Origin of the sequence: Kribbella sp. DT2 (genome assembly GCF_049844575.1) — a bacterium.
In the GTDB taxonomy this organism is placed as follows: Bacteria; Actinomycetota; Actinomycetes; order Propionibacteriales; family Kribbellaceae; genus Kribbella.
Genome location: NZ_JBNCLH010000003.1, coordinates 746,873 through 857,129, shown reverse-complemented (window position 1 = coordinate 857,129; position 110,257 = coordinate 746,873). Strand labels below are relative to the sequence as shown.

Annotated in this window: 115 protein-coding genes, 1 tRNA gene and 1 riboswitch (2 of these 117 cut by a window edge); of the genes, 53 read left to right on the top strand and 63 right to left on the bottom strand. The window is 70.0% G+C overall.

Annotated features, from left to right (window positions below; all coding sequences use genetic code 11):
* The 4 genes from argS to ACLQ2O_RS17420 form a co-directional block, all read right to left on the bottom strand.
* On the bottom strand, positions 1–675 hold the 5' portion of the coding sequence (gene argS, locus ACLQ2O_RS17435; protein ID WP_425832447.1) for an arginine--tRNA ligase. The gene continues 984 nt to the left of window position 1, outside the view; 675 of the gene's 1,659 nt are visible here — the first part of the coding sequence; its start codon is at positions 673–675; its stop codon lies off the left edge, out of view.
* A 92-nt stretch (positions 676–767) separates the two neighbouring features.
* Positions 768–1,244, bottom strand: a complete 477-nt coding sequence (locus ACLQ2O_RS17430; protein ID WP_425832445.1) for a hypothetical protein — start codon at positions 1,242–1,244, stop codon at positions 768–770.
* A 79-nt stretch (positions 1,245–1,323) separates the two neighbouring features.
* Positions 1,324–1,842: a hypothetical protein gene (locus ACLQ2O_RS17425; RefSeq protein WP_425832443.1), complete on the bottom strand. Its 519-nt coding sequence runs from the start codon at positions 1,840–1,842 to the stop codon at positions 1,324–1,326.
* 43 nt (positions 1,843–1,885) lie between these two features.
* Positions 1,886–2,071 (bottom strand): PspC domain-containing protein, encoded by a 186-nt coding sequence (locus ACLQ2O_RS17420; RefSeq protein WP_425832441.1) that lies wholly within the window; start codon positions 2,069–2,071, stop codon positions 1,886–1,888.
* A 163-nt stretch (positions 2,072–2,234) separates the two neighbouring features.
* On the opposite strand from ACLQ2O_RS17420, the gene ACLQ2O_RS17415 reads away from it, so the two are divergent.
* Positions 2,235–2,306: transfer RNA gene (locus ACLQ2O_RS17415), tRNA-Arg, on the top strand.
* A 106-nt stretch (positions 2,307–2,412) separates the two neighbouring features.
* Entirely contained in the window at positions 2,413–3,600 is a 1,188-nt protein-coding gene (locus ACLQ2O_RS17410) for an alpha/beta hydrolase fold domain-containing protein (protein ID WP_425832439.1), read from the top strand.
* Positions 3,601–3,612: 12 nt separating this feature from the next.
* Here ACLQ2O_RS17410 and ACLQ2O_RS17405 read toward each other — a convergent pair whose 3' ends face one another.
* A complete protein-coding gene (locus ACLQ2O_RS17405; RefSeq protein WP_425832437.1) occupies positions 3,613–4,107 on the bottom strand; it encodes a glycosyltransferase in 495 nt (164 codons plus the stop codon).
* A gap of 477 nt (positions 4,108–4,584) precedes the next feature.
* On the opposite strand from ACLQ2O_RS17405, the gene ACLQ2O_RS17400 reads away from it, so the two are divergent.
* Positions 4,585–5,436 (top strand): PhzF family phenazine biosynthesis protein, encoded by an 852-nt coding sequence (locus ACLQ2O_RS17400; RefSeq protein ID WP_425832436.1) that lies wholly within the window; start codon positions 4,585–4,587, stop codon positions 5,434–5,436.
* Between the two features lie 91 nt (positions 5,437–5,527).
* On the opposite strand, the gene ACLQ2O_RS17395 is transcribed toward ACLQ2O_RS17400, so the two are convergent.
* A complete protein-coding gene (locus ACLQ2O_RS17395; RefSeq protein ID WP_425832434.1) occupies positions 5,528–6,577 on the bottom strand; it encodes a lipoate--protein ligase family protein in 1,050 nt (349 codons plus the stop codon).
* Positions 6,578–6,605: 28 nt separating this feature from the next.
* Between ACLQ2O_RS17395 and ACLQ2O_RS17390 the strand changes: the two genes are divergently transcribed.
* Positions 6,606–6,743: a hypothetical protein gene (locus tag ACLQ2O_RS17390; protein ID WP_425832432.1), complete on the top strand. Its 138-nt coding sequence runs from the start codon at positions 6,606–6,608 to the stop codon at positions 6,741–6,743.
* Between the two features lie 69 nt (positions 6,744–6,812).
* Here the strand turns inward: ACLQ2O_RS17390 and ACLQ2O_RS17385 are convergent, their stop codons facing one another.
* From ACLQ2O_RS17385 to ACLQ2O_RS17370, 4 genes are all read right to left on the bottom strand, one after another.
* Positions 6,813–7,058, bottom strand: coding sequence for a hypothetical protein (locus ACLQ2O_RS17385; RefSeq protein ID WP_425832430.1), 246 nt, complete (start codon positions 7,056–7,058; stop codon positions 6,813–6,815).
* A gap of 80 nt (positions 7,059–7,138) precedes the next feature.
* The gene (locus ACLQ2O_RS17380; RefSeq protein ID WP_425832428.1) at positions 7,139–7,756 is read right to left on the bottom strand and encodes a maleylpyruvate isomerase family mycothiol-dependent enzyme; all 618 of its coding nucleotides are present in this window, start codon (positions 7,754–7,756) and stop codon (positions 7,139–7,141) included.
* 24 nt (positions 7,757–7,780) lie between these two features.
* Positions 7,781–8,989: an RNA polymerase sigma factor gene (locus ACLQ2O_RS17375; protein ID WP_425832426.1), complete on the bottom strand. Its 1,209-nt coding sequence runs from the start codon at positions 8,987–8,989 to the stop codon at positions 7,781–7,783.
* Positions 8,990–9,017: 28 nt separating this feature from the next.
* Positions 9,018–9,356, bottom strand: coding sequence for a YciI family protein (locus tag ACLQ2O_RS17370; protein WP_425832424.1), 339 nt, complete (start codon positions 9,354–9,356; stop codon positions 9,018–9,020).
* Positions 9,357–9,680: 324 nt separating this feature from the next.
* Between ACLQ2O_RS17370 and zwf the strand changes: the two genes are divergently transcribed.
* Positions 9,681–11,183 (top strand): glucose-6-phosphate dehydrogenase, encoded by a 1,503-nt coding sequence (zwf, locus tag ACLQ2O_RS17365; RefSeq protein ID WP_425832422.1) that lies wholly within the window; start codon positions 9,681–9,683, stop codon positions 11,181–11,183.
* Here zwf and ACLQ2O_RS17360 read toward each other — a convergent pair.
* Positions 11,180–11,779: a TetR/AcrR family transcriptional regulator gene (locus ACLQ2O_RS17360; RefSeq protein WP_425832420.1), complete on the bottom strand. Its 600-nt coding sequence runs from the start codon at positions 11,777–11,779 to the stop codon at positions 11,180–11,182. The two genes, zwf and ACLQ2O_RS17360, sit on opposite strands and share 4 nt — an antisense overlap.
* Before the next feature lie 108 nt (positions 11,780–11,887).
* Between ACLQ2O_RS17360 and ACLQ2O_RS17355 the strand changes: the two genes are divergently transcribed.
* A complete protein-coding gene (locus ACLQ2O_RS17355; protein WP_425832418.1) occupies positions 11,888–12,637 on the top strand; it encodes an SDR family NAD(P)-dependent oxidoreductase in 750 nt (249 codons plus the stop codon).
* A 116-nt stretch (positions 12,638–12,753) separates the two neighbouring features.
* Here the strand turns inward: ACLQ2O_RS17355 and ACLQ2O_RS17350 are convergent, their stop codons facing one another.
* Complete coding sequence (locus ACLQ2O_RS17350; RefSeq protein ID WP_425832416.1) at positions 12,754–13,626, bottom strand: LLM class F420-dependent oxidoreductase; 873 nt, start codon at positions 13,624–13,626, stop codon at positions 12,754–12,756.
* A gap of 174 nt (positions 13,627–13,800) precedes the next feature.
* Between ACLQ2O_RS17350 and ACLQ2O_RS17345 the strand changes: the two genes are divergently transcribed.
* The 4 genes from ACLQ2O_RS17345 to ACLQ2O_RS17330 all read left to right on the top strand — a co-directional run bounded on the left by ACLQ2O_RS17345 (position 13,801) and on the right by ACLQ2O_RS17330 (position 18,128).
* The gene (locus ACLQ2O_RS17345; RefSeq protein ID WP_425832414.1) at positions 13,801–14,679 is read left to right on the top strand and encodes a LysR family transcriptional regulator; all 879 of its coding nucleotides are present in this window, start codon (positions 13,801–13,803) and stop codon (positions 14,677–14,679) included.
* Positions 14,680–14,748: 69 nt separating this feature from the next.
* Positions 14,749–15,852, top strand: a complete 1,104-nt coding sequence (locus ACLQ2O_RS17340; RefSeq protein ID WP_425832412.1) for a tartrate dehydrogenase — start codon at positions 14,749–14,751, stop codon at positions 15,850–15,852.
* Positions 15,849–16,721 (top strand): alpha/beta fold hydrolase, encoded by an 873-nt coding sequence (locus ACLQ2O_RS17335; RefSeq protein ID WP_425832410.1) that lies wholly within the window; start codon positions 15,849–15,851, stop codon positions 16,719–16,721. The genes ACLQ2O_RS17340 and ACLQ2O_RS17335 overlap by 4 nt, the downstream gene beginning before the upstream one ends.
* Before the next feature lie 54 nt (positions 16,722–16,775).
* On the top strand, positions 16,776–18,128 hold the full coding sequence (locus ACLQ2O_RS17330) for a replication-associated recombination protein A (RefSeq protein ID WP_425832642.1): 1,353 nt from the start codon (positions 16,776–16,778) through the stop codon (positions 18,126–18,128).
* A 111-nt stretch (positions 18,129–18,239) separates the two neighbouring features.
* Here the strand turns inward: ACLQ2O_RS17330 and ACLQ2O_RS17325 are convergent, their stop codons facing one another.
* From ACLQ2O_RS17325 to ACLQ2O_RS17315, 3 genes are read right to left on the bottom strand one after another with little or no spacing between them, the layout of a single operon-like run.
* Positions 18,240–18,620, bottom strand: coding sequence for a nuclear transport factor 2 family protein (locus ACLQ2O_RS17325; RefSeq protein ID WP_425832408.1), 381 nt, complete (start codon positions 18,618–18,620; stop codon positions 18,240–18,242).
* A 1-nt stretch (position 18,621) separates the two neighbouring features.
* A complete protein-coding gene (locus ACLQ2O_RS17320) occupies positions 18,622–19,812 on the bottom strand; it encodes a DNA alkylation repair protein (RefSeq protein WP_425832406.1) in 1,191 nt (396 codons plus the stop codon).
* A gap of 43 nt (positions 19,813–19,855) precedes the next feature.
* The gene (locus tag ACLQ2O_RS17315) at positions 19,856–20,680 is read right to left on the bottom strand and encodes an SDR family oxidoreductase (RefSeq protein WP_425832404.1); all 825 of its coding nucleotides are present in this window, start codon (positions 20,678–20,680) and stop codon (positions 19,856–19,858) included.
* Between the two features lie 60 nt (positions 20,681–20,740).
* Between ACLQ2O_RS17315 and ACLQ2O_RS17310 the strand changes: the two genes are divergently transcribed.
* The 4 genes from ACLQ2O_RS17310 to ACLQ2O_RS17295 all read left to right on the top strand — a co-directional run bounded on the left by ACLQ2O_RS17310 (position 20,741) and on the right by ACLQ2O_RS17295 (position 24,736).
* Positions 20,741–21,313: a TetR family transcriptional regulator gene (locus tag ACLQ2O_RS17310; protein WP_425832402.1), complete on the top strand. Its 573-nt coding sequence runs from the start codon at positions 20,741–20,743 to the stop codon at positions 21,311–21,313.
* A gap of 25 nt (positions 21,314–21,338) precedes the next feature.
* Positions 21,339–22,091: a precorrin-6A synthase (deacetylating) gene (cobF, locus tag ACLQ2O_RS17305; protein ID WP_425832400.1), complete on the top strand. Its 753-nt coding sequence runs from the start codon at positions 21,339–21,341 to the stop codon at positions 22,089–22,091.
* Between the two features lie 192 nt (positions 22,092–22,283).
* Positions 22,284–23,018 carry a chitinase gene (locus ACLQ2O_RS17300; protein ID WP_425832398.1) on the top strand — a complete coding sequence of 245 codons (735 nt, stop codon included), beginning with the start codon at positions 22,284–22,286 and terminating at the stop codon, positions 23,016–23,018.
* 116 nt (positions 23,019–23,134) lie between these two features.
* Positions 23,135–24,736 carry a carboxylesterase/lipase family protein gene (locus ACLQ2O_RS17295; protein ID WP_425832396.1) on the top strand — a complete coding sequence of 534 codons (1,602 nt, stop codon included), beginning with the start codon at positions 23,135–23,137 and terminating at the stop codon, positions 24,734–24,736.
* On the opposite strand, the gene ACLQ2O_RS17290 is transcribed toward ACLQ2O_RS17295, so the two are convergent.
* A complete protein-coding gene (locus ACLQ2O_RS17290) occupies positions 24,733–25,332 on the bottom strand; it encodes a TMEM175 family protein (protein WP_425832640.1) in 600 nt (199 codons plus the stop codon). The genes ACLQ2O_RS17295 and ACLQ2O_RS17290 overlap by 4 nt on opposite strands.
* Before the next feature lie 80 nt (positions 25,333–25,412).
* Between ACLQ2O_RS17290 and ACLQ2O_RS17285 the strand changes: the two genes are divergently transcribed.
* From ACLQ2O_RS17285 to ACLQ2O_RS17250, 8 genes are all read left to right on the top strand, one after another.
* A complete protein-coding gene (locus ACLQ2O_RS17285; protein ID WP_425832394.1) occupies positions 25,413–26,585 on the top strand; it encodes an MFS transporter in 1,173 nt (390 codons plus the stop codon).
* A 66-nt stretch (positions 26,586–26,651) separates the two neighbouring features.
* Positions 26,652–27,755 carry a precorrin-3B synthase gene (locus ACLQ2O_RS17280; protein ID WP_425832393.1) on the top strand — a complete coding sequence of 368 codons (1,104 nt, stop codon included), beginning with the start codon at positions 26,652–26,654 and terminating at the stop codon, positions 27,753–27,755.
* Positions 27,752–28,384: a precorrin-8X methylmutase gene (locus ACLQ2O_RS17275; RefSeq protein ID WP_425832391.1), complete on the top strand. Its 633-nt coding sequence runs from the start codon at positions 27,752–27,754 to the stop codon at positions 28,382–28,384. The genes ACLQ2O_RS17280 and ACLQ2O_RS17275 overlap by 4 nt, the downstream gene beginning before the upstream one ends.
* Positions 28,381–29,895, top strand: a complete 1,515-nt coding sequence (locus ACLQ2O_RS17270) for a precorrin-2 C(20)-methyltransferase (RefSeq protein ID WP_425832389.1) — start codon at positions 28,381–28,383, stop codon at positions 29,893–29,895. The genes ACLQ2O_RS17275 and ACLQ2O_RS17270 overlap by 4 nt, the downstream gene beginning before the upstream one ends.
* 78 nt (positions 29,896–29,973) lie before the next feature.
* A complete protein-coding gene (locus tag ACLQ2O_RS17265; RefSeq protein WP_425832387.1) occupies positions 29,974–30,675 on the top strand; it encodes a hypothetical protein in 702 nt (233 codons plus the stop codon).
* A 90-nt stretch (positions 30,676–30,765) separates the two neighbouring features.
* Entirely contained in the window at positions 30,766–31,446 is a 681-nt protein-coding gene (locus tag ACLQ2O_RS17260; protein WP_425832385.1) for a hypothetical protein, read from the top strand.
* Positions 31,447–31,772: 326 nt separating this feature from the next.
* Positions 31,773–32,471: an SDR family NAD(P)-dependent oxidoreductase gene (locus ACLQ2O_RS17255; protein WP_425832383.1), complete on the top strand. Its 699-nt coding sequence runs from the start codon at positions 31,773–31,775 to the stop codon at positions 32,469–32,471.
* A gap of 10 nt (positions 32,472–32,481) precedes the next feature.
* Positions 32,482–32,970 (top strand): 2,4'-dihydroxyacetophenone dioxygenase family protein, encoded by a 489-nt coding sequence (locus ACLQ2O_RS17250; RefSeq protein ID WP_425832381.1) that lies wholly within the window; start codon positions 32,482–32,484, stop codon positions 32,968–32,970.
* Here the strand turns inward: ACLQ2O_RS17250 and ACLQ2O_RS17245 are convergent.
* From ACLQ2O_RS17245 to ACLQ2O_RS17225, 5 genes are all read right to left on the bottom strand, one after another.
* Complete coding sequence (locus ACLQ2O_RS17245; RefSeq protein ID WP_425832379.1) at positions 32,967–34,046, bottom strand: LacI family DNA-binding transcriptional regulator; 1,080 nt, start codon at positions 34,044–34,046, stop codon at positions 32,967–32,969. The genes ACLQ2O_RS17250 and ACLQ2O_RS17245 overlap by 4 nt on opposite strands.
* Positions 34,047–34,110: 64 nt before the next feature.
* On the bottom strand, positions 34,111–35,460 hold the full coding sequence (locus tag ACLQ2O_RS17240) for a GH1 family beta-glucosidase (protein WP_425832377.1): 1,350 nt from the start codon (positions 35,458–35,460) through the stop codon (positions 34,111–34,113).
* Positions 35,461–35,489: 29 nt separating this feature from the next.
* Complete coding sequence (locus ACLQ2O_RS17235) at positions 35,490–36,383, bottom strand: carbohydrate ABC transporter permease (protein WP_425832375.1); 894 nt, start codon at positions 36,381–36,383, stop codon at positions 35,490–35,492.
* Complete coding sequence (locus ACLQ2O_RS17230) at positions 36,380–37,312, bottom strand: carbohydrate ABC transporter permease (protein ID WP_425832373.1); 933 nt, start codon at positions 37,310–37,312, stop codon at positions 36,380–36,382. Before ACLQ2O_RS17230 ends, ACLQ2O_RS17235 begins: the two co-directional genes overlap by 4 nt.
* 1 nt (position 37,313) lies before the next feature.
* Complete coding sequence (locus ACLQ2O_RS17225) at positions 37,314–38,654, bottom strand: ABC transporter substrate-binding protein (RefSeq protein ID WP_425832372.1); 1,341 nt, start codon at positions 38,652–38,654, stop codon at positions 37,314–37,316.
* A 154-nt stretch (positions 38,655–38,808) separates the two neighbouring features.
* Here ACLQ2O_RS17225 and ACLQ2O_RS17220 point away from each other — a divergent pair, with 154 nt between their 5' ends.
* A complete protein-coding gene (locus ACLQ2O_RS17220) occupies positions 38,809–39,576 on the top strand; it encodes a VOC family protein (RefSeq protein ID WP_425832370.1) in 768 nt (255 codons plus the stop codon).
* Positions 39,573–40,328, top strand: a complete 756-nt coding sequence (locus ACLQ2O_RS17215) for an SDR family NAD(P)-dependent oxidoreductase (RefSeq protein WP_425832368.1) — start codon at positions 39,573–39,575, stop codon at positions 40,326–40,328. The genes ACLQ2O_RS17220 and ACLQ2O_RS17215 overlap by 4 nt, the downstream gene beginning before the upstream one ends.
* Here the strand turns inward: ACLQ2O_RS17215 and ACLQ2O_RS17210 are convergent.
* The gene (locus tag ACLQ2O_RS17210) at positions 40,314–41,210 is read right to left on the bottom strand and encodes a LysR family transcriptional regulator (RefSeq protein ID WP_425832366.1); all 897 of its coding nucleotides are present in this window, start codon (positions 41,208–41,210) and stop codon (positions 40,314–40,316) included. The two genes, ACLQ2O_RS17215 and ACLQ2O_RS17210, sit on opposite strands and share 15 nt — an antisense overlap.
* A 43-nt stretch (positions 41,211–41,253) precedes the next feature.
* On the opposite strand from ACLQ2O_RS17210, the gene ACLQ2O_RS17205 reads away from it, so the two are divergent.
* Positions 41,254–42,366, top strand: coding sequence for an FAD-dependent oxidoreductase (locus ACLQ2O_RS17205; protein WP_425832364.1), 1,113 nt, complete (start codon positions 41,254–41,256; stop codon positions 42,364–42,366).
* On the opposite strand, the gene ACLQ2O_RS17200 is transcribed toward ACLQ2O_RS17205, so the two are convergent.
* The 5 genes from ACLQ2O_RS17200 to ACLQ2O_RS17180 form a co-directional block, all read right to left on the bottom strand.
* On the bottom strand, positions 42,305–43,516 hold the full coding sequence (locus tag ACLQ2O_RS17200; RefSeq protein ID WP_425832362.1) for an MFS transporter: 1,212 nt from the start codon (positions 43,514–43,516) through the stop codon (positions 42,305–42,307). The genes ACLQ2O_RS17205 and ACLQ2O_RS17200 overlap by 62 nt on opposite strands.
* A gap of 54 nt (positions 43,517–43,570) precedes the next feature.
* Entirely contained in the window at positions 43,571–44,626 is a 1,056-nt protein-coding gene (locus ACLQ2O_RS17195) for a DUF5937 family protein (protein WP_425832360.1), read from the bottom strand.
* A 3-nt stretch (positions 44,627–44,629) separates the two neighbouring features.
* Positions 44,630–44,845 (bottom strand): hypothetical protein, encoded by a 216-nt coding sequence (locus ACLQ2O_RS17190; RefSeq protein WP_425832358.1) that lies wholly within the window; start codon positions 44,843–44,845, stop codon positions 44,630–44,632.
* A 65-nt stretch (positions 44,846–44,910) separates the two neighbouring features.
* Positions 44,911–46,182, bottom strand: a complete 1,272-nt coding sequence (locus ACLQ2O_RS17185) for a serine hydrolase domain-containing protein (protein WP_425832356.1) — start codon at positions 46,180–46,182, stop codon at positions 44,911–44,913.
* An 81-nt stretch (positions 46,183–46,263) separates the two neighbouring features.
* A complete protein-coding gene (locus ACLQ2O_RS17180; RefSeq protein ID WP_425832354.1) occupies positions 46,264–49,113 on the bottom strand; it encodes a DEAD/DEAH box helicase in 2,850 nt (949 codons plus the stop codon).
* Between the two features lie 247 nt (positions 49,114–49,360).
* On the opposite strand from ACLQ2O_RS17180, the gene ACLQ2O_RS17175 reads away from it, so the two are divergent.
* Entirely contained in the window at positions 49,361–50,923 is a 1,563-nt protein-coding gene (locus ACLQ2O_RS17175; RefSeq protein ID WP_425832352.1) for a carboxylesterase/lipase family protein, read from the top strand.
* A gap of 64 nt (positions 50,924–50,987) precedes the next feature.
* On the opposite strand, the gene ACLQ2O_RS17170 is transcribed toward ACLQ2O_RS17175, so the two are convergent.
* From ACLQ2O_RS17170 to ACLQ2O_RS17150, 5 genes are all read right to left on the bottom strand, one after another.
* Positions 50,988–51,845: a chitosanase gene (locus tag ACLQ2O_RS17170; RefSeq protein WP_425832350.1), complete on the bottom strand. Its 858-nt coding sequence runs from the start codon at positions 51,843–51,845 to the stop codon at positions 50,988–50,990.
* 108 nt (positions 51,846–51,953) lie between these two features.
* On the bottom strand, positions 51,954–52,826 hold the full coding sequence (locus ACLQ2O_RS17165; RefSeq protein WP_425832348.1) for a diacylglycerol/lipid kinase family protein: 873 nt from the start codon (positions 52,824–52,826) through the stop codon (positions 51,954–51,956).
* Positions 52,826–53,587, bottom strand: coding sequence for a twin-arginine translocase subunit TatC (gene tatC, locus ACLQ2O_RS17160; protein WP_425832346.1), 762 nt, complete (start codon positions 53,585–53,587; stop codon positions 52,826–52,828). The genes ACLQ2O_RS17165 and tatC overlap by 1 nt, the downstream gene beginning before the upstream one ends.
* A gap of 76 nt (positions 53,588–53,663) precedes the next feature.
* On the bottom strand, positions 53,664–53,960 hold the full coding sequence (locus tag ACLQ2O_RS17155) for a twin-arginine translocase TatA/TatE family subunit (RefSeq protein ID WP_425832344.1): 297 nt from the start codon (positions 53,958–53,960) through the stop codon (positions 53,664–53,666).
* A gap of 53 nt (positions 53,961–54,013) precedes the next feature.
* A complete protein-coding gene (locus tag ACLQ2O_RS17150; RefSeq protein WP_425832342.1) occupies positions 54,014–54,202 on the bottom strand; it encodes a hypothetical protein in 189 nt (62 codons plus the stop codon).
* A gap of 136 nt (positions 54,203–54,338) precedes the next feature.
* Here ACLQ2O_RS17150 and ACLQ2O_RS17145 point away from each other — a divergent pair, with 136 nt between their 5' ends.
* The 3 genes from ACLQ2O_RS17145 (at position 54,339) to ACLQ2O_RS17135 (ending at position 57,325) form a co-directional block, all read left to right on the top strand.
* Entirely contained in the window at positions 54,339–55,520 is a 1,182-nt protein-coding gene (locus tag ACLQ2O_RS17145) for a winged helix DNA-binding domain-containing protein (RefSeq protein ID WP_425832340.1), read from the top strand.
* A gap of 7 nt (positions 55,521–55,527) precedes the next feature.
* Entirely contained in the window at positions 55,528–56,799 is a 1,272-nt protein-coding gene (locus ACLQ2O_RS17140) for an RNA polymerase subunit sigma-70 (protein WP_425832338.1), read from the top strand.
* A 97-nt stretch (positions 56,800–56,896) separates the two neighbouring features.
* Entirely contained in the window at positions 56,897–57,325 is a 429-nt protein-coding gene (locus tag ACLQ2O_RS17135) for a VOC family protein (protein ID WP_425832336.1), read from the top strand.
* A 1,397-nt stretch (positions 57,326–58,722) separates the two neighbouring features.
* Here ACLQ2O_RS17135 and ACLQ2O_RS17130 read toward each other — a convergent pair.
* Entirely contained in the window at positions 58,723–59,700 is a 978-nt protein-coding gene (locus tag ACLQ2O_RS17130; protein WP_425832334.1) for a helix-turn-helix transcriptional regulator, read from the bottom strand.
* Positions 59,697–60,659 carry a helix-turn-helix transcriptional regulator gene (locus ACLQ2O_RS17125; protein ID WP_425832332.1) on the bottom strand — a complete coding sequence of 321 codons (963 nt, stop codon included), beginning with the start codon at positions 60,657–60,659 and terminating at the stop codon, positions 59,697–59,699. Before ACLQ2O_RS17125 ends, ACLQ2O_RS17130 begins: the two co-directional genes overlap by 4 nt.
* A gap of 113 nt (positions 60,660–60,772) precedes the next feature.
* Here ACLQ2O_RS17125 and ACLQ2O_RS17120 point away from each other — a divergent pair, with 113 nt between their 5' ends.
* Both ACLQ2O_RS17120 and ACLQ2O_RS17115 read left to right on the top strand, forming a co-directional pair.
* Positions 60,773–61,873 carry a DUF3866 family protein gene (locus ACLQ2O_RS17120; RefSeq protein WP_425832330.1) on the top strand — a complete coding sequence of 367 codons (1,101 nt, stop codon included), beginning with the start codon at positions 60,773–60,775 and terminating at the stop codon, positions 61,871–61,873.
* Between the two features lie 31 nt (positions 61,874–61,904).
* Entirely contained in the window at positions 61,905–62,351 is a 447-nt protein-coding gene (locus tag ACLQ2O_RS17115) for a hypothetical protein (protein ID WP_425832328.1), read from the top strand.
* Between the two features lie 59 nt (positions 62,352–62,410).
* On the opposite strand, the gene ACLQ2O_RS17110 is transcribed toward ACLQ2O_RS17115, so the two are convergent.
* On the bottom strand, positions 62,411–63,358 hold the full coding sequence (locus ACLQ2O_RS17110; protein WP_425832326.1) for an FKBP-type peptidyl-prolyl cis-trans isomerase: 948 nt from the start codon (positions 63,356–63,358) through the stop codon (positions 62,411–62,413).
* 309 nt (positions 63,359–63,667) lie between these two features.
* On the opposite strand from ACLQ2O_RS17110, the gene ACLQ2O_RS17105 reads away from it, so the two are divergent.
* From ACLQ2O_RS17105 to ACLQ2O_RS17080, 6 genes are all read left to right on the top strand, one after another.
* Complete coding sequence (locus ACLQ2O_RS17105) at positions 63,668–65,548, top strand: ABC transporter substrate-binding protein (RefSeq protein WP_425832324.1); 1,881 nt, start codon at positions 63,668–63,670, stop codon at positions 65,546–65,548.
* Positions 65,549–65,617: 69 nt separating this feature from the next.
* Positions 65,618–66,685, top strand: a complete 1,068-nt coding sequence (locus tag ACLQ2O_RS17100; protein WP_425832322.1) for an ABC transporter permease — start codon at positions 65,618–65,620, stop codon at positions 66,683–66,685.
* Positions 66,682–67,533, top strand: a complete 852-nt coding sequence (locus tag ACLQ2O_RS17095) for an ABC transporter permease (RefSeq protein ID WP_425832320.1) — start codon at positions 66,682–66,684, stop codon at positions 67,531–67,533. Before ACLQ2O_RS17100 ends, ACLQ2O_RS17095 begins: the two co-directional genes overlap by 4 nt.
* Positions 67,534–67,538: 5 nt before the next feature.
* Positions 67,539–68,552 (top strand): ABC transporter ATP-binding protein, encoded by a 1,014-nt coding sequence (locus tag ACLQ2O_RS17090; RefSeq protein ID WP_425832318.1) that lies wholly within the window; start codon positions 67,539–67,541, stop codon positions 68,550–68,552.
* Positions 68,549–69,571, top strand: coding sequence for an ABC transporter ATP-binding protein (locus tag ACLQ2O_RS17085; protein WP_425832316.1), 1,023 nt, complete (start codon positions 68,549–68,551; stop codon positions 69,569–69,571). The genes ACLQ2O_RS17090 and ACLQ2O_RS17085 overlap by 4 nt, the downstream gene beginning before the upstream one ends.
* A gap of 11 nt (positions 69,572–69,582) precedes the next feature.
* Entirely contained in the window at positions 69,583–69,807 is a 225-nt protein-coding gene (locus ACLQ2O_RS17080; protein ID WP_425832314.1) for a hypothetical protein, read from the top strand.
* Here ACLQ2O_RS17080 and ACLQ2O_RS17075 read toward each other — a convergent pair.
* Complete coding sequence (locus ACLQ2O_RS17075) at positions 69,786–70,169, bottom strand: VOC family protein (RefSeq protein WP_425832312.1); 384 nt, start codon at positions 70,167–70,169, stop codon at positions 69,786–69,788. The genes ACLQ2O_RS17080 and ACLQ2O_RS17075 overlap by 22 nt on opposite strands.
* Before the next feature lie 44 nt (positions 70,170–70,213).
* Positions 70,214–71,575: a Pup--protein ligase gene (gene pafA, locus ACLQ2O_RS17070; protein WP_184796490.1), complete on the bottom strand. Its 1,362-nt coding sequence runs from the start codon at positions 71,573–71,575 to the stop codon at positions 70,214–70,216.
* Positions 71,576–71,760: 185 nt separating this feature from the next.
* Between pafA and ACLQ2O_RS17065 the strand changes: the two genes are divergently transcribed.
* A complete protein-coding gene (locus ACLQ2O_RS17065) occupies positions 71,761–72,900 on the top strand; it encodes an alpha/beta hydrolase (protein WP_425832310.1) in 1,140 nt (379 codons plus the stop codon).
* 270 nt (positions 72,901–73,170) lie between these two features.
* Here the strand turns inward: ACLQ2O_RS17065 and ACLQ2O_RS17060 are convergent, their stop codons facing one another.
* From ACLQ2O_RS17060 to ACLQ2O_RS17030, 7 genes are all read right to left on the bottom strand, one after another.
* Positions 73,171–73,905: a pseudouridine synthase gene (locus ACLQ2O_RS17060; protein WP_425832638.1), complete on the bottom strand. Its 735-nt coding sequence runs from the start codon at positions 73,903–73,905 to the stop codon at positions 73,171–73,173.
* Positions 73,898–75,208 (bottom strand): SMC-Scp complex subunit ScpB, encoded by a 1,311-nt coding sequence (gene scpB, locus ACLQ2O_RS17055; RefSeq protein ID WP_425832308.1) that lies wholly within the window; start codon positions 75,206–75,208, stop codon positions 73,898–73,900. Before scpB ends, ACLQ2O_RS17060 begins: the two co-directional genes overlap by 8 nt.
* Positions 75,205–76,200, bottom strand: a complete 996-nt coding sequence (locus ACLQ2O_RS17050; protein ID WP_425832306.1) for a segregation and condensation protein A — start codon at positions 76,198–76,200, stop codon at positions 75,205–75,207. The genes scpB and ACLQ2O_RS17050 overlap by 4 nt, the downstream gene beginning before the upstream one ends.
* Before the next feature lie 7 nt (positions 76,201–76,207).
* A complete protein-coding gene (locus tag ACLQ2O_RS17045) occupies positions 76,208–76,591 on the bottom strand; it encodes a hypothetical protein (RefSeq protein ID WP_425832304.1) in 384 nt (127 codons plus the stop codon).
* Positions 76,588–77,463, bottom strand: coding sequence for a ParA family protein (locus ACLQ2O_RS17040; protein WP_425832636.1), 876 nt, complete (start codon positions 77,461–77,463; stop codon positions 76,588–76,590). The genes ACLQ2O_RS17045 and ACLQ2O_RS17040 overlap by 4 nt, the downstream gene beginning before the upstream one ends.
* A 452-nt stretch (positions 77,464–77,915) precedes the next feature.
* Complete coding sequence (locus tag ACLQ2O_RS17035; protein ID WP_425832302.1) at positions 77,916–79,178, bottom strand: low temperature requirement protein A; 1,263 nt, start codon at positions 79,176–79,178, stop codon at positions 77,916–77,918.
* 74 nt (positions 79,179–79,252) lie between these two features.
* Positions 79,253–79,774, bottom strand: a complete 522-nt coding sequence (locus ACLQ2O_RS17030) for a hypothetical protein (RefSeq protein WP_425832300.1) — start codon at positions 79,772–79,774, stop codon at positions 79,253–79,255.
* A gap of 103 nt (positions 79,775–79,877) precedes the next feature.
* On the opposite strand from ACLQ2O_RS17030, the gene ACLQ2O_RS17025 reads away from it, so the two are divergent.
* Together ACLQ2O_RS17025 and ACLQ2O_RS17020 are read left to right on the top strand one after the other, a co-directional pair.
* On the top strand, positions 79,878–80,564 hold the full coding sequence (locus tag ACLQ2O_RS17025) for a response regulator transcription factor (RefSeq protein WP_425832298.1): 687 nt from the start codon (positions 79,878–79,880) through the stop codon (positions 80,562–80,564).
* Positions 80,565–80,708: 144 nt separating this feature from the next.
* Complete coding sequence (locus ACLQ2O_RS17020) at positions 80,709–81,935, top strand: sensor histidine kinase (protein WP_425832296.1); 1,227 nt, start codon at positions 80,709–80,711, stop codon at positions 81,933–81,935.
* Positions 81,936–81,939: 4 nt separating this feature from the next.
* Here ACLQ2O_RS17020 and xerD read toward each other — a convergent pair whose 3' ends face one another.
* Both xerD and ald read right to left on the bottom strand, forming a co-directional pair.
* Positions 81,940–82,875: a site-specific tyrosine recombinase XerD gene (gene xerD / locus ACLQ2O_RS17015; protein ID WP_425832294.1), complete on the bottom strand. Its 936-nt coding sequence runs from the start codon at positions 82,873–82,875 to the stop codon at positions 81,940–81,942.
* Between the two features lie 22 nt (positions 82,876–82,897).
* Entirely contained in the window at positions 82,898–84,013 is a 1,116-nt protein-coding gene (gene ald / locus ACLQ2O_RS17010) for an alanine dehydrogenase (protein ID WP_425832292.1), read from the bottom strand.
* Positions 84,014–84,338: 325 nt separating this feature from the next.
* Here ald and ACLQ2O_RS17005 point away from each other — a divergent pair, with 325 nt between their 5' ends.
* Positions 84,339–85,082 (top strand): phosphotransferase, encoded by a 744-nt coding sequence (locus ACLQ2O_RS17005; RefSeq protein WP_425832290.1) that lies wholly within the window; start codon positions 84,339–84,341, stop codon positions 85,080–85,082.
* 66 nt (positions 85,083–85,148) lie between these two features.
* On the opposite strand, the gene ACLQ2O_RS17000 is transcribed toward ACLQ2O_RS17005, so the two are convergent.
* A complete protein-coding gene (locus tag ACLQ2O_RS17000; protein ID WP_425832288.1) occupies positions 85,149–85,715 on the bottom strand; it encodes a dihydrofolate reductase family protein in 567 nt (188 codons plus the stop codon).
* A gap of 159 nt (positions 85,716–85,874) precedes the next feature.
* Here ACLQ2O_RS17000 and ACLQ2O_RS16995 point away from each other — a divergent pair, with 159 nt between their 5' ends.
* Positions 85,875–86,705: an LLM class F420-dependent oxidoreductase gene (locus ACLQ2O_RS16995; RefSeq protein WP_425832286.1), complete on the top strand. Its 831-nt coding sequence runs from the start codon at positions 85,875–85,877 to the stop codon at positions 86,703–86,705.
* A gap of 5 nt (positions 86,706–86,710) precedes the next feature.
* Here the strand turns inward: ACLQ2O_RS16995 and ACLQ2O_RS16990 are convergent, their stop codons facing one another.
* Entirely contained in the window at positions 86,711–87,148 is a 438-nt protein-coding gene (locus ACLQ2O_RS16990; RefSeq protein ID WP_425832284.1) for a cupin domain-containing protein, read from the bottom strand.
* A 186-nt stretch (positions 87,149–87,334) separates the two neighbouring features.
* On the bottom strand, positions 87,335–88,015 hold the full coding sequence (locus tag ACLQ2O_RS16985) for an MBL fold metallo-hydrolase (RefSeq protein ID WP_425832282.1): 681 nt from the start codon (positions 88,013–88,015) through the stop codon (positions 87,335–87,337).
* A 19-nt stretch (positions 88,016–88,034) separates the two neighbouring features.
* Here ACLQ2O_RS16985 and ACLQ2O_RS16980 point away from each other — a divergent pair, with 19 nt between their 5' ends.
* Positions 88,035–89,057, top strand: coding sequence for a P1 family peptidase (locus ACLQ2O_RS16980; RefSeq protein ID WP_425832280.1), 1,023 nt, complete (start codon positions 88,035–88,037; stop codon positions 89,055–89,057).
* Here the strand turns inward: ACLQ2O_RS16980 and ACLQ2O_RS16975 are convergent.
* Positions 89,023–89,997 carry a helix-turn-helix transcriptional regulator gene (locus tag ACLQ2O_RS16975; protein ID WP_425832278.1) on the bottom strand — a complete coding sequence of 325 codons (975 nt, stop codon included), beginning with the start codon at positions 89,995–89,997 and terminating at the stop codon, positions 89,023–89,025. The two genes, ACLQ2O_RS16980 and ACLQ2O_RS16975, sit on opposite strands and share 35 nt — an antisense overlap.
* Before the next feature lie 99 nt (positions 89,998–90,096).
* Here ACLQ2O_RS16975 and ACLQ2O_RS16970 point away from each other — a divergent pair, with 99 nt between their 5' ends.
* The 3 genes from ACLQ2O_RS16970 to ACLQ2O_RS16960 all read left to right on the top strand — a co-directional run bounded on the left by ACLQ2O_RS16970 (position 90,097) and on the right by ACLQ2O_RS16960 (position 92,214).
* Positions 90,097–90,618, top strand: a complete 522-nt coding sequence (locus ACLQ2O_RS16970) for a hypothetical protein (protein WP_425832276.1) — start codon at positions 90,097–90,099, stop codon at positions 90,616–90,618.
* Between the two features lie 98 nt (positions 90,619–90,716).
* Positions 90,717–91,226 (top strand): hypothetical protein, encoded by a 510-nt coding sequence (locus tag ACLQ2O_RS16965; protein WP_425832274.1) that lies wholly within the window; start codon positions 90,717–90,719, stop codon positions 91,224–91,226.
* 43 nt (positions 91,227–91,269) lie between these two features.
* The gene (locus tag ACLQ2O_RS16960) at positions 91,270–92,214 is read left to right on the top strand and encodes a hypothetical protein (RefSeq protein WP_425832272.1); all 945 of its coding nucleotides are present in this window, start codon (positions 91,270–91,272) and stop codon (positions 92,212–92,214) included.
* Here the strand turns inward: ACLQ2O_RS16960 and ACLQ2O_RS16955 are convergent.
* The 4 genes from ACLQ2O_RS16955 to ACLQ2O_RS16940 all read right to left on the bottom strand — a co-directional run bounded on the left by ACLQ2O_RS16955 (position 92,207) and on the right by ACLQ2O_RS16940 (position 95,262).
* On the bottom strand, positions 92,207–93,142 hold the full coding sequence (locus tag ACLQ2O_RS16955) for a pyridoxal-phosphate dependent enzyme (RefSeq protein WP_425832270.1): 936 nt from the start codon (positions 93,140–93,142) through the stop codon (positions 92,207–92,209). The genes ACLQ2O_RS16960 and ACLQ2O_RS16955 overlap by 8 nt on opposite strands.
* Before the next feature lie 10 nt (positions 93,143–93,152).
* Positions 93,153–94,166 (bottom strand): nitronate monooxygenase, encoded by a 1,014-nt coding sequence (locus ACLQ2O_RS16950; RefSeq protein WP_425832267.1) that lies wholly within the window; start codon positions 94,164–94,166, stop codon positions 93,153–93,155.
* A 125-nt stretch (positions 94,167–94,291) separates the two neighbouring features.
* A complete protein-coding gene (locus ACLQ2O_RS16945) occupies positions 94,292–94,528 on the bottom strand; it encodes a tautomerase family protein (RefSeq protein ID WP_425832265.1) in 237 nt (78 codons plus the stop codon).
* Between the two features lie 14 nt (positions 94,529–94,542).
* A complete protein-coding gene (locus ACLQ2O_RS16940) occupies positions 94,543–95,262 on the bottom strand; it encodes an SDR family NAD(P)-dependent oxidoreductase (RefSeq protein ID WP_425832263.1) in 720 nt (239 codons plus the stop codon).
* 74 nt (positions 95,263–95,336) lie between these two features.
* On the opposite strand from ACLQ2O_RS16940, the gene ACLQ2O_RS16935 reads away from it, so the two are divergent.
* The gene (locus tag ACLQ2O_RS16935) at positions 95,337–95,933 is read left to right on the top strand and encodes a TetR/AcrR family transcriptional regulator (protein WP_425832261.1); all 597 of its coding nucleotides are present in this window, start codon (positions 95,337–95,339) and stop codon (positions 95,931–95,933) included.
* Between the two features lie 37 nt (positions 95,934–95,970).
* Here ACLQ2O_RS16935 and ribH read toward each other — a convergent pair whose 3' ends face one another.
* The 5 genes from ribH to ribD are packed head-to-tail and all read right to left on the bottom strand — an operon-like array spanning position 95,971 to position 99,998.
* Entirely contained in the window at positions 95,971–96,441 is a 471-nt protein-coding gene (gene ribH / locus ACLQ2O_RS16930) for a 6,7-dimethyl-8-ribityllumazine synthase (protein ID WP_425832259.1), read from the bottom strand.
* Positions 96,442–97,674, bottom strand: a complete 1,233-nt coding sequence (locus ACLQ2O_RS16925; protein ID WP_425832257.1) for a bifunctional 3,4-dihydroxy-2-butanone-4-phosphate synthase/GTP cyclohydrolase II — start codon at positions 97,672–97,674, stop codon at positions 96,442–96,444. It abuts the gene before it with no gap.
* A 3-nt stretch (positions 97,675–97,677) separates the two neighbouring features.
* Positions 97,678–98,349: a nicotinamide riboside transporter PnuC gene (gene pnuC / locus ACLQ2O_RS16920; RefSeq protein WP_425832255.1), complete on the bottom strand. Its 672-nt coding sequence runs from the start codon at positions 98,347–98,349 to the stop codon at positions 97,678–97,680.
* Positions 98,346–98,969, bottom strand: coding sequence for a riboflavin synthase (locus tag ACLQ2O_RS16915; protein WP_425832253.1), 624 nt, complete (start codon positions 98,967–98,969; stop codon positions 98,346–98,348). Before ACLQ2O_RS16915 ends, pnuC begins: the two co-directional genes overlap by 4 nt.
* Positions 98,970–99,998, bottom strand: coding sequence for a bifunctional diaminohydroxyphosphoribosylaminopyrimidine deaminase/5-amino-6-(5-phosphoribosylamino)uracil reductase RibD (ribD, locus tag ACLQ2O_RS16910; protein WP_425832251.1), 1,029 nt, complete (start codon positions 99,996–99,998; stop codon positions 98,970–98,972).
* A gap of 143 nt (positions 99,999–100,141) precedes the next feature.
* Positions 100,142–100,273, bottom strand: a riboswitch (FMN riboswitch).
* Between the two features lie 177 nt (positions 100,274–100,450).
* Here ribD and ACLQ2O_RS16905 point away from each other — a divergent pair.
* Positions 100,451–101,290: a hypothetical protein gene (locus ACLQ2O_RS16905; protein WP_425832249.1), complete on the top strand. Its 840-nt coding sequence runs from the start codon at positions 100,451–100,453 to the stop codon at positions 101,288–101,290.
* 9 nt (positions 101,291–101,299) lie between these two features.
* Positions 101,300–101,935 carry a hypothetical protein gene (locus ACLQ2O_RS16900; protein ID WP_425832247.1) on the top strand — a complete coding sequence of 212 codons (636 nt, stop codon included), beginning with the start codon at positions 101,300–101,302 and terminating at the stop codon, positions 101,933–101,935.
* On the opposite strand, the gene ACLQ2O_RS16895 is transcribed toward ACLQ2O_RS16900, so the two are convergent.
* From ACLQ2O_RS16895 to ACLQ2O_RS16885, 3 genes are read right to left on the bottom strand one after another with little or no spacing between them, the layout of a single operon-like run.
* The gene (locus ACLQ2O_RS16895; protein WP_425832245.1) at positions 101,919–102,857 is read right to left on the bottom strand and encodes a DUF2891 family protein; all 939 of its coding nucleotides are present in this window, start codon (positions 102,855–102,857) and stop codon (positions 101,919–101,921) included. The genes ACLQ2O_RS16900 and ACLQ2O_RS16895 overlap by 17 nt on opposite strands.
* Positions 102,857–103,834, bottom strand: coding sequence for a DUF979 domain-containing protein (locus ACLQ2O_RS16890; RefSeq protein WP_425832243.1), 978 nt, complete (start codon positions 103,832–103,834; stop codon positions 102,857–102,859). The genes ACLQ2O_RS16895 and ACLQ2O_RS16890 overlap by 1 nt, the downstream gene beginning before the upstream one ends.
* Entirely contained in the window at positions 103,831–104,547 is a 717-nt protein-coding gene (locus tag ACLQ2O_RS16885) for a DUF969 domain-containing protein (protein ID WP_425832241.1), read from the bottom strand. The genes ACLQ2O_RS16890 and ACLQ2O_RS16885 overlap by 4 nt, the downstream gene beginning before the upstream one ends.
* 263 nt (positions 104,548–104,810) lie before the next feature.
* On the opposite strand from ACLQ2O_RS16885, the gene ACLQ2O_RS16880 reads away from it, so the two are divergent.
* From ACLQ2O_RS16880 to ACLQ2O_RS16865, 4 genes are all read left to right on the top strand, one after another.
* Positions 104,811–106,427, top strand: a complete 1,617-nt coding sequence (locus ACLQ2O_RS16880; RefSeq protein WP_425832239.1) for an ABC-F family ATP-binding cassette domain-containing protein — start codon at positions 104,811–104,813, stop codon at positions 106,425–106,427.
* Between the two features lie 27 nt (positions 106,428–106,454).
* Entirely contained in the window at positions 106,455–107,669 is a 1,215-nt protein-coding gene (locus ACLQ2O_RS16875; protein ID WP_425832237.1) for a protein kinase domain-containing protein, read from the top strand.
* A 116-nt stretch (positions 107,670–107,785) separates the two neighbouring features.
* Positions 107,786–108,109, top strand: a complete 324-nt coding sequence (locus tag ACLQ2O_RS16870) for a YciI family protein (RefSeq protein ID WP_425832235.1) — start codon at positions 107,786–107,788, stop codon at positions 108,107–108,109.
* Positions 108,106–109,329 (top strand): RNA polymerase sigma factor, encoded by a 1,224-nt coding sequence (locus ACLQ2O_RS16865; protein WP_425832233.1) that lies wholly within the window; start codon positions 108,106–108,108, stop codon positions 109,327–109,329. Before ACLQ2O_RS16870 ends, ACLQ2O_RS16865 begins: the two co-directional genes overlap by 4 nt.
* 51 nt (positions 109,330–109,380) lie before the next feature.
* On the opposite strand, the gene ACLQ2O_RS16860 is transcribed toward ACLQ2O_RS16865, so the two are convergent.
* On the bottom strand, positions 109,381–110,257 hold the final stretch of the coding sequence (locus ACLQ2O_RS16860; RefSeq protein WP_425832231.1) for a vWA domain-containing protein. 1,142 nt of this gene lie beyond the right edge of the window; 877 of the gene's 2,019 nt are visible here — the last part of the coding sequence; the start codon falls outside the window, past its right edge; its stop codon occupies positions 109,381–109,383.

The following is a 110,257-nucleotide window of genomic DNA, read 5'->3' as shown; positions in this document are numbered from 1 at the left end:
GACGCTCTGCTCGGCGTCGGGCAGCATCATGATCGAGGGGATCTCGTCGACGATGCGCTGGGCCAGCTCGCCGATGTACTCCCCGTGGTAGCCGTCCTCGGGGATCGGGTCCCCGTGCGCGGCCGCCTTGAGCGAGGCGCCGAACTTGTCCATCTGGGCGCCGCGGTCGTTGACGTAGAACTCGCGGGTGACCACCGCGCCGGCCTTGGTCAGCACGCGGGCCAGCGCGTCGCCGACAGCGGCCCAGCGGGTGTGGCCCAGGTGCAGCGGGCCGGTCGGGTTCGCGGAGATGAACTCGAGGTTGATCGCCTGCCCCTTGAGGCTGTCGCTGCCGCCGTACGCCGAACCGGCGTCGAGGACCGACTGCGCGATCTTGCCCTGGGCATCGGCGGCGACCCGGATGTTGATGAAACCGGGCCCGGCGATCTCGACGGCGGTGATCGCCTCGTCGCTGCCCAGCTGGGCGGCGAGCAGCTCGGCGAAGGCGCGCGGGTTCATCCCCGAGCGCTTGCCCAGCTGCATCGCGACGTTGGTCGCGTAGTCCCCGTGCTCGGGGTTCTTGGGGCGCTCGACCTTCAGCTCGCCCGGCAACCCGCCGTCGACAGTGATGGTGCCGTCGTCGACGAGCGCGGTCAGGGCCTGCAGGATCTTCTCAGCGAGCTGTTCCGGAGTCACCCGCTCAGCCTAATGGCCCGCGGGCCGGCCTCCACCTTCGCCATCCACAGGCCGGGACCCACCGCCACCCCAGGCGTGTCCCGGACGACGCCTCAGGCGGGGCTGAGGCGGAGGATGGCGAGGGTTTCGACGCCGTTGCCCGCCGGGTGGCGCTGGTTGACGGTGACCGTGACGACGTCGAGCTTGCCGATCCGGGCCCGGTAGCCGGGCTGCTGGCCGATGCTGCCGGCCGCGTCGGGGCTCTTGCCGGCGAAGTCGACGCCGCTGGCGGTCGCCTTGCTGACCAGGAGCGTGCCGAAGCCGGCCACGCTCGTCTTCATCGGGACGCGGGTGCCGGTGCGGACGTAGATCTCGCAGGCGCCGTCCTTGCAGGCCGGGTAGTTGAACCCGTCCTTCGCGTACGGGCCGGTCGGGAGCGGGGCCGAGGTCGTCGGCGCGGCCGACGACTCCTCGGCCGGAGGCGGCGAGCCCGGGCTTCCGGCCGGGCTCGCGCTGGTGTCGCTCCCGCCGCCGCAGGCGGTGAGACTGACCGCCAGGACGGCGGCGGCCAGGGGCGTACTCGTTCGCATGCGCACAGCCAAGCGTAAGGGGCGGGTCACCGGCCGCAGTCTGCCACTTCCTGCCACCCGAGCGTTCCACCTGGCGGACTCACCGTGTCGCGGTGACCTGGATCTTGCTCTGCCGAACCAGTTTGGTGTCCCACGCGGCCGGCTGACCGTTCAGCTCGACCGTGACCGTGCCGCAGACGTCGCCGACGCACTTGCCGTCGTACCGGACGCCCCAGAGCTGGAAGAACTGCTTCAGCGTCGGCCGCTCGGCCTGGGTCTTCGCCTCGACGTAGACCAGGCCGTCGTCGGTGTGGGTGTGCACCGCGGCCTGCTCGGCGCGGACCCGGTCCACACCGATCCCGGCCGGGATCTTCACCGCCGTACCGTCGAGGGTGAGCGCGAGGTTCACCGTGTACGGCATCGGGCCGCTGAAATCGAGCGGCAGCCGTTCCATCCCGGCCTGGTCGATGTACGAGACCGCGTCGCGCGGCGCGTCCCACGGCGGCGGCCCCTCGCGGGTCTCGGCCGGACCGGGCGGGGCCGGACCGACCTGGCAGCCGGCCACGACCGGGAGCACCGCCACCACGACGGCGGCGAACACCCGGCGACCTGCTCTCATGGGGAGCAGGGTTTCACGCCGGTCCGGGGAACCTTGCGGGTGGTCAGTCCTCAGCAGGCATCAAGATCCACAGCACGAGGTAGATCAGAACCTGCGGGCCGGGCAGGATGCAGCTGATCACGAAGATCAGCCGCATGGTGTTCGGCGTGGTGCCGAACCGGCGCGCGAGGCCGGCGCAGACACCGCCGAACCAGCGACCGCGGGACGGACGGACCAAAGAGGTAGCCATCGAATTTCCTTTCGGCTGGTGGGTTACGACCACTATGACGTCGCCCCGGGCCGTGGAGATCCCGCCGCGCGGAGGAGTCGGGGACCGTTCAGGGGTCACCCCGACGCCCCAGCCCGATTCGGGACCTGAGGGGATCACCTGCTACTGTTCTGCTCGTTCCTGAGCCCCCGTAGCTCAGGGGATAGAGCACCGCCCTCCGGAGGCGGGTGCGCAGGTTCGAATCCTGCCGGGGGCGCGGAAGATCCAGGACCGGTCGAGTTGCACAACTGTGACGAGACTGGTCCTTTTTCACGGCTCGCGGCGCTCCCGCCGGCCGCGGGAGCACCAGCTACGGTCGGTCGGTGGACGAAGACAACGCCCCGGCGAAGACCGGAAGGCACTGGCTGCTGACGGCGCTGACCGGGCTGCTCACCTTGCTCGCGGTCGCCACTTGCTGGTTGATGTTCTTCGACCGCAGGCCACTGTTCCTCCCCGCGGCCTTCCTTCGGGCGTTCCCTTTCCACGTCGTTGTTCTCACCGTCTTCGCGCTGGTTCTCCTGTTGATCGCGATCCGGCGGCAACGGCGGGCGGCGGTGGTTCTGTCCGTCCTGGCGACCGCCCTGTCCCTGGCGACCGGCCTGGTTCCCCTGGTCGCCGCGGCGAATACGGCGACCGCGGCCGGCGCGGACGTCGGTCCCGGCGAGTACCTGGCCAACGCTGCACGCCTGAATCTCGGCTCTCCTGACCCGCACCGCACGGTTCGCTTCGCCGCGCCGAACGGCCACGGGCTGGATCTGGACGTGTGGCCCAGCCAGGACAAGAACTCACGCGCCGCGGTCCTGCACATCCACGGCGGCGGCTGGAGCTCCGGCAGCCGTGGGCAGACTCCGGACTGGGACCGGCTGCTGACCCGGCTGGGATTCACCGTCTTCGACATCGAGTACCGGATGGTGGGCGACGTCCCGACGGGCACCGCGTGGCAGGCGACCGTTGCCGACAGCAAGTGTGCGCTGGGCTGGGTCACCGCCAACGCCGCGAAGTACGGGATCGACCCGGCCAACATCTCGGTGCTGGGCCAGTCCGCAGGCGGTCACCTGGCCCTGATGACCGCCTACACCACCGGCACCGGCCAGTTCCCGTCCAGTTGCGGCGGCCCGGAGGGCAAAGTCAAGTCGGTGGTCAGCTTCTACGGCCCGGCGGACCTGGAGGCCTACGCCACCGGCCCGGACAGCACGGAGGCCGGGCGCAGCGTGCTCACCAACGTTCTGGGCGGTACGGCGGCGGAGCACCCTGATCGCTACCGGGCCTTCTCTCCGGTCACCTATATCCGCCCGGGGATGCCGCGAACCCTGATCCTGCAGGGCGAGCGGGACTACCTCGTGCCGCAGTCCCAGTCGCACCTGCTCGACGAGGCGCTCAGCCGCGCGAAGGTCGACCACCAAGCCATCTACCTGCCCTACAGCGACCACGCGTTCGACGTCGCCTGGGGCTCCTACCAGACTCAGACCGCCCGTTCCGCCGTCACGACCTTCCTGGGTGCCGGCCGGTAGATCGGCGCCGCACTACGCGCTCGGCCTCAGCTGAACCGTCGGGCTGCCACGTTCGGCCAGGATCTCCGCGTAGTGGTCCAGGATCACGTCGCCCGTCGCTTCCCACGTGCGGGTGACCGCCGTGGCGCGCGCCGTCCGGCCGAAGGCGACACGCAGGTCAGGGGACGCGACCAGAGTCCGCACAGCATCCCGTACGGCGTACTGGTCGAGCGGCGGCACCAGGTACCCCGTGCGGCCGTGGTCGACCAGGTCCAGCGGGCCGCTGGCGGCCGGAGCGACGACCGGCAGGCCGCTGGCCATCGCCTCCTGCACGGTGAGTCCGAACGTCTCGAACGGCCCCGTGTGCGCTAACACGTCCAGCGACGCGTAGATGGTCGCCAGCTCCGCACCGGTACGCCGGCCGAGGAACACCGCACGGGGCAACGCGTTCCGCAACTGCCGACCACTCGGGCCGTCGCCGACGATCACCACCCGCACGCCCGGCAGATCACAGGTTGCCTTGAGCAACTACACGTGCTTCTCCGGCGCCAGCCGGCCGACGTACCCGACCAGCACCTCGCCGTCGGTGCCAGCGTCCGCCGCAGCTCGTCGTCCCGGTCGACCGGGTGGAAGCGGACGGAGTCCACGCCGTGCGGGCAGATGTGGACCCTGGGGATCCCCTGTGCTTCCAGACTCAGTTCGGATGCCGTTGACAACGCCAGCGTGCGGTCCGCGGCCGCGCGCACCGACCGGAGCCGCCGCCACGCCACCGACGGTCTCGCGGCTCGGCAGCACCACTCGCACCGACGGGTAGCCGGGCCAGGCCAGGACACGGCAGGGATGCGGACGACCGGGCACACCTCGTCCTTGGCGGGCCCGTACTGCGGTGGTGGTGCCGGTGCGACCACCAGCGGGCGGTGCCCCCGGCGTACAAGGTGTTCGGTGACCCGGAGTGCCGTGTGGGCCACGCCGTTGACCGCAGCCTGTCGGTGCTTGGATGGGGGCATGACTGTGCTGCGCTACACCGCCTTCACCACCGATCCGGCCGGCGGCAATCCCGCCGGAGTGGTGCTCGACGCGGCCGGGCTGTCCGCTGCGGCGATGCAGGAGATCGCGGCGGAGGTCGGCTACTCGGAGAGTGCGTTCCTCACGCAGGGCGTGGAAGGCGCGGACGGTGTGGTGCCGATCCGGTACTTCTCGCCGCAGGCCGAGGTGCCGTTCTGCGGGCACGCGACGGTGGCGACCGCTGTCGCGGTGGCCGAGCGGGTCGGCGCCGGTGAGTTCACGTTCTCGACGCCGGCCGGACTGGTACCGGTGCTGGTCGAGCAGGGTCCGGACGGACTGCGGGCCACGCTGACGAGCGTCGAGCCGTACGTCGACCCGGTCAGCGATGTCACCGAGGTGCTCGACATCCTCGGCTGGCAGGCCGACGAGCTGGACCCCGAGCTTCCGCCGTACGTCGCCTACGCGGGTGCCCGCCATCTCGTGCTGGCGGCGGCGACCCGGCAGCGGCTGGCGGACCTGGACTACGACTTCGACCGGCTGCTGGCCTTCATGCTGGAACGCGACCTCACCACACTGCAACTCGTCTGGCGCGAGTCGCCGACGGTGTTCCACGTGCGCGACCCGTTCCCGGTCGGTGGAGTCGTCGAGGACCCGGCAACCGGTGCGGCCGCCGCGGCCCTCGGCGCCTACCTGCGGGAGCTCGGGCTGGTGCAGCCGCCCGTCACGCTGCAGCTCCGGCAGGGCGACGATCTCGGCCGGCCGAGCCGGATCGAGGTCGAGCTGCGCGACAGCGACAACCGCGTGCGCGTCAGCGGAAACGCGCTGGTCATGGGGCCTCCTGGCCTGGACTGAGGAGAGAGGGAGCGAAGCGACCTAACGACGAGGGAAGGCCAGGAGGTTCAGCCCCATGACCCGCCGAGCCGGAGGCGAGGCATCAGCACAGTCATGGGACCTGCCTGAGCCACTCCTCGGTGCCGAACTTCCTGACCACCCGCTCCTCGGCCTCGGCGACCGTCTCCGCGGAGATCTCGCCGGCGGCCAGGCCGTAGCGGCCGCGGAACGAGGCGACCATCCGGTCGATCACGTCGGCGCGCTCGAGACCGGTCTGGCTGCGCAGCGGGTCGACGCGCTTGGCGGCGCTCTTGGTGCCCTTGTCGGACAGCTTCTCGCGGCCGATCCGCAGCACCTGCAGCATCTTCGCGGCGTCCATGTCGTAGGCCATCGTCACGTGGTGCAGCACCGCTCCCCCGGCGAACCGCTTCTGCGCGGCGCCCGCGATCTTGCCCGCGGGCGAGGTGATGTCGTTGATCGGCTGGTACGTCGCGGCGATGCCGAGGTCGTTGAGCGCGCCGATCACCCAGTCGTCCAGGAACGCGTACGAGTCGACGTACGACAGGCCGGAGACCAGCGACTCGGGGACGTAGAGCGAGTACGTGATCGTGTTGCCCGGCTCGACGAACATCGCGCCGCCGCCGCTGATCCGCCGTACGACGGTGACGTCGTTCTCGGCCGCGCCGTCCAGGTCGACCTCGTTGCGCAGTGACTGGAAGCTGCCGATGATCACCGCGTTCGACGCCCACTCCCAGACCCGCAGCGTCGGCGGGCGCTCGCCCGATCCGACCTGCTCGGTCAGCACCTCGTCGAGCGCCATCTGCAACGCGGGCGCCCGCGGTACGTCGTGCACGAACTCCCACGGGTGGTCGTGCCAGCCGGTCGCGCCGGTCAGCGCACGCCGTACGGCGACCGCGACCGCCTCCGGCGAGAACCCGAGCATCTCGACGCCGTCACCGAGGACCGCCTTGATCCGGGCAGCGACCTGGGCGGCGGGCAGGTCGACCGGCGTACCGGCCAGGGCCGCGTTGATCCGCTGCAGCGCGTCGTCGGGTTCGAGGAAGAAGTCCCCGCTGATCTGGGCCCGCAGGACCGTGTCGTCGAGGACCTCGAGGTCGGCTACGACGAGCTTTCCGCCGGGGACCTTGTACTCACCATGCACGTCTGGGACAACCTCGGCGGCCGGGTGGTTGTTCCCGGCCCGGGCCTTCGCTCAGTTCGGCCAGATCGAGCGGCGGCGTACGACGGCCACCAGGATCAGTACGAGCACCAGTACGCCACCGGCCGCGGCGACCCAGATCCAGTACGTCGAGCGGGTGTGGCCGTAGACCGTGACGATCTCGCCCTCTCCCGGTACGGCGGTGAGGTTGCGGGGACACGGATGACGTCGTCGGCCTTCAGCAGCTGGTGTCGAAGCCGCTCGCTTCGCTGGACGAGTCGCTGCACGGGAATGCCGCCAGCAGCCTGGACTGGATCTGTTCGGGCGTGCCCATCGCCGCGAAGTTCGCCACGCGGTCGTCCCCCGACCCGGCGCTGGGGAACCGGTCGTCGACGACAGAGCCCGATCGTGTGTACTCGCCGAAGACGTCCGGCGCGGGATCCGGCGCCTCGCCGCCCGCACATCCCGCTGCTGCGAGCACCACCAGCAAAATCCACGCTCCGATCCGCAGGGAGCGACCGTAGATCACCGGCCCCGGGACCCGTCCCGCGTGGCCGGAAACTGCTACCGGCCGAAACGTTCGGCCAGTTGGCCAGGGAGCTGATCGGCGGGAAGCCGACGGCCGGAGACGAGAAGGAGGAGGGTCTGGGCTGGAGCCGCGACAGGGGTGCCGGTGCCCAGGGTCCAGTCGAGGTCGGTGGCCCGGAGCTGGAGGCCGGTGAGGTCTACGCCGAAGTACTTCAGGTGTTTGGGGCTGGCGCCTTCGAGCACGAGTTGGAGGCGGTCGAGCGGGACGTGGCGGTTGATGCCTAGGGCAACGGTGAGGTCGAGGCCGTGGATGACGTCGTGGGACAGCGCCGCGGTGGGACCGCTGCCGGGAGGCGTCCAGGGGTGGTGGATGTTGGCCTCGAGGGTCTTGACGAGGTCTTCGGGCGTGAGGGCCGCGGCGTCGGCGCGGGCTCGGCGGTCTGCCATTCGGTGGAAGTTGCCGCGGCTCTTGAGCATTTCCTTGAGGACGCGTGGGGTGGAGTACAGGTACGGCATCACGATGTGCGCCACCAGCTCGCGGACCTGCCAGCCCTCGCAGAGGGTCTGCCGGTCCCAGTCGTCGGCGGAGAGGTTGCGCAGTACGGCGACAAGGTCGGTGCGCTCGGCGGCGATGGCTTTCTGAACGTCTGTCATGTTCTACCGACGAACGGCCCGCGCCTAGCCGGACATCTGCTCCAGGCGGCGTTGCAGGTAGGTGCGCTCGGCGTCCGTCTTTGCCAGGGCGACGGCTGCTTGGTACGCGTCGGCTGCCTCGGCTCGGCGACTCAGGCGGCGCAGGAAGTCGGCTCGGGTGGCTGGGAGCAGGTAGTACCCGTCCAGGCCTTCCAAACTGTCCAGCAGCTTCAGGCCGACCGCTGGGCCGTCGGCCATGCCGATGGCGACGATGCGGTTGAGTCTGACGATCGGTGTCTGCTTCAGCTGCGCGTACAGGGCGGCGATCTGCGGCCAGTCGGTGTCGGCAGCGGTCGGCGCCGTCGCATGGCAGGCGGCGATGGCTGCTTGGACTTGGTACGGGCCTGGCTGCCGCCTGGCGAGTGCCGCGTCCAGCAGGTCGGTGCCCTCGGTGATCTCGTCCAGGTGCCAGCGGCTGCGGTCCTGGTCCTCCAGCGTGACCAGTACGCCGCCGGCCGAGCGCGTGTCCCGTCGGGCGTTGTGCAGCAGCATCAGCGCGAGCAGCCCGGCCGCCTCCGGCTCGTCCGGCATCAGCCGCACCAGCAGACGGGCCAGCCGGATCGCCTCCGCAGCAAGCCCACGCCGTACGAGCTCAGCGCCGGCCGTCGCGGCGTACCCCTCGTTGAACAGCAGGTACAGCACAGCCAGTACGGCGGGAGTCCGTTCAGGCAGCAGATGGTCCGGCGGCACCCGGTACGGGATGCCCGCGTGCTTGATCTTCTGCTTGGCCCGGGTGAGCCGCTTGGACATCGCCTCCTCCCCCACCAGGAAGGCCCGCGCGATCTCAGCGGTCGACAGCCCGGCCAGCGTCCGCAGCGTCAGCGCAACCCTGGTCTCCATCGCCAGCGCCGGGTGGCAGCAGGTGAACATCAGCCGCAGCTGATCGTCCTGGACGACGCTCGCAGGCTCCTCCGCCCTCTCCACATCACTCATCACCGCCACCTCCCGCAGCTTCGCCGCCCCGACCGCCTCGCGCCGCATCCAGTCGATCGCCCGCCGCCGAGCCGTGGTCGTCAGCCAGGCCCCTGGCTTGTCCGGTACGCCGTCCTCCGGCCAGCGCCGCAGCGCCGCCGCGAAGGCCTCCTGCACGCACTCCTCGGCCACGTCCCAGTCCCCGGTGACCCGGATCAGCGTGGCCAGCACCTGACCCCGCTCCTCCCGGAACACCCGGCCGAGGCGCTCGGTAACACTCATCCGGACGCTCCCACTCGGGCCGGCCCTGTCAGGCACCGTCAGGCGGCCCGTCGAGCACCGGGCGGATCTCGATCGTCCCGTACGACGCCGCCGGGTGCTTGCCGGCGATCTCGATCGCCTCGTCCAGATCGGCGCACTCGATCAGCACGAACCCGCCGATCTGCTCCTTGGTCTCCGCGAACGGTCCATCGGTGAGCAGCAGCTCGTCGTTCCGCACCCGCACGGTCGTCGCCTCCTGCGGCGGCCGCAACCCGGCGCCGCCGCGGACCACCCCGCGAGCCTCCATCTCCTCGGACCAGCCACCGCACCCGTCCTGCGCGTGCGCCTCGGCCGACTCGTCCCCACAGATCATCAACAGGTACTTCATCCGGACTCCTCTGATCGATTCACCCCACCGACGAACAGCACCCGCCACGACGGACACAACCACCGTACGAGTTCACGAAGCCGGAGGGAGTGAGCGTGGGAGGGGAGGGGGCGGGGAGGGGAGGAGGCGGGGAGGAGACGGGGAGGAGGCGGCGGCGCCCCCGGGCCATCGCTGCGCTCGGCACGAGCCCCGCAGCCCGGCAGCCCCGCAGCCCCGCAGCCCCGCAGCCGCGCCCGGCTGTTCGCCGGATCTCCCCGATCGGCAACCTCGGCTGCCTACACTTTCGAGTGGTTGCCATCAGCTCGGCGTCCGTGGGAGGACCACATGCCAGACCGCAGTCAGACCATTGCCTACCCGGCGCCCGGTGCTCGGCCGTCGCGGCGGGACCTGGAGCCGTTGGCGCCGCACGTGATCGTGCTGTTCGGGGCCACCGGTGACCTGGCCAAGCGCAAGCTGCTGCCGGGGCTGGCCTACCTGCAGCAGAACCGGTTCGCGCCCGACGTACGGATCATCGGTACGGCGACCGAGGAGCTGACCACCGAGGAGTTCCGTGCCCGCGCGCGGCTGGCGGTGGACACGTTCGGGACGCACAAGATCACCGAGGAGGAGTGGGAGCAGTTCTCCGACCGCCTCAGCTACGTGTCGACGACGGCCGGGCCGGAGGCGCTGGCCGCCGCGGTGAAGGCCGCCGAGACGCTGCTCGGGCCGGACGCCTGCCGCCTGCACTACCTGTCGGTGCCGCCGAAGGCCGCGCACTCGGTGATCCAGATGCTGCGTGACGCCGACCTGGTCGACCGGGCCCGCGTCGTGATGGAGAAGCCGTTCGGTGACAACCTGCAGACCGCGATCCAGCTGAACGACTTCGTGCACGAGACCTTCCACGAGTCGCAGATCTTCCGGATCGACCACTTCCTCGGCAAGGAGGCGGCGCAGAACATCCTCGCGTTCCGGTTCGCCAACGGGCTCTTCGAGCCGATCTGGAACCGCAACTTCATCGACCACATCCAGATCGACATCCCCGAGTCGCTCGGGCTGGACCAGCGCGCCACGTTCTACGAGCCGACCGGCGCGTTCAAGGACATGGTCGTCACGCACGTGCTGCAGGTGCTCGCGTTCGTCGCGATGGAGCCGCCGACGGCGCTGGAGCCGCGGGCGATCTCGGAGGAGAAGAACAAGGTCTTCCGGTCGATGCTGCCGATCCAGCCGAGCGACGTCGTACGAGGTCAGTACGGCGGGTACCGCGGCGAGGACGGTGTCGCGCCGGACTCCGACACCGAGACGTTCATCGCGATGAAGGTCGGGATCGACAACTGGCGCTGGGCCGGCGTGCCGTTCTACCTGCGGACCGGCAAGAAGATGGCCGAGGGGATGCGGATCATCTCGATCGCGTTCAAGGAGGCGCCGAAGACGATGTTCCCGGCCGGCTCCGGCGTCGGGGCGCAGGGTCCGGACCACCTGACCTTCGACCTGGCGGACTCGTCGCGGGTGTCGCTGTCGTTCTACGGCAAGCGGCCTGGTCCCGGGATGCGGCTGGAGAAGCTGTCGATGCAGTTCTCCACGCAGGAGACGGAGTCGGCGGCCGACGTGCTGGAGGCGTACGAGCGGCTGATCCTCGACGCGATGCGCGGGGACCACACGCTGTTCACGACGGCCGAGGGCATCGAGTCGCTCTGGGAGAACTCGACGCTCCTGCTGGAGGACCCGCCGCCGGTCAAGCCGTACGCGCCCGGCACGTGGGGCCCGAACGCGATCCACCAGCTGATCGCGCCGCGGGCCTGGCGGCTGCCCTTCGAGCGCGAGTGGCGTGAGCAGAAGAAGGACAGCTAGCCGGTACGACGCAAGTCGTCGATCGCCTCGGTGAGCGCGGTCTCCAGGTAGACGATGCGGTCGGTGGCCACCAGCATGGTGGCGCCGCCGTTGACCGCGGTGAGGATGGCGGTGGCCGCCCGCACCGGGTCGATCGAGGTGTCGATCTCGCCGGACGCACGCAGCGCCTCGACGCCGTCGACCAGGTACTGCAGCCAGCGGTCGAGCATGTCGCCGACGATCTGGCGGGTGGTCGTGTCGCCGAGCCCGAGCTGGCCGACCAGGGCCGACAGGGCGCAGCCTTCGCGCTGTTCGTCGTACATCTTGATGACGCGGCGGCGCCAGGCCTGCCACTTGCGCCAGGTCGTGAGGTCGCCGAGCTGCGGCAACTGCTCCGCGATCACCTGCTCGGCCTCGTGCCGCGCGACCGCGAGCATCAGGTCGGACTTGCCGTCGGGGAAGTAGTGGAACAGCTGGCTCTTGCTGGTCGCCGTCGCGGCCCGGATGTCGTCCAGGCCGACGTTCACCACGCCCTGCTCGCGGATCAGCCGGGCGGCGCCGTCGACGATCCGCTGCCGCGTCGCGGCACCCTTCGCGGTCAGCACTCGCTCCTCCATCCCCCCAGCCTACTGTGGACCGCTCGGGCCAGACCTCTGGACTGATGGGTCCAATCTGCGTGCTACTTTGGACTCATCAGTCCATTCCATTGTTGAGGAGCAGGTTCCATGCGTCTGGCAGGCAAGACAGCCCTGGTCACCGGGGCCACCAGCAACATCGGCAGGGCGATCGCCGTCGCGTACGGCGCCGAGGGCGCCCACGTCGTCGTCACCGGCCGCAACGCCGAGCGCGGCGAGGCGGTCGTCGCCGAGATCCGCGCCGCCGGCGGCAAGGCGGACTTCGTCGCGGCCGACCTCGACGGCTCCCCCGCCGCCGCGCAGCAGTTGGCCGAGCAGGCGGCCGGCGTACTGGGTGGCCGGATCGACATCCTGGTCAACAACGCGGGCGCGCTCAACGGCGCCGGGACGACGACCATCGACGAGGGCGCGTTCGACACGATCTACGCGGTCAACGTGAAGGCGCCGTTCTTCCTGGTCGCCGCGATCGCGCCGGCGATGGCCGCTGCGGGTGGGGGCACGATCGTCAACCTCGGGTCGTGGGTCGCGCGGCTGGGCGTGCGCGGCGGTACGGCGTACGCGGCGTCGAAGGGAGCGCTGGAGACGCTCACGCGGGCGTGGTCGGCGGAGTTCGGGGCGTCCGGCGTCCGGGTGAACGCGATCTCACCGGGGGTGGTGCACACGATGACCGATCACCCGGCCGCGGGGATGATGGCCGGTACGCCGGGCGGGGACGTCGGGCATCCGGACGACATCGCGCGGGCGGCGGTGTTCCTGGCGAGTGATGATGCGAGGTTCATCCACGCGACGACGCTGGACGTGGACGGCGGGCGGATCGGGGTTGCGACCTTCGTTGCGTGAGGTGCGGCCCGCTAGCGTCCGAAGAAGCCGCATGCGTCCGAAGAACCCGAGGCTATAGCGCACCCTTCTTCGGACGCATGCGGGTTCTTCGGACGCTGCGGTTCGGCGTCGTACGGTCAGAAGGCTGCGGCGACCGGGATGACGTCGGCGCCGATGCGCTCCAGGCCGTCGAGCTTCTGCACGTCCGGGACGTAGCCGAGGGCGACCTGGACGCCGAGACCGTGCAGCCGGCCGAGCTCGTCGATCAGCTCCTGGGTCTTCTCACCCTTCTCGCCCGTGTCCAGCGAGTGGTACACGGTCTTGGTGATCTCGTCGTAGTCGCGGCCCTCGGTCTCGCAGTGCCGTTTGAGGACGTCGAGCTTGTGCTCCAGCTCGGGGGTGTTGAACAGGTTGCACGCGTCGGCGTACTTCGCGACCAGGCGCAAGGTCTTCTTCTCGCCGCCGCCGCCGATCATCAGCGGCGGGTGCGGCGAGCTGAGCGCCTGGGGCGAGTTGAGCAGCCGGGTGGCCTGGTAGTGCTTGCCCTCGAACGCGCTCTCGTCGTCCGACCACATCTTCAGCACGTACTGCACGGTCTCCTCGAGCCGCTCGAACCGCTCGCCCAGCGGCGGGAACGGGAACCCGAGCCCACGCGACTCGTCCTCGTTCCAGCCCGCGCCGAGCCCGAGGACCGCGCGCCCGCCGGACAGCACGTCCAGCGTGGTGACCGCCTTGGCGAGCAGCCCCGGCTCGCGGTAGTGCACGCCGGTGATCACCGTGAGCAGCTTGGCGCGCTCGGTGTGCGCGGCCAGGAACCCGAGCGTGGTGTATGCCTCGAGCATGTCGTTCTCGACCGGCCCGACGTTGCCGATCTGGAAGAAGTGGTCCATCACCGCGATGTAGCCGAACCCCGCCTGATCGGCGGTCCGGGCCACCGCGCCCAGCTCGGCGCCGAGCGCCGCCGGCCCGTTCGGCCAGGTGAAGTCGGGAATCTGCAGACCGATGTCCATCAAGTTGTCCTCTCGTTGCCGTCAGTCACCAGTCAACACCGGGACGCCCCACATCCTTCCGATGTCGCAGAAAAACCGGAGGGGACCGTCCGGAACGGGCGCGCGGGGCACCGCCGATCGCGTCCGACGTACTGCCGTGCGGACTACGGTGAGTGCCGAGTGGAGGTGAGTGGTGTGGATGCGCGGCAGCTGGAGTACTTCCTGGCGGTGGTGGACGAGGGCGGGGTCAGCCGGGCGGCGCAGGCGTTGCGGATTGCGCAGCCTTCGTTGTCGCAGGCGATCCGGACGCTGGAGCGGGACCTCGGGAGCGACCTGTTCCACCGGGTCGGGCGGCGGGTGGTGCTGACGCCGGCCGGGCAGGCGTTGATCGAGCCGGCTCGGCAGGTGGTGCGCGGGATCGCGTCGGCGCGGGCGAGTGTGGAGTCGACTGCCGGGCTGCAGGCCGGGCGGGTGGAGATCGCGGCGATGCCGTCGCAGACCGTCGAGCCGTTGAGCAGCGTGATCGGCGCGTTCACGCGGGCGTATCCGGGGCTGTCGGTCGGGATCCGGGCGGCGCCGACGGCGGACGTCGTACTGGAGATGGTTCGGTCGGGGGTGACCGAGCTCGGGCTGCTCGGGACGCCGGAGCCGGCCAAGGCCGCAGGCGTGCACCTGGAGCCGGCCGGCGTGCAGCGGTTCGTGCTGATCTCGCCGCCGGGGTCGCCTTTTGCCGACGGAGGTCCGGTACGGCGTGAGGCGCTGCGCGGGTGCCGGCTGATCGTCGGGCAGGTCGGGACCGGGATGCGGCGGCTGGTCGACGAGATCCAGGCGGACGGGATCGACGTGACCGCCGTGGTCGAGTCCGAGCACCGTGAGGCGATCCTGCCGCTCGTGCTCGGCGGCGTCGGGTACGCCGTACTGACTGACTCGTGGGCGACGCTGGCGCGGCAGGCGGGCGCGACGGTGTCACTCCTGGAGCCGGCGGCGCACCTGCACCTCTCGCTGGCGAGCCGGACAGCTCCGCTGACGCCGGCCGCGGCGGCCTTCCTGGCAGTTGCCCGCGACAACTTATAGGCGGCGCCTATCGGTCCGGTCGGAAACTGGTCTTGGACCTGAACGCCCGACACCTGGTCTGATCGGGAGATGACGACTTCACAGCGGATCGCGCTCATTCCCGGTGACGGCATCGGCCGCGAGGTGGTCCCGGCCGCGCTCGCCGTGCTCGAGGCCGTCGGCCGGCGGCACGGGATCGCGTTCTCGTACGACGAGTTCGACTGGTCCTGCGAGCGGTACCTGGCCGAGGGCGCGATGATGCCGGCCGACGGCCTGGACCAGATCCGCGGCCACGACGCGATCTTCCTCGGCGCGGTCGGCGCTCCCGGCGTACCGGATCACGTGTCGCTGTGGGGGCTGCTGATCCCGATCCGGCGGCAGTTCCAGCAGTACGTGAACCTGCGGCCGATCCGGGTCTTCGACGGGCTCGACAGCCCGGTGCGGGGCACGGTCGCGGGTGAGGTCGACTTCGTCGTGGTCCGGGAGAACGTCGAGGGCGAGTACAGCGAGATCGGCGGGCGGATGAGCCGCGGGTTCCCCGACGAGCTCGCGGTGCAGCAGGCGGTGTTCACGCGGGCCGGGGTGACGCGGTTGGTCGACTACGGGCTCGCGCTGGCCGAGGGGCGACGTCCGTACGGCGAGGTGGGGGCGGGGAGCGAACCTGGCGGGTACGTGACCTCGGCGACCAAGTCGAACGGGATCGTGCACACGATGCCGTTCTGGGACGAGATCGTTGCCGAGCGCACCGCTCTGCACCCAGACCTCCGCTGGGACCAGGAGCACATCGACGCGCTGAGCGCGAAGCTCGTGCTCGACCCGGCGCGCTTCGACGTGATCGTTGCCTCCAACCTCTTCGGCGACATCCTCAGCGACCTCGCCGCGGCCGTTGCCGGAGGCATCGGTATCGCGCCGGCCGCGAACCTGAACCCGCCGCGCGACTTCCCGTCCATGTTCGAGCCCGTGCACGGCTCCGCGCCCGACATCGCCGGCCGCGGCGTCGCGAACCCGATCGGCGCGATCTGGACGGCCGCGATGATGCTCGACCACCTCGGGCACGCGGAGGCCGCCGCGGAGGTGGAGCGCGCGATCGCCGGCGTACTGGCTGCTCGGGAGGTTCGGACGCCGGACCTCGGCGGGACCGCCACCACGACGAGCTTCACCCAGGCCGTGATCGATCAACTGGAGGCGCGATGAAGCTCGACGGCTTCGAGTACCGGCAGATCGATGCCGACGGCACCGAAATCAACTGTGCGGTCGGCGGAAGCGGGCCGCCGGTGCTTCTCCTGCACGGCTATCCGCAGACCCACTTGATCTGGCACGAGGTCGCGCCCGCGCTGGCGCGGACGCACACCGTCATCGCCACCGACCTGCGCGGGTACGGCGACAGCGCCAAGCCGGCCGGCACTCCCGACCACGCGCCGTACAGCAAGCGCGCGATGGCGCGCGACCAGCTGCTCGTCATGCAGTCCCTCGGCTTCGACCATTTCGCCGTCGCCGGTCACGACCGCGGCGGTCGCGTCGGCCACCGCCTCGCGCTCGACCACCCCGAGGCCGTCGACCGTCTGGCCGTGCTCGACATCGTGCCGACCCGCTACACCTTCGAGCACGCCGACGCGACGTTTGCCCAGGGCTACTACCACTGGTTCTTCCTGACCGCCGGCAACGGCATCCCCGAACGGCTGATCGGCGGCGACCCCGAGTTCTGGATCCGCGCCCGGATGGAGTCCCGCCACCACGGCGGCACGCCCTTCCACTCCGAAGCGATGGCCGAGTACGTCCGCTGCTTCTCCACCCCCGAGGCGATCCACGCCAGCTGCGAGGACTACCGAGCCGCCGCGACCATCGACCTGGTCCACGACGACACGTCGTACGGCACGCCCCTCACCTGCCCGGTCCTGGCCCTGTGGGGAGCCTCCAGCTTCGTGGGCCGCACGTACGACGTACTGGATGTTTGGCGCTCGTACGCGACCGACGTCCAGGGCGCCGCGCTCCCGTCCGATCACTATCTGCCGGAAGAGGCGCCGACGGAGACCACGCGGGCTCTTCAAGCTTTCCTGCGGTGAATACCTGACGGAGGGTGTCGTGGTTGGTCTGGGAGGGTTCTACTCCCACCCGACATCCGAAGGGCAACAGTCATCGTGAGCAACTCGGTTCCCGCCCCACTGGCTGCGCGAATGCGCCCGCGATCGCTCGACGAGGTGGTCGGGCAGCAGCATCTGCTGCGTTCGGGCTCGCCGCTGCGGGTGCTCGCCGCCGATGCCGGCGCGAGCGTGGTGTCGGTGATCCTGTGGGGGCCTCCCGGTACGGGCAAGACGACCCTGGCGCAGGTCGTCGCGCACTCCAGCGGCCGCACGTTCGTCGAGCTGTCGGCGGTGACCGCGGGCGTCAAGGACGTCCGCGCGATCATGGACCGGGCGCGTAACGACCGGGAGCTGTACGGGCTGTCGACGGTGCTCTTCCTCGACGAGATCCACCGCTTCACCAAGGCCCAGCAGGACGCGCTGCTGCCCGGTGTCGAGAACGGCTGGGTGACGCTCGTCGCGGCGACCACGGAGAACCCGTCGTTCTCGGTGATCAGCCCGCTGCTGTCGCGCTCACTGCTGCTGACGCTGGAGCCCCTCACCGACGACGACCTGCGCGCGCTGCTACGTCGGGCGGTGGAGGACTCGCGCGGGCTCGACCACGGGATCGAGCTCGCCGACGAAGGCCTCGAGGCGCTCGTGCAACTGGCCTCGGGGGACGCACGACGGGCGCTCACGGGGCTGGAGGCCGCCGCCGCGTCGGCCCTCGCAGGCGGCGGTGCCGGCGATGCGGAGGGCGAGGAGCTGGGCGCGCCGGTGGTGACCGCCGAGCTCGTGGCGGCTTCGGTCGATCGGGCGCTACTGCGGTACGACCGCGACGGCGATCAGCACCACGACGTGATCAGCGCGTTCATCAAGTCGATGCGCGGCTCCGACCCCGACGCCGCGATCCACTACCTGGCACGGATGATCGAGGCGGGAGAAGACCCTCGTTTCATCGCCCGGCGACTTGTCGTCCACGCCGCGGAGGACGTCGGGATGGCCGATCCCCAGGCGTTGCAGGTCGCGGTCGCCGCGGCCGAGGCCGCGCAGTTGCTCGGGTTGCCCGAGGCACGGATCCCGCTCGCCGAGGCCACCATCTACCTGGCGACCGCCGCCAAGTCCGACACCGTCGTCCACGCGATCGACGCGGCCATCTCCGACGTCAGGCGCGGCGGCTTCGGCGTCGTACCGAAGCACCTGCGGCACGCCCACAACCGAGGGTCCACGCTGCTCGGTCACGGTCGGGGCTACAAGTCCCCGCACAACGATCCCCGAGGCGTGCTGCTCCAGCAGCACCTCCCCGACGAGCTCGCGGACCGCGTCTACTACCGGCCCACCGATCGCGGCAACGAACGCGTCGTCGGCGACCGCCTCGCCAGGATCCAGGCGATCACCAGGGAACAGTGAGACCCCGGGTCAGGGGCGATCCACGGAGAGCTCGTCGCGGTCAGAGGGCGAGCGAGACCGTCCGTGGCCCTGGTACGGCGAACCGATCGGCCTCCCAGGAGATCGGCGCGGTCAGGGGGCGATCTCGAGGGACTGGATGACGTCGCCCGCCAGGGTGAAGCGGTAGATGAGGTCCACCTCGCCGCCGGGGAAGTTGCCTTCCAGGTGGTGGGTGAGGACCCAGTGGGTGTCGTCGAGTTTCTCGGCGTGGGTGAGTTCCTGGGTGTAGGTGAACTCCGACGCGGCGGTTTCGCGCCAGTGGCGGATCTCGTCGTGGCCGGTGTAGGTGTTGCCGTCGTCGAGGACGGTGGCGTCGGCGGCGAAGGCGGGGAGCAGGTCGTGGAAGTTGGCCTTGCGGCCGGGCTGGGACTCGCGCAGGTACGTGGTGATCGCGTGCGGGAGGTGCTTGATCGTCTCGGCGACGGTCGGGTCGGGCGGGGTGGGGATGGTCATCTCAGGCCTCCGTGGTGAGGGTGAAGGTGGCGCGGCCGAACGGGCGGCCGTTGATCTGGAGCTCCAGGGCGTGCTCGCCGGAGTAGTAGCGGCGGGTGGAGATCGGCTTGAACGAGTGCCGCTTGGCCAGGCTGACGGACTCGCCGGGGGCGAGGGTGCGGGTGGTGAGCTTGAAGACCTTGGGAGCCAGCGTTCCGTTCGCCTTCACATGGTGCACCACGTAGTCGATCGCGAGGCGGACCTCGTCGGGGCCCTCGTTGCGGGCGTCGAAGGTGAACTCGATCGAGTCGCCGACGGTGACTCCCTCGACGGACAGGAGCGGGCCGTCGACGGCGAGGGCGGCGGGTGGGGCGTAGCCGAGCAGGGCCAGGGCCGCGGGGTCGCCGGCTTTGACGAGCGTACGGAGGGCGTGGCGGACCAGTTGCGGAGTCGTCGGCGCGGGGTCGGCCAGCCAGGTCGAGGCGATGTCGACGGCGAGGGCGGGGTCGGCGCGGCTGACGTCGTTGAGGTGGTTGGCGACCGAGCGGCGGACGTACGCCGAGTCGTCGTGGCGCAGGGCGTGGAGGATCTCGCGGGTCACCTCGGGGTGGGCGAGGATCTCGCGCACCTGCTTGGCCCACGGGAGGCGCGGGCGGGTGCCTTCGCTGGCCAGGCGGCGTACGTGCTCGTCGGGGTGCTTGGTCCAGGTGGTGACAGTCGCGAGAGTCCGCTGGAGATCGGCCGCGAGGAACGTCCGGAGGGCGAACTCGGCAGTGAGCCGAGGAGTCAGGAGGGCGAGCAACTCGAGCCCGCGCTCGACATCATCTCCGCCCGCGACAGGCGCGCCGGGGACGGAAGCGAGGGCGGAGGCGGAGGCGGAGGCGGAGGCGGAGGCGGAGGCGGAGGCGGAGGTGGAGGTCGATTCAGTGGCTCGTACGGCGACGGCTTCTGTGACGGGCCAGATCATCCAGCCGGTGAAGTCGTCCCTGGTGAGCGCTGCTCGGAAGACCTCGTCCGCCGGGCCGTAGCCGGCGGGAAGATCAGCGAGCAGGGCGTCGCGGACCAGGCGGCCCCGGTCGCTGAAGGCCATGCCGGGGAGTTCGGCGGGCACGGCCCGCAGCGCGGTGAAGGCGAGCCCCGGCTCCACCTTGCGCAGGATCCGGCCCAGGGCGACGACCGAGTCGGTGCTGAGCATTTCCTCGGCCGTTGGCACTGGTCTCCTCCACGAAGTCGGCTACTTACTTCTAAATTAGCAGTTACGCGTCGGTGCTGTGCGCCAGGGTCTTGCCGGGCTCCAGTTCGTCGAGTCGTTCGCGCAACGTGGTGATGACCTGAGCGTAAGAGTCGCTGCCGAGCAGGAGACGCTTCACCGCGATCTCCTGATCGGCGGCGTCGATGATCGCGCGAGCGACCTTGACCGGATCGCCGACCGGCAACTCCCCCGCACCGGCACGGTCGCGGACGTACCCGACCACCGTGCCGTCGTACGCCGGGAGCGCGGTCGCGAACGCCATGCTGCGGCCGGTGAACTCGGTTCGGGACCCGCCCGGTTCGACCAGCGTGACGCCGATGCCGAACGGCGCGATCTCGGGAATGACGGACTCGTAGAACCCCTCGATCGCCCATTTGCTCGCGTGGTAGATGCTCAGCGCCGGGACCGAGACGTGCGCGCCCATGCTGGACAGCTGCACGATCCGGCCGCCGCCCTGCGCGCGCAGGTGCGGAACGACCGCTCGGGCGAGCTGGATCGAGGCGAGCAGATTGGTGTCGAGCTGGCGTTCCACCTCGGCGTCGGAGTACTCCTCGGCCGCGCCGAGCAGCGCGTAGCCGGCGTTCGAGACGACGACGTCGATGCGGCCGAGGTCGGCGAACGCCGCGTCGACGACCTTGCGGAGGGCGGGCGTGTCGGTGACGTCGAGGGTGGCGGACCAGAGCCGGTCGCCGTACTGGTCGGCGAGATCGGCGATCGCTGCAGGGCGGCGGACGGTGACGGCGACGCGGTCGCCGCGGGCCAGCAGCTGCTCGGTCAGGTGGCGGCCGAAGCCGGATGAAGCTCCGGTGATGAACCAGGTCTTGCTCATGGTGGACCTCCTACTGAGTGTCTTAAGTGGAACTCAGTACCAGAATGTACACTAAGGCAAATGACAGGACTTCGGGATCGGGCTCGGCGGGCGGTACGGGCCGAGGTGGCGGGGATCGGGTTCGGGTTGTTCGCCGAGCACGGGTTCGACCAGGTGACGGCGGATCAGATCGCGGCGGCGGCGGGGATGTCACGGACGAGCTTCTTCCGGTACTTCCCGACGAAGGAGGACGTCGTACTCGGTCATCTCGAGGAGATGGGCGAGGAGTTGAGTGCGGCGCTCGCTGCGCGGCCGGCCGGCGAGGGCGCGTGGGTGGCGCTGGAGCAAGCGTTCTACGACCAGTTCGGGGAGACCCTGGAGGATCCGGACCGGGCGCTGCGACTGGCGAAGATGATGCAGGAGACGCCGGCGTTGCGGGCTCGGCACCTGGAGAAGCAGCAGAAGTGGCAGGAACTGCTGGCGCCGGAGGTTGCGCGCCGGCTGCGCATCACCGACGACCCGTCGGATCCGCGGGCCCGAGCGGTCACGGGGGCAGCGCTGGCATGCCTGGACGCCGCGAACGTCGCCTGGATGAACTCGAAGGGCGAGAAGGACATGCGAGACCTGATCCACCAGGTGATGTCCACGCTCTGAGTGCCGGTAACTAGGCTCCTCTGCCATGGAGATCTTGGTGATCGGGATCGGGGCCGGGGATCCGGACCACCTGACGATGCAGGCCGTGCGCGCGATCGAGCGGGCGGACGTGTTCTTCGTGCTCGACAAGGGTGAGGTCAAGCAGGAGCTCGTGGACCTGCGGACCGAGATCCTGCAGCGGTACGCGCGGGACCCGAAGGTCGCCGTCGGGCGGGATCCCGAACGCGACCGGACCAGTACGGCGTACGTCGAGTCGGTGGACGACTGGCGGCGCCGGCGGGCCGACGTGTGCGCGGGGCTGATCGAGCAGGAGTTGAGCGGCGACCAGGTCGGGGCGTTCCTGGTCTGGGGCGATCCTTCCCTGTACGACAGCACGCTCGCGATCCTCGAAGACATCCTGGCGCGTGGGGAGCTGCGGTTCGGCATCGAGGTGATTCCGGGGATCAGCAGCGTCTCCGCGCTCGCCGCCAAGCACCGGATCGGGCTGAACCAGGTCGGCAAGCCGATCCAGGTGACCACCGGGCGGCGCCTGAAGCAGAGCTGGCCGGACGGGGTCGACGACGTGGTGGTGATGCTCGACGCGCAGACCGCGTTCACGGCGCACACCGACCAGGACGCGGACATCTTCTGGGGCGCCTACCTCGGGACGCCGGACGAGCTGCTGGTCGCCGGCAAGCTGTCCGAGGTGGCCGGCGAGATCGAAAAGGTCCGTGCCGAAGCCCGGGAGCGCAAGGGCTGGATCATGGACACCTACCTGCTGCGCCGCGGCCATCGCTGAGAGGCGAGAAGAGCACGCGCCGCGGCCGCCGCTGAGAGGCGGGAAGAGGCATCGCCGAGTCAGCGACTGATCACGCAACGCGGCCAACAGTAGATAAGCAGGGAGATTTCATATAGCTTCGAACCTGTCCCACCGCCCCCAACGGGCCGTGCCCCGCCCCCACCCGGCACGGTCGAGGACAGGAGATCCACCATGAGAATTCCACGATTCGTGCGCGCGCTGCCGGTCCTGGTAGCGCTCGGAGCGGCGATGACGATGGTGCTCACCGCACCCGCCGACGCCCGCGAACAGGCCCCGGACGGCGTCCAGGCCTTCCCGGTCAGCGAGTCCCAGTTCAACCAGATGTTCCCGGGCCGGAATCCCTTCTACACCTATTCCGGCCTGATCGACGCGCTCGGCGCCTACCCCGGTTTCGCCAACACCGGGGACGACGCCACCAAGAAGCGTGAGGCCGCCGCGTTCCTCGCGAACGTGAACCACGAGACCGGCGGGCTGGTCTACATCAAGGAGATCAACGAGGCCAACTACCCGCACTACTGCGACCCGGGCCAGCCGTACGGCTGCCCGGCCGGTCAGGCGGCGTACTACGGCCGTGGCCCGATCCAGCTGAGCTGGAACTTCAACTACAAGGCCGCCGGAGACGCGCTCGGCATCGACCTGCTCGGCAACCCCTGGCAGGTCGAGCAGAACTCGGCCATCGCCTGGAAGACCGGGCTCTGGTACTGGAACACCCAGACCGGTCCGGGCACGATGACCCCGCACAACGCGATGGTCAACGGCGCCGGCTTCGGTGAGACCATCCGCAGCATCAACGGCTCGATCGAGTGCAACGGCGGCAACCCCGGGCAGGTGCAGAGCCGGGTCGACGCGTACCAGCGCTTCACCTCGCTGCTCGGCACCGACCCGGGCGGCAACCTCTACTGCTAGTTCGAACCTGCTAGTTCGAGCCCGTCCGTTCGAGACTGACGGTTCGACCAAAGTCGTAGTGGGACTGGCCCTCCGGCCGAAGCGGGTACCGCCCGCCAGGCCCGAGGCTGCTGGGCATGACCAGAAAACTCGGTAAGAAGAAGGCGCGGCTGGCACTGGCACTCCTGCTGGTGCCGGTCGCGCTGCTGACCAACAGGGTGACGGCCTCCGCCAGCGACCCGGTGGAGGTCCGCACCGACGCCGGCGTACTGCGTGGTGAGGTCTCCGGCGAGGCCCGGGTCTTCAACGGCGTCCCGTACGCCGCTCCGCCGGTGAAGGACCTGCGCTGGAAGGCGCCGCAGCCGGTGAAGCCCTGGACCGGTGTCCGCGACGCCAAGCAGTACCGCAGCGCGTGCCCGCAGCAGGACAACCCCGAAGCGCCCGGTGGGTCCACGACCGAGGACTGCCTCTACCTGAACGTCACCACCCCGGTGAAGCAGTCGGCCAAGCCGCGGCCGGTCGTGGTGTGGATTCCCGGGGGCGGCTTCTTCATGGGGGCCGGCAGCAACTACGGCGCGAACGAGATGGCGACCCGCGGCGACGCCGTCGTGGTGACGATCAACTACCGGCTCGGCATCTTCGGGTTCTTCGGCTACCCCGGGCTGAGCGGCTCCGGAACGTACGGGATCCAGGACCAGCAGGCTGCCCTTCGGTGGGTGCAGCGGAACGCGCGCAGCTTCGGTGGAGACCCCAGAAACGTCACTGTGGCAGGCGAGTCGGCCGGTGGCATGAGTGTCTGCGCCCAGATGACCTCTCCTACGGCGACCGGGCTGTTCTCGAAGGCGATCATGCAGAGCGGGTCCTGCGCGTTCAGCTGGGCCGACAACAGCCAGTACCCCGGCCAGGCGGGTGACTCGTTCTGGGTCCCGGAGAGCCGGGTGCGGCAGACCGGTGCGGAGTGGGCCGCGGCTACCAAGGACAAGCTGAAGTGCACGCCTGGCCAGGCGATGCTGGACTGCCTGCGCGCTGCTGACCCCGCCGTACTGACTGCGGAGACGCTGCAGTTCACGCAGGTCGCGTACGGCGGTACTGCGACGCTGCCGCTGAGTCCGGCGAAGGCGATGAAGGCCGGGCTGTTCCACCGGGTGCCGGTGCTGTCCGGGAACAACCATGACGAGGCCACGCCCTGGGTGGCGGCGTTCAACGGCGGCAAGATCAGCGACGCGGACTACCCGCGGATGGTGAAGGACATGGTCGGGGCGAAGCAGGCGGCCGCCGTACTGCGTGAGTACCCGCTGAAGAACTACAAGTCGGCGGCCGAGGCGTGGGCCGCTGTCACCACCGACCGGATCTGGTCGTGCACGCAGGTGGCCAACGACCTGCAGGCGGCGCGGAAGGTGCCGGTGTACGCATACGAGTTCGCGGACACGAACTCGCCGCTGGCCCAGCCGGGGCAGGGCGCTGCGCACGCGATGGAGCTGCCGTACCTGTTCAGCCTGGGCGGTGCCGAACTGCCGATGACGCCGGCGCAGCAGCGGCTGTCGGAGCAGATGATCGACTACTGGACGACGTTCGCTCGCACCGGCAACCCGAACGGACCGGACCGTCCGCACTGGGCGCCGGTCAAGCACGGCGACGTCAACGGTCTCTCACTCGCGCCGGCTGACCAGGACGGCGGCATCAAGCCCGTCAACCTGAGCACCGAGCACCACTGCGGCCTCTGGAGCAAGGTGCGCTAGGCGTTCCTCTTGGCCAGCGTCCTGGTGATCACGGGGGTCAGGAACAGCAGGAACAGCGCGTAGAAGCCGACCCGCGGCACCAGGGCCGCGACGACGAAGGCCAGCGCGAACAGGCCCGCGGTGACGATCGAGTTGATCAGTTCACCGCGGGTCACCGGGTTGTCCGGGTCCTCGAGGTCCGGGTGCCGGCGGATCATCAGCACCAGGCCGGTCTGGCAGAGGCTGAGCACCAGGATCGTGCCGATGTAGAGCCCGCTGGTGAACCTGCTGGTCTCGAACGACCCGATGATCTCGGTCGGGAACGGCAGGATGACGATCAGCAGCAGCCAGGCGAGGTTCAGCTGGATCAGGCGGGTGTTGTACCGGCGGACGTGCTCGAACACGCGGTGGTGCACCAGCCAGAACCGGACGATCACCACGAAGCTCAGCAAGAAGGTGAAGATCTGCGACCGGTGCTCGGTGATCACCTCGAGCGCGGTCAGGCCCTCGGTCTTCGACTCCGTCACCACCTCGACCAGCGGCAGCACCAGCAGGGTGACGGCGATGGCTACGACGGCGTCGGTGAACAGCACCAAGCGGTCCGGGTTCCTCGTCATGCTCACGGGCGTCCACGGTAACGGATCAGGAGGGCGGGATACCGCCAGAGTTGCCGGTGGCAAGCAGCTGGACTGGGCGCATGGCTGGTTCAGTGCTGGTGCGTACGCCGGTCGTCCGGTGGCTCGGGGTCGTCGCGGTGACGCTGGGGATCTTCTCCCTCGTCACCGCCGAGATCCTGCCGATCGGACTGCTTATCCCGATCGGCGAGGACTTCGGGCTGTCGCCGGGGCGGACGGGCTGGCTGATGACGGCGCCTGGTCTGGTCGCCGCGGTGGCGGCGCCGCTCGTGACGGTGACGACCGCGCGGGTCGACCGCCGGCTCATGCTCGGCGTGCTGATGGTGGTGCTCGCCGGCGCCGACGTACTGGCCGCAGTCGCCGGCACGTACTGGCTGGAGCTGGCGGCGCGGGTGCTGGTCGGGCTGGTGATCGGTGGGTTCTGGTCGATCGGGGCCGGGCTGGCCGGGCGGCTGGTGCCGGAACACCAGGCAGGACGGGCGACCGCGGTGATCTTCTCGGCGGTGCCGCTGGGGTCGGTGCTCGGCGTACCGGCCGGGACGTGGCTCGGCGAGCACGGCGGGTGGCGGTTGCCGTTCCTGCTGCTGGCCGGGCTGAGTGTGCTGGTACTGGTGGCGCTCGTGCTGTTCGTGCCGCCGCTACCGGCTGAGGAGGTGACGCGGCTGGCGGTACTGCGGGAGGTACTGCGGCTCAGGCAGACGCGGGTCGGGCTGGTGGCGACCTGTCTGATCGTGGTGGCCCACTTCGGGACCTACACGTACGTGACACCGTTCCTGCGCGACGTCACCGGCGTACAGCCGGAGCTGATCAGCACGCTGCTGCTGGTGTACGGCGTGGCTGGGCTGGTGGGGAACGGCCTGGCGGGGCTGACTGTCAGCAGGTGGCTGCGGCTGACCTTCCTCAGCGCGGCCGGGCTGCTGGCGCTGGCGACGTTGCTGCTGCCGCTGGTCGGTCGGACGACACTGGGCGCGGCTGGGCTGCTGGTGGTCTGGGGGCTCGCGTACGGCGCGGTGCCGGTCTGCTCGATGAGCTGGTTCGCTGCGGCGGCGCCTCAGGCCCGGGAGGCGGCGACCGTGCTGTTCACCTCGTCGTTCCAGGCGACGCTGTCGGCCGGGGCGCTGGTTGGTGGGCTGCTGCTGGATCGGACCTCGGTGTCGGTGGTGATGGTGTGCGGTGGGCTGACCGCTCTGGTGATGGTCGGGGTGCTGCTGCGCGGTGACGCAGAACACAGCTGACGGGCGGGACGTAGCATCACGGCTGTGGCCAGCGCTGGGAGGAGTCAACCGGACCGTTGTCCTGGTGTGCTCTCGGTGCACCAGGCGGCTGATGGTGGGCTGGCTCGGGTGCGGCTGCCGGGTGGAGTGCTGAGCCCGATGCAGCTTCGGGTGCTGTCCGAGGCCTCGCGCGAGCTGGGTGACGGGAATCTGGAGCTCACCTCGCGGGGGAACATCCAGATCCGGGCGCTGCGGGCTCCTGGCGAGCTGTCGGACCGCCTGTACGACGCTGGGTTGCTGCCGTCGATCACGCATGAGCGGGTGCGGAACATCCTGGCCTCTCCCCTGTCCGGGCTGGACGGGTCGTACGACCTGCAGGCACTGGTCGGTGAGCTGGACCGCGGGCTGTGTGCGTCGCCGCGGCTGGCTGAGCTGCCGGGGCGGTTCCTGTTCGCGCTGGACGACGGGCGTGGGGACTTGGCTGCGGTCGGGGCTGATGTCGGGGTGCGGGTTGTCAGGGACCAGCTGGCGTTGCTGCTGGCTGGTGAGGACACCGGCGTTCGGCTGGCGCCGGCTGAGGCGCCGCTGGTGATGCTGCGGGCTGCTGAGGCGTTCCTGGACGAGCGGGACGGCGAGTGGCGGCTGGGTGAGCTGGCGGATGGCGTGGCCAAGGTCCTGAGCAGGCTGGGCTACAGCAGGTCCGGCGGGCAGCAGCAAGCGGACGCTGAGGAGCTGCCGGCGGGCGGGCCCGTGCGGGCCGGGGTCTACGGGCCGGAGCTGCTGGTGGCGACCGTGCCGCTGGGGAGTCTGGGGCCGGAGCAGGCCGCCGTACTGGCTGAGGCTGGGCGGTTGCGGGTGACGCCGTGGCGGTCTGTCGTGGTGGTCGGAGCAGACGCCGACCGGCTGCAGCAGACAGGGCTGGTGGTGGACAGTGAGTCGCCGTGGAACAGAGTGACCGCCTGTGCGGGCAAGCCTGGCTGTGGCAAGGCGCTGGCCGACGTACGGCGTGATGCGCGGCGGGTGACCCCGGCGCTGCCGAAGAACCAGAGACCGGTGCACTGGTCCGGATGTGAGCGGCGGTGTGGGCAGCCCGCGGGAGACTTCGTGGACGTGCTCGCGCTGACCGACGGGTACTCGGTCGACGGTTCAGAGGCCGTGACCGCCGAGCAGAGTGTGATGAGGATGCGGTGAGCCAGTACGAGTACGAGACCGACGGGGCCGAGATCTACCGGCGGTCGTTCGCGACGATCCGGGCCGAGGCCGCGCTCGGTGACCTGCCGCCGGACGTCGCGCAGGTCGCGGTCAGGATGATCCACGCCTGCGGGATGACCGACCTGGTGCAGGACATCGGCTGGTCCGACGGTGTGGTGAAGGTCGCCCGCCAAGCGCTCCAGGACGGTGCGCCGATCTTCTGCGACGCGGCGATGGTGGCCGCGGGCGTCACTCGGCGGAGGCTGCCCAAGGACAACGAGGTGGTCTGCACGCTGAGCGATCCGTCGGTCCCAGAGTTGGCCATGAGTTTGAGGACTACGCGGAGTGCGGCCGCGCTGGACCTTTGGGTCGACCGGCTCGACGGCGCAGTGGTTGCCGTGGGCAACGCTCCGACAGCGCTCTTCCGCTTGCTCGAACTGATCAGGGACGGCGCGCCCAAGCCGGCCGCCGTCCTGGGGATCCCGGTCGGGTTCATCGGCGCGGCCGAGTCCAAGGACGCGCTTGCGGCCAACGAGCTCGGGCTGGAGTACCTGGTCGTCCGTGGGCGCCGGGGCGGCAGTGCGATCACCGCCGCCGCTGTCAACGCGATCGCCAGCGAGGAAGAGTGACCGGACGGCTGTGGGGTGTCGGGCTCGGCCCGGGCGACCCCGAACTGGTGACGGTGAAGGCCGCGCGACTGATCGGCGCGGCCGACGTGATCGCGTTCCACAGCGCGCGGCACGGGCGGAGCATCGCCCGCTCGGTCGCGGCGCCGTACCTGCGCGACGGTCAGGTCGAGGAGCACCTGGTCTACCCGCTGACCACGGAGACGACCGACCACCCGGGCGGCTACCAGGGCGCGATGGACGACTTCTACGCGGAGTGCGCGCAGCGGTTGGCCACGCATCTCGACGGCGGGCGCGACGTCGTCGTACTGGCTGAGGGTGATCCGCTCTTCTACGGGTCCTACATGCACATGCACAAGCGGCTCGCGGATCGCTACGACTGCGAGGTCGTGCCGGGCGTGACGTCGGTGAGCGCGGCGGCCGCCGTCCTGGGCCGGCCGTTGTGCGAGCGGGACGAGATCCTGACCGTGCTGCCGGGCACGCTGCCGCCGGACGTGCTCGCGCAGAAGCTGCGGGAGACCGACGCGGCCGCGGTGATGAAGCTCGGCCGGACGTTCGGCAACGTGCGCGAGGCGTTCGAGCTGGCCGGACGGGCGGACGAGGCCTGGTACGTCGAACGCGCGACGACGGAGAACCAGAGGACACTGCCGCTCAACGAGGTGGATCCAGAGTCGGTGCCGTACTTCTCGCTGGCGCTGCTGCCAAGCCCGATCAACAACACCTTTGAAAGGCCTGAACAGCACAAACAAGAAGAAGGGTCCGTGACCGTCGTCGGTCTCGGACCCGCCGGCCCGGAGTGGATGACGCCCGAGGTCCGCGCCGCGCTCGCCTCCGCCGACGACGTGATCGGCTACGGCCCGTACGTCGACCGCCTGCCCGACCGGGCCCGGCAGCGCAAGCACGCCTCGGACAACAAGGTCGAGTCCGAGCGGGCCGCGTTCGCGCTCGACCTGGCCCGCAAGGGCTCCCGGGTCGTGGTCGTGTCCTCCGGCGATCCCGGCGTCTTCGCGATGGCCAGCGCGGTCACCGAGGTCGCCGCCGAACCCGAGTACGCCGACCTCGCCGTCCACGTCCTCCCCGGCATGACCGCCGCGCAGGCCGTCGCCAGCCGGGTCGGTGCACCGCTCGGGCACGACTACTGTGTGCTGTCGCTCTCGGACCGCCTCAAGCCGTGGGACGTGATCGCCGCCCGCCTGACCGCGGCCGCGACCGCGGACCTGGCGATCGCGATCTACAACCCGGCGTCCAAGTCGCGCACCTGGCAGGTCGCCGCGACGCGCGAACTGCTGCTCGAGCACCGCGCCCCCGGGACGCCGGTCGTCGTCGGCCGCGACGTCGGCGGAGCGAACGAGTCCGTCACGATCACCACGCTCGGTGAGCTCGACCCGGCCACGGTCGACATGCGGTGCCTGCTGCTGATCGGGTCCTCGCAGACGCGGTCGGTCGAGCGTCCGGGCGGGCCGCTGGTGTTCACTCCGCGTCGCTATCCGGACGGCGTACAAGAGCCGGGTTAAATCTGGCGAGCCGGGTGAATGAGCCACGCGACTCCTGGGTAGGCCCCCGCAAGAGGCGCCCCCCGTGAGGAGATTGTTGTGGTTCAGCCGTTCGAAGATCCCGGCACGCTGACCGACCCGCGGGCCGACACGAGCACGCAGCGCTACGAGGAGGCGCGGGCGGCGGCGCACCGGGCGATGACGAGCGTCCGGCTGGTGCCGGACCAGCCCGAGACCGAGCCCGGGTTCGAGGCGGCCGACGGGACCGAGCGGGCGTCGTACCGGGGGTTCAAGTTCGGGGCGGCGTTCTTCGGCTGGCTGATCGCGCTGTCGATGACCGTGTTCCTCACGCTGGTCGTCGGCGGGCTCGGCAGCCTGGCGAGCTACTTCCTCGACTACACGCGGCTCGACGCGCAGCAGCGGCCGCGGGAGGTCGCGCTGACCGCGGCGATCGTGGTGACGGTCGTGCTGAGCCTGGCGTACTTCTGCGGCGGGTACGTCGCCGGCCGGCTCGCACGCTTCGACGGCAAGCGGCAGGGCTTCGGCGTCTGGCTGATCACCCTGCTGCTGATTGTGCTCGTCGCGGGGATCGGTGCCGCGCTGAACATCTGGTACGACGCCGTCGACGACTTCGACCGCGCGGACCTGCCGCTACGGGTCGGCACGCTCGACTCCGACCTGCTCCTGTACGGCGGCCTGGCGACCGCGGGCGCGGTCGTGCTGCTGACGCTGGTCTTCGCGATCCTCGGCGGGCGCGCCGGGCGGCGGTTCCACGACCGGATCGACGCCGAGATGGACTAGTCCGCGCGGCCCTTCCGCGCGGCGCATGCCGGGGTGTAGTCGCGGGTACGGGAGGTGAGAGACGGGGCCGTCCCTGTGAGGAGAACAGCCATGGTCCAGCACTACCGTGACGACACCGACCAGCGCGTCGGTCCGCCCGAACAGCGCTTCACGCCCGACCGGACCACGACCCAGCCGGTGGTCGAGGAAGGCCCGGTCGACGAGCACAAGCCGCTGCACCGGTCCGACGTGAAGACCTCCACCGCCGCCGAGGTGGATCCGGCCTACCGCGGGTTCAAGGGTGGTTCGGCGTTCTTCGGCTGGCTGATCGCGGTCGGCCTGATCGTGCTGCTGACCGGCATCGTCAGCGCGATCGCGGCGGCGGTCGACTACGCGGTCACCATCGACCGCGGGCTGATCGACGAGCAGGCCGGCACGCTCGGCATCGTGTCCGGCGCGCTGCTGGTCGTCGTGCTCGCGATCGCCTACTACAACGGCGGGTACGTCGCCGGCCGGCTCGCGCGCTTCGACGGCGCGCGGCAGGGCTTCGGCGTCTGGGGCATCGGCGTCGTGGTCACGCTGATCGTCGCCGGGATCGGCGCGCTCGCCGGTTCGCAGTACGACGTCCTGGACCGGGTCGACCTGCCGTCCATCCCGATCGCCGACGCCGACCTCACCACCGGCGGGCTGATCCTCGGTGCCGCCGTGCTGGTCGTCACGCTGCTCGCCGCGATCGTCGGCGGCAAGGCCGGCCAGCGCTACCACCACCGCATCGACCACAGCTTCGACTGAGCTCACCCCCGAGAGGCCGATGCCCCCGTCCGTCTCTCACCCTCCCCGAAGCGGGGGAAGCCGGGCCCTCCCCCCGGCTTCCCCCGCTTCATCTTTCTGTCCGCCCCCGGCTCCCCCCTTTGGTCCGGCCGCACCTCTGCTCCCGCTTCTTCCATCCCACCGCCCCCGGCTCCCGCCCCTTCCGTCCGGCCGGCCCCTGCTCCCGCTTCTTCCACCGGCTGCGGCTCCCCCGCTTCTTCTGGCCGGCAGCACCAACGCCCGGATCGGACCTATCCGGCTTCCGGAAGGTGGTGGTCGGGGGTGGTGGCGATCGACAGGATCAACCCATGCGGACAGCCTTGGTGATCGGCGGGACCAGCGGGATCGGTGCCGCCGCCGCACTGCGGCTGGCGCGCGACGGGGCGACAGTGGTCGCGGCCGGCCTCAACCCGGCCGCGGCGCCCGCGGAGCTTCGTCAGGTGGCGGAGCTCCGCGCGCTCGACCTCCGCTCGCCGACCGACCTGGAGGACCTCCTCACGCCGTACGGCGAACTGGACGTGCTCGTCAACGCCGCCGGCATCATCCGCCGCGGCGACGAGCACCGGCCGGAGGTGTTCGCCGAGGTGCTCGCGATCAACCTGACCGGCGCGATGCGTGCCGCCGAGGCCGCGCACGACGCACTGGCCGCCACCAAGGGCTGCATCGTCAACGTCGCCTCGATGCTGAGCTACTTCGGCGGCCCGCTCGTCCCGGCGTACAGCGCCAGCAAGGGCGGCATCGTCCAGCTGACCCGCTCGCTCGCGGTCGCCTGGGCGGCCGAGGGCATCCGCGTGAACGCGGTCGCGCCCGGCTGGATCGCGACCGACCTGACCGCCGCGCTGCAGGCGGACCCGGAAGCCTCCGACCGCATCCTCGGCCGGACCCCGATGGCCCGCTGGGGGACGGCGGCCGAGGTGGCCGGCGCGATCGCCTTTCTCACCGGCCCCGACGCGGGCTTCGTCACCGGTGCCGTCCTGCCCGTCGACGGCGGCTACCTGAGCGCCTGAAGGAGACCTCGTGAGCCAGATCCCCATCTCGACCGCCGTACCGTTGGAGATCGCCGTCCAGGCGGTGCCCGACGACGACCGCATCTGGGTCCCGCAGGCGCCCGACGTGTGGTTCCGCCCGCTGATGCTGAACACGATCACCGGCCAGTGGTGCAACCTGCTGAAGGTCACCCGGTCCGGCATCGTCTCGCGGCACCGGCACCCGAGCGCGGTGTTCGGCTACGTGATCAAGGGCAAGTGGCAGTACGACGAGCACGAGTGGGTCGCCGAGACCGGCTCGTTCGTTTACGAGCCGCCCGGCGAGATCCACACGCTGCGAGTGCCCGAGGACACCGGCGAGATGATCACGTTCTTCAACATCTCCGGCGCGATGATCTACGTCGACGACGACGGCAACCAGATCGGCTACGAGGACACCTTCACCAAGATCCAGCTCTGCCGCGACCACTACGCCGCCAACGGCCTCGGCGCGGACTACGTCGACCAGTTCATCCGCTAGGCGGACTCGCGGATGACCAGTTCGGTGGGCAGGATGCGGGTGCCGGCTTCCTCGCCGCGGATCTGGCGGAGCAGGACGTCGACCATGTCACGGGCGACCAGCTCGAGCGGCTGGCGGATCGTGGTGAGCGGTGGGTCGGACTCGCGCGCGATGCGCGAGTCGTCGAAGCCGCCGACGGCCACGTCGTCCGGCACCCGTCGCCCAGCCCGCCGCAGCTCAACCAGTGCACCCGACGCGAGCAGGTCCGAGGCAGCGAAGACCGCATCCAGGTCGGGACTCTTGGCCAGCAGCTCGTGCATAGCCCGTACGCCGGCCTCATGGCTGTAGTCGTCCACGGACACCACCAGCCGCTTCAGCGCCTTCCGGCCGAGCACGTCCTGGTAGCCCTGCAGCCGCTCCTGCCCACCGGCGATCTGCGGCGCGCTGATCATGCCGATCCGCTGGTGCCCCTGCTCGACCAGGTACCGGGTCATCTGCCGGGCGCCTTCCCGGTCGTCGGCAGCGACGTACGGCAGCACGTCGCCAGGGACCAGCGGGCGTCCACACGCCACAGCCGGTACGCCGGCGCGGGCCAGCTCGGTGATCAGCGGGTCGCCGGAGTGCGTGGAGATCAGCAGGACACCGTCGACGTGCTCACCGCGGACGTAGCGCAGGATGCGGTTGCGCTCCTCGTCGCTGGTCTCCAGCATCAGCACCAGGTTGACGTCCTGCTCGGCCAGTGCCTGCGTGCACGAGCGCAGCAGCACGCTGAAGTTCGGGTCCTCGAACAGGCGCTCCTGCGGCTCGGACAGCACGAAGCCGATCGCGTTGGACTGCTTGGTGACCAGGCTGCGAGCGCTCTGGTTGACCGTGTAACCGGACTGCTCCATCGCCTGCTGCACGGCCTCCAGCGACGCGGCGCTGACGTAGTGGCCACCGTTCAGCACCCGGGAGACCGTGCCCCGGGAGACCCCGGCCAGCTCGGCGACGTCGTCGATGGTCGGACCACGCCGCATCGCCCGCCGGGCCGCGCCACGGGACTTGGGATGGACCACCGGCGGTTCGGCCTTGGTCCTGGATGACGTCCTGCCTGCCACGTGTCCCACTCCTCGTTGTGCCCTGGCGCGGCCTCATCATCTCAGGCGGCCGCCGTCGGCCCGGTCACCGCCGGGGTACGGCGTTGTCGCGAGCCACCTGACCGAGCCAGCCCGCGCTGGTCTTCGGAGTCCGCAGCTGCGTCGCGTAGTCGACGTGGACCACTCCGAAACGCTTGGCGAATCCCTCCGCCCACTCGAAGTTGTCCAGCAGCGTCCAGACGAAGTAGCCGCGCACGTCCACCCCGTCCTGGATCGCCTGGTGCAGCGCGAGCAGGTGCCCCTGCAGGTAGTCCACGCGCAGCGGGTCGTCGACCGAGCCGTCAGCAGCCGGTACGTCGTCGTACGCCGCGCCGTTCTCCGTGATGTAGAGCGGCGGCAGTCCGTCGTACGCCGCAGTGAGGCCGGCGACCACCTCGCGCAGCCCGTCCGGCTGCACCGGCCAGTCGACCGACGTGACCGGGACTCCCTCGGGCAGCACGGTCTTGGCGTAGAGCGGTCCGGTCTCGCTGGCCTCGACCAGCATCCGCCGGTAGTAGTTGATGCCCAGGAAGTCGATCGGCGCGCTGATCAGCGGCAGGTCTCCCTCCTGCACCCACTCGAACCCGCCCAGCTGCTCCATCACGTCCTCCGGGTAGACGCCCCGCAGTACCGGGTCGAGGAACAGCCGGTGGCTGTCGCCGTCCAGCCTGCGCGCTGCAGCCTGGTCGGCCTCGGAGCTGGTCGCCCCCTCGACCGGACTGACGTCCAGCGTCAGCCCCACCGACTGGCCGGAGGCATGGCGACCGTCACGCAGCACCTGCAGGCCCAGCCCGTGCGCGAGCAGCAGGTGGTGCACTGACCGGTTGCGCAGCTCCTGGTCCTGGATGCCCGGCGCATGGATGCCACTGCCGTACCCGGCATGGCTGGACACCTTCGGCTCGTTCAGCGTGATCCACTGCTTCACCACGTCGCCCAGTGCGTCGTGCACCACCCCGGCGTACTCGGAGAACCTGTACGCCGTGTCACGCGCGGCCCAGCCGCCCTTGTCCTGCAGGGCTTGCGGCAGGTCCCAGTGGTACAGCGTCACGTACGGCGTGAGGTCGCGCGCGAGCAGCTCGTCCACCACGCGGCGGTAGTGGTCCAGGCCCTTCTGGTTGAGCGCACCCGAACCGTCCGGCTGGATCCGCGGCCAGGCGATCGAGAACCGGTACGCGCCGAGGCCCAGGCCGGCCATCAGCGCGACGTCCTCGGGGTACCGGTGGTAGTGGTCGCACGCGACGTCCCCGGTGTCCCCGCCGGCGATGGCCCCCGGGACCTTGCAGAACGTGTCCCAGATCGACGGGCCGCGCCCGTCGGCGTCCACCGCGCCCTCCACCTGGTACGCCGCGGTCGCAGCGCCCCAGACGAAGCCGTCGGGAAAACGTGCGTCAGACATGGAGATCCTCCAGAGAGAGTGTGTGGGGTTCAGCCCTTGACGGAGCCGCTGACCAGGTCGATGCGCCAGTAGCGCTGCAGGAACAGGAAGAGCGCGATCAGCGGCAGCACCGAGAGGAAGGCGCCCATGATCACCAGCGAGTACAGCGCCGGCTGGCTGGCGCCCTGGTTTAGCATCGAGAACAGCCCGACCGTCATCGGGAAGTGCCGGTCGTCGGAGATCATGATGTAGGGCAGCAGGAAGTTGTTCCAGATCGCGACGAACTGCAGCAGGAACACCGTGATCATGCCCGGGATCATCGGCGGCAGACCGATCGACCAGGCCAGCCGGTACTCCCCCGCGCCGTCGATCCGGCCCGCCTCCAGCATGTCGTCGGAGACCACCGCCGCGGCGTAGATCCGGGACAGGTAGATGCAGTACGGGCTGATGATGCTCGGCAGCAGCACCGACCAGTACGAGTTCACCAGACCGAGCTTCGACATCAGCAGGTACTGCGGGACGGCGAGCGTGATCTGCGGGACCAGGACGCCGGCCAGGATGCAGCGGAACAGCGCCTCCCGCCCGGCGAACCGGTACTTGGCCAGCGCGTAGCCCGCGGTCACCGAGACCGCGACCGACAGCAGCGCGCCGGCACCGGCGTACAGGAGGCTGTTGAGGGCCCAGTTCCAGAAGATGCCGTCGCGGAACGCCAGCAGCGTGCGCAGGTTGTACTCGAAGCCGCCGTTGAAGCTCGGCCAGAACGAGAACGTGGTGAACAGGTCGTTCGGTCCCTTGGTCGCGGCGATCACGACCCACACCACCGGCATCAGGCAGTAAAGGGCCCCGAGCAACAAGATCGCCGTCGAGACGTAGCGCGTCTTGCGTGGCCGGCGGGCAGTGGTCCGTACGGCGGGAGCCGAGCGCTCCAGGACGGCGGTGCTCATCGGTCCTCCCCGAAGGCTCGCTTCTGCAGGAAGCTCAGCACCGCCAGCGAGACCGCCAGCGTACCGGCCGCGAGCAGCACCGAGGCGGCGGCCGCGGTGTAGATGTCGTTGTTCACGAACGCGTCGCGGTAGATCGTCATCAGCGGCACCCAGGTGAACGAGATCGAGTCGGTCAGCGGTTGCAGCGTGGACGGCTCGCTGAACACCTGCAGCGACGAGATCAGCGAGAAGATCCCGGTCATCACCAGCGCCGGCGCGATCAGCGGCACCTTGATCCGCAACGCGATCTGCAGCTCGCTCGCACCGTCCACGCGGGCCGCGTCCTGCAGTTCCTCGGGCAGGCCGCGCAGGGCGGTGTAGAGCACGATCATGTTGAAGCCGACACCGCCCCAGACGCCGATGTTGGCGACCGAGAACAGCACGGTGTCCGGCCCGAGGAAGTCCGGCGCGGGCAGCCCGATCTTCTCCAGCGTCGCCCGGATCGGGCTCACGCCGGGCAGGTAGAGAAAACCCCACAGCAGTGACGCGATCACCCCTGGTACGGCGTACGGAAGGAAGATGCCGAGCCGGGTGAACGACTTCAGCCGGGCGCCTTGCGAGTCGAGCAGCAGCGCGAACAGCAGCGCGAGCCCGAGCATCACCGGGACCACGATCACGCCGTACCCGAGCATCCGGAGCACCGACTGCGCGTACGCCGAGTCGGTGATCGCGCCGGCGTAGTTGGCCAGCCCGACGAACGACTCCTTGCGCAGCCCGAGCCCGCCGCCGGTGACCCGGGACGCCCGCAGGCTGAGCCAGAGCGTGTAGCCGATCGGGATCAGCAGGAACAGCACCAGCAGGATGATTGCCGGGAGCATCAACACGTACGGCGCCGGCCCACCTTGGCGCCGCGGACGGCGGCCTCGGGTGGTCAACGGAACGGACGTCACCTCAGGACTCCTTGACCTGGAAGCCCTGCTTCTTCAGGTCCGCGACCGAGGCCGCCTGCAGCTGGTCGACGGCGGCGGCGAAGTCGCCCTTGGACTGCACCGCCTTGGCGAACAGGTCGGAGTACTGGCTGTAGGTGACGTTGACGTTCGGCGCCCAGGTGAACCCGCGCGCGGTCTTCGCGATCGCCGCGGCCTCGGTGAAGAACGTGGGCTGGTTCGGCATCATGGCCGGCGCCTTGGCCAGCGCCGGCGTCGACTGACCGGCCGTCGCCGCCGGGTAGATCCCGCCGGAAGTCACGAAGGCCTCGAGCGCGGCCGGGTCGGTGTTGAGCCACTTGACGAACTTCTGCGCCTGCGCGGTCTGCTTCGACTTGGCCGCGATCGCGGTCGCCGAGCCGCCCCAGAAGCCGGTCACGGGCGTGGCGTCCCACTGCGGCATCGGGACCATCTTCCACTTGCCCTTGGTGGTCGGCGCGACACCTTCCAGGACGCCGGCGCCCCAGACCGCGCTCGGCCAGGCCAACAGGGTCCCGTCGCTCATCGCCTTGTTCCACTCCGGCGTGTACATCGGCTTGCCCTGCAGGGATCCGGCGTTGACCAGGTCGCCCCAGAACTTGGCCATCTTCTTGGTCGGCTCGTCGTTGATGGTGACCGACCAGGTGCCGTTGTCGTTGGCCCACCAGTTCGCCCCGGCCTGCTCGGCCAGCCCGGCGAACCAGCCCGGGTCGCCGGACGAGAACGTCGCGAGGTACCGCTTGGAGTCCTTGCCGCGCACCTGCTCGGCCAGCGCGCCGAACTCGTCCCAGGTCTTCGGCACGGTCAGCCCGAACTGCTGGAACAGGTCCTCGCGGTAGTAGAGCATCATCGGCCCGACGTCCTGCGGGATCGCGTACGTCTTGCCGCCGAACGAGGTCAGGCCCCAGGTCCCGTCGGTGAACGCCCCCTTCACCTCGGCGGCCAGCCCGCTCAGGTCCGCCGTCACGCCGTTCGTGATCAGCACCGGCAGCGCCTGGTACTCGGCGTGGATCAGGTCCGGCGGGTTGCCCGCGCGGTGGGCGGTGACGATCTTGGTCAGCAGCTCCTCGCCCTGGGCCTGCGCGCTGACGGTGACCTGCTGGGTCGGGTTCTGCTGGTTCCAGAGCGCGACGACCTTGTCGATCCCGGTCGTCCAGGTCCAGAACGTCAGCTTGGCCGGCGCGTCCGGGTCACCGGACGGCTGGGGTGCGGCGGCCGGGTCGTCGTCGGAGCTGGAGCACGCGGCGAGCCCACCAGGTAGCGCCGCGACCAGTCCGAGCCCGCCGACCCCGCGCAGGAACCTGCGTCGGTCGAAAGAGTGATCCATGATGCCCTCACGATCGGTCGAGTCTGTGAACGCTCACGGATTTCTGTGAGCGATCACAGAATTGGCGTGCGGCGGAGCTGCTGTCAAGGCTCCAGGCCTTTCTTTCCGGCCGGAGGGGCAGACATTCTGTGAGCGGTCACGGTAGGGTCCGGGCATGGTCAACCGACTGCGCCGGGTCGAGCTCGGCTGCCGTGATCTCGAACGGTCACAGGCGTTCTACGAAGGGTTGCTGGGGTTCTCCCCCACCTCAGGTGTGCGCGACGGCCGGCTGACGGTCGGTCGCGGCACGGTGCTGCTGGACCTGGTGGAGGTCGATGCCTCGGGCAACCAGGGCGGCTGGCGCAACGAGGATCTGCAGGGCGGGATCCGGCACCTCGGCTTCAAGGTGGGCGCGGTGGACGCCGAGATCGCCCGGCTGGAGGCGGCAGGCGTGACGGTGCTGTCGCAGCCGGCCGACGTGCTCGGCGACGTACGGATCGCGTTCTTCCTGGATCCGGACGGCGCGCGGCTCGAGTTCATCCAGGGCAACCTGAGCTACCAGCGGATCGGCTCGGCCGCGCTCGCCGAGGCTGAGGCACAGCAGGTGCCCGAGGAGCAGCCGCGGTTCGACCACGTCGCGGTGACGGTGTCGGACCTGGACGCGGCACTGGCGTTCTGGCGGGACCGGTTCGGGTTCGAGGTGATCGGGGACATCCGGCACCACGGGGATCCGCGCGGGTTCCTGATGACGTACCTGCAGGCGGGTGACGCGGTGCTCGAGGTGTTCAGCTTCGACGTACCGGTCGAGGCCAACGATCTGAGCGCGGCCGGGACTGCCGTCCTGGGACCGCGGCAGCTCGGGCTGATGGTTGAGGACGCGCCGGGTGGGCAACGTCTGGTCGCGCCCGACGGCGTTCCGGTTCTGGTGGGAGGACAGCGATGACACGGATTCTGGTGACAGGCTCGAACGACGGGATCGGTGCGGAGATCGCGGCCGAGCTCGCGCGGCAAGGGCACGACGTGATCCGGCACGCGCGGAACGCCGAGCGGGCCAGCGGGTTGTCCGGTGAGGTGGTGCTCGGCGACCTCGCGTCGCTGGAGTCGACGCGGGAGATGGCGGCCGCCGTACGGGCGCTCGGTGCGCCGGAGGTCGTGGTGCACAACGCGGGGACGGGGACCGATGAGACGACCCGGCCGGTGACGGGCGACGGGCTGGAGCGGCTGTTCCAGATCAACGCGCTCGCTCCCCTGCTGCTGACCGCGCTGCTGCCGGTGCCGCGGCGGTCGGTGTTCGTCAGCTCGGACTCGATCGTGCGCGGGAACATCCGGCTCGACGACCTGCAGCACGCCAAGGGCTGGACCGGGGACGCGGCGTACGCGGACTCGAAGCTGGTGATGGCGGCGCTCGCCTTCGCGCTGGCGCGGAAGTGGCCTGGGTCGCTGATCAACGCCGTGCACCCGGGCTGGGTCTCGACGAAGATGAGCGGGTACGCCGCGCCGCTGACGGTTGCCGAGGGCGCCGATACGCCGGTGTGGCTGGCGGTGTCGGAGGACCCGGAGGCGGTGGTGTCGGGGCGGTTCTTCCAGAAGCGTGCGGTGGTCAATCTGAATGAGCAGGCTTACGCCACGGATGTGCAGGACAAGCTACTTGCACAGTGTTTGGAGCTGGCCGGGGCTTCTCTACCTGACGCCTGAGGTGGGCGGGTCGATCGCGGTGACCATGTCGATCACCGCGGTCAGGGCCGGCGTACGGGGTCGGTCGCGGTGGAGGAAGAGGGCGACCTGCCGCTCGACGCCGGCGTCGTGGATCGGGACCAGGCGGACGCCGTCCAGGTTGGCGGTGGTGACAGCCAGGGCATTGGTGACGCCGGTGCCGAGACCGTGACGGACCAGGGACAACAAGGTCTGCGGCTGGTTCGTGCGGTAGACACTGGCCGGGCTCAGGCCGGCTGACGCGAAGGCCAGGTGGGACTCGAACTGGCGTCCGCCCGAGGCCTCGCCGATCGAGATCAGCGGAAGCGCGGCCAGCTCCGCGAGACCGACCGACGGCTGAGCGGCCAGCGGGTGGTTGGCCGCGAACACCGCGACGAGCGGTTCACGCCAGAGCACCCGGTGCTCCAGCGACTCCGACGCCACGAGCGGGTGCACCGGCCGGATCGCCAGATCGATCTCGCCCTGGACGAGCGCGCGCTCCAGCTCGATGCTCGGACCCTCGACCAGCAACAGGTGCACGTCCTTCACCCGGACGGCGACCTGCGGAAACAGCCAGGCGGCCGCGCTCGGATACGTCCCGAAGCGGACCTGACCCCGTACGGTCGCCAACTCACCGAGCCGGTGCAGGATCTCCTCGGCCGCGGGCAGCAAGGCGCGACCCTCCGGCGTCAGCGCGACCGGGTGCGCCGAGCGGTCGAACAACTGCACGCCGAGCGCCTTCTCGAGCTCCGCGACGTGCTCGCTGATCCGCGACTGCCCGCGGAACACCGCCTTCGCGGCCGCCGAGAAGCCGCCGTTCCGGGCGACGGCGACGAAGCTGACCACCCAGTCCAGGCGGTAGCCGTACGCCGAGGTGAGGTCCATGTCCTCGAGGTTATCCGGGAAGAGCCGGCTCAGGACGGGCGTTGTGCTGGTTGTGGATACCCAAGTCGTGGTGATCGGAGCCGGCCAGGCCGGGCTGTCGGCGGCGTACCACCTGGTCAGGATGGGCTTCACGCCGTACGACGAGGTGGTGGTGCTCGACCGCAACGACGCCCCCGGCGGCGCCTGGCAGCACCGCTGGGACTCCCTGACCATGGACGACGTGCACGGGATCGCGAACCTGCCCGGCGCGGACGTACCGCCGGCGATCGGCGCCGAGCGGGCGAACGTGTTCGTGCCGCGGTACTACGCCGACTACGAGCAGCGGTTCGAGCTGCCGGTGGTGCGGCCGGTGATCGTGGAGAGCGTGCGGTCTGTCGACGGGCGGTTCTCGCTCAGCACCAACGGAGACACCTACACGGCCGACGCGATCGTGAACGCGACCGGGACCTGGAACCGGCCGTTCATCCCGTGGTACCCGGGAATCGAGACCTTCCGGGGACGGCAACTGCACACCGCGGACTACAACGGCGCCGAGGAGTTCACCGGGCAGCACGTGCTGGTCGTCGGCGGCGGCGCGTCCGCCGTACAGCTGCTCGCGGAGATCTCCGAGGTGGCGTCCACGACGTGGGTGACGCGGCGGGAGCCGGTGTGGCGCACCGACGAGGAGTTCGGGCCGGAGCTCGGGCGGAAGATCATCGCGAAGGTCGAGGAGCGGGTGCGGGCCGGCCTGCCGCCGAAGAGCGTGGTGAGCGTGACCGGCTTGCAGTTGCGGCAGCAGGAGCAGGCGGCGTCCGAGCGTGGGGTCTACACGCGACTGCCGATGTTCTCGCGCGTGACACCCGAAGGCGTGGTGTGGGCCGACGGGCGGGAGGAGAAGGTCGACGCGATCCTGTGGGCGACCGGGTTCCGCGCGGACCTCGCGCATCTCGCGCCGCTGCACCTGCGCGAGGCGTCGGGTGGGATCCGGATGGACGGCACGCACACCGTGCTCGACCCACGCGTTCACCTGGTCGGCTACGGGCCGTCGGCCAGCACCATCGGCGGCAACCGCGCCGGCTTCCAAGCGGCCCGCGAGCTCCGCGACCTGCTGCACCCTAGGCAGGAACAGGCACTGAAGGTTGCCACTGCTGGTGCCGCCGGACCGCAACCGGGATGAACGCACCGGCCAGCAGGAAGATAGTGGCTGTAAGCAACCAACCTGGCCATCCCCAGCTCACCGCTACAACGGTGAGCACCACCGGGGCCACCAGGTCGCCGACCTGCGTGCCCATCGCGTAGGCGCCCTGGTACTGGCCCTGCCCTCCCGGCGGCGCCAGCTCGAAGCTGATCCCCCAGCCGCCGGCCGACTGCAGCATCTCCCCCAGCACGTGCACCAGCGCGGCCGTGATCAGCAAGGCGATCGTCACCCAGCCCGAGGTGATGTCTGTGATCGCCAGCACTCCGCAGGCCAGCGCCAGCAGAAGGCCTGCTCGCCGCCCGGCCCTCGCCGCTCCGGCCAGCTGTTCGGTGCCCCGGGCAACACGCAGCTGCAACAGGATCACCGAGGCGGCGTTGACCACCAGCAGCACCGAGATCACCCACGTCGGCGCATCCGTCGCCGTCGCCACCCACAGCGGGATCGCGACCTGGGCCATCGCGTTGTGCATGCTGAGCAGCCCGTCCAGCGCGACGAACGCCAGGAACGACCGGTCCCTCAACGCGGTCAGTCCGGACGGCCCAGCGGTCGACGGCACCGGCGCGATCCGAGTCGTCCCCCACTGCACCAGCCCGGCCGTCACAACGTAGGTCGCCGCGTTGGCGAACAGGGCGATCAGGTAGACCTCGCGTTGATCGACCGCCAGCACGATCCCGGCCAGCGCCATCCCCACGCCCATGCCGATGTTGGTGGTCACCCGCAGCAGCGCCCGCGTCCGGACCCGCTGGTCGGCCGGGACGAGCCCGGCGATCAGCGCACCCTTCGCGCCGCGCTGCCCGGAGTCGGCGATCGCGGTGACCCCGACGACGGCGACGAACAGCCCAAACGAGCGGACCTGCGTGAGCGCGGTCATCGTGACGGCCTGCAGCAGCAGGAAGGCGACGTACGCGCGGTTCGGTCCGAGGCGGTCGGCGACGACGCCCAGCGGCGTACTGACGATCAGGCCGACGAGTCCGGCGACGGTCAGGCCGAGTCCGACCTCGTGGACGGACAGGCCGGCGGCGCGGGTCAGGTAGAGCGCGCCGACGGCGGCGTACACGCCGTTGCCGAAGGTGTTGACCAGCGTGGCGACCACCAGCCGGCGGACCTCGGGCGGGAGGGAAGCAGTCATAGCTGCCAGCCAACAGCTCCGGCGGGCAGGGCAGCGTTGGATTGACGGGATCCGTCAACGCATGACGAGGTCCAGCAGATCTGTGCCGAGGGCACGCATCACCTGCTCGTCCAGCCGGTACGCGACGAACCTGCCTTGCCGCTCGGCGGTCACCAGGCCTGCTCGCGTCAGGGCTCGCAGGTGCCGGGTCACCTGGGTGGAGTTCAGTCCCCAGAGCGCTGCGATCTCTCCGGCCGTCCGCGGCTCGCTGGCCACCGCACGGCAGATCTGCAGGCGGTCCGGCGCGGCCAACGCCTCCAGCCGGGTCCTGATCACCTGAGCAGCCGGTACGCCGGTCCGCTTGGCCGCCGCCGGGTAGATGACCGTCAGCGCCTCCCCTGGTACTTCGCCGAGGAAGACGTGCGGCGCGATGAAGTTGCTCGGCACCAGCAGCAGAGAGCGGGTGGACAGGTCGATCCGCTTGTTCTGCACCTTCTGTACGACGACGTTGTCCGGGTCCCGCGAGTGCACCGCACCGTCGAGCGACCGGAGCATCGTGGTCACACCGTCTCGAGCGGCCAGGTCCCGGTCCTGCCGGCCACGGGCGGCCAGCTGGTCGCGGGACTCGGTCCAGAGCTCGCCGAACCACTCGTGCCAGCAGGAGTCGAGCAGCGCGAGGAACCGGGCGACGGGCTCGGCCGGGTCGGTCAGCAGCGACTCCACCAGCTCCTCGACGGCCCGGCCACGGCTGCGCGCCCACCGGCGTACGGCGTCGGTGTCTGTGCTGCGGGAGCTGAGCGGACGGCCTCGGAGAGGGCGGACCAGCTCAGCGGCCAGGTCTTCCGGCGTACGGGCTCGCAGTGCGTCGAGCTCGTCCTGCCAGCTCGGCAGACCGGTCGCCGAGCTCGTGGCGAAGAAGCGGGCGCGGACAGCACGGACCGTCCAGGTCCAGGCGGCCAGCTCCTTGCGCAGCGGCTTGCTCAGCTGGACGCCCTCGGCCCACTCGGTGCGGTCGTGGTGCCGCGGCTCGGCCAGGACGTGCAGGGCACAGCCGAGCTCGATCAGCGGTGAGGCGACGTGCCTGATGCGGTCCGGGTCCAGCTTGGTGAGGCCGGCCAGAACAGTCGGCACCCCTTAGCCTCGCAGGCGGAAGAGCAGCTCGGTCTCCCACTGGTCCCGGTCCGGGACCTCGAGCGGGTCGGACTTGTAGACCTCGAGCCGAGCGCCCCAGCGGTCGCCGTCGGCGTCCCACTCCAGGCCCTCCTGCTCGGCCCAGGCCAGCAGGTCTCCCGTCGCCTTGGCCCGCACCGCGACGTACGGCTGTTCGGCCCGCTCCACAATCTCCGGCATGTCCCACATCCTGCCTCAGCGAGGGCGTCGCTGTCTGGAGGTCGAGGGCCGAACAGCCGGCCGTCCTAGCTGAAGTACTGCGGGAACAGGTCGTTCGTCGGCCAGGACTTCACGGCGCCGGCCGCGGTCCACAGCGCCGCGTCGATGTCGCCGTACGACTTGCCGCTGGCGTCGTCGCGGCGGTTGAAGAGCGCGGCCCAGCTCATCCCGTTGTAGGTGCGGACGAGGATGGTGAACGTGCCCGGCATGCTGCCGGTGTGCCAGGTGTTGCGGCCCGTGCCGCCGGTGGTCACCGGGCGGACGTGCCAGCCGAGTCCGTAGTACGAGCCGCCGGAGTTGACGCCTGTCGAAGGCTTCGACCAGAAGCGGCTGAGCGAGGTGCTGTTCAGCACGCTCGACGGCGCGTCGAACATCTTGGCCCAGCGGACCAGGTCCGGAGCACTCGCGATCCAGCCGCCGTTCGCGTCCTGGATCCGCATGCTGAACGAGCCGTAGGCCGCGGGCACGGTCTTCCCCGACATGTCGAGCACCGTCGGACCGGAGTACTGCGAGTCGTACGACGTCTCGCCGGTGTGCTTCGCGATGCTCCAGCCCTGCGACATCCGCTTGATCTTCAGCGGCGTGAGCAGCTTCTGCTGGATGTAGTCCTCGTAGCTGAGGCCGCTGACCTTCTCGATCACCCGGCCGGCCAGGGTGTAGCCGAAGTTCGAGTAGGCGTACTTCGTGCCCGGGTCGAAGTCGAGCTTCTGGCCGGCGACGTACTTGATCACGTCGGCCGACCGCAGCTCCATCGGTACGCCGAGCGTCCGGGAGATCGTGGCGTCCTTCCAGTTCGGGTCGCCGGAGACGTCCCGGTCCCAGCCGCCGAGGTGCTGGAGCACCTTCCACAGTGTGATCTTCGACCAGCGCGGGTCCCGGGTCAGACCGCTCGCCGGGGTGATGTCGAGGATGTTCGCCACCGGCGTGGCCAGGTCGAGCTTCCCGTCCTGCACGAGCTTCACGATCGCGGCGGCGGTGAACGACTTCGACAGGCTCGCGATCCGGAACAACGACGTCGGCTGGACGGCGAGCGCGGTCGACGTGCTGTAGCCGCGGGCCAGCACCAGGCGACCCTTGTAGGTGACCGCGAGCTGACCACCGGTCACGCCCCGGGCCTGCATGAAGGCCTTCATCTGGTTGTCGAAACTGGCCAGTGCCGGTACGGCGGTCCCGGTGGTCTTCCAGGTCGCCGCGGCGTCGGCGGGCCGGCTGACCGCGTACCCCGCCGCGGTCCCGGCCGCGGCGGTGGCACCGGTGACGACTGCGAGCTTGCCGAGATTCCGGCGTGTCAGCTCCACGAGCGTGTTCTCCTTCTGAGCGGCGTCTACAGGAGCCCGCGAGACCTGGCGGGCTCCAGCAAGCCTTTCATCGCGAGGGGTCTACTCGACGACCGCTGCGTACGAGATCACACCGCGGCGGATCTCCTCGACGACGGCCCGCGCGGTGCTGCGCAGCGGGGTGGGGCCGGCCGCGTCGGCGACCTGCTCGGTGAGGTCGATCAGCTGCTTGACCCAGCGGACGAAGTCGCCGGCGGCCAGGTCCGACTCGTAGAGGACCTCGGCCAGCGAGGCGCCCGAGGCCCACCGGTACGCCGCCCAGCAGAAGCCGAGATCCATCGAGCGCAGGAAGTCGACCCGCATGTCGCGCTCCAGCGCGGACAGGTCGCGCCAGATGACGCCCATCTTGTCCAGCGCGTCCCGCACCTCTCCACGCGGCAGCCGCGGCGAGGTCGGCTCGTCCTTCGAGCGCGACTCGTACACCAGCGCCGCGAGCGCCGACGCGAGCTGCGGCACGTCCAGGTCGTCGAACACGCCGTGGCGCAGGCACTCGGCCGCGACCAGGTCGAGCTCGGCGTAGATCCGGGACAGCCGGTCGCCGGCCTCGGTGGTCTTGTCGCCGTCCAGGTAGTGCAGCGCGTCGAGCACCTGGCAGACGCGGTCGAACTGGCGGGCGATCGTGTTCGTCCGCTGCTCGATCTTGCGCTGGACGTCGCGGTTCTCCCGGTCGAGCCGGAAGTAGCGCTCGGCCCAGCGGGCGTGGTCCTCACGGTCGGCGCAGCCGTGGCACGGGTGCGCGCGCAGCTGCGCCCGCATCTCCTGCAGCTCCGGGTCGTCGGCGTGGGTGATCACGTCGCCGCTGCGGCTGCGCGACGACGGCGGGCCTTCCTCGCCGTGCAGGTCGGTCCGGTTGCGCAGCACCTGCGCGAGCTCGCGGCGCTGCTGCGGGTTGCGCGCGTTGAACTTCTTCGGCACCCGCAGCGACCCGATCGACTCGACCGGCGTCGGGAAGTCGACCATCGACAGCTTGCGCACCTGCCGGTCGAGCGTCAGCACGGTCGGCCGCGGCCCCTCGCGCTCGGACCGCATCCCTCCGTCGAGCACCAGGGCCCAGCCCGCGCTGCGGCCGGCCGGGATCCGGATGATGTCGCCGATCCGCAGCTTCTCGATCGACTCCTGGGCCTCGACGCGGCGGTCCAGCTTGCGCCGCTTCGAGCCCGACGACTCCCGCTCGCCGATCCGGCGGCGCAGGTCGGCGTACTCGAGGAAGTCGCCGAGGTGGCAGTCGATCGACTCCTTGTACCCCTCGAGCGCCTCGGTGTTGCGCTGCACCTGCCGAGCCAGCCCGACCACGGCCTGGTCGGACTGGAACTGCGCGAACGACAGCTCCAGCATGTCGCGGGCTCGGCTCCGCCCGACCTGGCGGACGAGGTTCACCGCCATGTTGTACGACGGGGAGAACGACGACCGCAGCGGATACGTCCGCGTGCTGGCCAGACCGGCGACGGCGCGCGGGTCGAACCCCGGCTGCCAGAGCACGACAGCGTGCCCCTCGACGTCGATCCCGCGCCGCCCGGCGCGACCGGTGAGCTGCGTGTACTCGCCGGGGGTGATGTCGGCGTGGGTCTCGCCGTTCCACTTGCTGAGCTTCTCCAGCACCACCGTGCGGGCCGGCATGTTGATGCCCAGGGCAAGCGTCTCGGTGGCGAACACGACCTTGATCAGGCCGCGCGCGAACAGCTCCTCGACGACCTCCTTGAAGGCCGCCAGCATGCCCGCGTGGTGCGCCGCGATGCCGCGGCTGAGCGCCTCGGCGAAGTCGTGGTACCCGAGCACGCCGAGGTCCTCGTCGGGCAGGTCGACGGTCCGCTCGGCCAGCACCCGCTTGATCTCGTCGCGCTCGCTCGGCTTGGTCAGCCGCAGCCCGGACCGCAGGCACTGCAGCATCGCGTCCTCGCAGCCCTTGCGGGAGAAGATGAAGTAGATCGCCGGCAGCAGCGCGCCCGCGTCCAGCTCCTCCACCACGTCCGACCGGAACGGCGTGAAGTGCGACCGGGCCGGCCGGCTCTTCGGCAGGTCGCGGCGGCGGCGCGGCTTGCGCGAGTCGTCGCGGAAGACCCGGTTGTCGTCGCGGGCGATCCGGACCAGCTGCGGGTTGACCAGGTCGCGCAGGTCCGGCGCGTTGCCCTGGGCGGCGGCCTTGGCGGGGTTGCCGGACTTCGCCGGACGGCCCGCCGACGGACCGAACTGGGCCTGCGCCGCGCCGGCGGTCGGCGTCTCCCCCGCGAACAGGTCGTGCAGCCGCTTGCCGACCATCACGTGCTGGAACAGCGGGACCGGCCGCTTCTCCTCCAGCACGACGACGGTGTTGCCGCGGACCGTCTCCAGCCAGTCGCCGAACTCCTCGGCGTTGCTCACCGTCGCCGACAGCGAGACCACCGCGACCGAGTCCGGCAGGTGGATGATGACTTCCTCCCAGACCGCGCCGCGGGCCCGGTCGGCCAGGTAGTGCACCTCGTCCATCACGACGTACGACAGGCCGAGCAGGGTCTGCGACGCGGCGTACAGCATGTTGCGCAGCACCTCGGTCGTCATCACGACGATCGGGGCCTCGGAGTTGATCGAGTTGTCGCCGGTCAGCAGGCCGACGTTGTCCTGGCCGTAGCGGCGGACCAGGTCGGCGTACTTCTGGTTGCTGAGCGCCTTGATCGGGGTGGTGTAGAAGCACTTCTGCCCACGCTGCAGCGCCAGGTGCACGGCGAACTCGCCGACCAGCGTCTTGCCGGACCCGGTCGGCGCCGCGACCAGCACCTGGTGCCCGTCCTCGAGGGCGGCGCAGGCGCGTAGCTGAAACTCGTCCAGCCGGAAGTCGTAGAGCGACCGGAACTCCTTCACGGCCGGGTGCTCCTGGTCCGAGCGGAAACTGGCGTACTTCTCGGACGGAGTGCTCATGGCGACCAATCTATGCGAAGCCACCCCCAGAACCACGCCCTCCCCGACCGGTCACTCAGCGAGTCGGCGGGTGACGAACGCGGCGGCACTGCCGTCGTACCGCCAATCCGGACGACCGGCGGACCGATCGCACCGCGTAGGACCGTCCCCGTCGCGCGACTTTGGTTGCTGGGGGCTTATCCATTGGTCGGCACGGCTAGCCGGAAGCCCGATTCGGTGGGGTCGCCCCGACTCCTAGAGTGCGGACATGACTACTCAGAGTGTTCGACGGCTGGCGGCCGCCCTGACCGTCACCGGGGCGCTGACGGTGGGGATCACGGCGGTCTCGACCGCCCAGGAGCCGCAAGCTGACGTCGTACGGACGGACAAGGGTCCGGTCCGGGGCGTGGCCGACGGCCGGTCAGTGGTGTTCAACGGCATTCCGTACGCCGCTCCGCCGGTCGGCGCGCAACGCTTCACGCTGCCGCAGCCGGCCGCGGCCTGGTCCGGCGTACGGGACGGCTCGAAGAAGGGAGCGGTCTGCGCGCAGACCAACACCGAGGGCACCGCGCTGCTGCCCGGTTCCGCGGAGGACTGCCTCTACCTGAACGTCACCACACCCCGGAAGCCGGGCAAGCCGAAGCCGGTGATGGTCTGGCTGCACGGCGGCGGCTGGAACAACGGCAGCGGCAACGACTACGACGGCACCTGGCTGTCCGAGACCGGCGACGTGGTCGTCGTGTCGATCAACTACCGGCTCGGGACGCTGGGCTTCCTCGGCTACCCGGGGCTCAAGGACTCGGGCACGTACGGGCTCGCCGACCAGCAAGCGGCGCTCAGGTGGGTGCAGCGCAACGCCCGGGCCTTCGGTGGGGACCCGCGCAACGTGACGCTGCTCGGTGAGTCGGCCGGTGGGCTGTCGACCTGCGCGCAACTGGCCTCGCCGGGAGCGCGCGGCCTGTTCCACAAGGCGATCATCGAGAGCGGCGCCTGCAGCATGAACTGGCCGGCCGACCTGCAGTACCCGGGCGCCACCGTCCAGGACTGGTGGGCGCCACGCAGCGAGCTCAAGGCAACAGGCGAGACGGTCGGGAAGCAGATCGGCTGCGACGACCTGGCCTGCCTGCGCAAGGCCGACCCGCTCCAACTGCTGACGCTGACCAGGTACTTCGGGCACGGCGGCACCGGGACGCCGTTGCTGCCGGTGGACCCGCGGACGGCGCTCAAGGCCGGGATCGGCAGCCGGGTGCCGGTGATCGAGGGCAACACGCGGGACGAGCAGGCGTACTTCGGCTGGCTGTTCGAGCTCGACGGAAAGTTCGACGAGGCGAAGTACCAGCAGTACCTGGTGAAGAGCTTCGGCGACCGGGCGGCCACGGTCGCCCGTCGATACCCGTCGTCGAAGTACGACTCACCGATGCAGGCATGGAACACGGTCGGCAGCGACCGGGCCTGGATCTGCACCGCGCTGACCGACAGCAAGCAGCGCGCCAAGCGGGCGCCGGTCTACACGTATTCGTTCGCGGACCGCACCGCGACGCCGTACCTGGACTTCCCGCCGGGCTACCGGACCGACGCCTACCACTCGTCGGAACTGCCGTACCTGTTCGACTTCGGGCCACTGCTGAACCCGGCGCAGCAGGAGGTCTCGAGGACGATGCTGCGGTACTGGACGAACTTCGCGCGGACCGGCGACCCGAACGGGCCTGGCCTGCCGGTGTGGAAGCAGTACGGCCGGAGCGGGACCGGGCAGTCGTTCCAGGTCGGTGGGGCGACCTCGGTGGATCTGGACGCACTGCACAACTGCGACTTCTGGAGAGGGCTGAAGTAGCACGAGAGCCTCCGCGCCCCCGGGACAGGTCGGGGCGCGGAGGCTCTCGTCCGTCGTACAGGCGTCAGCCGATGTGGAAGCTGTCGCCGTACACCTTCCAGTCCAGCGGGGTGTTGAGGTCGAGGTTGCCGTTGCGCAGGAACACCCGCTGGGCGGTGTCGACCCGGCTGGTGTCGCTGTGCGCCTCCTCCTGCTTCATCGCCCAGACGCGGGCGTCGAGGAAGGCGTTCAGCCAGGTGGTCTCGTTGCCGCCCTGCGCCGGCGGCTTGGCGTTGCGCAGCGCGCGGGCGCGGATGCCGCCGAAGCTCGTCGACGAGTTGCCTGGACCGTGCATCACGATCGCGTCGTAGTAGATGAACTGGCCGAGCGTGCCGACGCCGTCGGACTTGCCCTGGTTCACCGACGGGTTGAAGTAGACCCGGTCGCGCTCGCTGTCCTGGGCCGCCTTGAAGACCGAGTCGTTGGCGGCGGTCTTCCAGTCCCGGGTGTAGTTCGGGTCGAGACCGTCGTGCGAGTCGGTGCCGTCGACCTCGCGCAGGGCCGGCAGGTACTTCTGCAGCACGTTGCCGGGCTTGGTGTCGCTGTAGGCCTCGACCAGCTCGAGCATGTCGCCGGTGCCCGAGCAGAACCCGATGATGCCGGCCGTGTAGCCGCGGCCGTCACCGATGTCCTCGATGTATTTATACTGCGCCTTCCAGTCCAGCGAGGAGTTCTCCGCGCTGGAGACGATCTGCATCGCGATGTCCTTCTTCGCCGGGTCGTCCAGCCCGACGGCGGCGGGCGCGGTGACCTGGTCCTGGTACTGCGTGCTGCTGACGACGGGCCGCGGCTGGAACGGCGAGGCGAACGCCGTGGCCGGGGCGGCGGCCACGGCGAGGCCGAGCAGGACGGCGGTGAGGTGCTGCGTGGGGCGGTTGCGCACGATCTCTCCTCTGAGGGGCGTCGAGAGGTATCTGTTAGGAAGCTTTCCTATCAGACAAACCCCTGCGACGAACAGAGATCGGGCGAATTCTTTCGGTGACCGATGGATTCAGGCGTAGACGGTGAGCGCGCCCTGGACGATGCCGATGTCGAGCGGCAGCGGGCCGAGGATCTCGCCGTCGCCGTACGCCGTGACCGTCGGCGACTCCAGCCGGACCTCGCGGCCGCGCAACGTGTGCACCGCCGGGTGCCCGAGGTGGGTGCCCTTGGCCAGCTTCGGGAACATCTGCAGCAGCGTCAGCCGCGACACCGGCTTGATGATCGTGACGTCGAGCAGCCCGTCGTCGATCTCGGCACCGGCACAGATCTGCAGGCCACCGCCGTACGTCGGTCCGGTGCCGACCGCGACCAGCATGGCGTCGGTCTCGATCCGCTCGCCGTCCACCGTCACGACGTACGAGAGCGGGCTGAACGTGCGCAGCTCGGCCAGGGTCGCGACGGTGTAGCGGGCGTTGCCCTTCGGCCACGTCATCGCGTTGGCCCGCTTGTTGACGAGTGAGTCGAAGCCGCCGGCCACGACGGTGGTGATGAACTCCCCCGCGGCGACCCCGAGGTCGACGGCGCGGGTCTTGCCGGCCACGATCAGCTCGGCCGCGGCGACCGGGTCGTTCAGCGGTACGCCGAGGCCGCGGGCGAAGTCGTTGCCGGTGCCGGCCGGGATCACACCGAACGGCATGCCCGAGTTGGCCAGCACCTGGGCGCCGAGGTGGAGCGTGCCGTCACCGCCGACCAGCGCGACACCGTCCGCGCCGGAGGCGATCACCTCGGCCGAGATCCGGCCGACGTCCTCCGCGCACGTGGTCTCGTACAGGTCGACGGTCAGCCCGCCGTGCTCGAGCCGCTCCCGCACGACCGGCGCGACTCGCGCACCCAGGCCGCGGCCGCTGGTGGGGTTCACCACCAGCGCGATTCTTTTGCTCATCAATCAGCCAGCAGTGCTTCGGCCTTGCGGGCCTTCCGCTTGTCGAGGATGCGGGCGATGATCTCCGCGCCGAAGAACAGCGCGCACATCGGCAGCGCCAGGAACATCAGCGAGAACGGGTCACCCGACGGGGTCGCGACCGCGCCGAAGACGAAGATCGCCAGCACGATGTACGGCCGGAACTTGCTCAGCGCGGAGGCCGGCACGATTCCGACGATGTTCAGCAGCACGACCACCAGCGGCAGCAGGAACGCGATCCCGAAGACCAGCATCGTGCGCAGCACGAAGTCCAGGTACTCCGGCAAGGTGATCAGGTTCTGCGCGAAGCTCGGCGTGAAGCCGATCAGGATCTCGATGCCTTTCGGCAGCGTCCAGTAGGCCACCCAGAGGCCGGCCGCGAACAACGGGGTCGCGATCCCGGCGAACAGGAACGCCCAGCGCCGCTCGGACCGGTGCAGGCCGGGAGCGATGAACGCCCACAGCTCGTACAGCCAGACCGGCGCGGCCAGGATCAGACCGAACACCAGCGAGATCTTGATCTGGAAGGTGAACGGTGAGGTCACGTTGTTGAACGTGAGCTGAGGCACCTTGCCGTTGTTGTTCTCGGCGATCAGATCGCCGATCCCCTTGTTGAACGGCTGGACCAGAAAGTCCAGCGCCTGGTCGTAGAAGACGTATCCGACGACCGTCAGCGCCACGATCGCGAGCACCGAGATGAGCAGCCGGTTCCGCAGCTCCGCGATGTGGTCGCGCAGGGTCATCCGACCCTCTTCGTCCTTCGGACGGCGTTCTTTCCGCCGCCCGAACCTCACCATCGTCACAGGTGGTGCGCGGGAATCAGTTGGCCGTGTGCGTCGGCGGGATGCCGTCGCCCGGAGCCTGGCCGTTCGCCTGGTTCTGCTGCGGCTGGGCCTGCTGGACCGGCGGCTGCACCGGATGGGCCGGCGGCGGGGCGGTGTCGGTCAGCTCGGCGTCCTTCTTCTTGCCGGGGCCGACCTCGTCTTCCCAGATCTTCTTCGACTTGCCGAGCTGCTTGACCAGGGCCGGCAGCTTGGCCGAACCGAACAGCAGCACGACGATCGCGAGGATGACGAGCCACTCTGCGCCCTGGGGCATACCGAGAAGCGGGGGCATGAAAATCTCCCTTTCACGACTAACGGATGGCTCAACGTGAGACTGGGCCGATACTACGCCCGGGACCGGGCAGACTCCCGGGCCCTGTCCGGACCTGGTCTCTGCGCGGCTTCGAGCTTGGACTGTGCGGCGGCCAACTCACGCGTCAGCGCCTTGGTCTGGCCCCAGACCTTTCGCGCGAGCAGGGCGAGGACCAGGAGCCACACCGCCACGACCGCGAGGAAGAGCAGGAACCAGTACATGTGTTGACCTTATCGGGTTCGGAGCCGTCGCCCACGCGGATGGGTGTTCGTCGCGGGCAACGGTGTCGGAACGTGATGGTAAGAATTGGTGTCCGGCAAGGGCGGGACCGGGAGCGAGGGGGCTGTGGTGCTGCGGATGGGGATCGAGGAACGGCGGGTCAGACTGGGCCGCCGGCACAGGCTGGCGCCTTCGTGCCAGGCGGCGGACCCGGCGCAGGCGGCGGCCTCGGTGGTCGTGCTGCACGCGACCGACCCGGCGACGGTCCACCTGTCGGTCGCCGCGCGGGTGCCGGGCAGTGACGTCGCGCTCACCGAGCGTGCCCTGTACGACGACCGCACGCTGATCCGGATGCTCGGCATGCGCCGTACGGTGTTCGTCGTACCGACGTCGTTCGCGCCCGTCGTCCAGGCCGCGGCCAGCGACGACATCGCGGTGAAGCAGCGCAAGCTGCTGGTCAAGCACCTGGTCGAGGCCGGGATCGCGGGCGACGCCGAGGCGGCCGGGCAGTGGCTGCGGACCGTCGAGGAGTCGACGGCGACCGCGCTCAGCCTGCGCGGCTCGGCGACCGCGCAGGAGCTCGCCCAGGACGAGCCACGGCTGCGGAGCCGCCTGGCGATGGCGCCGGGCAAGTCGTACGCGGCCCAGCCGTACGTCACCAGCCGGGTGCTGTTCCAGCTAGCCGCCGAGGGCCGGATCGTCCGCGGCCGCCCGCTCGGCACGTGGCTGAGCAGCCAGCACCAGTGGTCCCCCGCCGAGAACTGGCTGCCTACTGGTCTCGCCGGCGACCTCCCGGCCGACGAAGCCCGTACGACGCTCGCCCGCGCCTGGCTGGAGTCCTTCGGCCCCGGCACGCCGGCCGACCTGCAGTGGTGGACCGGCTGGACGCTCGGCCAGACCCGTAAGGCCCTGGTCGCCGTCGAGGCGGTCGAGGTCGACCTGGACGGGACGACCGGGTACGTGCTGCCGGGTGACGAGGCTCCGGAGGTGGCGGTCGAGCCGTGGGTCGCGTTCCTGCCCGCGCTGGACCCGACGCCGATGGGCTGGAAGGACCGCGACTGGTACCTGGGCGACCACAAGGGCCGCCTGTTCGACAACACCGGCAACATCGGCCCGACGATCTGGGCCGACGGCCGCATCGTCGGCGCCTGGGGCCAGCCGGAGTCCGGCGAGGTCCGGTACCAGCTGCTGGAGGACGTCGGCTCCGAGACCACGGCCGCGATCGAGGACTACGCGGGCCGCTGGACCTCCTGGCTGGCCGGCGTCCGCATCACGCCACGCTTCAGGACCCCGCTGGAACGAATCCTCAGCCAGGGGTGAGGACGCCGTGAACTGTCAGATGTGCGGGAAGCCGATCGCCGCCAGCGGTGGGCCGGGCCGCTCGGCGTCGTACTGCTCGCAGGCCTGTCGTCAGCGGGCGTACCGGGAGCGACGGTCGCCCGGGCGGCCGGTCGAGGAGCTGATCTCCGACATCGCCGAGCGGGCCGGGCGGCTGCGGCCGACGCCTGCCGAGGCGCTGCACGCCGACGTGGAGGCACTGTCGACGCGGTTCACCCAGCTGCGGCGGCTGGCGCGGCAGGCCCGCGAGGAAAACGTCACGCCGGAGGTCGTGACGAAACCCGGCGAGGACACCTTCACCGCGCTGATCGAGCAGCACCGGGCCGAGCTGCGGGCCCACTGCTACCGCCTGCTCGGCTCGTACGACGAAGCCGAGGACCTCACCCAGGAGACCTTCCTACGCGCCTGGCGATCGGTCGAAACCCTCGGCGACCTCGACAACCCGCGCGCCTGGCTCTACAAGATCGCCACCAACGTTTGTCTCGACTTCCTGCGCAAGCAGAACCGGGCGCCTTCGACGTACGAGCCGATCCCCGGCATCGACTCCGGCGACGGGCCGCCACCACCGAAGGTGGCCTGGCTGCAGCCGTACCCGGACGATCAGCTGCCCGAGCGAGCGGCGGTCGGCGACGAGCCGGACGAGCAGGCCGTGGCGAGCGAGACGCTCGAGCTGGTCTTCCTCACCGCGATCCAGCACCTGCCGCCGCGCCAGCGTGCCGCCGTCATCCTGCGCGACGTCGCCCGGTGGTCGGCGGAGGAGACCGCGGAGCTGCTCGGGTCCACGCCGGCGTCGGCCAACAGCGCCGTACAGCGTGGTCGGGCGGCTCTCCGGGCGGCGCTGCCCGAGCGGCGCGAGGACTGGTCGGCTGTTGCTCCGACTGATGAGGACCGGGCGCTGCTGCAGCGCTACATGGAGGCGGCGCTGGCGGCCGACATCGACGCGATGGCCGAGCTGGTCCGCGCCGACGCCGTACTGACGATGCCGCCGAACCCGTTCTGGTTCACCACCCGCGAGGCGCTGCTCGGCTTCGTCCGGCCGAACCTGGACCCGGAGTCGCCGCGGTTCGCCGGGCACTGGCGTCACCTGCCGACCCGGGCCAACGGGCAGCTGGCGGTCGCGGGCTACCTTCAGTGCCCCGGTACGACGGTCTACCGGGCGCAGCTGCTCGACGTGCTGCGCTTCGACGGTGGTCAGATCGCTCAGATCACCACGTTCGAGCCGCACCACTTCACGGCGTTCGGGCTGCCGATGACTCTTTGAGTCGCTGTTTGCTCTCCGCCCGATGAGTTTCGCCTCGCCGTACGTCGTACTGGTTACCGGGCGCACTTCAGCGCCCCTTCTTCGAGGAGCACCTCTGATGGACTGGACCCTGGAAGTCGTGATCGTCCCCGTCTCGGACCTCGACCGGGCGATCGCCTTCTACCGCGACCAGGTCGGCTTCCACCTGGACCACGACACCGTCAACGAACACATGCACGTCGCCCAACTCACCCCCGAAGGCTCCGGCTGCTCGATCGTCCTCGGCAGCCTCCCGTCGCAGAACGAGATGACCCCCGGCTCCCTGCGCGGCCTCCAGCTCTGCGTCCCCGACGCCGAAGCCGCCCGCACCGAACTCACCAGCCGCGGCGTCGACTGCTCCGAGCTCACCACCTTCACCCCCGACGACGGCGGCACCTTCTTCGGCTTCACCGACCCCGACGGCAACACCTGGGCCGTCCAGCAACTGAAGGTCCGCGGCGAATCTCCCCTCATCCCCCACAAGGCCCGAGGCCGCTTCGGCGCCTAGATGTACTCGGTCAACACCTTGATGCCGCCACGGCGTGGCCGGGTCGGGTGTGGCTGGTGCCCCAGCGATGCGACTTTGAGCACGGCCCAGCCACTGTCCGGCCTTTTCACCGGCTGACCGGTGCTCAAAGTCGCATCCGGCCGAATGGGGTGGGGACCGACCGACAGGAGGTGTCCCGCCCAGGCGGCCGGGGCGAACAGATTCCAGGCGGAGATCCCGTGCGAACGAGCCGGCGAACCGGAGACGTCCTGTCGGTCGGTACCGGGACTCCACCAGCCCCATTACCGCACTCCACCCCCTCGAACGGCCCACTTTGTGCACCGGTCAGCCATCACGAAGCCCCACACACGACTGAGCCATGCTCAAAGACGCGTCCTGAACACCAGCCACTCGCCCCAAGCACCGCACGTATCGGTCGCCGGCACTCACCACCCGCTACCAACCTCATGACCGAGTACACCTAAGCGCCATCCGAGGCCCGCGGCCGCTTCGGCCCCTGACCACCGCTGGGCGCCCCACCGGCTACCAGCGGTCCGCCATCGCCGACTACCTCCACCAGCAGCCTCCGGTTGGTCCGCCGTCCGACCGCTTCCACCGGCTCCCCCGGTTGCCGTCCCCGACCGCCTACCGTCCCCCGCCGGCCCACCGACCCGCCGTCCCCCACCCGCCACCGCAGGGCCACCGTCCCCCACCCCCGACCGCCAGCCCACCGACTCCCCGCCGACCACCGACCCACCGACCCCGCCTGCGTCCACCGGCCCACCGTCCCCCGCCCGCGACCACCAACCCACCGATCCCCGCCCGCGACCACCAACCCACCGACTCCACCGCCGACCACCGACTCCCACCCGCCAGCGCCGGACACCGTCCCCACCGACCCCCACCCGCAACCACCGGCCCACCGACTCCACCGCCGACCCCCACCCACGACAACCGGGCCACCGTCCCCAACGGCGTCCGCTGGCCGACCGTCCCCACCACCTCCGCCGGCTCCGGGCCGACAACCACCACGTCTTCCAACCGGCCGCCGCGACCTCAGCCCAAGCCGACCCCACCGGCCGCATGCCCACAACCTCAGCCACGCAGACCTACACAGCTATGGTGACCGCAATGCCGATGCGGCCGACAAGGTCGCCTTGGGTTGAGGCCGCACCGGCCGGAAGTAGATGTAGGGGTGCCTGCAACGTGAGGTGGTTGGGGGCGCCTGCAACCTGACGTGGTTGGTGATGCTGCAACCTGACGTGGTTGGTGGTGCTGCAACGTGACCTGGTTGGTGGTGCCTGCAACGTGAAGTGGGGAGTAGGGCTGGACGTGGCGGCCGGGCAGTCCAGCGCGGAGGTGGCCAGCCAGCGCCTACAGCTGGTCGTCCCAGCGCCTACAGCTGGTCGTCCCAGCGCCTACAGCTGGTCGTCGTACGCCGCGAGGGCCTCTCGGGCGGTGCCGGCGATCTGGGCGCCCAGGTCGGCTGGTTCGAGGACCGTGGCGGCGCCACCCAGGCGGAGGACGAGGCGTTGGAGCCAGGCCGTGTCGGCGACGCGGAGCTGGATGGTGAGGGAGTTGTCGGGGCCCTCTTCGACGGATTCCGTGGGGTAGTACTCGGCGACCCAGCGGGCCGGTGGTGCGAGTGAGACCGTCGCCAGGAGGTCGCACTCCGACGGCTGGAACATGCCGTTGGAGAGGTCGCGCGGCGTGGCCTCGGGTGGGGGCTCGCTGGGGAGGTCGAGGAGCTTGACGCCGGCGATGCGGTCCAGACGGAACAGGCGGACGTCCTCGGCGAGGCGGCACCAGGCTTCCAGGTACGTGCGGCCTTCGGAGACGACCAGGCGCATCGGGTCGACGTCGCGTTCGGTGGTCTCGTCGCGGGACGGTACGTCGTACGTGAGGTGCAGGCGGCGCTTGCCGGCCAGGCCCCGGTTGACGGTCTCGGCGATCTCGGGCGCGGCGGGCTCGACGTGGACGTGAGCGGCGGCGCCTTCGACGGCCGCGGCGCCTGCGCCGGCGGCGGTCTCCAGCTTGGTGATCGCGCGGTCGACGGCGTCGCGGTCTCCACCGGCGGTGACCTCGCGGAGCGTTCGCAGCGCGGTCAGCAGGGCGAGCGCCTCGTCCGCGGCCAGGCGCAGCGGGCGCGCCAGGTAGTCGGCGTTGTTCAGGTGGATGACGCCTTCACCTTCGGCGGCGTCGATGTCGATCTCGATCAGGTCGCCCATCTGCGCACCCGGCAGCCCGCAGAACCACAGCACCTTCAGGTCCGCGATGATCTGCTTAGGCCGTACGCCGAAGTCCGCCGCGACGTCGTCGACCCGCGCCCCGTCGTTCTCCCGCAGGTACGGCACCAGCGCCAGCAACCGCTGCACCTGATCACGCGCGTTGCTCATCCGACGACCCCCGCCACCGTCCGCAGGCGGCGCAGTACGCCGTCCAGCACGTCGCCCGGCCCCTCGACCACAGCATCCGGCCCGTACGACGCGATCTCCTCGGCCAGCACGCCGGAGTCGGCGTACGGGACGTGCAGCAGGTCCCAGCCCTCCTCGTACGGCTCGATCGCGTTCGCGCGGCGGCGCAGACTCACGCACGAACCCGTGCGCGCACGGACCTTCGCCTCGGACGTCGGGCGCGGCGGCGCCAGCTCGGAGACCAGCGAGCGCAGGTCGGTCCCCTCGGGCACCGTGAACGCCCCGGCGGAACCGACGGTCTTCACGTTCCCGCCGATCCGCGACATCCGGAACATCCGGGTCGCCTGCCGGTCGCGGTCGCGCCCGACGACGTACCAGCGGCCGTGCCACGACACGATCCCCCACGGCTCCAGCGTCCGCGTGGTCGTCTCGGCCGCGCCGGAGCGCCGGTGCTCGAAGCGGACCGCCGTCCGGCTGACGACCGCGGACCACAGCGGGTCGAAGGCCGGTTCGGACGCGCCGACGTGCGGCTCGATCGCGCTCAGCGCGGACTGGTCGGTCTGGATCCCGGCCGCCTTCAGCTTCAGCACCGCCGAGGTGGTCGCCTCGGCCAGGCTGGCGTGCTGCCAGACGCGCGCGGCCACCCCCAGTACGGCGGCCTCGTCGGGCTCCAGGTGCACCTCGGGCAGCTCGAAGACGTCGCGGCGGATCCGGTAGCCGACGTCGTCGGAGAAGAACTTGTCGATGGTGCCCATCTCGATCGGGATGCCGAGGTCGCGCAGCTCGTCCTTGTCGCGCTCGAACATCTTCTCGAAGGCGTCGTCGGTCTGCCCGGCGTACCCCTCGACGACCTCGCGGATCCGCTCCTTGGTCACGTACGTGCGCGCGACCAGCAGGCAGATCACCAGGTTGAGCAGCCGCTCACTCTTCCGCGCCGACACCCGACCACCTTACGGGTTTCGGGGGCCGAATCACGCACCCAACGCCGAACAGGTGTTCTAGTCGCCGCCGGGTTTACCCCGCTTAACTTTCTTTACCCCGCTAAAGTCGGCGCGTGATCCGGTGGCGTGAAGGAACGGTGGCCGAGCTGGGCCGAGCATGGTCCGGCGCTCAGGAGCTTCGGGTGACGGTCGGTGAGCAGAGCGTGAAGGCTCTCGCCTACCCCGACCTGGTCGGCCACCCCGAACCAGGCGACCGGGTCCTGCTCAACGTCGGCGCCCTCGACCGCGGCCTCGGCACCGGCGGCTACGCGCTCGTCGTCGCGATCCCCGACCGCCTCCCCGCCGACCCGCCCGAGAGCGGTCACCTGGTCAAGGCCCGCTACACCCCGCTCCAGGCGATGGTCCTCGGCGCCGACGAGCAGGACTCTCCCGACCACGACGTCCTGCGCGACGCCGACGACCTGTTCGGTACGCCGGTAGTCGTGGCCGACCTTCACTCCGCGCTACCCGCCGTACTGGCCGGCGTCTACGAGGCGCGCCCGACCACCCGCGTCGTCTACGTGATGACCGACGGCGGCGCCCTCCCGCTCGCCTTCTCGCGCACAGTCGCGTCGCTCCGGGACAGCGGCTGGCTGGCCGGGACGGTGACCGTCGGCCAGGCGTACGGCGGCGACCGCGAGGCCGTCACCGTCCACACCGGTCTCCTCACGGCGGTCCACGTCCTCGCCGCCGAGCTCGTCGTCCTCACGCAAGGCCCGGGCAACCTCGGCACCGGCACGCGCTGGGGCTTCTCCGGCGTCCAGTCCGGCGAGGCCGTCAACGCGGTCGGCACGCTCGGCGGCCGCGCGGTCGCGTCGCTGCGGATCTCCGAGGCCGACCCACGCCCGCGGCACCGCGGCATCTCGCACCACAGCCTCACGGCGTACGGGCGGGTGGCGCTGCAGCCGGCCGACGTCGTCGTACCGGATCTCGAGGGCGACTTCGGCGACGCCGTCCGGGACGCCGCCGAGCCGCTCAAGGCGCGGCACCGCGTCGTACGGATCGGTGTCGAGGGCCTGTACGACGCTCTGCAGGCCGCACCGGTCAAGCTGTCGACGATGGGCCGCGACCTCGACGCCGACCGCGCGTACTTCGAGGCGGCCGCCGCGTCGGGGCGGCACGCCGCCCGGCTGGTGGACGTACCACCACCCGTTTCGGGGTCCCAGTACTCCTGATCCCGGCGCCGTCGCGGCGGATCCTCGAAGTATGGAAACTCGTGTCGCACCCTCACCGCTGACCGCCCGCGCCGCGACCGGCGCCTGGTTCCTGGCCGTCGGCGCCGGCGTCGCCGAGTCCGTGCTCGGCCTGAGCCTCGCGATCCACGACGGCACGCCCGTGCTCGGTCTGGTCGCCCAGGTCGCCTTGCGCACCATTCTGTACGGCGGCCTGTTCGTCGTGATCGACCGTTACTTCCGCCACGGCGTCAACTGGTCGCGCTGGGTGCTCACCGCCCTGCTCGGCACCCTCGGCATGGCCAGTCTCGTGATCGGCCCGATCAGTTGGCTGACCGACCACTCCTTCTCCGCCCTGTCCCCCACCCCGCTCTTCCTCCTCGAAGCAGGACTCAGAACCGCCCACATCGTCGCGCTGGTCACCGCGCTCGCGCTGACCTGGCACCCCGAGACCACTCGCTGGTTCCGCCACCGGAGCTGAGAAGCCGGACAGGACAAAGGGCCGGCCCCCACCTGGGAGCCGGCCCTCTGACGACGTACTTACTGCTGCTTGCCTGCCGGGAAGTTGTTCAGCAGGTCGATGACCGCGAAGGCGTTGACGGTCTTGCCCTTGTCGTCCTTCGACGGCGGGAGCTCGACGAGCACGCGGCTGCCGACCGGGATGCCGGCCAGTGCGTCGAGCGCGCCGGCCTGACCCGTCGGGCCGGGGCCGACCTGGAGCTCGGCCGGGGATCCGGCCTGGCCCTGCTGGCCGTCCCAGGTGCTCGCCTGCTTCTTGCCCGCGTAGTCGAAGATCACGTAGCGCGCGACGACCGTGCTGGCCTTGTCGACCGGCTTGCCCTTGCCCGTCGCGATCACGACCGGCTTGCCGGGCTTGGCCGGCGGCTTCGAACCGGCCGGGACGGTCACCTTCGGCTCGGCGTTCAGCTCACCGGCGACCTTGAACTTGCCGGCCGGCGCCGCGACCGGGGTCGCGTCCAGCTTGGTGTCGTTGGCGGCCACGGCGACCAGGTCGACGACGAAGATCAGCGTGTCGTCGCCCTTGATACCGGCCTGCTCGTTGCCCTGCTCCTTGTAGCCCTTGTCCGCGGGGATCGACATCATCACGCGGCTACCGAGCTTCTTGCCGACCAGGCCCTCGTCCCAGCCGGCGATGACGCCGCCGACACCGATCGGGAACGACGACGGCGCGCCGCGGTCGTAGGAGTTGTCGAAGACCTTGCCGTCGCGCCAGATCTGGCCGAGGTAGTTGGCGGTGAGCAGCTCACCCTTCTTCACCTCGGCGCCGTCGCCCTCCTTGAGGACCTCGGTGACGAGGGTCTTGTCCGGCTCACCGTCGCGGTGGGTGACGGTGGGCTTCTTGCCGAACTCCGACTCGACCTTGACTCCGGCGGCACCGAAGTCCTTGCTCCCGTCGGACTCCGAGCCACAGGCGGCCAGGGAGGACCCCAGCGCGATCACCGCGACGACACTCAGCAGCTTGCGCACGAACAAAGCACCTCAAAATATCCCGGCGCGGACCCCGCGCCTGCTGGACGGCCATGAACGCGCCCACACTATCGGGCACGTCCAAGCCACGGATCAGCCACCTGCGTCACCGTTGGGTCACGTCACGCAACGTCGACAGGCGCGGTCCGGTCACCGGCACCAGCGTCACGATCAGCGATCGGGCATGGCGGCTTCGCGAACAAATGTGGCCGTTTTGTGAACAAGTTACTTTCCCCATCCTCTTTACTAACTACCTTTGTCCCGACAAGATCGGGTCCCGACGCCCCGCCCCGGTCGAGAGGATCAACGATGAAGTTGCCGCGAGTAGTCAGTGGCGCCAGAAGGCGCCTGGTTGCCCTGGTCTCGGCCAGCCTGGTGGTCACGTTGGTGGCAGCCTGCACCGCAGGCACGGCGGGCGGGGGAAGCTCCGGCGGGAACTCCGGCGGCACCGGCACCGCGGCAGGCGACTCCAGCAAGTTCCTCACGTTCTTCCCCTGCTGCAGCTGGGGCACGACGTGGTCCTACAACCCGTACAACGTGAACCAGCTCGGCATCCAGAACGACTTCATCTCGATGCGGCTGGCGCTCGTGAAGTCACCGAGCCTGACCGAGTTCATCCCGCAGCTGGCCGACAAGTGGGCGGTCGAGAACGGCAAGCTCAACGTTCACCTGCGCGACGACGCGAAGTGGCAGGACGGCACTGCGGTGACGAGCAAGGATCTGCACGACACCGCCATCCTGAACGGGCTCCGCGGCGACGGGTTCTGGAACGACATCACCGACGTGACCGTCGTCGACGAGAAGACGGTCGCTTTCACTCTCAAGAAAGGCCAGCCGGAGTCACTGGCGAAGCTGGACATCCTGAACACGATCCGCCCGTTCCCGTCCAGCGTGTACGGCAAGCTCGTCACCGACCAGCTGAAGCAGGACGTGATCAAGTACTTCAGCACGCTGCAGCAGAACCCGGAGCAGGCCACGAAGCTGCCCGAGTCCAAGCGGATGGGTGACGCGTTCAAGGACCTGGCCGCGATGAAGGTCGACAAGCTGATCGGCAACGGGCCGTTCCAGCTGGAGAACATCACCACCAAGGAAGCCAAGCTGGTCAAGTGGAACGACTTCTGGGACGCGTCCAAGATCAAGTTCGCCGGCATCCGGTACCTGAACGGGTCCTCGCAGACCGTCTACCCGCAGTTGTTCAGCGGCAACGTGCACCTGTCCAACGTGTACATGCCGCCGCCGATCCTCAACCGCTGGAACACGACCCCCGAGTCCAACACGGCTCTCCCGCTCGGGTTCGGGTTCACCATCGCCTTCAACAGCAACCAGAAGCCACTCGACTCCAAAGCGGTACGCCAGGCGCTCGCGTACGTGATTCCGCGACAGCAGATCAGCGAGGCTGCCTACGGCACCGATGACGCGGCCGGTGGGACCTGGAAGGAAGTCAACACGGGCATCTCGCCGACGCTCGAGGAGATCTACCTCAAGCCGGACCAGATCGCGAAGCTGAACAAGTATCCGGTCGACCTGGCCAAGGCGACCGGACTGCTGCAGGGCGAGGGCTTCACCAAGAAGGGCGATCAGTGGATCAAGCCGGACGGCAAACCGTTCACGCTCACCTTCACCGCCAACGCCGAGACCACCGACATCGTCACGTCGTTCAACTCCGCGGCCAAGGCGCTGACCGCGTTCGGAATCAAGTCCGAGGTGAACGCGACCTCAGGGGCACAGCAGGACGCCGATCAGCACAACGGCGACTTCCAAGCGGGCATGGCGTTCGTCGGCGGCAGCAACCCGCTCGAGATGTACAGATTCCTGCTCGGCCCGGGATACAACTTCACGCGCCAGGGCAACTACGCCGGAAAGCGCGGAATCGGTTTCGGCCCGAAGAAGAACGTTCCCGGTCTCGGTGAGGTCGACGTGGCCAGCACCATCGAGCGACAGGTCCGCACCGTCGAACCGGGCGACGAGATGAACAAGCAGGTGTGGAACTGGGCGCAACTGGTCAACGACGAGGTGCCCTACATCTGGTACGCGACCAAGGTCTACCAGTTTCCGTTCTCCACCAAGGAGTTCACGAACTGGCCGCCCCTGGGCGAGAACAAGACCAGTGAACTCTGGGACATCATCAGCGCGGACATGAACGGCGGCCTCTCGCTGGCGATGCAGCAGGGCTACATCACTCCCAAGTAGTACCTGCACTGTCCGGCCGGCACCTTCCCACGGTGCCGACCGGTACCGCCCCGACCCCGGAAGGCGCTGATGGTTTCCTACATCCTGAAACGACTGGCGATGTCGTTGCTGATCATCTACATCGTCATCTCCCTGTCGTTCTTCATGATCCGGCTGATGCCCGGCAGCCCGATGGCGGCTCTGGAGGCGCAGTTACGGATGCAGGGCGGCCTGAGCGAGGTCGAGATCCAGCAACGGATCAGCGCGGTCTACAGCGTGACGCCGGACGCTCCGGTCTGGGAGCAGTACGTCCGGTACGTGTGGGGCGCGGTCCGCGGCGACCTCGGCCGCCCGATCACCAACCCGGGCACGACCGTGGTGGCGGTGATCGCCGAGGCCTTGCCCTGGACGATCATGGTGGTGGCGGTGTCGCTGATCATCAGCTTCGTCATCGGGATCGCGGTCGGGGCGATGATGGCCGCCTTCCAGAGCAGCCGGTTCTCCCAGTCGATGACCTTCGTCGTCTCTTTTCTGAGCGCGATTCCGAGCTACCTGGTGGCGATCGCGCTGCTCTACGTCCTCACCAGCGTCTATCAGGTGTTTCCGTCCGGTGGCGCTTACGGGATCGACGTCACACCGGGGTTCAACGGCCCGTACCTGATCAGCGTGCTCTACCACGCCATCCTGCCGATCGCCGCGTCGGTGATCACGTCGTTCGGTGGCTGGGCCCTCGGCATGAAGGGCAGCGCGGTGTCGGTGCTCGGCGCCGAGTACGTCCGGGCGGCCGAGTCCCGTGGACTGAGCGATCGCCGGATCACCCAGTCCTACGTCGGGCGCAACTCGATGCTGCCGATGGTGACGCAACTGGCCCTCTCCGTGGGCTTCATGTTCGGCGGCTCGGTGTTCATCGAGACCTACTTCCAGTACCCGGGGATCGGGTTCTACATGATCCAGTCGGTCGGCCAGCGCGACTACTCGTTGATGATGGGCTGCTTCGTGCTGATCACCGTGTCGGTGATCATCACCAATCTCCTGGTCGACCTGCTCTACCCGTTGGTCGACCCCCGGATCGCCAATCCGGCCGCCCGCGCCCGCGCCGCCGACAAGCCCGCCGACCCCGATCAGGAAGTACTGCCGGCAGGAGGTTCGATGGCATGAGATTCCTCAGCGACCTGTGGCGGATCCTGCGCCACGACAAGGGGGCCCTGATCGGCGGAACGATCGTGCTGATCTACTGCCTGGCGGCGGTCTTCGGCCCGATGCTCGTCGAGGTGGGCAACGAGCAGGATGCGAGCCAGGCCTACCTGGCTCCGTCACTGCAGCACCCACTCGGCACCGACGCCCTTGGACAGGGTGTCCTGTCCCAGATCATCGTGGGCACCCGGCCGATCATGATCGTCGGCGTGCTGTCCGCGGTGATCACGGTCTTCGTCGGCGTGGCGATCGGCCTGCTGACGGGGTACGTCGGCGGAGTGGCCGACACGGTCATCATGCGGATCACCGACATCTTCCTCACCATCCCCGGCCTGCCGCTCATCATCGTCCTCGCCAGCGTGATCAACACCACCAACCCGGTCGTACTGGCCCTCATCCTGTCGATCACCGCCTGGGCGGGCCTGGCCCGGGCGATCCGGTCCCAAGCCATGAGTCTGCGGAGCAGAGAGTTCGTCGAAGCGGCCAAACTCCAGGGCGTCTCGCTCGGCAACATGGTCGGGCGGCAACTGCTTCCGAACGTCGGGCCGTACGTCGCGATCCACTTCCTGCTGGCCATCACCGGGGCCATCTACGCGTCCGTGGGCCTGTTCCTGCTCGGCATCGCTCCGATCAGCGGCAACAACTGGGGCATCATGATCAATCTGGCGATGGCGCAAGGAGCGTTGTACACCACCGACAGCGCGTTCTACCTCTTCTCCCCGATGGCCGCGATCGTCATCCTGCAGGTTGCGTTCGTGTTCTTCTCCCGCGCGCTCGACAGCGTGTTCAACCCGAGGCTGCGTGTCCAGTGAACAGCGTGAGCACAGACGACCAGACCTTGCTGGAGATCGACGACCTGACGGTCGCCTTCGGCGACGGCGCCGGCTCGGTGCGCGCCGTCGAGAACGTCAGCCTCTCGGTCGCCGCCGGTGAGATCTACGCCTTGGTCGGCGAGTCGGGCTGTGGCAAGTCCACCCTGGCGTACTCGATGCTGCACATCGTGCCGCCGCCGGGCCGGGTGACCGGCGGCGACATCAGGTTCCGGGGACGTGGCATGGCCGCGATGTCCAAGCGCGAGCTCAACGCCTTGCGCGGTGCCGAGCTGGCGATGGTCTTCCAGGGCGCGATGAACGCGTTCAACCCGGTCGTGACCATCGGCGCCCAGGTGGACCACATCCTGCAGGCGCATCCGGACGTGTTCCCCGATCCGAAGGAGGGCCGCAAACACTTCGAGCACCTCCTCGAGCTCGTGCAGCTCCCGCCGCAGCGGATCTGGAAGGCGTTCGAGAGCCAGCTGTCCGGCGGGATGAAGCAGCGAGTGGCGATTGCCGTCGCCTTGTTGCTCAAGCCGTCCGTGGTGATCCTGGACGAGCCGACCACGGCGCTGGATGTTCTCAACCAGCGGCTGGTGATCGACATCCTCAAGGATCTTCACCGCGACCTCGGGGTGACGATCGTCTTCGTCACGCATGATCTCGCGGTCGTCGCCGAGGTGGCCACCCGCGTCGCGGTGATGTACGCGGGGCGTCTGGTCGAGACCGGGACGGTCGAGGAGATCTTCAAGGCCGAACGCCGGCATCCGTACGTCGAGGCGCTGATCAACGCGATTCCGAGCGTGCTGGACGCCGGCCTCACGGTCCAGCCGATCGGCGGCGCGGTGCCGAACCTCGCCGAGCTGCCGGCCGGCTGCCGGTTCGCTCCGAGGTGCCGCTTGGCGGAGGACCTCTGCCGGCACACCGAGCCCCCACTGCTCGGCGATGGTGGTGGCCACCTCGTGGCCTGCCACGTCGTGAATCGTGAAGTCCTACCGATGGAGGTGTCGAAGGCATGAGCCTGCTCGACGTGCGGAACGTGACGCACACCTACGACACGGGCACCGGAAGGCCGGTACTGCACAATGTCGATCTGTCCACCCAGGAGGGCGAGATCGTGGCCCTGGTGGGCGAGTCCGGCTGTGGCAAGACCACGCTGGGCCGACTGATCGCCGGACTGCACGAACCCAGTAGCGGCAGCATTTCCTTCGAGGGCAGCGATATCTCGGGCCTGAGGGGCAAGGCGCGCAAGGACTGGCGGCGTCGTGTACAGATGGTGCACCAGGATCCGTACGGTTCGCTGAATCCGGGACTGACGATCGGCAGTACGTTGGCGCCGGGCATCCTGCGGCACAAGCTGGCGAACCGGCGAACGGTCCAGGCGGAGATGATCGAGCTGTTGCGGCAGGTCGGGCTGGATGCCACGCCCGCGTTCCTGCAGCGTTACCCCCACCAGTTGTCCGGTGGCCAGCGGCAGCGGGTGTCGATCGCCCGGGCCATCAGTCTGCAGCCGCAGCTGATCGTTGCCGACGAGGTGACCAGCATGCTGGACGTGTCGATGCGGGTCGCGATCCTCGACCTGTTGCTCTCGTTCCAGCGCGACCGTGGCATCGGATTCGTGTTCATCAGCCACGACTTCGGGGTGGTCCGGTACTTCGCGCAGGGCGGGCGCATCGCGGTGATGTTCTACGGCTACATCGTCGAGGAAGGCCCGGTCGAGGATCTGATCAAGACACCCAGCCACCCGTACACGCACATGCTGCTCCAGGCGATCCCCGTCCCGGACCCGGTGCTGGTGCGCAAGCGAGACGCGGAGGGCAGCGGCTCCGAGCGTCTGACCGGCGAGCCCGCGACGAAGGGGTGCGTTTTTTCCAACCGGTGTCCGATGGTCCGGGACGTCTGCCGCAAGGAGGCTCCACCGCTCGTCGACATCGGCTCCGGACACCGGACCGCCTGCTTCTTCTCCGACGAGATCCCACCACTGAAGCACCTCACTGTCGACGAGGCGAGCCCTCGACCGACGCGATCGTCGGCTTGATCATGACGAGGATGGCGGCCAGGGTGCTGCTGCGGATCGGCATCGGCCTGCTGATCATGTCTCTGCTGATCCGGCCGGCGATCGAGACCCCGCACGGGATGATGGGTGACAACTTCGCGATCATCGCGTGCCTGGCCCTGATCGCCACCGCCGCGCTCGGTATGAAGTTCGCGCCCGACGAACAGGGCGGTCCGCGCGGACGGAGCGAGCAGCCTCAGGATCCCGACGGCGCCTGACTCAGATCGACCACGCAGAAGACGTTCCCGTCCGGATCAGCCAGTACGACGAAGTCCGGGTCCGGCGGGTAGCTGTCCCACTCCACCCGCTGCGCGCCCAGCCCGACCAGTCGTTCGACCTCGGACTCCTGCTCGGCGGTCGTGTCCACCAGTACGTCGAGGTGGACGCGCGGGTACGGCTCGGCCGGCGAGTCGCTCCGCATCAGTCCGAGCACGCGCTCGCCGTCGGTACGCCGTACGAGCGTCCGCCAGGTGTCGCGGGCCCACTCCGGGCTCTCCACAAGGTCCAGCGCAGCAGTCCAGAAGGCCGAGGCCGCCACGACGTCGGCAACCCCGACCACCGGATATCCAAGTCTGATCACCCGACAAACCGTAGCCCGGTTCGGCGTCGTACCGGGCCCGATTTCTACATGCTGGCGATCAGCTTCTCGACGCGCTCGTCGTGGGACTTGAACGGGTCCTTGCACAGCACGGTCCGCTGCGCCTGGTCGTTGAGCTTCAGGTGCACCCAGTCGACGGTGAAGTCGCGGCGACGCTCCTGCGCGCGCTTGATGAACTCGCCGCGCAGCCGCGCGCGGGTCGTCTGCGGCGGCACCGACTTGGCCTCGAAGACGCGCAGGTCGTCGACCACGCGGGTGACGGCGCCCTTGCGCTCGAGCAGGTAGTACAGACCGCGCGGGCGGTGGATGTCGTGGTAGGCCAGGTCGAGCTGGGCGACCCGCGGGCTGGCCAGGCCGAGGTTGTTCTGCGCGCGGTAGCGCTCGATCAGCCGGTACTTGATCACCCAGTCGATCTCGCGCTCGATCCCGGACAGGTCGCCGGACTCGATCGCCTTCAGGCAGCGCTCCCACAGGTTCAGCGCGCGCTCCACGGCCGGCGTACCGAGCTCGCGGCGGTCGACGAAGTCGCGGGCCTTGTTCAGGTACTCACCTTGAATGTCCAGCGCGCTGGCCTCGCGGCCGTTGGCCAGCCGGACCTCGCGGCGGCCGGTCATGTCGTGGCTGATCTCGCGGATCGCGCGGATCGGGTTGTCCAGCGTCAGGTCGCGCATCACGATGCCGGCCTCGATCATCCGCAGCACCAGGTCCGTGCTGGCGACCTTCAGCAGCATGGTCGTCTCGGACATGTTCGAGTCGCCGACGATCACGTGCAGCCGGCGGAACCGCTCGGCGTCCGCGTGCGGCTCGTCGCGGGTGTTGATGATCGGGCGGGACCGCGTCGTCGCGCTGGAGACGCCTTCCCAGATGTGCTCGGCGCGCTGGGACACCGAGTAGACCGCGCCGCGGGGCGTCTGCAGCACCTTCCCCGCGCCGCAGATCAGCTGCCGGGTGACCAGGAACGGGATCAGCACGTCGGCGAGCTTCGCGAAGTCGCCGTGCCGGCTGACCAGGTAGTTCTCGTGGCAGCCGTAGCTGTTGCCGGCCGAGTCGGTGTTGTTCTTGAACAGGTAGACGTCGCCGAAGATGCCTTCGTCGTGCAGCCGCTTCTGGGCGTCGACCAGCAGCCCTTCGAGAATCCGCTCACCGGCCTTGTCGTGCGCGATCAGGTCGGTGACCGAGTCGCACTCGCCGGTCGCGTACTCCGGGTGGGAGCCCACGTCGAGGTAGAGGCGTGCCCCGTTGCGGAGGAAGACGTTGCTGCTCCGCCCCCAGGACACGACGCGCCGAAACAGGTACCGCGCCACCTCATCGGGGGTCAGTCGGCGCTGACCTCGAAAAGTGCAGGTGACTCCGTACTCGTTCTCCAGACCGAAGATTCGCCGGTTCACATCTCCCACACTACGGCGCACCTCCGACATCCGTGCCCTGTCTCAGGCGCGGCGTTTCTCAGGCGTTACCCCTTTGATGTCAACCGTCCGTGGTTCGAGAGCGCTTTCCCGCGGCCGGTGGATCTTCGGTGGAGGTCGGCCCGACAGCAGTGACGACGATGGTTGCGGCTGCCAACGTCGTGGTCATGAGGAGACGAACCTTCATCGCCGCAGTCGCTTCGACCACGCTCGCCGGGGCCTTACCTGCCTCGGCTTCGCCGTTCTTTCTCCGGCTCCCGAAGCCAACCGGACCACACCACATCGGTACGACGACACTGCACCTGATCGACACCACCCGCGGCGATCCGTGGAACGCGGCAACAACCCGTGAGCTGATGACCACGCTCTACTACCCGGCCGCGACCACCCGCGGCTACCTGCTCGCACCCCACCTGACTCCTGTGGCGGCCGAAATCTTCGCGGGCCTCGACGCCGACCTCCTCCACCCCGAACTCCCGTCCACTGGAGTCGACTGGGCAAGGACCCGCACCCACTCGTACGCCGAAGCCTCCGCTCTCCCCGTACGACGCCCCGTCCTCCTCTACAGCCCCGGCGGCGCCGACCCACGCACGATCGGCACGTCCCTCGCCGAGGACCTGGCCAGCCACGGCTACGTCGTCGTCACCATCGACCACCCCGGCGAAACCAGCGAGGTCGACTTCCCCGACCGCCCGCCGCGCACCATCGAAGTCACCCCCGACATCCAGACCGACCCGGTCCTCAACCGCACGATGATGACCACGCGCTTCGCCGACGTGCACTTCGTCCTCGACGAACTCCACCGCCTGGCCGCCGGCCACAACCCGGATGCCTCCGGCCGACCACTCCCCCACAATTTCCACCGAGCCCTCGACCTCCGCCGCGTAGGCACCTACGGCCACTCCGCCGGTGGCGCCACCGCAGCCCAGTCCATGCACGATGACCCCCGCATCCGCTGCGCAGCCAACCTCGAGGGCTACCTGGACCTCGCCGACGGCACGCTCTACCCCATCGCCCAGCAAGGCACCCGCAAGCCCCTCCTCTTGGCAGGCACCGACGGCTACACCAACCCCCGCTTCGACCGCACCTGGTCAGCAGTCCAGTCCCACGGAGGCCCAGTACGCCGTACGCAACTGCGACAAGCCAACCACTGGGCCTTCACCGACTACGCAGCCTTCGCCCCACAGCTGGTCGCGGCCGGCCTGATGACCCCAGCCGAACGGACCAAACTCGTCGGCGACAGGCCGAACGCCGGCGCCGTCCGCACCCTCCTCCACACCTTCTTCGATCGCACCCTCCACCAGTAGCGCGCAGTCGGGTACCGCGCGACAGGACGTCTCTCAGCCGAGCCCGCCCCGAACCCACCTCCCACGCCTGCACCACTCACCCACCGAGCCCGCCTCCGCAGCCACATCCTGTCGGTCGGTACCGGATGCTCAGGCAGTGGTTCCGGTGCGAAGGCGGGGTCCTGGGTGCTGGCCGGTCGGATGACACCGGCCGAACGCACGAGGTTCGTCGGCAGCAGACCGACGCGATGCCCGCCGTACGGAAGCTCGTGCGCGGGTCCTTCGACCGGATCAGAGTTCGACGAGGTCGAGCAGCTGGCCGAGCTCCTTCGGGTCGAGCTCGCGGAGCTCGCCGGTGTGCAGGTTGCCTCGGCGGACCGGGCCGATCGCTGTGCGCGTGAGGCGCTTGACCGGGTGGCCGACCGCGTCGAACATGCGGCGGACGATCCGGTTGCGGCCCTCGTGCAGGGTGATCTGGATCAGCGTGCGGCCCTTGATCTCCGCGGTCACCTTGACGGTGTCGGCCTGGGCGTCGCCGTCCTCGAGGTGGACGCCGTCGAGCAGGCGGCGCAGGACGACGGGCTTGACGTTGCCGTCGACCTCGGCGACGTACGTCTTGCTCACCTCGTACGACGGGTGCGCGAGCCGGTGCGCGAACTCACCGTGGTTGGTGAGCAGCAGCAGCCCCTCGGTGTCGGTGTCGAGCCGGCCGATGTGGAACAGCCGCTCCTCGCGGTCCAGCACGTAGTCGGCGACGCACGGGCGGCCCTGCGGGTCGGCCATCGTGGTGACGACGCCACGGGGCTTGTTCAGCACCAGGTACGCGTGCGCGCTGCTCGGTGGGATCCGCTCACCGTCGACGCGGATCACCGACACCGCGGGGTCGACCCGCGTGCCGAACTCGGTGACGACCGAGCCGTCCACTTCGACCCGGCCCTGCTCGATCAGCAGCTCCGCACTGCGCCGGCTCGCGACGCCCGCCTGCGCGAGCGCCTTCTGCAGCCGGATCCCGTTGTCTTCAGTCATCACTGCGGACACGGTACTGCGCGCTGCCCGCGTCGCTGTCGTCGCCCACCGTTTGCCCGTCGTCCACCGGTACGCCGTCCAGCGCGGTGTCCTCGTCGGTGAGTTCCTCCGCGGCGTCCATCCGGACGTCCTCGGTCTCGCCGGTCAGCTCCTCGGCGGACTCCAGGTGGTCGTCCTCGTCGCCGTCGTCCTCGTCGCCGGAGTCCTCGACCAGGTCGTCCTCGTCGTCATCGTCGTGCTCGTCGTCCGTGTCGTCCGCGGGGACGACGATCTCGCCGTCGTCCTCGGAGTCGTCGTCCGAGTCGTCGGTCTCCTCGGTCTCGCTGCCGGTCTCCGGGATCTCCGCCGGGTCGGCCTCTTCCTGGTCGAGCTCGGTGTCACCACCGGCCTCCAGCTCCTCGGCCGGCTCCAGCTCCGGCTCCTCGTGCTCGAGGTCGAGCTGGGGGTTGTCGCCGGTGCTGAGGTCCCCGTCGATGCCGGCGGCCCCCACGTCGGAGGTCACCGCCTCGTCGGAGTCCGGCGTACCGACCGCTTCGGCGGTCGGGGTGTTCTGGGCGGCGAGCTCTTCTTCCATGTCGTCCATCTCCGGCAGGTAAGGGGCGAGTTCCGGCAGGTCGTCCAGGGTCTGCATACCCATGCGCTCGAGAAAGTAAGTGCTGGTCCGGTAGAGCGTCGCCTGGGACTCGGTGTCCGCGCCGGCGTCCTCGACCAGGCCGCGGCTGATCAGCGTCCGCATCACGCCGTCGACGTTGACACCGCGGATGGCCGACACGCGCTGCCTGCTGACCGGCTGCTTGTACGCGACCACCGCGAGCGTCTCCAACGCGGCCTGCGTCAACCGCGCCTGCTGCCCGTCGAGCACGAACTTCTCCACGTACTGCGCTTCCGCGGGCCGCGTGTAGTACCGCCAGCCGCCACCGACCTCCCGCAGGTCGAACCCGCGGCCCTGCTCGGTGTACTCGCCCGCCAGCTCCTTCAACGCCTCGGTCACGTCGGCCACCGGCCGTCCCACGGCCCGCGCCAGAACGAGAGCAGGCAGGGGCTCGTCGGTCACCATCAGGATCGCTTCCAGCGCCCGCCGCATGCTGACGTCGTCGATGACGACCTCACCCGGGGCAGGCTCTTCCTCCAGCTGCAGCAGCAGTTCTTCAGCGTCCGAGGACTCAGCACCCGCGCCGTCAGCAGCTTCTACGACCTCAGCCTGTACGTCGTCCGCCGGCGCCTCGTCGTGCTGCTCCACCGGTGTCTCGGTGGTGCTGACCGAGTCCAGGGCATCGGTGGTCGGGTTGGAGGATTCGGTCACTGGTCTGCCGTCTCGGTCGGGGCTTCGGAAGCCGGATCGGTGGCGGGATCGAGCTCGGGCTCGTCCTCGGTGAGTGACTCACCGTCGGCGATGAACGCGGTGATGTGGTCGTCGGTCACCTCGGGCGCCTCACCCTCCGCGGACTCCGGCGGCGTGACTTCGTCGAACTCGTCACCGACGGCGATCTCGCCCTCGTCGGTCCCGGTCCAGCGGATCGTCAGCTCACCCAGCGGCGTCACCTGCTCGAACGTCACCGCCGCTTCCCGGAAGAGCTCCAGCAGCGCCAGGAACCGGCACACCGTGGTCACCGTGTCCGGCGAGTCCGACACCAGCGTCCGGAACGTCGTCGTCCGCTGGAGCCGGAGCCGCTCGATGATGATCGCCGCCTGCTCGCGCACCGTCACCGCCGGCGAGTGCAGGTGCGCCAGTGAAACGCCTTCAGGAATGAGGTTCTTCGGCGCCATCGCAGCTGCTGCCAGCACCGCGAACTGGTCAGGACTGACCCCGAGCAGAACCTCCGGCAGCAGCTCGGCGAACCGAGGCTCCATCCCGACGGCCCGCGGGAAGCGCAGCCCCTCCTCCGCCACCCGCGTCTGGATCAACGCGGCGATCTGCTTGAACGCCCGGTACTGCAGCAGCCGCGCGAACAGCAGGTCGCGCGCTTCCAGCAGCGCCAGGTCCTCGGCGTCCTCGACGTCGCCCTGCGGCAGCAGCCGCGCCGCCTTGAGGTCCAGCAGCGTCGACGCGATCAGCAGGAACTCCGAGGTCTGGTCCAGGTCCCACTCCGCGCCGAGCGCCTTGATGTAGGCGATGAACTCGTCGGTGACCTTGGACAGCGAGATCTCGGTGATGTCGAGCTTGTGCTTGCTGATCAGCTGCAGCAGCAGGTCGAACGGCCCCTCGAAGTTGACCAGGTGGACGCTGAAGCCCTTGCCGGACGACGACTCGCCGTCGGGCCGATCGGTCGGCAGGTCCGTCGAGGTGTCGGCCATGACGGACCTACTCCGCGGCAGCCCGGAGCCGCTGCACCAGCACCGAGTCGGGACCGTGGTCGACGAAGTCGGCCAGCAGCACGTCGATCGCCTCGCGGACGATCCGGCCACGGTCGGCCGTCAGGCCGTGCTCGGCGCGGAGCGCGAGTCTGGTCTGTTCGAGTCCGAGCAGCTCTTCCTCCGTCACGTACACGGTGATCTTCGTGTCGTGCCGGATCCGGCCACTGGACTTGCGGTCCTCGACGACGGCGGTCCGGGCCCGGCCCGTGGAGGCCGGTCGGTCGGACAGTGCCGGTCCGTCGGTGCCAGCTGAATTTCCTGTGCGCTTCTCGGGTCGGGTCTGCTTTACTGCCGCACCCCCGAACAGCTCGCTGGCACCTGGCAGGCTCACCCGGCGGGACAACGCGCCAGCACCTCCTTGGCAAGGTCGCGGTACTGGGTAGCCGCTTGGGACGAAGGAGCGTAGGTGGTGATCGGTTCGCCGACGACCGTGGTCTCGGGGAACTTCACTGTACGCCGGATGACGGTGTGGAAGACGCGCTCGTCGAAGGCCTGGACGACCCGGTCGAGTACTTCCCGGGCGTGCGTGGTGCGCCCGTCGAACATGGTGCCGAGAATGCCGACGATCTCCAGCTTCGGGTTGAGCCGGTCCTGCACCTTGGCGATCGTGTCGGTCAGCATCGCCAGGCCGCGCAGCGCGAAGAACTCGCACTCCAGCGGTACGACGATGCCGTGCGACGCGGTCAGCGCGTTGACGGTGAGCAGGCCGAGCGAGGGGGCGCAGTCGATCAGGATGACGTCGTAGTGCGGGATGAGCGGCTCGAGCACCCGTTGCAGGGTGTACTCCCGGGCGACCTCCTGGACCAGCTGCACCTCGGCCGCGGACAGGTCGATGTTGGCCGGCAGCAGGTCGAGGTTCTCCACCTTGGTCGGCCGGATCACCTCGTCGGGCCGGATGTCGCGCTGCATCAGCAGGTTGTAGACCGACAGCTCCAGGTCGTGCGGCTGCACGCCGAGCCCGATCGAGGCCGAGCCCTGCGGGTCGAAGTCGATCAGCAGCACCTTGCGCCCGGTCTCGGCGATCGCGGCCCCGAGATTGATGGTCGTCGTGGTCTTGCCGACGCCACCCTTCTGGTTGCACATGGCGATCACCCGCGCCGGCCCGAGACGGGTCGGCGGCAGCACCTCCGGCAGATCGGGAAGCGGCCGTCCGGTCGGCCCGATCTTGTGCCTCGGGCCGTGCGGGTCATTCACAGGTGCCATGTCCTCCGCGGTGAGCTTGGCCGTCGGCCGGGGCATCTCCGCATAGTTGTTCGGGATGATCGGACGCTGCTGGTTCTCCTCGGCACTGGCCGGCGGTTCCTGCGGCGTCGTACTCGCTTCGGTGCGTGGTTCGGGACTCGCTTCGGTGCTCGGTGCTGTGCTCGGTTCCGGGGCCGGCGACATCGGTTCCGTCGACGGCGTCGCGTACTGGTGCTCGTGGTGCTGGGTGCCCGGGAATGTCGACTCGTTCATGACTCGTCAAACCTTTCAACCGATACGGGCGATCCCAGCGACTGTAAGCGTGCATTCAAGCACTCTCAAGCGGCCACTCCGCAGCCGGGTCGGGTGGTTTCCGGTCGGCATTCCACAGCAGGCCGATCACCCGAGAAAGGTGACCGACCGTGCAGGGATGATTGCACACCGTTGACCTCGGTCACGCACCGGGGCCGGTTTCACACCGTCCGCGTGTCGGCCAGCCGGTTGTACGCCGAGAACCACCCCAGGACGGCGTACGCGATCAGGGCCAGCGACCAGGCCGGCAACGGGTGCCCGAAGACCCCCGCGGCGGCGAGCACCATGAGGCTCGGCAGCGCCCAGCCCAGGTACCACTTGAGCGGCGCCTTCCCGAACAGCGCGGCGACGACGCTGGTGATCACGTACAGCGCGAGCCCTCCGAAGACGAACCACCGGTCCTTGGTGTGCAGGTGCTCGGCCGCGGCCGGGATCAGCCCGCCGAAGCCGGCCGCGATCGTGACGATCGACGCGGTCACGCCGAGGTGCGCGGGCAGCGCCTGCCACGGTTCGAGCGACGCCGTACGGCGAGGAGCCGGCGTGAACCCGTACAGGCTGGTCAGCCGCCACAGCTGCACCAGGATGAAGAAGCCGATCAGTGACGACGCGATCACCGCCGGGGTCCAGTCCAGCTCGGTGTTGGCGGCAACGACCTGGGCGAGCGCCTCACCGAGCACGATGATGACGAACAGACCGAGCCGCTCGTCGAGGTGCCCACGTTCGACCTGGGCGACCGAGAGCAGGTTGGCCTGCGGCGCGGGCAGCCGCTTCGGCGAGATGCCGCGCTGGATCAGCTGGGCCAGCCGGCGCTGCTCGCGCTGCTGGTTCTGCTCCTGCCGGCGCCGCGCCCGGTTCGTCATCTCCTCGACCGCGCGCGGGTTGCCGGCGCCGACCATCGAGAACGCGACGTCGACCACGATCGCGAAACCCCACAGCCAGTACGCGACCGTCTCCGGCACGAACAGCGACACCACCCACGGCGTCGCCATGACCGACTGCGTGGCCGGCCAGAACGCGACCACCTGCCCGTCCCGCGCGGCCGAGCGGGACGCGATCGCCCGGCAGATCAGGAACGCGACGACGAACACCGTGGTCCGGCCCTCGGGCGCGTCGTGGTGCTCGCCGGGCAGCAGCTCCGGCCACACGCCGGGCACGGCCGCGGCCATCACCGCGATCCCGAGCATCGTCCGCAGTACGGCGCGCTGCCGCGTGCGTTCCCCGGCGACGTTCGCGTAGACGCTGGTCGTCGTCCAGACGCTCCAGATCGCGTAGAACATCGCCCCGCAGGCAGCGACCTGCCCGATGCTCTCCGCACCGTGCAACCGGTGCGCGATCTGCGCCGCGGCCGCGACCACGGTCAGGTCGAAGAACAGCTCCAGCCAGCTCGCGTGCCGTTCCTCAGTACTCGTCGAGTCCGTCGCCACGGTCGACACCTTAGGGCGCCGACCGCGGCGACCGGGGAAGGACGCCAGTCAGGGCGCTTCTCCGAGGGCGCGAGTCAGTACGGCGCGACCTTGGTCAGCCGGATGGTCCACTCGCCGCCCGGGACCCGTGACGCCGTCGACGCGACGTTGCCGATGCAGTAGATGGCCAGCTGCTGACGCTCGGCCCCCTTGACATGGGTCCCGGCGACCGCGGACCGCTGCTTGCCGAGCACCTCGAGGGTTACCGGTTCCAGCTCGCCCGCGCGCTTCCAGCCCGGCCTGGCGACGAACTTGACGTTGGTCATCTTGTCCGCACGGCAGTACGCCGCCAGCATCGACGCGCTCTTCGACCCCCCAATGAGGGTGTTCACCTCTCCCCCAGCCTTGACCCTCTCGGCCTCGGCCTGCGTGAGCGGCCGGGGAGTGGTGGCGGCCGGTGCAGCGGCGAGCTGCTGGTCGACTTCGGCGGAGGTGAGGACGGCCGGACCGGAAGGACCGGTACCGGCCAGTGCGGCGGTGGCGCCGCCGGCCGCGACCAGCGCGCCGGACAGGCAAAGGGTGGGAATCAGCAGGGATCGTTTCAGGGTTTTCTTCATGTCACCCACCCTCGTCACAGTTGTCCTAACGCCACGCTAAAGCCAGCGTAAGACCCGTCGAGGCCGCCCGGATCCGCTCCCCGCGCCCTCTAGGGTCGGTGCCATGCCGCACATCCTGGTCGTCGAGGACGATGCCGACGTCCGGGCCGCGCTACTCCGCGCGTTGCGGGCCCACGGGTACGCGACCAGTACGACGCCGACCGGGCTGGCCGGTCTGGCCGAGCTCACCGCCGGCGGACCGGACCTGGTCCTGCTCGACCTCGGCCTGCCGGACGTCGACGGCGGCGAGATCCTCCGGATGGCCCGCGCGGTCAGCAAGGTCCCGGTGATCGTGGTCACCGCCCGGGACGAGGAACCGCTGATGGTCCGGACCCTGCACGACGGCGCCGACGACTACCTGGTGAAGCCGTTCAGCCCGGAGCAGCTGCACGCCCGGATCCAGGCGGTCCTGCGGCGCAGCGGCGCCCCGAACCGGCCGCGCGAACTCTCGGTCGGCGGTCTGACGGTCGAGCTCGGCGGCCGGGTCGCCCGGCTGGACGGGATCGTGCTCGACCTGACCCCTCGCGAGTTCGACCTGCTCGCCTACCTCGCCGAACGCCCCGGCCAGGTGGTGACACGGCGGCAGCTGATCGTCGACGTCTGGCAGCTCGCGTACGGCGGAGCCGAGAAGACGGTCGACGTCCACTTGTCCTGGCTCCGCCGCAAGCTCGGCGAGACCGCCCGGGAGCCGCGCTACCTGCGCAGCGTCCGAGGCGTCGGCATCTGCCTGACCGCCCCGGAGACCAACTGATGCGCCGCCGGTCGACTCGCCGGAGCCTCGCCGACATCCACCGCAGGTGGAGTCGCCGACGGCCCGCCGACCTGCAGTTTCGGTCGACTCGCCGGAGCCCCGCGGACATCCACCGTCGGTCGAGCGCGCCGGAGGCTTGCTGACATGCGGCGTCGGATCGCTGAGCTGGTCGCTGTCACGACACTGCTCGTCCTCGTGCTCGCCCTCGTACCGGTTGGTCTGCTGCTGCGTTCCGAGGCGGCCGCCAACGCGACCGCGAACGCGTTGCTGCGGGCACAGTCCACCGCCGACCTCGTCGCCGGGCTGGGATCGGCGTCGGTGCAGCCCGACGACCGCACCACCGTGTTCCGGCCCGACGGGACCACCGCGGGCGCAACCGCACCGAAAACGCCTTCGGTGCAGCTTGCCGAACGCGACGGCGCCTCCTTCGTCGCGGAGACCACCGGCGGCCGGGAGGTACTGGTCCCGGTCCAGTCGCTCACCGACGGGACGACCGTGGTTCGCGTCTTCATCCCGAGCTCGGAGCTGCGGGCCGGTGTCGCCCGGAGCTGGCTGCTGCTGTCGCTGGGCGGTCTGGCGTTGTTCGCGACGAGCATGCTCGCGGCGGACGCGCTCGGCCGTCGCGTGGTCAGGCCGATCGCGAGCCTGGCCGGGACCGCCAGTCGGCTCAGCGAGGGAGACCTGACCGCCCGCGTCACTCCGGCCGGGCCGCCCGAGGTCCGGCAGGTCGGCGCCGAGCTGAACCGGCTCGCCCTGCGCATCGACGAGCTGCTCACCACCGCGCGCACGGAGAGCGCGGATCTGGCCCACCGCCTCCGGACGCCGTTGACCGCGTTGCGGCTAGACGTCGGCGGGCTGCGCGATCCCGAGGAGAGCGCCCGCCTCGTTACAGGCGTGGACCGGATCACGGCCGAGGTCGACGAGATGATCCGGACCGCCCGCCGGCCGGTGCGGGCCGGAGGTGCGGTGCGCAGCGACCTGGCCGAGGTCGCGCGCGAACGGTTGCACTTCTGGTCGGCGCTGGCCGACGACGCCGGCCGCCGGTTGACCGGCGAGGTCGCGGACGGGCCGATCCCGGTCCGGATCGGTGCGGACGACCTGGCCGCCCTGTTCGACGTACTGCTCGACAACGCCTTCCGGCACACGCCGGAGGGCACCGAGATCCGTGTCGGGGTGGACGCGGAACGCCACGCCTGGGTCGAGGACGCCGGCCCGGACCTGCCTCCGGACGGCGCTCCCGGATCGACCCGCAGTACAGGCATCGGTCTGGACATCGCCCGCCGCACAGCACTCGCCGCCGGCGGCTCCCTCCAGCTCACCACCTCACCCCTGGGCGGCCTCCGGGCAACCTTCGACGCCGCGGAGCCGTGAAGGCTCAGCCCGACAACGCGCGGGGATGGCTGGTCGCGTACACCTCGCGCAGTTTGTCCACCGTCACCAGCGTGTAGACCTGCGTCGTCGTCACCGACGCGTGCCCGAGCAGCTCCTGCACCACCCGTACGTCGGCACCGCCGTCGAGCAGGTGCGTGGCAAAGGAGTGCCGCAGGGTGTGCGGCGAGATCTCCTTGCTGATCCCCGCCCGCTGCGTCGCCCGCCGCAGCACGGTCCATGCGCTCTGCCGGGACAACCGCCCTCCTCGCGCGTTGAGGAACAGCGCATGCGTGCCGCGCCCTCGCCCGACGAGCTCCGGCCGTCCACGCACCTGGTACGCCGACAACGCGTCCCGCGCGTACGACCCGACCGGTACGACGCGCTCCTTGCTGCCCTTGCCGCGCAGCAGCACCTCACCGGAGTCGAGATCGACCTCGTCGACGTCGAGCCCGACCGCCTCCGAGATCCGCGCGCCGGTCCCGTACAGGAACTCCAGCAGCGCCGCGTCCCGCGTCTCCAGCACTCCCGACTCCCCCTCGACGCCGGCCGCCGCGGTCAGGATGCGCGTCACCTCGTCGACGGACAGTGCCTTCGGCAACCGTTGCGGCGGGACCGGCGGCTTCACCGCGGCCGCGGGGTCGATCGCGGTCAGCCCTTCGCGCAGGAGGAACTTGTGGAACCCGCGGACCGCGACCACCGTGCGTCCCGCGCTGGACGCGGTCAGCGGCGGGTGGCCGGCGTCGCCTTCCCGCAACCGCATCAGGAAGTCACCGACCACGGCCTCGGAGATCCGGCCGAGCGCGGTGACGTCCGAGCCGGCCAGGTACTCGTCGTACCGGCGCAGGTCCCGCCGGTACGACGCCAGGGTGTTGGCGGCCAGCCCGCGCTCGACCGTCAGATGGTCGAGGTACGCGCTGACTGCCCGCCCGATATCACTCATGCAGAGCAGTCTGCCTGGTGGGTCAGACCAAAACCTCGTCGAGCTTCAGCTGGTCGAGGTCGTGGGCCTCGGCGACCGGGCCGTAGGTGACGTGGCCGTCGAAGGTGTTCAGGCCGAGCGCGAGGCTGTGGTCGTTCTTCAGCGCCTCGCGCCAGCCGAGGTTGGCCAGCTCCACGGCGTACGGCAGGGTCACGTTCGTCAGCGCGTACGTCGAGGTGTTCGGCACCGCGCCGGGCATGTTGGCGACGCAGTAGAACAGCGAGTTGTGCACCTTGTAGACCGGGTCGGCGTGCGTGGTCGGGCGCGAGTCCTCGAAGCAGCCGCCCTGGTCGATCGCGATGTCGACGAGCACGCTGCCCGGCTTCATCCGTGACACCAGCTCGTTGCTGACCAGCTTCGGCGCCTTCGCGCCGGTGACCAGCACCGCGCCGATGACCAGGTCGGCGTTCAGCACCGCGCGCTCGATCTCGTACGCGTTCGACGCGACCGTGTGCAGGTGGCCCTGGTAGGTCCGGTCGGCGTCGCGCAGGCGCGCGATGTTGCGGTCGAACAGCTGCACCTCGGCCTGCATGCCGAGCGCGATCGCCGCCGCGTTCATCCCGGCGACCCCGGCGCCGATCACGACCACCCGGGCCGAGTGCACGCCGGAGACGCCGCCCATCAGGACGCCGCGGCCGCCGCCGTTGGCCATCAGGTGGTAGGAGCCGGCCTGCGGCGCGAGCCGGCCCGCGACCTCGCTCATCGGGGCGAGCAGCGGCAGCGACCCGTCCGGGAGCTGGACGGTCTCGTACGCGATGCCGGTGATGCCGGAGTCGGTCAGCGCCTGGGTGGTCTCGGGGCTGGCGGCCAGGTGCAGGTAGGTGAACAGCACCTGGTCGCGGCGCATCCGGTGGTACTCCTCGGCCACCGGCTCCTTGACCTTGAGCACCAGCTCGGCCTCGCCCCACACGTCGTCGGCGGTCGGCACGATCCGTGCCCCGGCCGCGACGAACTCCTCGTCGGGCAGCAGCGAACCGGTCCCGGCTCCCTGCTCGATCAGAACCTCGTGCCCGTTGCGCACGAACTCGTGCACCCCGGCCGGGGTGATCGCCACCCGGTACTCGTGGTTCTTGACTTCCTTCGGAACTCCGACCTTCACTGCTCGCCCTTCTTCCGTCTCCAGGGAATGCGGCCCACAACGCTGTGTCCGCGGCCCGGCGGTCGAGGGGTCGTCCGTGCCGAGTCGCTGCGAGTGTAAGCCCGCAGGGTTCATACCACTGCAGCGGTTGGTCTTGTCCGGTGGCGACGCGCTGACCGGGAGTTCTGCGGCTTGGTTACACTCTCCCCTGAAGACGTCACAGCGCCTCGCGGAGTTGCCCGCGACAGACCGGGTCCGGTCGTTCAGGCGCATTCTTGACGCAATCCTTTCCTTGCGTGGCAGGCGTTCCGGCATCGTCCGACAACTCCCGGTGAAAGGTTCTGGCGTGCAAGAAATCGCTCTGCCCGGCGGCAACGTCGGCGGTGCCGTCCGGGTCGGCGACACCGTCCGCCGGCCGACCGGCCCGTGGACCCCGGCCGTGCACGCGCTGCTCGCTCACCTCGCGGCCGCGGGACTGCGCGGAGCGCCGCGGGTGCACGGCTTCGACGAGCGCGGCCGGGAGGTCCTCGACTACCTGCCCGGTACGTCGTACGGCGAGCAGGTGGCCGACGACGTGCTGGTGGCGGCGATGGAGTGGCTCGCGGAGTACCACCGCGTCGTCGCGTCGTACCGGCCTCAGGGGGTGGTGACCTGGCGGGCCGGTCGGAGCGTGCTCGGGGCGGAGGAGATCGTGTGCATGCACGACTTCGGGTACTACAACTGGATCGGTGACGAGCGGGGCTTCAGCGGTGTGATCGATTGGGATCTCGCCGGGCCTGGTGTGCCGCTGGACGACATCGCGTTCACCGCCTGGAACACGGCGCCGCTGGCGATCCCGCTCGACCCGGCTGAGCAGGCACGCCGGGTGAGCCTGATGGCCGAGGCGTACGGCACTGGTGTGACCGCGCTGCAGATCCTCGAACGGGCACCGGTCCAGGCGGAGCGCTCGGCGCGGGTGATCCGCGCCGGGCAGGTTGCGGGTGAGCCGGGCATGCTCAACCTCGCCGCGGTCGGCGAGCCGGAGCGGACGGAGCGTCGCCTCGCCGACCTGCGGGTGCGGATCCCGGAGATCGCGAAGTACCTGGGGTGATCCCAGCAGCCGGGGCGCGCGTGCTCGGCCGTCGTGTGCCGGGCGGGCGTGCTCGCCGGCCGCGGCTCAGTTCAGCTGGTACTTCAGTACTGCGGTGCCGTCGCCCAGGAGCTGGTGGGTGCTCGGGGTGAGGCTGGTCGGGGCGAAGCCGATGCCGAACAGCGGGATGCCGCCGCCGAGCACGACCGGGTAGAGCTTGACGATCAGCTCGTCGATCTCGCCGAGCAGCTGGCCGGCCAGGTTGCCGCCGCCGGCCAGGTAGATCCCGCCGCCGTCCTCCTGCTTCAGCGCGCGGACCGCGCCGACCGGGTCGGACGCGATGACGGTGACCTCGGGGTCGACGTCGGCGAGGGTCGACGACACGACGTACTGCTTGAGGTGCGGGTACGGGCTGGTGACGCCCGCGTCGAGCGCGAGCGCGTAGCTTCCGCGGCCCTGGACGACGGTGTCGAAGTGCTTGCCGGGGCCGCTCAGCCCGAGCTGCTCGCGGGCCTGCCCGGGCAGGGTCTCCGGGTACTCCCCCGCGATGTGGTCGACGATGTCCGGCGAGATCGGGAACGCCCCGAGCCCGCCGTCCGGGTCGGCGATGAACCCGTCGAGCGACGTTCCGACGTAGTAGGTGAGTCTGCGCATCCCCGAACCCTGCCAGCTCGCGAGTCCACCGAATGGTTGCCCCCGCAACCATCGTTGAGTGACGCAGGAGTAACAGCAAGACTTGCCCGTGTCGCCGGAATGGCCGCTCTCCGCCCGGAGTTGCCCCAAGGGAATGTCTGACGAGCAGAGGAGCACGACGTGGCGGTCGATCTGGGACGGTTCGGGGTCTGGCACATCGGCGACCAATGGGGTCCCGAGCTTGCCTCCGGGGTGGAGCAGCTCGGGTACGGAACGATCTGGCTCGGTGGGTCGCCGGCCGCGCACCTGCGCGACGCCGAGGTGCTGCTGGCCTCGACCGAGCAGGTGAAGGTCGGCACCAGCATCGTCAACATGTGGAAGGCCGACGCGGCCGAGGTCTCCGCGTCGTACCACCGGCTGGAGGAGGACCACCCGGGCCGGTTCCTGCTCGGCGTCGGGATCGGGCACCGCGAGCACACCGGCGAGTACAAGTCGCCGTACGAGACGATCGTCGACTACGTGGACGCGCTCGACGAGGGCAAGGTCCCGACCGACCGGCGCGCGCTGGCCGCGCTCGGACCGCGCGTGCTGAAGCTGTCCGGCGCGCGCACCGCCGGCGCCCTGCCGTACCTGACCACTCCGGAGCACACCCGGCAGGCACGCGAAACGCTCGGTGCCGGCGTGCTGCTCGCGCCGGAGCACAAGGTGGTGCTGGAGACCGACCAGGAGATCGCACGCGCGATCGCCCGCGACTTCCTCGCCCGGTACCTGCAGCTCAGCAACTACACCAGCAACCTCAAACGGCTCGGGTACGACGACCACGACTTCGAGAACGGCGGCAGCGACCACCTGGTCGACGCCCTGGTCCTGCACGGTACGGCGGTCGAGATCGCCGAAGGCCTGAACGCCCACCTCGAAGCCGGCGCCGACCACGTCGCCGTCCAGCAGCTCGGCAAGGAAGGTCCGGACCTGCTGCCGGGCTACGAGGCGCTGGCCACGGTTCTTCTCTAAGAGCTCTAGCGCAGCGTGAAGTCGGCGAAGTCGAAGCCCGGCGACACGATGCACGAGACCAGCACCGCTTCGTCGTCGACCGGTCGCGCGGCCTGCCAGGCCCCGGCCGGTACGACGGCCTGCGGCTGCTGGCCTGCTTTCACGTCCGGGCCGAGGGTGATCGACTCGGCCAGTTCCGGGTCGTCGCCGGTGCCGCCGAGGTCGAGCGTGAGCGAGCCGCCGGAGTGCCAGAGCCAGATCTCGGCCGAGCGCACCTTGTGCCAGCGGGACTCCTCGCCCGGCGCGAGCAGGAAGTAGATCGCGGTCGCGCTGGCCCGCTGCCCGTCGTACCCGATCGGCTCGAACGTCACGTCCGAGCGCCAGGTCTCGCGGAACCAGCCGCCTTCGGGGTGCTGGGTCAGGTCCAACGCCTCGGCCAGCTCGGGCCGTTCCTGGGTCGCCATGCCGGAAACGGTAATACCCGTGACGCCTGGGCGCGCGAGCAGGCAGAGTTCAGGCATGAACCGACGCCCGACCGCTTACCACCAGCGACTCCCGTACGGCGAACGCGCGGACGGTCGCGGCGGCGCTCATCGAGGTGTCGGGTCAGCCGCTGGGCGTCGCGGCCGACTGACTCCCTTCCGCGGCTCTCATCTCATCTTCCGCGGCTCCGAGTGCGAGTCGACGTAGTACGCGTGCCCCTCGCGCAGCAACCTGCGGGCCATCCCGAAGTCCGTCGTGTCGTCCTCGGTCCGCAGATGGAACGGCGGCGGGTAGTAGCAGTCCCCCACCAGCATCACGTCCGACTCGGGGTCAACGGCAACGATCGAGTCCGGCGCGTGCCGGCCCCCGACGTACCGAAGCCGCACGCCCGTCGGCAACGTCAGCGTCTCCTCGAACGTTGTGTCGGGCACCACGATCCGCAGCTCGGAGAAGTCCGGTACGGCGAGCGCCCGCGCCCGGAAACTCGGCCCGAGCTTCGGGTTCGCCACCACTTGGTCACGCAAGTACTGATGACTCCAAGGCCGCTCAGCCTCCGCCGCCAGAATCGCCGTCGCCGAAGCATGGGCGACCACCTCGACGCCCTCCCACCCGCCCGCACCCCACGTGTGATCCCAGTGATGATGCGTGAAAACCAACCACCGCGGCTCCGGCAGCCCCGCGGCCTCGATCGCCCGCCGAACCTCCCGCCCATGCGCCGGACCGTTCCCCGCGTCGATCAGCACACTCCCCCGCTCATCCGCCACAACCCCCACCGAAGCCCCGATCGCCTCGGGATCCGGATCATGCGGATAAACCCACACCCGCCCAGCCACGTGCTCCAGCTTCATCTGACCGACGATAGTGGGCATGCAGACAAGAGCGCGTGACCTGGGTGTCGTCATCGGGAGCCTGCCGACCGGTGCGCTGAACGCGATCACCGACGTACCGGGGGTGCGCGTCGGTCAGACGACGATCGACGACGGCGACCTGCACACGGGGGTGACCGCGATCGTCCCCGCGGACGTGACCGCCGGCCTCCCGGCAGTTGTTGCCGTCGGCAACGGATACGGCAAGCTCGTCGGCACCACGCAGGTCGACGAGCTCGGCCGGCTGGAGACGCCGATCCTGCTCACCGGCACGCTCTCGGTCTTCCGCGCCGCCGACGCGCTTCTCACCTACCTGCTCGACCGAGACCCGAAGGCAACCAGCCTCAACCCAGTAGTCGGCGAGACCAACGACGGCTACCTGTCCGACATCCGCCGCCGCCCGATCACCGAGCAGCACGTTCTGGACGCGCTCACGAACGCCTCCGCCGACCTCCCCGCGGAAGGCTGCGTCGGAGCCGGCACCGGAACCTCCGCCCTCGGCTTCAAAGCGGGCATCGGTACGGCGTCCCGCCGACTGCCGCTCGCCGGCGATCCGTTACAACGCGGCCCCGTCGCCGGAGCGCCCACCGGCACGATCGGCGCGCTAGTCCAGTCCAACTTCTCCGGCACCCTCCAAGTCCTCGGCACCCCGATCCCAGCCCCACCACGTCAGACCGAGCCCGACGGCAACTCCTGCATGATCGTGCTCGCCACCGACCTCCCGCTCGATGCCCGGCAGCTCGGCCGGATCGCCCGGCGCGCGATCTTCGCGCTCGGCCGGATCGGCTCCGACTACGCGCCCGGCAGCGGCGACTACGCGATCGCGTTCGCCACGTCGTACCGGCCGCCGATGCCCGACCAGGACCTCGGCCCAGTCTTCCAGGCGACGCTCGAAGCCGTCGAGGAAGCGCTGCTCAATTCCCTCACCGCCGCGCGCACGACGACCGGATTCCGAGGGCGCACCCAGTACGCCGTACCGCACGACCAGATCATCGCGGCGCGGGATAGAGCGCGGCGACCGTAGTCGCCAGCCGCCGGATCTCCGCCCGAACCTCCTCCGGCGCGAGCACCTCCAGCTCGTCGCCGTACCGGATGAACTGCGACGCCGCGTTCCCGACCGACTCGATCGGCACGGTCACCGTCACCGTGCCGTCGTCGTCCGGCGCGACACCCTCCATCGCCTTCACCAGCACTGGAAACGACACGTCCTTCAACCGCCGTACGAGCCCGGCGGACGCCCGCACCAGCGCCGTACCGGTGAACCGCCGCTGGTCGAACTCCTCCAAGTGCTCCCGCCACACCGTCGCCAGGTCGAACCCGCGCGGCCGACTGAACTCCTCGTCGGTGATCGTCAGCTCGAGAATGTTGGAGACACGGTAGGTCCGCACGGCTTCGCCGGCCGCCGCAACGACGTACCAACTCCCGTTCTTCAGCACCAGCCCGTACGGATCGAGCACCCGCTCGACCTCGCGCGGCGCCTCCCAGCGGCGGTAGAGCACCTTGATCCGCCGATCGTGCAGCACCGCCTCAGCGACCGGCGCCAGCTGCGGCGAGTCCTCGGCCTCGGAGTACCACGCGGGCATGTCGAGGTAGAACCGATTCTTCAGCCGCCCCGCCCGATCCCGCTGATCGGGCGCCAACGCCGCCAGCAACTTCAGCTCCGCCGCCGACGTCTCCGCCGTCAGCCCCAACGCCGCCGCCGGCCCGGGCATCCCCACCAGGAACAGCGCCGCGGCCTCCTGCTCGGTCAGCCCCGTCAGGCGCGTGCGATACCCGTCGACCAGCCGATACCCACCCGCGCGCCCTTGATCGGCGTACACCGGAACCCCAGCGGCAGCCAGCGCCTCGACGTCCCGATAGATCGTCCGCAACGAGACTTCCAGCTCGTCGGCCAACTCCCGCGCCGTCAACTGCCGCCGCGTCTGCAGCAGCAACAGAATCGACAACAACCGACTCGAACGCATCCTCAGACAGTACGCCGAAACGCTGCCACGCCCTGTCAGGTTTACCTACCCCTGTGCGGACTCTGTCCCCAAGACCCGCCCCCGTGCCAGCCTGGTCCGGTGCGCACGTTCCTGACCGCCCCGGCCTGGGCCCTCGCCCTGCTCACCGGCCTCCCGGTCGCCGTCGTGATCACCCTCCTGGTCGCCCTCTCCGGCGACTCCGTCACCTTCGCGCTCACCCTCGGCGCAGTCGTCGGACTCCTCTTCGGTCTCGTCATCGCCACCGGCGCAGTCCGCCAGCGCCGCACCTTGCGCCCGATCTTCGACCAGCTGCCATCCGCCGACTTCGACCTCGCCCGAACAGCCGCCCGCCGAGGCCCCATCCCCACCCAGCCGGCCATCCGCGCGAAAGCCGTCGAGCTCATCGACCTCCGCCTGCACCACCTGCGCCGAGTCCGCACCCTGATGACCGTCGTGTACGGCACCGCCCTGGCCATCAGCCTGATCACCGTCATCCTCGGCCACTGGTGGTACATCCCCCTCGCCGTACTCCTGGCCTCGGCCCTGGCCCTCCACTGGCTCGCACCCCACCGCCTCACCCAACGCCGCGACCTGCTCGCCGGAGACAGCCGCTCGCTCTGACTCCGCACCCGGTCGGCCGGCTGGCCACCGCCTGCCGCCCCCTGCACCAACATGCATTTCCCTCGCGTCGGCGGCCCGCAACCGGCAGGATGACTCGGATGCAACGGCTTCTGCGGGCCCCGACCTGGGCGATCGGCCTACTCGCCGGAGCCCCGTTCGGGATCATGATCGCCATCACGATCAAGGTGTCCGGCGACACGATGCCCGCCGCGCTCATCGGCGGCGGAGCGGCCGGGCTCCTCATGGGCGTCGCGTTGGCATTCGGCACTCGCACACCGCGCCGCGACCTGCGTCAGGCCCTCGCTCCGCTCCCGGTCGCCGACTGGAAGGCTGCCCGCACCGCCGCTTGGCGCGGCCCGGTGCCCACCCGCACGGACATCCGCGCGACCGCGCTCGACCTGGTCGACCTGCGTCTGCGCAACCTGCGCCGCGCTCGTCCGTGGATGACGGTTGTGTTCGGCCTCAACCTGGCGATCGCCGTACTCAACATCGTGGTCGGGAATCGCTTCGGCGTGCTGCTCGCGGTCCTGTGGACAGCCGGCCTGATCGAGCAGTGGCACTCGCCACGCCGGTTTCGTCGCCGGCGCCAGCTTCTCGCGACCGACTGAAACACTGCCATGACCTGTCAGGTTTCGCTGGCACGCTCAGGCCATGACCACAGCGACCAGTGATTTCGACTTTCTCAACGGGCACTTCGACGTAGCGCACCGGCAGTTGCTCAAGCCGTTGACCGGCAGCGACGAGTGGGACGAGTACGCCGGTACCTGCAGCGCGCGGACGCACTTCGCCGGGGCGATCAGCCTCGACGAGATGCAGTTCCCGACCAAGGGCTCGTACGGGCTGTCGCTGCGACTGTTCGACCCGGTGGCCGAGGAGTGGTCGATCTACTGGGTGAACAGCACGTCGTACGAGGTGTTCCCGCCGGTCCGCGGGAAGTGGAAGGACGGTTCGTGCCGGCTGGTCGGTGAGGACACGTACGACGACCGCCCGATCCTCGCGAGTTACAGCTGGTCGGACGTCACCGCCACGACCGCCCACTGGGAGCAGTCGTTCTCGGCCGACGGCGGCGAGACCTGGGAGGTCAACTGGACGATGGACTTCACCCGCCGCGAGACCGCGCCGCCGCCGCTCGAGATCCCGAAGGTGACCGGCGACTTCGACTTCCTCGTCGGCAGCTGGGACCTCCACAACGAACGCCGCCGCCCCGCCCTCGGCGAACCGGCCGAGTGGTACGACGCCGAGTCACGGATGCAGGCCTGGACCTACTTCGACGGCGCCATCAGCTTCGACGAAGGCTGGTTCCCCACCCTCGACTTCCAGGGCGCGACCTTCCGCCTCTACAAGCCCACCACCGCCACCTGGTCCATCCACTGGATCAACAGCCAACGCGGCCACCTGGAAACCCCGGTCGTCGGCGCCTTCACCAACGGCACCGGAATCTTCGAAGGCCCGGACACCTGGGAGGACCACCCCATCGACGTCCGCTTCGAGTGGACCCCCGGCGACCAGAAAGCCCGCTGGCAACAGTCCTTCTCCACCGACACCGGCCAGACCTGGACCCCCAACTGGAAGATGACCCACACGCGTACTAGCTGAGGTGGGACTCCGCGTACGTGACGGCTTCGGGGTTGCCGAAGAAGCCGGGGAGGCCGCCGGTGTGGAGGAAGACGGTGCGGTCGCCGGGGCGGAGGGTGCCGTCCTCGGCTGCGGCGATCAGGCCGGCCATGGCTCGGCCGGTGTAGATGGGGTCCAGTACGACGCCTTCGGTGCGGGCTACCAGGGTGAGTGCGGCGGCGGAGGCCTTGGTGAAGTGGGAGTAGCCGGGGCCTACCTGGTCTCGGCGTACGCGGAGTCGGTCGGCGTTGATGGTGGTGCCGCCGACTTCACTCGCCAGTTGAGCGACGACCGACAACGGGTCGGCGAGTGCGCCGGTGTCAATGCCGAGTACGCGCTCGGGGCCGAGTTCGGCGACCAGGCCGGCCATCGTGCCGCCGGAGCCCAGGGCAACAATCGCGGTGGTGAGGCCGGGGACCTGCTGCTTCAGTTCGCGGGCACACTCGACGTAGCCCTGCGCGCCGACTGCGCTGGAACCACCAAAGGGGATCAGCGCGGCCTTGCCTGCCTCGGCGACGACTTCCTCGGCGACCTGGGCGCGGTCGCGGTCCCCCGCCCAGACGACGCGGGCGCCGAACAACCCGTCGAGTGCGAGGTTGCCCGAGCGCGATTGCCCGGCCTCGCCAGGGAACACCAGTACGGCGTTCAGGCCGAGCCGAGCTGCGGCTGCTGCGGTCAGGCGGGCATGGTTGCTCTGCGGCGCGCCGGTCGTGACGACCGTCTCGGCGCCTTCCGCGAGTGCCGCGCCCAGCGTCCACTCCAGCTTGCGGGTTTTGTTGCCTCCGGCCCCCAAACCGCCGAGGTCGTCGCGTTTGAACCACAGGTCGGTCAGCCCGAGCGCGGTCGCCAGACGCGACGCCTGCTCCAGCGGGGTCGGCCAGGTACCGAGTGAGACTTTCGGCGCAGACATCAGTTGTCCTCTACAGTTCGGCGGCGAGTGCGGTGATGACGTCGGCGGCTGGGCCGGTCCGCGCTCGACGGTAGCCGGTCCCTGCCCACAGGTGGACCTGATCCGGCTGACCGGCCGCGGCTGCGGCCGCGCGCAACGGTCGCGTCAGGTGATGGATCGCGGGATAGCCGATCGGCGCGGTCGCCTCGTGGCGGTCGATGAATCCGTTCCGCAGGCCGCGCGCCGGGCGACCGGTGAACGCCCGCGTGATGACAGTCCGATCCGGCCCAGCCGCGGCGATCGCTTCCTTGTGTACGGCGCTCGCGCCGCTCTCGTCCGTGCGCAGCAGCACCGTCCCAACAGCAACAGCAGAAACCCCCAGCGCCAGCAGCTCTCGTACCTGCGAGGACTCGCTGACACCTCCGGCAGCGATCACCGGCAACGAGGTCGCCGCAACCACCTGCTGTACCAACTCACGCAAAGGCACGACACCCGGCTGCTCCGGCGTGTGCGTCCCGCTGTGCCCGCCGGCTTCCGTGCCCTGCGCGATCAGCCCGTGCACCCCCAGCTCGACCGCGGCCCGCGCCTCCGCCGCCGTCGTCACCGTGGCCAGCACCTGCGTACCGACTTTCGTCAGCGCAGCGACCACGTCGGCCCCTGGCAGCCCGAACGTGAAGCTCACGAACGGCACCGGACTCTCCAGCAGCAGGTCGATCTTTCCCTGCCAGTGATCGTCGTCCTCAACCATCGGCGCCGCCGCCAGATCAAGCCCGTACGGCGCACCTTCCGCCGCCAACTCCCCGGCGTACCGCCGAAACTCCGCCTCACCCACCGTCGACGGCCCCGGCACGAACAGGTTCACCCCGAACGGCACGGTCAGCGCATCCATCTCCGCACCCAGCGCCTCGGGCGTCTTGTAGCCTCCGGCAAGAAACCCGAACCCACCTGCCGAAGCAACCGCCGCAACCAACGCCGGTCGAGTTGCCCCGCCGGCCATCGGCGCAGCGATCACCGGCACCGCCGACGCCGTCCACGAACCAGTCATTCCCGAATCCTCCTCCACTCCCCTTGCGTCCGAAGAAGTGCGATGCGTCCGAAGAACCCGAGGCTATAGGCCACGCTCCTTCGGACGCTGCACGGTTCTTCGGACGCAAACGACCGGCGTACCGGCTACTCGTTCTCGGCCGCCCGCTGCGCCCGGAACTCCAGCGCCGGCAGACCACCCCAACCCCAGTTCGCCGTGTCCACCTCGTTGATGATCACGAACGTCGACTCCAACGGCTTGCCGAGCACGTCCCGCAGGACCTCGCTGACGCCCTTGATCAGCGCCGCCTTCTCCTCCGCGGTGACCGAGTCGGCGCCCGGCGTGTGGCCCTCCCGGGTCACGTCGATCGTGACAACAGGCATCGTCCCAACCTCCTTTACGCCGCGGTCCGGCCGACGGTCTGGCCGCCGTCGACGTGCAGGACCTCGCCGGTGATGAAGTCGGCGGCCTCCAGGTACATCACGGCCGAGACCACGTCGCTGACCTCGCCCATCCGGTCCAGCGGGTGCATGCCGGCCAGGGTGGCGTGGGTGTTCTCCGGGTGGATCGAGGTCTTGATGTAACCCGGCGCGACCGCGTTCACCCGGACGCCGCGCGCCGCGAACTCGATGGCGAGCGACTTGGTCGCGGCCTGCAGCCCACCCTTGGTCAGCGACGCGAGACCGGACGGGACCGCCTCGTCGGGCTGCTCGACCAGCGCGGTCGTGATGGTCGCGATGTGCCCGGACCCGGCCTCGAGCATCACCGCGGCCGCTCGCTGGGTCAGGTGGAAGAACCCGGCCAGGTTGGTCGCGTTCATCAGCTCGAACTCCTCGACGCTGTACTCGGTGAACGGCTTGGCGACGAAGACGCCCGCGTTGTTGACCAGCGTGTCGATCCGGCCGAACCGCTCCAGCGCGGCCTCGACCACTCGCGCGGCGGTCGCCGGGTCGGCAATGTCCCCCGGTACGGCGACGACGTCGGCGTCGCCGGAGTCGGTGATCGACCGCGAGGTCGCGACCACCCGGTACCCGGCGGCGCGGTAGGCGGCGACCAGGCCGGCCCCGATGCCCTGCGACGCTCCGGTGACGATCGCGACCTTGGACGGTGTGCTCATGATGCTCTCCAGATTTACTAGACGAACGGTCTACTACTTTCAGACACTAGACGACCGGTCATATACTTTTCAACATGGGACGGACCAGCGACGCACGACCGAAGATCCTGAAGGCAGGCCGCGAGCTGCTCGCTCGGCGCGGGTACTCGGCGCTGGGCGTGGCGGAGATCTGTACGGCCGCCGGCGTACCGAAGGGCAGCTTCTACTACTTCTTCGACTCCAAGCAGGCGCTGGCCGAGGCGGTCATCGAGGAGCACTGGATCGACCAGCGCGCCCAGTGGACCGCGCTGCTGGGCAGCGACAAGGCGCCGCTGGAACGCCTGAGAGATCTGTACGACGCGACGACCGAGCTCCAGCGCACCGCCCAGAAGGAGACCGGCGCCGTGACCGGTTGCCTGTTCGGCAACCTGGCGCTGGAGCTGAGCGCGCGCGACGAGGAGATCCAGCGCCGCCTGCAGGAGATCTTCGACGAGCAGATCACGCTGGTCGCCGAGGTCCTCGACCAGGCTCAGCGCGCGGGCGCGATCGCCACCACGGACACCCGCGAGGCCGCTCGCTCGCTGGTCGCGCAGCTCGAAGGGTCGGTGCTGTTCGCCAAGCTCAGGAACGATCCCGGCCAGCTCGACCAGCTCTGGTCGCACACAGCGGCCCTGCTGGGCGCCAAGGCATGAAAAAGCGGGGCAGCCGGCCGGCTGCCCCGCTCAGACCTCAGAGGTTCTTGATCGCGGCCAATGTCACCAGGGCCGCCTGGGTGGACTCGTAGCCCTTGTCCTCCCGCGAGTCCGGCAGCCCGGCCCGGTCCAGCGCCTGCGGGTCGTTGTCGCAGGTCAGCAGACCGAACCCGACCGGTACGCCGGTACTCATGCCGACGTCCATCAGCCCGTTCGTCGCGGCCTGGCAGACGTACTCGAAGTGCGGGGTGTCGCCGCGGATGACGACGCCCAGCGCCACCACCGCGTCGTACCCGGACTTGGCCGCGTGCAGCGCCGTGACCGGCAGCTCGAACGAGCCGGGAACGCGGATGACCGAGTAGTCGGTGACGCCCGACTCGTCCAGGGCGCGGACGGCGCCCGCGACCAGCGCGTCGGTCACCTTCGGGTGCCACTGCGCGGCGACGACCGCAACCCGGGCGCCCTCCACCCGCGGCGTCTCGATCGTGGGTGCTCCACTTCCCGACATCTAGTTGACTCCCTCTTCGTCCGTGCCGGTGGGCAGGTGGTGGCCCATCCGGTCGCGCTTGGTGCGCAGGTAGCGCAGGTTGTGCTCGGTCGGGTCGATCGAGATCCCGAGCCGCTCGACCACGTCGATGCCGTAGCCCTGGACGCCGGTCAGCTTGTCCGGGTTGTTGGTCAGCAGCTTCATCGACTTGATCCCCAGGTCGGCCAGGATCTGCGCGCCGGTCCCGTAGTCGCGGGCGTCGGCGGGCAGCCCGAGGTCCAGGTTCGCGTCGACGGTGTCGCGGCCGGCGTCCTGCAGCTCGTACGCCTGCAGCTTGTGCAGCAGGCCGATCCCCCGGCCCTCGTGCCCGCGCAGGTAGACCACGACGCCACCTTCGGCCGCGACCTGCCGCATCGCCTCGTCGAGCTGCGGACCGCAGTCGCAGCGCAGCGAACCGAACACGTCGCCGGTCAGGCACTCCGAGTGCAGCCGGACCAGCGTCGGCCCGTCGCCGATCTCGCCACGGACCAGCGCCAGCTGCTCCGACCCGTCGACGGTGTTGCGGTAGCCGTGGGCAACGAAGTCGCCGTACCGGGTGGGCAGCGTGGTGGTCGCGACGCGCTCGATCTGGCGCTCGGTCCGGCGCCGGTATGCGATCAGGTCCGCGATCGAGACCAGCACCAGGCCGTGCTCGTCGGCGAACGTGCGCAGCTCCGCGCCGCGCTTCATCGTGCCGTCGTCGTTGACCAGCTCCGAGATCACCGCGGACGGCCGCAGCCCGGCCATCCGGGCCAGGTCGATCGAGGCCTCGGTGTGCCCGGGACGGACCAGGACGCCGCCCTCCCGCGCCCGCAGCGGGAACACGTGCCCGGGCTGGACCAGGTCGAACGACTCCGACGCCGAGTCCGCCAGCACCCGGATCGTCCGGGCCCGGTCGGCGGCCGAGATCCCGGTGTGGATGTTGTCGCGGGCATCGACCGAGATCGTGTACGCCGTGCGCAGCTTCTCGCGGTTGTGCGGGGTCATCAGCGGGATGCCGAGCCGGTCCAGCTCGGCGCCCTCCATCGGGACGCAGACCACGCCCGAGCTGTACCGGATCAGGAACGCCAGCAGCTCCGGCGTCGCCTTGGACGCGGCGAAGACCAGGTCGCCCTCGTTCTCCCGGTCCTCGTCGTCGACCACGATCACCGCGCGGCCGGCGCGGATCTCGTCGATCGCGTGCTCGATCGTGTCGAGCTTCAGTACCTCGCCCATCGTCTAACCCACCACCACTGGTTCGGGGGTGACCGCTACGGTCTCCCGCTGGTTGATCCGCCACCACGCCGCGAACCCGAGCACGCAGAACAGTCCGTAGACGACGTACATCGCCGCCGACGGGTAGAACTTGGCCTGCACCAGCAGCGGGACGCCGACGACGTCCACCGCGACCCAGACCAGCCAGAACTCGACGAACCCACGGGCCATCCCGTACGTCGCCAGGATGGAGCCGGTCAGGATCCAGGCGTCCCACTGCGGACCCCACGACCCGAGCTCGCGCAGGACGAAGTAGGCGATCACGTAGAGCACGACGCCCGCGCCGAGCATCTCCAGCCGCTGCCGGGCGGTCGCCCAGCGCGGCTGGACGCCGGTCTTGGCGCCGCCGTGGCGGGTCTGGTACCAGCGGTACCACCCGTACAGGCTGACGAGGGCGAAGAAGACCTGGCGGCCGGCCTGGCCCCACAGATCCTTGTCCTGCGGGGTGTCGAACAGCCCGCCGACGAAGACCGTGAACAGCAGCACGTTGCCGACGATGCCGATCGGCCACGCCGACACCAGCCGGCGCATCCCGAACAGCGCGCTGGCCAGGCCGAACACGTTGCCGACGATCTCACGCACGAGCACCGGCGAACCCGCGACGGTGACCTGCTCGTGCAGCAGCCAGTCGATCATTCGTTGCCTCCAGCAACACTATTCGGGGCGGTGAGCAACCGCTCGACGTACTTCGCGATCACGTCGACCTCGAGGTTGACGGTGTCGCCGATCGTGTTGCGCCCCAGCACGGTCAGCTCGAGCGTGGTCGGGATCAGGCTGATCCCGAAGGTGGACGTGGCGTCGTCGACGTCGGTGACGGTCAGCGAGACGCCGTCGACGGCGATCGAGCCCTTCTCCGCGACGTACTTGAGGATCTCCGGGCCGGCCGCGACCCGGACGACCTCCCAGTGCTCGGCCGGCTCGCGGCTCGCGATCGTGCCGACGCCGTCGACGTGACCCTGGACGATGTGACCGCCCAGCCGGGCGTGCGCCGTGACGGCCCGCTCCAAATTGACGGTCGAGCCCTTCTCGACACCACCCAGGCTGGTCCGGCGCAGCGTCTCGCGCATCACGTCGGCGGTGAAGGTGCCCGCACCGGTCTCGACGACGGTGAGGCAGCAGCCGTTGACCGAGATCGAGTCGCCGTGCCCGGCGTCCTCGGTCACCTTCGGGCCACGGATGGTGAGCCGGGCCGCGTCGCCCTCCAGCAGGTCGAGCGACTCGACGGTGCCCAGCTCTTCGACGATTCCGGTGAACATCTACTTCCCTCCCAGGGGAGTCAGGGTGAGCCGGACGTCGTCGCCGAGGCGAGTGACGTCCGCAAGGGTGAAGCGCCGCAGGTGGTCGATAGATTCCGCGCCCAGGTCGCCGACCGCGGAGAAGCCCGCACCGAGCAGCGCCGGAGCGACGTACGCGACGATCTGGTCGACCAGCCCGGCGCGCAGGAACGCGGCGGCCAGCGTCGGCCCGCCCTCGAGCCACAGGTGGCGGATCTGGTGGTCGTCGAGCTGCCGGAGCACCTCGGCGGGGTCGTGCGTCGGCAGCAGCAGCGTCTCGGCGCGGTCGTTGCGGACCCGCGCGGTCTCCGGGATCTCGCGGTCGCCGACCACGACCCGCAGCGGCTGGCGCGCGACCGGGCGGTCGTTCTCGTCGCGCACGGTCAGTTCGGGGTCGTCGACCAGCACGGTCTGGGTGCCGACGGCGATCGCGTCGCACTCGGCGCGCTGGCGGTGCACGTCGGCGCGGGCGGCCTCGCCGGTGATCCACTTGCTGGTCCGGTCCGGCGCCGCGCTGCGGCCGTCCAGAGTCGTGGCGAACTTCCAGGTCACGAACGGGCGGCCGGTCCGGACGCTGTGCAGCCAGACGTGGTTGACCGCTTCGGCCTCGGCCCGGAGCACACCCTGCTCGACCTGGATGCCCTTGGTGCGCAGCTTCTCGCCGCCGCCGGCGGCCTGCGCGTTCGGATCCGGTACGGCGTACACGACGCGCCCGATCCCGGCCTCGATCAGCGCGTCCGCGCACGGCCCGGTCCGGCCGGTGTGGTTGCAGGGCTCCAGCGTCACGTACGCCGTACCGCCGCGGGCGCGCGGCCCGGCCATCCGCAGCGCGTTCACCTCGGCGTGCCCGCCCCCGGCCTGCTCGTGGTAGCCCTCGCCGGCGGGATGCCCGTCGCGGCCGGTGATCACGCAGCCGACGACCGGGTTGGGGTGCGTGCTGCCGATCCCGCGGGCGGCCAGCTCGATCGCACGGCGCATCCAGGCGACGTCGATCGGTGAAGCGTTGCTCACAGACGGTCCCTCGTTGTCACGGACGCGCACCGGGGGGCCGTGACAACCGGCACGCGGACCGCCGTCCGGAACACCCTTTTCGGGCTCACGTCACGCGACCCACTACGGCCGCGCGCTGTCCGCACGTCGGAGCGCACGCCGATCGCGTGCGCCTCCCATCCGGACTTTCACCGTCGGTCCTGGAGTTCCACCAGGTCAACCGGCCGACAAACTGCATCGACCGGGTCGCGGACTGTCACCGCCGGCTCGGAATTACACCGACCCCGGAGCACGCGAGTGGGTTCACTCGTGGTTTCAGTGTACGCCGGGGCGGCAGCCGGCCGATTGTTGCTTCCATCACCTGGACCGGACGCTGGACCTCCGCGCTACCCAGTGTCACCATCGTCGACTACAGGCGGCGTCGATCCAGTGGGGGGCCACGGGACGGCGGCGCACAGGGGTGGGGGAACCTCATGAGTCCGGACGACCGGCAGGACGGAGCGTCGCGCGAAGCCCGCGCACGCGCCGCGTACCTGGCGTACGAACTGCTCGACGGCGGCCCGGTCCGGGACCTGATCGCGCACGACGAGGGCGGCTTCGCGGACGAGGACCAGGCCGTGCCGGCCGACGACGACCGGACCGCCCTCGCGGACGTGGAGCAGGACGCCGCCTGGTTCCGGCAGCAGCTCGCGTTGTTGTCCGAGCTCGGTCTCGAGGTGCCGGCGCTGACGGTGGAGCCCTCCGCCGGCAGCCGGCCGGACGCTGGGGTCGTCCCCATCTCGCTCGATCTGCTGGAGCGGGCCCAAGGTGGCCGGTCGTGGACCGACAGCATCGCCGGCCTCCGGTACGGAACCGAGCCCCACGAGCAGGTCCGTGACCAGTTGAGCCGACGCTTCACGGCGTACGGGCGGTTGGAGCACCGGTTCCGGCTGATCCCGCACGACGTCGCCCGCCAGCAGGTCCGGGCGCGGCTCACCGGCTTTCTGGCCGTGCGGATCGTTGCCGAGACGGGCGAGCAGCGAGACCGGGCGCCGTTGATGCGGCTCCCCCGGCGCCGCGGGCACCCAGCGACCGCCGTACCGGGGTGCACGTTCGAGGTGACGACGAACACGCCCGGCCTGCGGGTGTTCTGGTCGGGCGCCTACTTCCTGACCTCCAACTACTTCAGTGCGCCGACCAGCCCGGCCAGCAGCACGTTGCAGTCCGGGACCTACCTGTTCGGCGTCGACGGCGGCGCGTACCGGACCGTCACCTGGGACACCAGCGCGCAGGTCACGCTGCCCGGGAACCCCAGCGTCCACCTGAACTTCTAGGAGCCCGTGATGGACGAGTACGGCCCGTTCGCGAACATCGCGGCGATCGCCCTGGCGCTGGTCGCGCTGTTCAGCATGCTGCTGCTGAAGACCGTCGGTTCGGTGAAGAAGTGGACCTGGCTGACCGACAGTACGCCGTCGTTCCTGGTCACCGCCGGACCGCGCGTGCTGGTGATCGCGCTGATGGCCACCGCGTACCTGACCGCGAACAGGTCCAACCGGACCTGGTTCGTCGCCGTAGCGATCCTGTGCGGAGTGCTCTGCGTGGTCGCCGTCGCGTCCTTCGACCGGCAGCGGCGAATCCACGTGCTCGGCATCGCGCTGGTCGGCCCGGACGGTGCGCAGCTCACCGGTCCCGACGGCATACCGCAGACCAAGAACGTTGTCATCGGCACCGAAAAGGACCTGCTCCCGGCTGCGAAGAGGGCGCTGAAAGCTGCGCGGGCCGGCGGCGCCGGGGTGTCGCTCGCGCGGTTCATGAGCGGCTACGGCACCCCGGTGAACGACCCCGAGGCGTTGTGGGACCGCGGCCTGCTGGCGAAGGTCGGCAGCCGGCTGACGCTCACGCTGAGCGGGATCGTCCTGTTCGCCGTACTGGCTCTGTTCCTGGCGGCTCTGGTGGTCGACCTCACCCAGCGGACGTGATCAGTCCGCCGCCCTGGGCGAGGTAGGCGAACGTCGCCAGCCAGTGGTCGTGGTTGAAGTCGCCGCTGGTGACGCTCGGGAGGGCGGCTTCCAGGTGGGCCATCACCTGCTGCTCGTCGTCGGTCAGAGCGGCGAGCTGCCAGGCCCTGGTGAGGTTGAGCCCCTGCAGGTGCCCCTGGCGGCCGTCGATCGGGTAGCGGACCTCGACCGGTTGCAGCGACGACAGGTCCGGCAGGAAGGCGGGCAGCCAGGCAGCGAACTCGTCGTCGGTCAGGACCCGGCGCATCAGGTCCGCCTCGGACAGCGCCGGCGACAGGAAGTCCTCGCCGCTGGGCTCCCAGGCGATCGGGCAGTCCCGGTCCTCGGCGAACCAGGTGCGCGCCTTGTCCCGGACCGCCTGGGCGAGCTCGTCCTGGCCGAGGGCCTCGGCGGCGTCGAGCAGCAGCGCCAGCGCGAACGCCGAGTTCGAGTGGACGCCCGAGCGGACCGGCCGCGCGGCGCCCCGCAGCCACTCGTTGCTCAGGTCAACGATCGCGGCGACCAGCGGCGTCATCGCCGCGGCCCACTTCTTCGCCGCCGGGTCCGGACTCGTGCTGACCGCCGCGGCCAGCACGAGCGCCCAGGCCCAGCCGTACGGACGCTCGAAGGACGGCGAGCTCCGCAGGTACGCCGCCTCGGCCGCGAGCGCGTCCGGCGTCAGAGTCCGGTCGAGTGCTTCCCGGATCGCCTCAGGGTCCTCGGGCAGCAACCGGACGAGCAGCCAGTGCATGTGCACGCACGAGTGCCAGTCGTACGACGTGTGGAACGCCGGATGGAGCTCCTTGACCGAGTAGGCCCGACCGTCGCGCACGACGTGGTCGAGCTGGTGCGGGGACTCGGTCCGCAGGTTCTGCAGCGCGATCTCGACGTACCGCTGGTTCATCAGAGCACCCCGAAGGCGAGGAAGTACATCAGGACGATGTTGCAGACCAGCAGCGGGATCGCGGTCGGCAGCTGCGCCTTGATCGGCCCGTACCGGCTCTTCATGTCGAGCAGCGCGGCCGGGACCAGGTTGAAGTTCGCGGCCATCGGGGTGGTCAGCGTGCCGCAGAAGCCGGCCAGCATGCCGATCGCGAACACCGTCGCCGGGTTGCCGTCGAAGGTCTGCACGAGCACCGGGTAGCCGATCGCGGCGGTCATGATCGGGAACGCGGCGAACGCGTTGCCCATGATCACCGTGAACAGCGCCATGCCCAGGCAGTACACGACGACCGAGCCGAACAGCGAGCCCTCCGGCAGCACGTGCGTGGTGACCCGGCCGACCGCGTCGCCGACACCGGCGTCGGTGAACAACCGGCCGAGCGTCGCCAGCATCTGCGGCAGCACCGCCGCCCAGCCGATCACCTCGAGCAGCCGGTGCCCTTCCTTGAGCGGGGTCAGTACGGACGGCGGGCGCAGCATGATCACACCGACGATCGCGGCCGCGACGGCCGAGACGCCCAGACCGATCAGCGTCTCCGAGCCCTTCTCCAGGAACGGCTGGTCACCGACCTTGATCTTGGCCAGCCCGACCGCGAAGATCAGCGCGCCGAGCGGGATCACCAGCGGCGGCACGAACAGCTTGTTGCCGAACCGCTTGGCGGCGGCCGCCTTCTCGGCCAGGCTCGTCGACACCTCGTTGCCGCGGCCGAGCTGGCCGGTGCCGACGAGGACCGTCATCGCGATCACGACCACACCGAGCACCCAGGCCGGGGCGGTCTTGTTCACCACGAAGGTGCTGTAGCCGAAGGACGCGCCGAGCAGGCCCCAGAACGCGGCGCTTCCGTACCGCTTGCTGTTGCTGCGGTCGCGCAGGGTCAGGACAGCTCCGAAGAGGAAGAGCAGACCGCACAGCCAGTAGAACCACTCGACCTTGATCACCGGTCGGCCTCCTTCTTCTTCACGGCCGGCGGCGGACCGTCGACCGCCATCAGGCGGTCGAGCTGGCGGTCGAAGTAGAGCATTCGCCCGCCGTGGATCAGCAGCGCGCACACCGCCGTCGGGATCGCCCACAACGCGACGTGCAGCGCGTCCAGCTTGAGCCCGTACGTCGAGTCGACGAAGCCGGTGATCAGCAGGATCGACCCGACCGCGATGAAGACGTCCTCACCGAAGAACACGCCCACGTTGTCCACCCCCGCCGAGTGGCCCTTGATCCGCTCCTGCACCGCCTCGGGCAGCTTCCGCCCGTAGCGACGCTCGGCCGCGCCCTCGGCCATCGGGTAGATCAGCGGCCGGACCGTCTGCGCGTGCCCGCCGATCGACATCAGCCCGACCGCGGCCGTCACCTGCCGAATCACCTGGTACGACGCCAGCAGGCGCCCGGTGGTGAGGAACGTGAGCTTGCCGATCAGGCGCCGGGACTGCTCCTGCAGCCCGAACCGCTCGACCAGGCCGATCACCGGCAGCACCACGATGAACAGCGTCACCGATCGGCTCCCGGCGAAGCCGTTGCCGAACTCGTCGAGGATCTTGCCCGGACTCAGCCCGCCGAGCAGGCCGGTGGCGATCCCGGCCACCGTGACCACGACCAGGGGGTTCAGACGCAGGGCGAACCCCACCACTACCAGCAGGACTCCGATCAGGACCAGCACCGCACTACCTCCGCTTCTGCTGAGTCTTCGGGCGGTGTGATCGTATGCATTGTTGAACAAACCCACAATCACTAACTCAGATTTTTACTTTTTGTTATGGTGTGGCGGTGAGTACGGGAGTTGACGACGACATCTCCGGGTGAGTCCCGGGGTGACAGGCCATCGAGCTGGCGCTGAGCGCCGTAGCCGTGGCCTGATCGGCGTTTCCTGACCATTTCCGCCGCCTGGAGGCGGCGTGCTCACTGCTTCGCGAGGTCTCCCGCATGTCCGATGCGTTCATCGTCTGTTCCTCCCTGTCGTTCAGCTGGCCCGACGACACCCCCGTCTTCACCGACCTGTCCTTCGCCGTCGGTCCCGGGCGGACCGGCCTGGTCGCGCCGAACGGCGCCGGCAAGTCCACTCTGCTCAAGCTGATCGCCCGGGAGCTGAAGCCGACCGCCGGCAGCGTCTCCGTCGACGGCGTGCTCGGCTACCTGCCGCAAACGCTGCCGCTGGTCGGTGACCTGACCGTCGCCGAGGTGCTCGGGGTCAAGCCGGTCATCGACGCGCTGAACGCGATCGAGTCCGGCGACGTCGACGAGCGCCATTTCAATGCCGTCGGCAACGACTGGGACATCGAGGAGCGCACCCGCGCGCAGCTCGAGCGGCTCGGGCTCGACGCCGACCTCGAGCGGCGGCTGAGCACGTTCTCCGGTGGCCAGGTGATCTCGCTCGGGCTGGCCGCGCAGCTGCTGAAGCAGCCCGACATCCTGCTGCTCGACGAGCCGACCAACAACCTGGATCTCGAGGCCCGGCGCAACCTGTACGCCGTACTGGAGAACTGGAACGGTTGTCTCCTGCTGGTCAGCCACGACCGTGCCCTGCTCGACCGGATGGACCGGATCGCGGAGCTGGAGCGCGGCGAGCTCCGGTCGTACGGCGGCAACTTCACGGCGTACGAGGAGGCTGTCGCGGCGGAGCAGGAGGTCGCGGAGAAGAACATCCGCTCGGCCGAGCAGGACCTCAAGCGCGAGAAGCGCGAGATGCAGCAGGCGCGCGAGCGGGCCCAGCGGCGGGCGAGCACCGCGCAGAAGGGGTTGAAGGACGCCGGGCTGGCGCGGATCAACGCCGGCAACATGAAGCGCTCGGCCGAGGTCTCCGCGGCCAAGGCCAACCAGACCCACGCGAACCGGCTCAGCGACGCCAAGGCCAAGCTCGACGAGGCCGGACGGGCGCGCCGCGACGAACCGCGGCTGGCGCTGGAGCTGCCCGGTACGGCGGTGCCCGCCGGTCGCACGGTCTTCGAGGGCAGCGGGCTCCACGTGCGCGAGCTGTTCACCGGCGAGGGCGCGTCGCTGAACATCCGGGGACCTGAACGCATCGCTTTGTCCGCGCCGAACGGGACCGGCAAGTCGACGCTGCTGCGCTGGATCGAGGGCTCGCTGACCGGCGGCGAGGTCAAGCGCGCCGACGGCCGGATCGCATACCTGTCCCAGCGGCTGGACCTGCTCGACCTCGACCGCACGGTCGCCGAGAACCTCGCCCACTGCGCGCCGACCATGCCCGAGGCGCAACGGATGAACCTGCTGGCCCGCTTCCTGTTCCGCGGCCAGCGCATCCACCTGCCCGCCGGCGTCCTGTCCGGCGGCGAACGCCTCCGCGCCACGCTCGCCTGCGTCCTGTACGCCGAACCGGCGCCGCAGCTGCTGCTGCTCGACGAGCCCACCAACAACCTCGACCTGGTCAGCGTCGAGCAGCTCGAGTCGGCGCTGACGGCGTACCAGGGTGCTTTGGTCGTCGTGAGCCACGACGAGCGGTTCCTGTCCGCGCTCGGGATCACGCGGTGGCTGACGCTGAGCGACGGGCAGGTGAGCGAGTCCGCAACCTCCGGTTCCTCCTGAGCCCCCGGGCCCGGTAGTTTCATCCCGATGGAGGCGTTGGCAGGGCGGTACCAGCTGATCGATCTGATCGGCTCCGGTGGCATGGGCTCGGTCTGGCGCGCCTGGGACCTGCGCAAGCGCACGTACGTCGCCGCCAAGGTCCTCGGTCAGCACGACGCCGGCATGCTGCTGCGCTTCGTGCGTGAGCAGTCGCTGCGCATCCAGCACCAGCACGTCGTCGCGCCGCACGGCTGGGCCGCCGAGGACGACAAGGTCGTGTTCGCGATGGACCTGGTCCGCGGCGGCTCGGTCGCCACGCTGCTCGGCGACCACGGCCCGCTGCCCACGGCGTACGTCGCAGTGCTCGTGGACCAGCTCCTCCACGGCCTGTCGGCCATCCACACCGCCGGGGTGATCCACCGTGACCTCAAACCGGCGAACCTCCTGCTCGACGCCACCGGCACCGGGTCTCCCCACCTGCGCATCTCCGACTTCGGCATCGCCGGCCTGGTCGACGAGCCGCGGATGACCCGCCACAGCACAATCCTCGGAACGCCCGGCTACCTCCCGCCCGAACAACTGCTCGGCGCCGACCCCGACCCTCGTCAGGACCTCTACACCGTCGGCGCCGTAGCCGCCGAGCTCCTCACCGGCGACCGCCCTGAGCCTGCCGCCCCCATCACTCCTCCGGACGGCCCGCTGGCCGAACTGATCCGCCAGCTCACCGCCGAAGACCCGGCGGCCCGCCCGGCCACCGCCCCCGAAGCCGCCCGCCTCCTGGCCGCCACGGGCACTCTCCCCTCGCCCGGCACGACTCCCTGGACCACGCAGCCCGACCCACCCGAGGTCTTCAACCAGCTGCCGCCGCTGCCCGCCCGCTGGACTCCGACCGGCCCAGCCACTCCCCCACCGCTCCAGCCTGCTCCCACCCGTCAGCCCGCCACCGGCGAACCCCGCACGCCGGCACCACGCCAGCAAACCCCCAGCCCCGGCCCCGCTAGCTCCCCTGCCGCCAGCTCCCCCGCTGCCAGGGAGCCTCGCACCCCCACACCACTCCAGCCTGCTCCCACCCGTCAGCCCGCCAACGCCCCCGCCACCGGCGAACCCCGCACACCAACACCACCCCAGCAGCCCACCGGCTCCCACCCTCTCCCCGCTGCTCGACCCCCGTCCGGCCGGAAGCTGCTCACCTGGCTGGCCGTCGTCAGCTTCGTCGCCGCCCTGGCTCTCGCCGGGACCGCCGCCTGGCTCCTCCTCCGCTGACCGGGGTGGCGCACTGGAGATTCTTCGCCGAGTGGTGTCGGATCAGCCCAGTGGCGTTCGTTGCAGGGGTGAGCGACCGTCCGGCGGGGACGGCACCGAGCACAGGAGATGACGCGATGCAGTACCTGGTTTCCGTGATCGACGACACCACCAACTCCGCGACCGACGGCGAGCTGGGTGCCGTCGACGTGTTCAACGAGCGGCTCCAGGCCGACGGCCACTGGGTGTTCGCCGGCGGTCTCGCCGCCCCCAGCTCGGCCACCGTGATCGACAACCGCGCGGGCGCCTCGCTGTTCACCGACGGGCCGTTCCTGGAGTCGAAGGAGTACCTCGGCGGCTTCTGGATCCTCGAGGCGCCCGATCTCGACGTCGCGCTCGAGCTCGCGGCCGACGGGTCGCGGGCGTGCCACCGGAAGGTCGAGGTCCGGCCGTTCCTGTGACCGACGCGACCGCCGCGATCACCCAGGCCCACCACGAGGAGTGGGCCCGGGTCGTCGCCGCCCTGACCCGGCGCTTCGGGGACCTCGACATCGCCGAGGAGGCGGCCGCCGAGGCGTTCGCGACCGCGGTCGAGAAGTGGCCGGCCGACGGCGTACCGCCGAACCCCGGCGCCTGGCTGACCACTACCGCGAACCGCCGGGCGATCGACCGGCTGCGGCGCGAGTCCAAGCGGGCCGACAAGCAGAAGGAGGCTCAGATGTCGTACGCCGTACCGCCCGAGCCTCTCGGCGCGATCGACGACCCGCGGCTGCGGCTGATCTTCACCTGCTGCCACCCGGCGCTCGCGATGGAGGCCCGGATCGCGCTGACGCTGCGGATGGTCGGCGGCCTGACCGTGCCCGAGATCGCGAGTGCGTTCCTGGCGCAGGAGTCGACCGTCGGGCAGCGGATCACCCGCGCCAAGGGCAAGATCAAGGCCGCCCGCATCCCGTACAGCGTGCCGTCCGCGGATGATCTGCCAGGCCGCGTCTCGGGTGTGCTCGCCGTCCTGTTCCTGGTCTTCAACGAGGGCTACCTCGCGACCGCCGCGGACACCGCCCCGGTCCGGCACGAGCTGACCGCCGAGGCGATCCGGCTCACCCGCCTGATCCGCGCCCTGCTGCCGGCCGACGGGGAGGTGGCCGGGCTGCTCGCGCTGATGCTGCTGACCGAGGCCCGCCGTACCGCCCGGGTCTCCGCGAACGGCGAGCTGGTCACCCTCGACGAGCAGGACCGCGGCGCGTGGGACCTCGTACTGGTTGCCGAAGGCCACCAACTGGTGCGCGAACGCCTGGCCACCGGAATCGCCCCCGGCCGCTACCAGATCCTCGCGGCGATCAACGCCGTGCACACCTCGGCCCGCGACGTCCGCGACACGGACTGGTCGCAGATCGTTGCCCTGTACGACCAACTGGTCCGCATCGACCCGTCGCCGATCGTCACCCTGAACCGGGCCATCGCGGTCGCCGAGCTGGACGGACCGGACGTCGCGCTGGCCACGGTCGACCGCCTGGCGGACAAGCTCGACGCCTACCACGCCTTCCACGCCACCCGGGCCGACCTGCTCCGCCGGCTCGGCCGGAGCGAGCAGTCGCGGGCGGCGTACGACCGAGCGATCGAGCTGGCCGGCAACACCGCCGAGACCGCGTACCTGACCCGCCGCCGCGACCAGCTGGGCTGACACCAGAGCCCCGGCGGTCAATGACCGGCCGGGGCTCTGAAGGGGTTTGGACTAGCGCGGGTTGGGACCCTGGTTGGGGTTCTGCGGCGGGTACTGCTGCGGCGGGTACTGCTGGTACTGCTGACCCGGGTACTGCGGGCCGGCCGGCTGGGTCGGCTTGCGCAGGCGGATCACGGCCCAGACACCCAGCAGGATGAGCAGCAGCGCACCGCCACCGAGCCCGCCGATCAGCGCGTACGGCGCACCGTCGTCATCGTCCACAGTGGTGTCGGTCGGGACCGGCCCGCCGGCTTCGGTCTTCTCGCCGGTCGGCTCCGACGGGGTGGCGCTCGGGGTGACCGAGTCGCCGGCGACCGGGGTCGCGCCGTCGGTGTAGGCGGGCTTGCCGGCGCCGGCCGTGCCGGGGGTGCCGACGGTCAGCGTCATCGGGACGGTGAACGGGGTGTCGCCGTCCTTGCGGGTCAGCGAGACGACGACGTAGTACTCACCGGGGATCGAGGTACCGGTGTCCTGGTTGTTCGCACCGTCGCGGTTCATGTAGCGGATCTCTTTGGTGGTGATCGCCTGGGTGACACCGCGCTTGGTGAGGACGCCGCGCTTGCCACCGGGACCGCCGGGTGCGCCCTTCGCGAAGACCGAGAAGGCTTCCTCGCCGTTCGGCGAGATCACCGCGGTGTCGAGGTAGCGGACCAGACCCAGCGCGTCCGCGGTGGCGCCGGACAGCGGCGGCACGGTGGCCTGGGCCTGGATCCGCTGACCCCAGTCGGCCTTGACCTTGTACAGCTGCAGCTCGCCCGGCATCAGCGTGGTCTTGTAGGTTCCGGCCTCCAGCAGCGGCGCGTCCGGGAAGCTCGAGCCCGGGACGATGTCGCGCGGGGTGGTGCCGGGCATGGCGACCCAGGTCGGGTCGTTGGCCTCGGCCGGCAGG

Excerpts from the sequence above, each read along its gene's own strand:
- ACLQ2O_RS17430 (WP_425832445.1), bottom strand. The coding sequence starts at position 1,244 with ATGCGAACGAGTACGCCCCTGGCCGCCGCCGTCCTGGCGGTCAGTCTC.
- ACLQ2O_RS17425 (WP_425832443.1), bottom strand. The coding sequence starts at position 1,842 with ATGAGAGCAGGTCGCCGGGTGTTCGCCGCCGTCGTGGTGGCGGTGCTC.
- ACLQ2O_RS17420 (WP_425832441.1), bottom strand. The coding sequence starts at position 2,071 with ATGGCTACCTCTTTGGTCCGTCCGTCCCGCGGTCGCTGGTTCGGCGGT.
- ACLQ2O_RS17400 (WP_425832436.1), top strand. The coding sequence starts at position 4,585 with ATGACTGTGCTGCGCTACACCGCCTTCACCACCGATCCGGCCGGCGGC.
- ACLQ2O_RS17380 (WP_425832428.1), bottom strand. The coding sequence starts at position 7,756 with ATGACAGACGTTCAGAAAGCCATCGCCGCCGAGCGCACCGACCTTGTC.
- ACLQ2O_RS17375 (WP_425832426.1), bottom strand. The coding sequence starts at position 8,989 with ATGAGTGTTACCGAGCGCCTCGGCCGGGTGTTCCGGGAGGAGCGGGGT.
- ACLQ2O_RS17370 (WP_425832424.1), bottom strand. The coding sequence starts at position 9,356 with ATGAAGTACCTGTTGATGATCTGTGGGGACGAGTCGGCCGAGGCGCAC.
- zwf (WP_425832422.1), top strand. The coding sequence starts at position 9,681 with ATGCCAGACCGCAGTCAGACCATTGCCTACCCGGCGCCCGGTGCTCGG.
- ACLQ2O_RS17360 (WP_425832420.1), bottom strand. The coding sequence starts at position 11,779 with ATGGAGGAGCGAGTGCTGACCGCGAAGGGTGCCGCGACGCGGCAGCGG.
- ACLQ2O_RS17355 (WP_425832418.1), top strand. The coding sequence starts at position 11,888 with ATGCGTCTGGCAGGCAAGACAGCCCTGGTCACCGGGGCCACCAGCAAC.
- ACLQ2O_RS17350 (WP_425832416.1), bottom strand. The coding sequence starts at position 13,626 with ATGGACATCGGTCTGCAGATTCCCGACTTCACCTGGCCGAACGGGCCG.
- ACLQ2O_RS17340 (WP_425832412.1), top strand. The coding sequence starts at position 14,749 with ATGACGACTTCACAGCGGATCGCGCTCATTCCCGGTGACGGCATCGGC.
- ACLQ2O_RS17335 (WP_425832410.1), top strand. The coding sequence starts at position 15,849 with ATGAAGCTCGACGGCTTCGAGTACCGGCAGATCGATGCCGACGGCACC.
- ACLQ2O_RS17325 (WP_425832408.1), bottom strand. The coding sequence starts at position 18,620 with ATGACCATCCCCACCCCGCCCGACCCGACCGTCGCCGAGACGATCAAG.
- ACLQ2O_RS17315 (WP_425832404.1), bottom strand. The coding sequence starts at position 20,680 with ATGAGCAAGACCTGGTTCATCACCGGAGCTTCATCCGGCTTCGGCCGC.
- ACLQ2O_RS17310 (WP_425832402.1), top strand. The coding sequence starts at position 20,741 with ATGACAGGACTTCGGGATCGGGCTCGGCGGGCGGTACGGGCCGAGGTG.
- cobF (WP_425832400.1), top strand. The coding sequence starts at position 21,339 with ATGGAGATCTTGGTGATCGGGATCGGGGCCGGGGATCCGGACCACCTG.
- ACLQ2O_RS17300 (WP_425832398.1), top strand. The coding sequence starts at position 22,284 with ATGAGAATTCCACGATTCGTGCGCGCGCTGCCGGTCCTGGTAGCGCTC.
- ACLQ2O_RS17295 (WP_425832396.1), top strand. The coding sequence starts at position 23,135 with ATGACCAGAAAACTCGGTAAGAAGAAGGCGCGGCTGGCACTGGCACTC.
- ACLQ2O_RS17290 (WP_425832640.1), bottom strand. The coding sequence starts at position 25,332 with ATGACGAGGAACCCGGACCGCTTGGTGCTGTTCACCGACGCCGTCGTA.
- ACLQ2O_RS17285 (WP_425832394.1), top strand. The coding sequence starts at position 25,413 with ATGGCTGGTTCAGTGCTGGTGCGTACGCCGGTCGTCCGGTGGCTCGGG.
- ACLQ2O_RS17260 (WP_425832385.1), top strand. The coding sequence starts at position 30,766 with ATGGTCCAGCACTACCGTGACGACACCGACCAGCGCGTCGGTCCGCCC.
- ACLQ2O_RS17255 (WP_425832383.1), top strand. The coding sequence starts at position 31,773 with ATGCGGACAGCCTTGGTGATCGGCGGGACCAGCGGGATCGGTGCCGCC.
- ACLQ2O_RS17240 (WP_425832377.1), bottom strand. The coding sequence starts at position 35,460 with ATGTCTGACGCACGTTTTCCCGACGGCTTCGTCTGGGGCGCTGCGACC.
- ACLQ2O_RS17235 (WP_425832375.1), bottom strand. The coding sequence starts at position 36,383 with ATGAGCACCGCCGTCCTGGAGCGCTCGGCTCCCGCCGTACGGACCACT.
- ACLQ2O_RS17225 (WP_425832372.1), bottom strand. The coding sequence starts at position 38,654 with ATGGATCACTCTTTCGACCGACGCAGGTTCCTGCGCGGGGTCGGCGGG.
- ACLQ2O_RS17220 (WP_425832370.1), top strand. The coding sequence starts at position 38,809 with ATGGTCAACCGACTGCGCCGGGTCGAGCTCGGCTGCCGTGATCTCGAA.
- ACLQ2O_RS17215 (WP_425832368.1), top strand. The coding sequence starts at position 39,573 with ATGACACGGATTCTGGTGACAGGCTCGAACGACGGGATCGGTGCGGAG.
- ACLQ2O_RS17210 (WP_425832366.1), bottom strand. The coding sequence starts at position 41,210 with ATGGACCTCACCTCGGCGTACGGCTACCGCCTGGACTGGGTGGTCAGC.
- ACLQ2O_RS17200 (WP_425832362.1), bottom strand. The coding sequence starts at position 43,516 with ATGACTGCTTCCCTCCCGCCCGAGGTCCGCCGGCTGGTGGTCGCCACG.
- ACLQ2O_RS17190 (WP_425832358.1), bottom strand. The coding sequence starts at position 44,845 with ATGCCGGAGATTGTGGAGCGGGCCGAACAGCCGTACGTCGCGGTGCGG.
- ACLQ2O_RS17180 (WP_425832354.1), bottom strand. The coding sequence starts at position 49,113 with ATGAGCACTCCGTCCGAGAAGTACGCCAGTTTCCGCTCGGACCAGGAG.
- ACLQ2O_RS17175 (WP_425832352.1), top strand. The coding sequence starts at position 49,361 with ATGACTACTCAGAGTGTTCGACGGCTGGCGGCCGCCCTGACCGTCACC.
- ACLQ2O_RS17165 (WP_425832348.1), bottom strand. The coding sequence starts at position 52,826 with ATGAGCAAAAGAATCGCGCTGGTGGTGAACCCCACCAGCGGCCGCGGC.
- tatC (WP_425832346.1), bottom strand. The coding sequence starts at position 53,587 with ATGACCCTGCGCGACCACATCGCGGAGCTGCGGAACCGGCTGCTCATC.
- ACLQ2O_RS17155 (WP_425832344.1), bottom strand. The coding sequence starts at position 53,960 with ATGCCCCCGCTTCTCGGTATGCCCCAGGGCGCAGAGTGGCTCGTCATC.
- ACLQ2O_RS17150 (WP_425832342.1), bottom strand. The coding sequence starts at position 54,202 with ATGTACTGGTTCCTGCTCTTCCTCGCGGTCGTGGCGGTGTGGCTCCTG.
- ACLQ2O_RS17145 (WP_425832340.1), top strand. The coding sequence starts at position 54,339 with ATGGGGATCGAGGAACGGCGGGTCAGACTGGGCCGCCGGCACAGGCTG.
- ACLQ2O_RS17135 (WP_425832336.1), top strand. The coding sequence starts at position 56,897 with ATGGACTGGACCCTGGAAGTCGTGATCGTCCCCGTCTCGGACCTCGAC.
- ACLQ2O_RS17130 (WP_425832334.1), bottom strand. The coding sequence starts at position 59,700 with ATGAGCAACGCGCGTGATCAGGTGCAGCGGTTGCTGGCGCTGGTGCCG.
- ACLQ2O_RS17115 (WP_425832328.1), top strand. The coding sequence starts at position 61,905 with ATGGAAACTCGTGTCGCACCCTCACCGCTGACCGCCCGCGCCGCGACC.
- ACLQ2O_RS17105 (WP_425832324.1), top strand. The coding sequence starts at position 63,668 with ATGAAGTTGCCGCGAGTAGTCAGTGGCGCCAGAAGGCGCCTGGTTGCC.
- ACLQ2O_RS17100 (WP_425832322.1), top strand. The coding sequence starts at position 65,618 with ATGGTTTCCTACATCCTGAAACGACTGGCGATGTCGTTGCTGATCATC.
- ACLQ2O_RS17095 (WP_425832320.1), top strand. The coding sequence starts at position 66,682 with ATGAGATTCCTCAGCGACCTGTGGCGGATCCTGCGCCACGACAAGGGG.
- ACLQ2O_RS17085 (WP_425832316.1), top strand. The coding sequence starts at position 68,549 with ATGAGCCTGCTCGACGTGCGGAACGTGACGCACACCTACGACACGGGC.
- ACLQ2O_RS17080 (WP_425832314.1), top strand. The coding sequence starts at position 69,583 with ATGGCGGCCAGGGTGCTGCTGCGGATCGGCATCGGCCTGCTGATCATG.
- ACLQ2O_RS17065 (WP_425832310.1), top strand. The coding sequence starts at position 71,761 with ATGAGGAGACGAACCTTCATCGCCGCAGTCGCTTCGACCACGCTCGCC.
- ACLQ2O_RS17060 (WP_425832638.1), bottom strand. The coding sequence starts at position 73,905 with ATGACTGAAGACAACGGGATCCGGCTGCAGAAGGCGCTCGCGCAGGCG.
- ACLQ2O_RS17050 (WP_425832306.1), bottom strand. The coding sequence starts at position 76,200 with ATGGCCGACACCTCGACGGACCTGCCGACCGATCGGCCCGACGGCGAG.
- ACLQ2O_RS17040 (WP_425832636.1), bottom strand. The coding sequence starts at position 77,463 with ATGGCACCTGTGAATGACCCGCACGGCCCGAGGCACAAGATCGGGCCG.
- ACLQ2O_RS17030 (WP_425832300.1), bottom strand. The coding sequence starts at position 79,774 with ATGAAGAAAACCCTGAAACGATCCCTGCTGATTCCCACCCTTTGCCTG.
- ACLQ2O_RS17025 (WP_425832298.1), top strand. The coding sequence starts at position 79,878 with ATGCCGCACATCCTGGTCGTCGAGGACGATGCCGACGTCCGGGCCGCG.
- ACLQ2O_RS17020 (WP_425832296.1), top strand. The coding sequence starts at position 80,709 with ATGCGGCGTCGGATCGCTGAGCTGGTCGCTGTCACGACACTGCTCGTC.
- xerD (WP_425832294.1), bottom strand. The coding sequence starts at position 82,875 with ATGAGTGATATCGGGCGGGCAGTCAGCGCGTACCTCGACCATCTGACG.
- ACLQ2O_RS17000 (WP_425832288.1), bottom strand. The coding sequence starts at position 85,715 with ATGCGCAGACTCACCTACTACGTCGGAACGTCGCTCGACGGGTTCATC.
- ACLQ2O_RS16990 (WP_425832284.1), bottom strand. The coding sequence starts at position 87,148 with ATGGCGACCCAGGAACGGCCCGAGCTGGCCGAGGCGTTGGACCTGACC.
- ACLQ2O_RS16985 (WP_425832282.1), bottom strand. The coding sequence starts at position 88,015 with ATGAAGCTGGAGCACGTGGCTGGGCGGGTGTGGGTTTATCCGCATGAT.
- ACLQ2O_RS16980 (WP_425832280.1), top strand. The coding sequence starts at position 88,035 with ATGCAGACAAGAGCGCGTGACCTGGGTGTCGTCATCGGGAGCCTGCCG.
- ACLQ2O_RS16975 (WP_425832278.1), bottom strand. The coding sequence starts at position 89,997 with ATGCGTTCGAGTCGGTTGTTGTCGATTCTGTTGCTGCTGCAGACGCGG.
- ACLQ2O_RS16965 (WP_425832274.1), top strand. The coding sequence starts at position 90,717 with ATGCAACGGCTTCTGCGGGCCCCGACCTGGGCGATCGGCCTACTCGCC.
- ACLQ2O_RS16960 (WP_425832272.1), top strand. The coding sequence starts at position 91,270 with ATGACCACAGCGACCAGTGATTTCGACTTTCTCAACGGGCACTTCGAC.
- ACLQ2O_RS16955 (WP_425832270.1), bottom strand. The coding sequence starts at position 93,142 with ATGTCTGCGCCGAAAGTCTCACTCGGTACCTGGCCGACCCCGCTGGAG.
- ACLQ2O_RS16950 (WP_425832267.1), bottom strand. The coding sequence starts at position 94,166 with ATGACTGGTTCGTGGACGGCGTCGGCGGTGCCGGTGATCGCTGCGCCG.
- ACLQ2O_RS16945 (WP_425832265.1), bottom strand. The coding sequence starts at position 94,528 with ATGCCTGTTGTCACGATCGACGTGACCCGGGAGGGCCACACGCCGGGC.
- ACLQ2O_RS16940 (WP_425832263.1), bottom strand. The coding sequence starts at position 95,262 with ATGAGCACACCGTCCAAGGTCGCGATCGTCACCGGAGCGTCGCAGGGC.
- ACLQ2O_RS16935 (WP_425832261.1), top strand. The coding sequence starts at position 95,337 with ATGGGACGGACCAGCGACGCACGACCGAAGATCCTGAAGGCAGGCCGC.
- ribH (WP_425832259.1), bottom strand. The coding sequence starts at position 96,441 with ATGTCGGGAAGTGGAGCACCCACGATCGAGACGCCGCGGGTGGAGGGC.
- ACLQ2O_RS16925 (WP_425832257.1), bottom strand. The coding sequence starts at position 97,674 with ATGGGCGAGGTACTGAAGCTCGACACGATCGAGCACGCGATCGACGAG.
- pnuC (WP_425832255.1), bottom strand. The coding sequence starts at position 98,349 with ATGATCGACTGGCTGCTGCACGAGCAGGTCACCGTCGCGGGTTCGCCG.
- ACLQ2O_RS16915 (WP_425832253.1), bottom strand. The coding sequence starts at position 98,969 with ATGTTCACCGGAATCGTCGAAGAGCTGGGCACCGTCGAGTCGCTCGAC.
- ACLQ2O_RS16905 (WP_425832249.1), top strand. The coding sequence starts at position 100,451 with ATGAGTCCGGACGACCGGCAGGACGGAGCGTCGCGCGAAGCCCGCGCA.
- ACLQ2O_RS16900 (WP_425832247.1), top strand. The coding sequence starts at position 101,300 with ATGGACGAGTACGGCCCGTTCGCGAACATCGCGGCGATCGCCCTGGCG.
- ACLQ2O_RS16895 (WP_425832245.1), bottom strand. The coding sequence starts at position 102,857 with ATGAACCAGCGGTACGTCGAGATCGCGCTGCAGAACCTGCGGACCGAG.
- ACLQ2O_RS16880 (WP_425832239.1), top strand. The coding sequence starts at position 104,811 with ATGTCCGATGCGTTCATCGTCTGTTCCTCCCTGTCGTTCAGCTGGCCC.
- ACLQ2O_RS16875 (WP_425832237.1), top strand. The coding sequence starts at position 106,455 with ATGGAGGCGTTGGCAGGGCGGTACCAGCTGATCGATCTGATCGGCTCC.
- ACLQ2O_RS16870 (WP_425832235.1), top strand. The coding sequence starts at position 107,786 with ATGCAGTACCTGGTTTCCGTGATCGACGACACCACCAACTCCGCGACC.